A 111,905-nucleotide genomic window follows, 5' to 3' on the forward strand; every position below is an offset into this window, starting at 1 on the left:
ACTACGAAAGTCCCGGCGGAAATGCCGATAATACCGGAAAGTCATCTCGCCGCGCCGAAGAACGCGCAAGCGAGCGGCCCTTAAGGCCGCAGGAAAGGTCCCTCGCTGCGCTCGGGATGACAGCGTGCCTGTATCAGGTATCTGCGACTCCAAGCACTAGCGCAACGCCGCCAGTCCGGGGCGGCTACTTCTTCTCGCCGATCTTGCCCTTGGCCTCGAACAGCTTGTCGGTCTCGTTCGCCAGCACGCCGCCGGCGTGATTCCCCAGTGCTTGGTGCGTCAGAAGAATTTCCAGAAGACCCAGATCGAGATGGCGTAAGCGGCGCAGATCAAGCCAGCGCCCAGCAGGTTGGCCCGCAGCACGTTGCCCTTGGGGAACATCCACCAACCCATGCGGTTGGCCACCCAGGGCACCCCGAAGCCCGTCAGGGCAACGCTGAAGATGTTGCCGATGAACAGGTTGACGGCCCAGGGCAGGTTCAGCTTGTTCTGCAGGATCGGCGTGCCGAACCAGACGCCCCACAGGAAGACGATGGGGTAGAGCAGCAGCAGGACGATGAAGTCCATCTTCCAGACGGACAGCGTTCCGCCGCCCGACGACTCGTCGCGGAACCACTGCTCGAAGCCGGTGCCGACGCGGGCATGGAACTCCTCGGTCAGCGGCTCCGCTTCCTCGATCAGTTGCTTGCGCACGGGCGAATCGAGCCAGGCCTGCAGGTTGGCCTGGGTGTCGAAGCGCAGGATGGCGACGTAGTCGTCCTGGATGCCCGGCACCGGCGGCTCGAAGCGATAGCCCTGCAGGCCCGGCGCCTTGGACTGGGCGGCGGCGATCTTGCGCTCCCAGATGCGGTACTCGGCTTCCTTGCCCGGCTTCACCTGGGTGCTGATCACGGCCGAGACCGGCGCGGGCTTCCGGCCGCCTTCGTCGTCGCGGACGATGTGCACGTCGTCGCGCCCGATCAGGAACGGCGCTGCGCCCTCGATGCGCGTCTGGCGCTCGCTCGAGGCCAGCCAGCGCTGTGCGTCCTCCATGGTGTGGAAGCGCTGCAGGATGACCCAGTCGACCTGCAGCGGCGGATTGGGCGGCATCAGCCGCTGCTCGACGAAGCCTGGGAAGCTCGAGACCATGTTGCTGGTCTCACCCTGCCAGCGTGCGAAGTCCTCGGATCGCTCCGGCCGCACGCTGGTCTGGGTGACGATGCTGACGGTCATTTGGCCCTGGTCAGTCCGCCGCTGAACAGGCGATCCGCAGTGAAGGGAAGGTGGGCGAAGCGCACGCCGGTCGCATTGGCGAGCGCATTGGACACCGCGGGCGCCACCGGGTTGATGCCGCACTCGCCCTGGGACTTGGCGCCCAGGGGACCGATGGCATCGACCGTGTCGGCGAAGAAGATGTCGGTGTGCGGCGTGTCGGCGAAGGCCGGGACGCGGCAGTTGCGCAGCTGCGGGTTCACCATGTGGCCCTCCTCGTGGACCATGTTCTCGACCAGCGCCCAGCCGTAGCCCATGGCGACCGCGCCATCGAGCTGGCCGCGGCACTGCATGGGGTTGATCGGCTGGCCGATGTCGGCCGCATGCACGCTGTGCAGGATGCGGATCTCGCCGGTCACGCGATGCACCGCGAGCCGCACGCCCTGGACGTTGAAGGCGATGGTACGCGGCGACAGGTAGGCCTTGCGGCTGACCGTGAAGCGGTGGTTGACCTTGGCGCCCTCGGCATGCAGCTCGGTGAGCGGAATCCGCTTGTTGCCGCAGATCACCGCGTCGTTGTCGAGGCGGCACTGGTCGACCGGAGTCTTGGTGAAGCGCGCGGCGAAGTCGAGGATATCGGCCTTCATCGCCTCGGCGGTGATCATCACCGCCTTGCCCGCCACCACCGTGCCGGTGCTGGCGAAGGTGCCGGTGTCGTAGGGCGTGCGGTCGGTGTCGGCATTGATGATGTCGATGTCGGCGGCGCGCACGCCGACAACGGAAGCGGCCATCTGCTTGTGCGCCGTGGTGATGCCGTTGCCCATCTCCGACGAGCCACAGGCCAGATGGTACTTGCCGTCGGGCAGGAGCTTCATCTCGGCGCCCGAGCGATGCTCGGTCGGCGGGCCGCATTCGAGCATGGCGAGTGCGGCGCCGGTGCCTTCGAGCCAGTCGTCGCCGTCGGGCTTGTTCACGCCGTTGCCCTTCTTCAGCTCGCGCTCGACGATCTCCAGGCACTGGTCGATGCCATGGCTGCCGAAGCTCGCATCGCTGGGCTCCATCCAGATCGATTCGACGTTGTCGCCCGGCCGAACGACGTTCTTGCGGCGGATCTCGAACGGATCCATGTCCAGGACCTTCGCCAGCTCGTTCATGGCGCATTCCATGGCGAAGGTGGTCTGCGAGGCGCCGTAGCCGCGGAAGCCGCCGCCCGGGATCATGTTGGTGTAGACGACGCGGCCGATGCCCTTCTTGTTGGCGCAGCGATAGGCCGCGAACGGGCTCGCCATGGCGGCGGCCAGCGTCTCGCTGGCGTGGTTGCCGTAGGCGCCGGTGTTGGACACCACCTGGACGTCGAGCGCGGTCAGCGTGCCGTCCCGCTTGGCGCCGATCTTGATCTTGGTGGTCATCTGGTGCCGGGTCGTGGCGCCGATGAACTCGTCCTCGCGGGTCCACTCCCATTTCACCGGGCGGCCGTCGAGCTTCATGGTGGCGAACAGCGGCAGGTCCTCCGACACCATCTCCTGCTTGCCGCCGAAGCCGCCGCCGACGCGCTCGGTGTAGACGTGGATCCGCGCGGCCGGCACGCCCATCAGGTAGGCGAGCTTGGTGCGGGCGGCGAACGGACCCTGCGAGCTGGTGCGCACGTGCCAGCGGCCGTCCTTGCCCTTGTAGGCGATCGAGCCGTGGGTCTCGAGATGCACGTGCTGGACGCGCGAGGTCGAGTAGGTGTTCTCGTGGATGACCTCGGCTTCCCTGAAGCCCTTGTGGATGTCGCCGATCTCGCCAGCCAAGGTGGCGAAGATGTTGCCGTTGGCGGTGTCGACCTCGTCCTTCTCGTGAAGGATCGGCGCGCCCGGCTCCATGGCGGCCACCGGATCGAACACGGTCGGCAGCAGCTCGTATTCGATCTCGACGGCGCGCACGCCTGCCTCGGCGGCCGCCTCCGTCTCGCCGATCACCGCGACCAGGCGCTGGCCGACGAAGCGGGCGACGTTGTCCAGCATGTAGGTGTCGTCGGGGTCAACGAGATGGTCCTCGTGCAGCGCGGTGCTGTAGAGCCGGCGCGGCACGTCCTCCCAGGTGTAGACGGCGACCACGCCGGGGACGGCGAGCGCCTTGCTCTTGTCGATCTTCTTGAGGCGGGCGTGGGCATGCGGCGAGCGCAGCACCTTGAGATGCAGCATGCCCTCCATCCAGACGTCCATGGTGTAGTGGGCCTTGCCCGTCAGGATGGCGTCGGTGAACGGGTTGGGCAGGCTGGCGCCCAGCGCCTTGCCAGCGACGTCCTTCTCAATGTTCTTCTTGCCGTGCAGGGCATCGACGATCGAGCGATAGCCGGTGCAGCGGCAGATGTTGCCTTTGAGCGCGTGCGGCAGGTCGGCCTTGTGGGCCTCGTCGAACGCCGCCGAGGCCGTCGTCATCATCATGCCGGCGGCGCAGTAGCCGCACTGGAAGGCCTGCGCATCATGGAAGGCCTGCTGGATGGGATGCAGCTTGCCGTTCTGCGCGAGGCCCTCGATGGTGGTGATCTTGCGACCCTCGCCGCGGAAGGCGGGCACCAGGCAGGAATGGAACGGCTTGCCGTCCAGCCACACCGTGCAGGCGCCGCAATCGCCGGCGTCGCAGCCTTTCTTGACGCCGAACACCTCGAGGTCGCGCAGGAAGGTGCGCAGGCACTGGCCGGGCTTCGCTTCGGCCGAGTAGAGGCGGCCGTTGACTTCGTACTTGCTCATGACAGCTCCGCGCGAATCTGTTCTGCCAGATAGAAGGTGACGTGACGCTTGTAGGCGGCCGAGCCGTGGACGTCGTTGAACCAGGCGTCAGGCGGCAGGCGTTCGTTGATCGCCTGGTGCAGCTCCTTGGCCGACGGCGTCTTCCTGAAGCGGATGTGCACCGGCCGCGGCGTCGCGGCGGTGATGGTCAGCAGGAAGTCGTAGTCGTTGTCCTCGACGGTGGCGACGATCAGCGCCGCCGAGCGGCCGAAATGCGTCAGCGAGACCTGGCGCATGGCGAAGCGCTTGGTCAGCGCCGAGGCGGGCAGGAAGATCTGGCGCAGAAGCTCGCCCTTCTGCAGGACGTTGGTGTGCATGCCGGTGACGAAGTCGACCACCGGCACCTCGCGCGGCGTGCCGTTCTGCGGCCACAGCGTGCAGACGCCTTCGAGTGCCGCCGTCAGCGAGATCATGGCGCCTGCCGGCAAGGACATGACGATGTTGCCGCCCACGGTGGCCGCGTTCCAGATCTTGAACGACATCAGGAAGCAGTCGATGCACTTGTCGAACAGCGGCACGGCCCGCCATTCCGGCGGCCCCTTGAAGTCGTGCAGCTCGACGATCTTGCAGGTCGCGGCGATCTCCAGGCCCGACGGCGTCACGGTCAGCGCCGGCCAGCCCAGCCGCTCCAGGTCGACCAGCGTGTCGGTGCTGACCTGGGGCTCGGAGAACAACCAGGTCCCGCCACCCAGGAAGGCGTGGCCGTCGCGCCATTCGATCTCCTCGAAGGACTTCGGCCGTTTCACGTCAACGATCGTATTGAGGTTCATGCCATCCCTCCTGCGCAGTCGTTTCTTGTCGGGGCAGGCGATGGTGCCCGCTCCGTCGGCGTGTCGATGCCTACTTCAGGTCGTCGAGCGACGTCGGGCCGGGGCCCGTCGTGATCAGCGTCGGCCACTGCTTGGAGCCGAACGGCACGGCGGGCGGCAGGAACGGCTGCTTACCGCGGCGCTGCATCTCGGAGATGATGGTCTTGCGGCCATCGCCTCCCATCAGCTCGAAGTCCATGACCTTGTAGTTGCCGAAGAACAGCTCGCCGACCGAGCGGTCGCCGATGATGCGGGTCATCGCGACCAGCATCTCGTCGGGCGTTGTGGTGAAGCCCATCGTCTCGATCAGCATCAGGCGGTCGTTGATCGCCTCGGGCCCGAAATACTGGGCGAGCACCGAGAACAAGACGTTGTTCTGGCGCGCCACGTAGATCGTGTTCGAGGCGGCATAGGTATTGGCCATGTCGGGGCCGAGCATCGCCGACCACTCGTCCATCACGCCCATCCAGTGCTTGACCTGGATCGAGGCCGCCCAGTTGATGATCAGCTTGATGTTCGGCGCCTGCTTCTTGGCGAAGGCGAGCAGGGGCTCGAGCGCGACGGCGCCCTTGGCCAGGCAGTCGTCCATGTAGGCGACGTTGTTGGCCAGGATCTCCTTCACCGCGGGCTTCCAGTCGGCCTGGATGTCGTTGCTGGCGTCGAGGCCGTCGAGCGCGGTCTTCATCTGCGTGCGATAGGCCGCCATCGGCGCGATCCAGCGCTTGTCGTTCGGGTTGTTAACCGACGGGATGACGACCTGGCTGATCGCCATGGTGCTGTGTCCGGTCGACTTCAGGATCTGGTAGACCTTGGGGACCTTGGGCGCATCGATCGGCGCCTGGCCCGGCCGGAAGAGCATCAGCCGCCCGCCCTCGTTGGTGAACATCGCCAGGATGATCGGATGCTTGGCCAGGATGTTGCGGCGGTAGATCGTTCCCGCCCGGTCGTAGAGCGTGAACATGCCGATATCGAGCTGCAGCAGGTCGCGCGTGGCGACGTCGCTCGGGTTCGACGCCGTGTTGCCCGAGATGTTGGCGATATACTCGGGAAGGTTTGCCGGCGCCTGCGCCGACGCTGTCCCGACGGCAAGTCCGGCCGCGAGCAAGCTCGCGGTGACGTGCAACAGTCGTCTCTTCATCAGTCCTCCAATCGTGGCCCGCGGCGGGCCTTCCAAGTGATTGCCAGTTGTCGTCAAAAAAGCCTCCATCAGAAAAGCACGGTGAGACGCAGCGTCGTCGTCAGCGCGCCGGGCAATGTCGGCGACGCGCCGGGCGTCGGGATGTACGTAACCGTCGGCTGCATGAAGATCGACGCAAACAAGTGGGCCTGGTAATAGCCCTGAAACATCAGCTCGGTCTGTCGCTGGAAGAGGTTCGGGTTGAGCCGCGACACGGCCACGCCGATGCCCATCGAATCGCTGGCCCGGTCGCCGAACGGGCTGAACGCGGTCAGGCCGGCACCATAGTACTGGGTGATCGGCAATGTCTGCGAGGCGTTGGCGCCGACCTGGTAGAAAACCGAGATCGAGGAATTGTCGACCTTCGGGTTGATGTGATGGGCCACGCGCTGCGAGCCGAACAGGTAGAAACCACCGGTGCCATCCTCGGTGATGCCACGGGCCGACAGAACACCGGTCTGCCGCCACAGTCCGAAGCCGAACTGTCCCGGATGCTTGCCCTCGCCAAGCAGCCAATTGATGCCCACCTCGCCGATATTGAACCAGTAGCCGTTGAACATCGGCGGATTGAGGCCGGTTTGGATGTTGCGCGCGCGGTTGCCGTCGTAGACGCCGAGATTGACGTAGAAGGATTTGGTCGGCGAAAAGTTCACGGTCACGCCGTTCGCCGGGTTGTAGTAGCCCATCATCGCGCCGATCATCGAGCCGTTGACGAAGACCGGCGTCCACAGCAGGCCGCTGACGGCCGGGATGTTCTGCGTGTCGTCGGCCAGCGCCACCGGTCGCAGGACGTTGCCGAAGTCGTAGGTCGGCAAGACGCGGCCGATGCGCATCGAGAGCACGTCCTTGATCATTTCCTGCAGGTACCAGGCTTCGAGGAGCTCGGTACGGTTGAACGGCTGCAGGCCGACGATGCTGTTGTACCCGGCGACGCTACCGGCCTGCTCGTTGGTCTCGCTGCCGTTGAATTGCAGGAACTGGACGCCGAAGGCCGCACCCTTCCAGTCGACCAGCTTGTTGGCATCGACGTGGAGGCCGACGAAGAGCGCCTGGTTGTTGGTCCAGCCGCCGGGAACTGCTCCGCCCGCAGCCACCAGGTTGGTGTCGGCGAGCCACAGCCCGCCCAGCTTCACTCCCCATTCGTCCTTCAAGCCGAGTGTATGGCCGAGCCATCCAGTGCCGACGATGGAGTAGTCGGTTGCCGCTGGGTTGCCGCTGACCGCGGGCGAGGCCTGCGCCATGGCTTGCCCGGTGGATGCCAGGACGGCGATGGCACTCAGCCCCGCCCAGATGGTGGACCGCCAGCCGCCGTTGCCCCCAAAGCGACGGCGGCTGGACCGACCCGGCCTCCCGACATCTGCCCCCAATGCCATGCGTTGCCCCAAGACTTTGCACGACCCTGCCCATGACTTTTTACCTGCGCGGGGTGTGCGTTGTGGCGTCAAGAAAGGATCAAGACGAATGGTCAGCCTCCGGATGGAAGAGGTCCGATCAGGAAAAAACCCGTGTTTGCAACGCTTTGGCGGGCAGACTAGGGTCGCCCGAGCGGGTAGGATGCGGCGCCCCGCGCGGGATGGCGCGCCGGCAAACTGCAAGTTTCATGATTGGGCGAAGCCGTCTGGCATGTCGGTCTACGCGTTCGGTCCTTTCATCCTCGACACTGCGGGACGCCGCCTGACGCGCGACGGCCAAAGGATGGCCGTGCCCGGGAAGGCCTGGCAGATCCTGCTGATGCTGGCCGAGGCTGGCGGGCGCCTGGTGTCGCACGACACCTTCCGGGCGAGGCTGTGGCCCAACATTGTGGTCGAGGACCGCACGCTCACCGTCCATATGTCGACCCTGCGCAAGGCACTGGGAGACGGTTCGGCCGATCTGATCGAGACGGTGTCGCGCGAGGGCTATCGCCTCTCCGCACCGGTCCGTGTGCTGCTGGAGGCCGGCCCGCAGGCAGCGAGCGCGCTGCCGATCGCCACCGCCAAGACTCTGGCCGTGCGGCCCTTCGCGACGCCGGAGCTCGCTGAGGCCGACAGCTATCTCGGGGTCGGCATTGCCGATGCCGTGACCACGGCCCTGGGCGTCGAGGACCTGGCCGGCGCCCGCTCGCTCGGCGTGGAGCATCTGCTGGAGGGTTCGGTCCAGCGCAGCGCCGAGCGCCTGCGCGTGGAAGTACGCCTGATCGAAGTGGCGAGTGGCCGCACCGAATGGAGCGAGCGCTTCGAGCAGGCCCCGATGGATCCGTCGGCCTTGCAGGACGCCATCGCCGCGCGCGTCGCGACGTCGCTGCCGCAGTCGTCGCCCGCCGATCAGGACGTGCAGAGCTATCGGCCGCGGGCGGCGGAGGCCTACTTCCTGCAGCTCGAGGCGCGGGCCCATCTCAAGCCGTTCACGCGGCTGCCGCTGATCAAGGCGCTGACCCTGTTCGAGCAGGCGCTGGTGCTCGATCCCGATTACGCCATGGCGCATGCCGGGCTCGCCTCGACCTATCTGTTGATGGCGTCGACGGCGATGTTGCGGCCGTTGCAGGTCGACGAGGCGATGCCGATGGCGCGCCGCCATGCCCAGCGGGCGATCGCCCTCGATGAGGGGCTGGCCGAGGCCTGGGCGGCGCTCGGCCGCGTGAAGATGGAGTACGACTGGGATTGGGACGGCGCGGAGGCCGATCTCGCGCATGCGGTCGCCCTCAATGCCAGCTCGGTCGAGGCGCTCGGTACCTTCGGCCAGTTCCTGAGTGCGATGGGGCGCCATGACGAGGCGATCGACGCCATGGAGCAGGCGCAGCGGCTCGATCCGCGCAGCGTCGAGACGCTGCAGCATCTGGCGATCGTCTACTGGATGGCGGGTCACGCCGACCGGGCGCTCGCGGCGGTGGGCGACAGCCTGAAGGTCCTGCCCGCGTCCACCCGCGCGCACTACGGGCGCATGATGATCCTCGACCAGCTGGGCCGGCGCGACGAGGCGATGGCCGAGCGTCTCACCACCCTGCGCGGGCTCGCCGTCGCCGAGGGCCTGGCCGAGCACGTCGAAGCGCTGGCTTGCAGCAAGGGCTGGCGCGAGGCGATGATCGTGTGGATCGGCCTGCTCGAGCGCACCAACCGCTGGGAGGGTGCCGCCCAGCAATGGATGGCTGTCGGCGAGCCGGGACGCGCGCTCGACGCCCTCGAGCATTGCGTCAAGGCACGCACCACTTACCTGTGCTTCACCGCCCAGAATCCGTGCTTCCGGCCGCTCCATGGCGATCCGCGCTTCGAGCAGATCCTTCGCGCGCTCAAGCTCGATGGACGCGCAAGAAGTGAGTCCTGACGAATTCCTTACGGCCGCGGGGCCAAAGGTCCTGATTGGCATGGACTCCCCGTCTCCCTGAAAGCCTGCGTCCGCCCATCACTTCTGTTCCCCCGAACTCGCGGACCGTGGCATTATTGCAGTGGGGAGATGCGGTAGTGAGAGTCGGCCGTCTCAATTTGGGGACTTAATGCTTGTCCAGGCGTCTCAGCCTTATGGGCGTCTGGTCGACCTGACGACGGACGGTGTGCCCGCCCGCGAGCGCTTCGACTATTGGCGCGACGTGGTGCTGCGCCGCACGCGGCCGGAGATGCCGGAGCGCGGGCAGCCGTTCCAGGCACATCTGCGGCGCATCGTGCTGAACGAGGTCGAACTCATCGAGCACGCCGCCGGCGCCGTGGCCTCCGGGCGGTCGCCGGGCCGCAGCCGCTTCGACGGCGGCGACGACATCGCGCTCGAGCTGATCCGCAGCGGCACCTCGAAGCTCACCCACAACGGCGAGCACAGGCTGCGTTCTGGCGACCTCTGCCTGGTCGACTACGCGCGGCCCTTCAAGACGGAGCTGACGCGCCATCGCGCCAGCGGCGTCGTGCTGTCGCGGGGCCGCGTGCGCGAGGTTCTGGGCGACGATCTGTCGGCGCTGGCCGGCCGTCGTGTGCCGGCGCGCGGCCTGGCCGCGGTGCTGCGCGCCCACATGTCGACCACGCTCGACGAGGCGCCGTACATGACGCCGCAGGATCGGATCGTCGCGGCCAATGCCGCGGCCGAGATGGCCTTGGCCATCCTGCAGGCCGGCCGCTTCGGCACCGCCGACCCCGACCAGTTCGGCTCAGGGCTCTACCAGGCGGCGTGCGCGGTGATCGACCGCGCCTGCGCCGACCCTGACCTGTCGCCCGACCGCATCGCGCTCACTGTCGGATGCTCGCGCGCCACGCTCTATCGGTTGTTCGCTCGCCGTGACCGGAGCGTCGCCGCGGCCGTGTGGGAGGCGCGCCTCGAGCGCGCGTGGCGCATGCTTTGTTCCGCCGAGAGCATCGCGGTGACGATCAGCGATGTCGCGCTGCTGAGCGGCTTCACCGACATGCCGACCTTCACCCGCATGTTCAAGCGGCGCTATGGAAAGACACCTCGCGAGGTACGGCTTGGATGAGGTAGGTCAGCTGCTCGTGCACACCACCGACGGCGTGCCCGCCAACCAACGGTTGGCCTACTGGCGCGAGGGTGTCATGCGGCGGATGGTGCCGCTTGGCGTCGAGGGCACCGCCAACCCGTTTCGCGGGCGCATGCGGCGGATCGTGGGCGATGGCCTGGAGCTGATCGAGTTCGCTTCCGAGGACGTCGTCGCCGTCCGCTCGCCCGAACGATGCCGCATCGATGGTTGCGACGACGTCACCATCGACCTGATGCGCCGGTCCAGCAATACCTTGATGGAGCATGGTGGCACGCAGCAGGTGAAGGCGGGCGATCTTTACCTGGTGGACTACGCCAAGCCGAGTGAGGTGAGGCGCGGCAGGCACTGCACCGTGGGCCTGACCATGTCCCGCCGGCTCGCCCGCGACGTCCTGGGCGACGACATTGCGCCGCGCGCCGGCATGAAGTTCGCGGCGAGCGGCCTCGCTCGCGTGCTGTGGCATCACTTGCAGGCCACGTTCGACGAGGCCGGCAGGATGGCGGTGGCGGAGCGGGCGGCGGCGGCGAAGGCGGCGAAGGACATGGGGCTTGCGCTCCTCCAGGCCACGCACGAGTGCATGGCCGACCCGGACCGCTTCGCGCACGGCTTCCATCGCGCCGCGCTCGGCCTGATCGACCACGAGTGCGGCGACCCCAACCTGACGCCGGAGCGCATCGCCTTCGCGCTCGACTGTTCGCGCGCCGCGCTCTACCGCGCCTTTGCCAAGCATGGCGAAGGTGTTTCAGCCGCTATCTGGCAGGCGCGCCTGGAGCGCGCCCGCCGGACGCTGGGCTCGCCGGAAGGGATCGGGTTGTTGGTCGCCGAGGTCGCCGTGCTTTCGGGCTTTCGCGAGATGTCGAATTTCACGCGCATGTTCAAGCGCCGCTACGGCATGACGCCGAGCGACGCCCGAAAGCAGGACTGAGCGGGGCTCACCCCCGCGGCTGAAACTCCGGCACGCGATGCGCCGTCACCGCCGGCGCCGGCGCGTCGAAGCGCTCGATCTCGACCAGGCAGGTCTGGGCGATGCAGCCCTGGCTCAGCTTCGAGGCGCCGATGTCGAGCGTTAGCGCATTGGGATTGCCGTGCTTCTCCAGCGGCTGGTTGGAGCCCGAACCGGCTGGATCGAACCACGCGCCGGTCGACAGCCTCACTACGCCGCGGCGGATGCGGTCGCTCAACTGAGCCGCGGCGAGGCAGGCGCCGCGATCGTTGAAGACGCGTAAAAGGTCGCCGTCCTTGATGCCGCGCGCAGCGGCGTCCTGCGGATGCATGGTGACCGGCTGGCGGCCCTTGATCTTGGTGGCATGTGCATGCGGGCTGTGGTCGAGCTGGCTGTGCAGCTTGTCCTTCGGCTGGTCCGACAGCATGTGCAGCGGGTAACGCTCAGCCGTTTTGGAGCCCAGCCATTCGATGGGTTCCATCCAGGTGGCATGGCCCGGACAGTCGTCGTAGCCGAACGAGGCAATCTTCTCGGAGAAGATCTCTATCCTGCCCGACGGTGTCTTGAGCGGATGCTTGTCGGGATCGGCGCGGAAGGCCGCCAGCATCACCGGCTCGCGGGTCTTGCCCTGGGCCTCGGCCATGCCGGCCTGCCAGAACTCGTCGAAGGCCGGGATCGCGACGCCGGCCTCGGCCGACTTCACACGCGACAGCTCATAGAGATGCTTCAGCCACGCCATGGTGTCGCGGCCTTCGGTATAGGCCTCGCCCTGGCCCATCTGTCGGGCGAGCTCGCCGAAGATCCAGTAGTCGTCGCGCGCTTCGCCCACGGGCTCGCGCGCCTTCTTCATGGCGATCAAGTAGGGCTCGCGGCTGCCGTAGCCGATGTCGTCGCGCTCCAGGCTGGTGGTGGCCGGCAGCACGATGTCGGCCATGCGCGCGGCCGGCGTCCAGAACTGCTCGTGGAACACGATGGTCTCGGGCTTGCGCCAGGCCAGCATCAGGCGGTTGAGATCCTGATGGTGGTGGAACGGATTGCCGCCCGCCCAGTAGACCAGCTTGATGTCGGGATAGACGAGGTTGCGGCCGTTGTACGGCACCGTGCCGCCGGGATTGAGCAGCATGTCGGTGAAGCGCGCGACCGGGATGAAGTCGCTGACGGCGTTGGTGCCCTGCGGCAACGTCGGTCCGCTGTACTTGGGGAAGGCGCTGCCCATCAGGTTGACCGGGCCGTAGCCAACGGCGAAGCCACCGCCCGGCAGGCCGACCTGGCCCAGCATGCAAGCGAGCGTGATCAGCGCCCAGAACGGCTGCTCGCCGTGATGGCTTCTCTGCAGCGACCAGTTGATGCTGACCGTGGTGCGCGTCGCCGCCATCTCGCGGGCCAGCGACACGATGCGCGGTGCGGGAATGCCAGTGATCTTCTCGGCCCATGCCGCATCCTTGCCGGCGAGCGAGGGCGCGAACTTGTCGAAGCCCACCGTGTAGCGGGCGAGGAAGTCGCGATCGTGCAGGTTCTCCGCCATCAGCGTGTGGCAGAGCGCCAGGATCAGCGCGGCGTCGGTGTTGGGGCGGATCGCCAGCCACTCGACGTCGCCGCCGGTGTCGAGATCGTCGGCGGTCGGCGTCACGTTGACGAAGCGAACGCCCTTGGCGCGCATGCCGTAGAGGCCGCCCTTGACGTGATGCTTGGTAGCGCCGCCGGCATTGATCTGGCTGTTCTTGTGCGGCACGCCGCCAAAGGAGACGAACAGCTTGCAGTGCTCGGCCATGACGTCCCACGGCGTGTGCATGGACATCAACTCGTCCATCGGCGCCACGATGTGCGGCATCAGCACGCGTGCGGCGCCCAGGCTGTAGGAATCCTGGTGGCGCACATAGCCGCCGACCAAATTCAGGAAGCGATGGACCTGGCTCTGCGCATGATGGAAGCGGCCGGCGCTCGACCAGCCGTAGGAGCCGCCGAAGATCGAACGGTTGGAATGCGTATCCTTGACCCGCTTCAGCTCCTTGGCGACGAGATCGAGCGCCTCGGTCCATTCGACCTCGACGAAGGCTTCCTGGCCACGCTTCTCAGGCGCGGCGCCGGGGCCTTTCTCCAGCCAGCTCTTGCGCACCGCCGGACGGCGCACGCGCAGCCGCGTCACCTCGTCGGACAGCATGTGCAGGCCGATCGGCGAGGGATCGGGATCCTTGGAGAAAGGGTGCAGGCGTGTGGCCTTGCCGTTGTCGTCGTACTCGACCTCGTAGACGCCCCAATGGGCGGCGGTGAGGGTGCGCTGATGGGTCATTGGGTTACTACTCACGCTGACTTGGCGATGGACAGGAAACGATCGACGTCGGCCGGATCGGTGTCGAAGGCGGTGACGAGCCGGAAGGCGCGCTCGCCCGGCCGATCCGACGGCCAGGGATGGTACTTGGCGCCGTTGTCCTGCAGCGCATCGTGCATGTGCGCCGGCATGACGACGAAGATCTCGTTGGCGTCGACCGGATACATGAGCTGCGTGCCCTTGAGTGGGGTTAGGCCGGCCACCAGGCGGCGCGCCATGGCATTGGCGTGGCGGGCGTTATCGAGCCACAGGCCATCGGTCAGGTACGCGTCGAGCTGGGCCGACACTAGGCGCATCTTTGACAAAAGATGGCCGCCGCGTTTGCTGCGGTAGGCGAAGTCGCGCGCCAGCTCGGCGTTGAAGAAGACCACGGCCTCGGCCGCCATCACGCCGTTCTTGGTGGCGCCGAAGCTCAGCACGTCGACGCCCGCCTTCCACGACAACTCGGCCGGCGAGCAGCCGACAAAGGCCACGGCATTGGCAAAGCGCGCACCGTCCATGTGCAATTTCAGCCCGTGGCGATGCGCCGAGGTGGCGATGGCCACGATCTCGTCGGGTCCGTAGACGGTGCCGCACTCGGTCGCCTGGGTGACGCTGACGGCGGCGGGCTGCGGGAAGTGGGGCACGCCGTAGACCGGCTGGGCCAGCGCCTGGGCGAGCTTCACCGGATCTATCTTGCCCTCGGCGCCGTCGATCCTGAACAGGCGTGCGCCCGCGGTGTAAAACTCCGGCGCGCCGGTCTCTTCGGCGGCGATGTGGGCCGAGGGATGGCAGAAGATCGCGCCCCACGGCGGCGTGCAGCAGGCGAGCGCCAGGCTGTTGGCCGCGGTGCCGGTGACGACCGGGAAGGCCACCAGGTCGGGCTTGTCGAACAGCTCGCGCAGGCGGCGCTCGACGCGCTGCGTCCAGTCATCGGCGCCGTAGGAGAAGGCGCTGCCGCTCGAGAAGGCGCGGCTCACCGCTTGAATGATCGACGGATGCGCGCCGACCTCGTTGTCGCTTCGGAAGTTCATGTCTGTTCCTCGGGCCGGCGCGTCACGGCCTCGAGGCGGTTGCCGTCGGGATCATGCACGAACGCGGCATAGTAGTCGGGACTGTAGATTTCACGGATGCCGGGCGGCCCGTCGTCGCTGCCGCCGTTGGCGAGAGCGGCGGCATGGAAGGCGCGCACCGCGGCGCGGCTCGGCGCGCGGAAGCACCAATGCCGGTTGTCGGGCACGACCTTGTCGCTAAGAAAGACTGAGAAGTAGCAGGGCGCGCCATCGACGTGCCGGCGCTCGCCATAGCCGATGGCCCGCTCTCGGCGATTAACCCGCGGCACGCCAAGCGGCGCCAGGACGGCGTCGTAGAACTTTTGGGCGCGATCGAGGTCGCTCGCGGTGATCGAGAGGTGGTCGAACATGATTCAGCTCTTCACCGCCCGACCCCTGGCGCGAATTCCACCGTGCCGACGACCGCGCCGTTGCGCGGGTCGACGACGTAGGCAAAGGCGGGGCCGCCCTGGGTCTCGACGTGGACGATCAGCCGCTCACCGGCCGTCGTCATCGACACCACGCGAGCGCCGGCCGGGAGCGCGATGCGCTCGCTGAAGCCGCTCGCGGCGGCTGGCGAGCGGGCGGCGTTGGGCGTAGACATGCGCCGGGCAATTTCGGCCGCGATGACCACGAAACCCGCCACGATCAGCAGGCCCATCACGATGACCAGCACCTTCAACCAGAGCGGTGCGTAGGCCGGAGCAGGGGACGCCACGAAAACTCCATGAGCGACCGCCACGTCGTGACCGTCGATGAAAGCACCTCGGGCGAGCGGCTGGACCGCGCGCTGACGGCTGCCTTGCCACACCTCACGCGCAGCCGCGTGAAGGCACTGATCGAAAGCCGCCGGGTGGCGCTTGCGGACGGCCGGACGATAGAAGAGCCGTCCCGCAAGGTCAAAACGGGCGAGTGTTTTATTATCGACATCCCCGAGCCGGAGCCCGCTGAGCCCCGGCCTCAGGCGATCGACCTCGATATACTCTACGAGGATTCAGACCTCCTGGTGCTGAATAAACCTGCAGGTCTGGTCGTCCATCCCGCACCGGGAAATCCCGACAGCACCCTGGTCAACGCCCTGCTGGCGCACTGTGGCGACAGCCTGTCGGGCATCGGCGGCGTGCGCCGGCCGGGCATCGTTCACCGGCTCGACAAGGACACGTCGGGCGTCATGGTCGTGGCCAAGAACGACCAGAGCCACCGGGCGCTGGCCAAGCTGTTCGCTGCCCACGACCTCACCCGCATCTACCAGGCCCTGGTCTGGGGCGGACCCAAGGCCCAGAAGGGCACGATCGAGGCCGCCATCGGTCGCCATCCCGTCGACCGCAAGCGCATGGCGGTCCGCACCAGCAGCGGGCGGGCAGCCGTGACGGAGTACTGGGTCGAGAAACGGTTCGGCCCGCCGCTCAGCCCAGTGGCCAGCCTGCTGGGGGCCAAGCTTGGGACCGGCCGCACCCACCAGGTCCGCGTCCATCTCGCGCACCTCGGCTGCCCGGTCGTCGGCGACCCGGTCTATGGCCGGAAGTCCCGCAACGCCTCCCAGCCCGCCTCGTTGAGAACCTTCGGAAGGCAGGCCCTGCACGCCGCCGTGCTGGAATTCAGACATCCGCGTACCGGGAAGGAGATGCGCTTCGCCACAGAATTGCCTCAAGATTTCAGGAGGTTGGTGTCGGAGCTGAACACCGTTAAGTATTAGCTCTTATATCCGAGGGTATTAGTCGGATTTTCTTGACCCGGGGTTCCTCGGACCCCTAGACTCAGCGTTAGCAGTCGACGGGTGTGAGTGCTAAACGCCCGTTCAGCCTAGTACCAGAAAGGGGGAGCCATGAGTGCTACCGCCGCAAATCTTCCCGCCCTGCCGTCGTCCCTCACGCCGGAAGGCAACCTCAGCCGCTATCTGCAGGAGATCCGGAAATTCCCGCTCCTTGAGCCCCAGCAGGAGTTCATGCTCGCCAAGGCTTGGCGCGAACATGGGGATTCCAAAGCCGCCCATCAGCTGGTGACCAGCCATCTGCGTCTCGTGGCCAAGATCGCCATGGGCTACCGCGGCTACGGCCTGCCGGTCGCCGAGCTCATTTCCGAGGGCAACGTCGGCATGATGCAGGCGGTCAAGCGGTTCGACCCGGACCGCGGCTTCCGTCTCGCGACCTATGCCATGTGGTGGATCCGCGCCTCGATCCAGGAATACATCCTTCATTCCTGGTCGCTGGTGAAGATGGGCACCACGGCGGCGCAGAAGAAGCTGTTCTTCAACCTGCGCAAGCTCAAGGGCCAGATGCAGGCCATCGAGGAGGGCGACCTGTCGCCCGAGCAGGTGACCAAGATCGCCACCCGCCTCGGCGTGCCCGAGGAGGAGGTGGTGAACATGAACCGCCGCCTCGCCGCGCCCGACAGCTCGCTCAACGCTCCGGTCAAGGCCGAGGGCGACATGGAGTGGCAGGACTGGCTGGTCGACGACAGCCCCAACCAGGAGGCTCGCCTTGCCGAGAGCCAGGAGCTCGGCCAGCGCAAGGGCATGCTTGCCCAGGCGCTGAAGCAGCTCACCGATCGCGAGCGTCACATCATCGTCGAGCGTCGCCTGGTCGACGAGCCCAAGACGCTCGAGGACCTGTCGGCCAAGTACGGCATCAGCCGCGAGCGCGTGCGCCAGATCGAAGTGCGTGCCTTCGATAAGCTGCAGAAGGCCATGAAGAACATGGTGGTCGAGGCGGCCAACCGCCCGGCCAAGCTGGCGGCGGCGGCGACCTGACGGGTCGCGCCCTCAACCGATACGAAAAAGCCGCCAACTGGCGGCTTTTTCTTTGTCTTCCGGACCGCGCGCTTCCAGCGCGCTCATGATCACGAGCGCGCGGGACGCGCGCGGTCCGGAAGAACATGAGTCACTGCGGCTCGTCGCGCATCGCCGACAAGAGCTTTTTGCCGAAGACTTCGTTGTGAAGCCGCGCCTCTGCTTCCGCGCGCTCGGGATCGCGGGCGATCAGGGCCGCTGCCAGCGGCTGATGGTGCTGGATGACCACCGACCAATCGTCCGGCTCGTTGTAGACGTTGGTGCTCGCGATATAGAGCCGGACCTGCTGCTCGACCTGCCGATAATGCTCGGAGAGCCGGCCGTGGTCCGCCAGGTCGACGATTGCCTGGTGGAAGGCGAAGTCGGCCTTGTTGATGTCGTTGACGCGGCCGCGGTGGCAGGCGGCCGATAGGTCCTCCATCACCTTGGTCACGCGGGCGCTGCCGCTGTCCGTCATGCGCTCGGCCGCGAGCCTGGCCGCGAGGCTCTCCAGGCTGCTGCGCAGCGTCCATAGTTCCCAGACGTCCCGTGACGAGAGGGCGACGACCTGCCATCCGGTGTAGGGGATCTGGACGAGGATGCCTTCCGATGCCAGGCGATGCAGCCCCATGCGCAGCGTCGCGCGGGCGATTCCCAGCTGTTCGGCGAGGGGTGTCTCGGTGAGTCGCGCCCCCGGCTTCAGGGCCCCCGACAGGATGTGTTCGCGCAGGCTGACCGTGGCCTGGGCCTCGGCCGAAAGGCGGGCGATGGGACGAAGCGCGCGTTTCTCCATGGGCTGAACTCACCTCGGTGGATGTCGTGCCCGGCGTGACGAAGCGATCAAAACTTCAGCGTCGCTCCGCCCGTCGGACAGGCAGATCACACGACAAGGCCGCGATTTCAATCACTTAGCCGAAAGAGCAGTGCACAGATTGCGGCCATTATTGCCGATTGACGACAATCGTCAACACGACTTTACTCGCCAGCGGGATCACAAGGGGGACCGCATGTTTCATCTCAATCGCCGCCACGCCTTGGCCGGTCTTGCCGCGACCGCGGTGTCGGGGCGGGCCCTGGCCCAGCCGTCGACCTTCACGACCAACATGTACGGCGGCCGCTGGGAGAACACCTGGCGAGAGAAGGTGCTGCCGCCATTCGCCAAGACGATCGGCCGTTCGGTGACGCTCGACATCGGCCTCGGCGCGCGCTGGGTCGCCAACTTCCGCGCCGCGGGCAAGGACAACCCGCCATTCTCGGCGCTGATGCTGAACGAACGCTTCACGGCGATGCTGCGCGACGAGGGCTATTTCGAAACGCTGACGCCGGCGCTGGTGCCCAACCTCGCTGACGTCGTGCCCTCGGCCAAGCTCAAGGGCGACACCGCCGTGTCCGCCATGCTGGCGCCGATGGTGATCGCCTACCGTACCGACCTGGTGAAGATCCCGCCGCGCGCCTGGGCCGACCTATGGCGCCCGGACCTGAAGGGGCAGATCGGCCTCTACGCCATCACCAATTCGGCCGCGGTCATGCTGGCGCTGTGGGCGGCCGAGCATTTCGGCAAGGGCATCACCGACATCGATACCGCGGTGAAGAAGTTCGCCGAGCTGAAGCCCTTCCCGCAGATCGCCTACTCGGCGCAGCTCACGCCGCTCCTGGTGCAAGGACAGATTGCCGTCGCGCCGATCGATCTTGGCGAGATCGTACCCCTGAAGCAGAAGGGCGTGCCGCTCGACTTCGTCGTGCCCGAGGAAGGCATGATGATCTTCGACCAGTCCTTCAGCATCCGGCCAACGGCGCCGACAAGGCCGCAGCGGGCAAGTACCTCGACTATGTGCTGAGTCCTGAGATCCAGCTCTTCATGGCCAGGGAGTGGCTGATCGCGCCGACCAACAGCAAGGTGACGCTGCCGGCCGAGCTCGAATCCTTGCCGCTGACGCCGGCCGCCATCGCCAAGGCCAAGCGCTTCGACTGGACCGAGGTGAACAAGCTCACCGCCGATCTCGCCACGGCGTGGTCCAAGGCCATCTAGCGGTCGGATGAGCAGCCTCGAGATCAGCGCGCTGTGCAAGCGCTACGGCCCGGCCGTGGCGCTCGACGGCGTCAGCCTGACGGCCGGGCAGGGCGAACTCGTGAGCCTGCTTGGCCCGTCAGGCTGCGGCAAGACGACGGCCCTGCGCTGCATCGCGGGCTTCATCGATCCCGATGATGGCGACATCCGCGCCAACGGCGTCAGTATCCTCGCAACACCGTCCAGCAAGCGCGACTTCGGCGTCGTCTTCCAGAACTACGCCCTGTTTCCCCACCTCAACGTGGCGGAGAACGTCGGCTATGGCCTGCTCTTTCGCAAAGGCAGCAAGGCCGAGCGCGAGCGCCGCGTGCGCGAGGTGCTCGAGCAGGTGCAGCTTGTCGGGCTCGAGCACCGCCTGCCGCGCGAGCTGTCGGGCGGCCAGCAGCAACGCGTGGCGCTGGCCCGCGCGCTGGTCATCCAGCCGAGGCTCCTGCTGCTCGACGAGCCCCTGGCCAATCTCGACGCCCGCCTGCGTGACGACGTGCGCTGGCTGATCCGCGACGTGCAGCAGGCCAGCCGCACCACGGCCTTCTACGTCACCCACGACCAGGCCGAGGCGATGGCGATCTCCGACAAGATCGCCGTCATGAAGAACGGCAAGGTCGCGCAGTTCGCTTCGCCGCGCGAGATCTACCAGCGGCCGGCCGAACGCTATGTCGCCTCCTTCACCGGCGAGGCGAACTTCCTTGCCGCTGAGGTCGAGCGCGCGCTGGGCGGCGGCCTGTTCCGGGTGCGCGCCGGCGGCGCCACGCTCGACGTCAGGGGCGCCGGACCATTTGCCGGCAGCGCCGTCCTGCTGGCCCGGCCCGAGAGCCTCGCCATCGTGACCGACGGTACGGGGCAGCTCGAAGGGCGCGTCGTCAAATCGGTGTTCCTCGGCGCCGTCCAGCATTGCGAGGTCGTGCTGCGCGACGGCGCCAGCGTGCGGCTCGGCACGCCGCCGGACCGTCCGCTGCCTGCCGACGGCACGGTCTCCGTCCGGCTCGACGTCGATCGCACCTGGCTGATGCCTGACGCCGTGCCGTGACGCGCCGTCTTCCTCGTCTGGCGCTCGGCCTTCCGGCCGTCCTGCTGCTGCTCGTCTTCCTCATCCTGCCCTATGCCGAGATGATCACGATGAGCTTCCGCACCTCGCAGCCGGGGACGATGCACGGCGCGGGCTTCACCGCCGATCACTATCGCAACGTGATGTCGGGCGGGCTCTATCTCGGGGCGCTGGCCCGCAGCCTGTTGCTTGCGCTCTTCATCACGCTTGCCTGCCTCGTGGTCTCCTATCCGATCGCCTGGCACCTCTCGCGCGCCAGCGGCCGCAAGGCCCTGCTGCTCTATGCCTGCGTAGCCTCGCCGCTGATGATCGGCGTGCTGATCCGCAACTTCGGCTGGATGATCATCGTCAACGTCGACGGCCCGCTCAACCGCGTGCTCCTGTCGCTCGGGCTCATCGACCGGCCGTTGCGGCTCCTGTTCACGCAGGGCCTCGTCGCGCTGGCGCTGGTCCATGTCTTCACGCCGTTCATGGTGCTGCCGATCAACAATGCGTTGCGCAACATCAATCCGGCAGTCATCGAGGCATCGCGCTCGCTGGGCGCCAGCCGCTTCGCCACCTTCTGGAAGGTGATCCTTCCGCTCAGCTTTCCCGGGATCCAACCCGGTTTGATCCTGGTCTTTGTGCTGGCGACGGCAGCCTATGTCACGCCGGCCCTGCTGGGCGGCCAGATGGTGACGATGATGCCGACCCTGGTCGTGCAGACCCTGGTCGGCACGTTCGACTGGCCGCTCGGCGCGACGCTGGCCGTCGTCATGGCGACCGCCGCGCTGATCGCGGTCGTCGTCTTCTCGCTCGCGACCCAGCGCCTCATGGAACGGGTGCGGGCATGACCGTCGCGTCGCTGGGATCGCGGGCGTCGCGGCTCGCAGGCTCGTCGCTGATCGTGCTGCTTTATGCCTTCCTGCTGATCCCGCTGGTGGCCGTGGTCGCGGCCTCGCTGACGGCGGGCGAGTTCATGCGCCTGCCGCCCGAGGGCCTGTCCCTGCGCTGGTTCGCGCGCTTCTTCCAGCGCGGCGATCTCGTCGAGGCGCTGCTGATGTCGCTGCGCATCGCGCTGGTGAGCACGCTCGTGACGGGCATCGTCGCGCTGATGGCGGCGCTCGCCAGCCAGTCGCTGTCGCGGCGGATGGCCGTCTGGTTCCAGATCGGCATGACCTTGCCGCTCCTGATCCCCGAGCTGCTGACCGCCATCGGCTTGCTGTTCTTCCTCTACAGGATCGGGCTCGGCAAGACGGTCCTGGGGCTGCAGATCGGCCACATCGTGCTGGCCTTTCCCTATTGCTACGTCTCCATCGCCGCGGCGCTGCGCCAGATCGATCCGGCACTCGACGATGCCTCGGGCAGCCTCGGCGCCTCGGGATGGCAGACCTTCCGGCACGTCACCCTGCCGCTCGCCATGCCCGGCCTGGTGATGGGCGCGGTGTTCGCCTTCATCACGTCGTTCGATCTCTACACCGTCTCACTGCTGCTGAAGCCGATCGGCGGCAACACGCTGCCGCTGGCACTGTTCGACTTCCTCACCTACGAGTTCAGCCCCACCGCCGCGGCGGCCGCGACCATGTCGGTCCTGCTCGCCTTCGCGGGCGTGGCGGTGATCCAGAAGCTCGTCGGTCTTCAACGGGCCTTTTGAAATGACATCCAGGATCCTCTATCAACTGACCAGTCCCATGCATCGCACGCTGGGCCAAGCCGAGATCGACCGCCGGCGCGACGCGCTGTCGGCGCTGGTGTCGCCGGGTACGACCGTGTCGGTCGAGCCGCTGGAAGAGGGGCCGCCCGCCGTCGAATCCCTGGCCGACATCGCCGTCGTGGGGGCGGAGCTCGTGCGCGAGTTGCCGCGCTGGCGGGCGGCAAACTACGACGCCATCGTGATCGGCTGCTTCAGCGACCCCGGATTGGCGGCGCTGCGTGACCTGATCGAGATCCCGGTCGTCGGGCCGGGCGCGAGCTCGGTGCATATCGCCGCGCAGTTCGGCGATCGCTTCGGCGTCCTGTCGAGCGAGCCCACCCCCAAGGGCCTGCATGCGCGCTTCCGCTCGCTGGGCGTCGGCGACCTGTTCGTCTCGGAGCGCATGGTCGGCTGCTCGGTCCTCGACCTGTCGCGCCGGCGCAATGAGGTTTTAGGCGGCATCGTCGAGGCGGCAAAAGCCTGTGTCGCGGACGGCGCCGACGTGCTCGTGCTGGGCTGTCTCGGAATGGGCTTCATGCCCGGGCTGACCGACCTGCTGCAGCGCGAGGCCCGCGTTCCCGTCGTCAATCCCGTGATCGCCGCGCTCAAGACCGCCGAAGCCGCCATCAGCCTCGGGCTGCGATCCGGCGTCGCCTTTCACTAGGAAAACAGGAGGAAAGCACCATGCAGTCTCTCGCACCAAGCCTGCCCCCGGTCCGCGCCGACGCTCCTGAGGAGATCCCGGTCCTCGACCTCGGCGCCTATCTCGCCGGCGAGCCTGGCGCGCTGCAGCAGCTCGGCGCCGAGCTGCGTCGCGCCTTCGAGCAGATCGGTTTCTACTTCATCGTCAACCACGGCGTGCCGCAGTCGCTGGTCGACGCCGCGTTCGCCGAAGCCGCGCGCTTCCACGCCCAGCCGCTCGAAGCCAAGCTGGCCGTCAAGATCGACGAGAGCCTGGTCGGCTATTTGCCGGTACGCGGCTCGACCACGCGGCACTCGCAGATCAACCGTGACAACAAGCCCAACGTCAACGAGGCGTTCTTCAGCCGCCGCGATGTCAACAAGTGGCCGGCGAACCTGCCCGGATTTCGCGAAACCGTGGTCGCCTATCAGGCGGCCATGGAGAAGCTCGGCAAGTCTCTGCTGCCGATCTATGCGACCGCGCTCGACCTGCCGGCCGACCATTTCGACGCCCTGTTCGCCGAGCCGAGCTACACGCTGCGCATGTCGCACTACCCGCAGCACGACGCGCCGGCCGACAACGAGTTCGGCCTGGCGCCGCACACCGACACCAGCTTCATGACGCTGCTCGCGCAGAACAAGATCCCCGGCCTGTCGATCCGCCTGCCGACCGGGCGCTGGGTCGATGCGCCGGCGATCGACGGCGCCTTCCTGGTCAATGGCGGCGACCTGCTGCGCCGCTGGACCAACGACCGCTTCCTGGCGACGCCGCATCGCGTGGCCAATCGTTCAGGCAAGGAACGCTATGCCATCCCGTTCTTTTTCGACTGCGGCGCCGGGGTGAGCATGGAATGCCTGCCGACCTGCCGCGAGGACGGCCAGCCGCCGCGCTACGAGCCGATCACCTACGCGGCCTATATGGACTGGTATCGGCAGATGAACTACGGCCAGGCGAAAGATCGCTCGGGCGTCAGCCTCTCCGCGTACTAGGCCCGAGGGTCACTCACCCTTCTTCAAGTCGAAGCACAGGAAAAGAAATCGCTTGATGCTCACGGCGCCGACGTGGTGTTGCCGTGGGTCATATCAAGGCCGGCCAGGCGCATTCCGCGGCTTCGTGGTCGGGCTGCAACATCGGGAGCAACCGTGAAAACCGACGACATCACCCGCGTACCCAACAAGACGTTTCCTGCCAAGTCGTCGGTGGCGACCTATCGCCTGCCCGGGGGCGGCGGCTTTCTCTGGGCGGTGGCGACCTCTCCCGATCGCACGCAGGATATTCGTGTCCAGACGCTCGGCGCGCTGGGGGTCATCGACAAATACCTGAAGGGTGCCGGCCTCGACCGCACCCGCACCGTCAAGGCCGAGATCGTGGTGACCGACCACGACAACAAGCCGGCGTTCGACGAAGCCTGGGCGACCTGGATGCCGGCGGGCCATGGGCCCGTCCGCTCTTTCGTTCAGTCGGTGATGCCGGAAGGCGACCTGATCGAGATCATCATCACCGCCGCGTTGCCAGCATAGCGACCGCCCGACCGTTTATCCGTCAGTTCCGTGCGATCAATGTGTCGCCGGATCGATCCGGTCGATGGTCTCCACGGCGCCCCACAAGGTAGCCGCCGTCACTCCTAGCGAGCAGAGCGCGGCCAACAGGGCGAGCAGGAGGGCAAGCCCGTCCTCCTCCAGATAGGCAAGCGCCAGCATCATGATCACCAGCGCGGGCATGACATGGGTGAACGGCACCGGCGACACCAGTGTCAGCCCCAGCAACAGCATCGCGGTGCCGGTCATTCGTCGCGTGGTCTCGAACAAGGTGGGCGACCGCGGGCGGATCAGCCTTTCGACCCAGGCGAGCCGCGGCGCGACAAGGGCAATGAGGCGGGCCAGGCGATCGACACTGATTTCGCGGCGGGCGAGCAACTGCGGCAGTACGGCCTTGTCATGGCCGAGGATGAGCTGGATCGCTGGCCATGCGATCAGCACGCCAACGAAGGCAGAGGCGCCGGGCATCAGCGCGATGATCGCCATCACCAGCAACGTCACGCCGAACGATCGGTCCCCGAGCTCGTTCATCAGCCAGCCGATGGAAACATGCGTCCCTTCGGGCCGCTCCAGCATGCGCGACAAGTGTACGGAGGCCGGCAGGTGGTCAGGCGGGGCACAGTCGTCTGGCATCGAAGGCAACAGCTCGCGGGCGTTCAGCGGCGCCACTCGTCCTCGGCGGGCAGCCCAGCCAGGATGTCGGCGTGTGCAGTGCTTGCCCTGGAGTCGAAGCGGCTGCCGGAGAAGCGTAACGCCAGGACCCTGCCGTCCTCGGTCGTCAGTTCGAGGTCTCGGCGACCGACGGCAGTGGCAAGTTCGGCCGGCGCCATGCAGATCTCGCCGGAGCCTATGACTTCACCAGGCCTGGTGCAGTAGCCGTCGATCTCGTAACGGGCAGAGCCCAGCACAACGTCGTGGCATCGCAGCGTTCCATCGCCGCGCAGCACGCCGAGGTGACGCATCGAGGCGCGCGACGACCGCTTCATTGTAGTCCACCGGCTGTCGGCTGCCGCCCCATGTTGCCGAGGCGCACGTGAAGATCGAAGGGTTGGCCTGCTGCTCCGAAGCGCTCGACGCGACCCTGGCGCTCGAAGCCCAACCAGTTGAGCCACTGGCTGTGGAAGCGGTTGCGCGTGTCACATACCGTTTGCAGCACTGGCCACTGCCGCTGCCAGACATCGACCTGCAGGCGCGACAGCCACACCAGGTTGATGAGGTCGTCACGCTCGAGCGTCGATATCATCGCCACCCAGGGTGTCGCTGCACGAGATGTCGTCGGCGACCCGGAGCAGGGGACAATGCCGAAGATTGCCGCCGCGTCGTCGCGGATGCGGAGGACGTGCGAACCACCCGCCACCCAGCCCTGCAACACATCGAGAGCGGGGCGCCCTTCCAGCGTCTCCATCTCCAGGCGATCCTCGGCACTCAGGAGCCCGGCGACACGTTCGACATCGCCAGCTGACGTACGCCGGATGCTGCAGCCGGGCGGCAGCCGGCGCGTCGGCGAGTCGCTCGGTCCGATGGGATGGGGAACGGCGGAAGTCGTGTCCGCGGGTCCGTCGGCAACTGCCGGTCCGCTCCGGATCATCGTCGGCAGGCGGACCGAGGCGGTGCGGCGGTCGCGACCGAGGGCCCGCAGGAGGGCGAGTTCCCCACGGACAAGCCAATCGACGCTGCGCAGTTGGCGGTGCACGAATCACCTTTGGTCGGCGGGCAGGCGGGAGCGTAAGGCGAGCCTCTCTCTCAGCCGCCGACGCCCAGAGGGTCGCTGCCGACGATCTTTCAGAATTGGGGATCGCCGGGGCGAACCGCAAGGCGCGCACCCATCGAAATGGGCAACCAGATACGCCGGTCAGGCCGGCGGATTGGCGCTGGTCGGCCTGCCCTTTGCGACACTCTCCATCACGCAGGCGAGGACATCGGCCACCGTATGCAGGCGCGATGCCTGGTCGTCGGAGATGTCGATCTTGAACTCGTCCTCGAGCGACATCACCACCTCGACGCGGTCGATGCTCGTGGCGCCGAGATCGTCATCCAAGGTGGCGATCTCGGTGATACGCTCGCTGGACACATGGAACCGCTCGGCGATGACCCGGCTTACCCGGTCGCGCAGGTCTACCATGATCTGCCTCCTGTGCCTTTTCGACTAACAGCTTGCCGGCCCGGTTCGTTGCAGCGAGGCCACCTTATTCTTGGTGCTCCGCGTCGAAGCGGCGGCCTTTGCCGGCAGTGAGGAACTGCTGTGCCCGGACGTCGTCGGACCAGCTCTCGATGCGGCCGAGCCAGGTGTCGTACCGAGCGTGCTGTTCGCCGGATGCCACGCCGTCCTCGATCGCCTTGACCGTGTCGACCGGCAGGCCGAGGCCGGCGGCCATGGTCTCGCGGGAGGCGCCGAGACGCCGGCGCCGATTGGAGAGATCCGTGGAATGCTTGGGATTGTTCATCGATCATCCTTGGGCGAGAGGACGTGGCCTTTCAAGTGGAGTGTGCGCGGGTGGCCACGACGGGCCCGGGCTGCTATGACGGATACAAGGCAGTCTCATCGCCTGTTGCCGGGCCGCCAGGCCGGAAAGGAACCCTCCAGATATCGTTCGACGCCGCCGGCGGGCCTCGCCGGCGCGCCGGAATATGTGTGCGCCTGGCCGCACGCTGCACCAAAGGAGAAGGCATGTTCGAAAAGACCCAGTTGGCACCCGTCGTGCGGCCTCCCACCAAGGAGGCCATCCTCAAGCAGGCTGACGAAATGCGCGACCTCTCGAGACGCGCGCGGCGTCTGAAAGGCAGCGTGACCGACGAAGGCGATCGCCGCCGCCTCAGCCGCTACGTGGAGGAGCTCGAGGAAAGTGCGGCGCGTCTGGAAAAGACGGCTGCGAACGCCAAGACGGGTTGAGCCGTCTCCCGCTCGAGTGAAAGCCGAGTGCGCAATGGCACAGGTAGCTCGAAGCCAGCAGGGCTCGGCGCGCAGGCGCTCGCTGTGGTGCTTGTAAAAGTGCCGGGAAGCGCCCATACCGAAAAGGTCGATAGACGGACTGATGACTTGGCCGCCCCTGATTTGAGCCGGGCCCGCCTCTGACTTGCTCCCGAGAATAGTGCGAATTCGACGGCTTGCCTCTCCAGGCAGGCCAGCATGGCCATGCTTTGAAAGGCTTTTTCGATGATCAAGGGAACAGTGAAGTGGTTTAACGCGACCAAGGGCTTCGGCTTCATCCAGCCTGACGATGGCGGCAAGGACGCCTTCGTGCATATCAGTGCCGTCGAGCGTGCCGGCATCAGCCACCTGATCGAAGGTCAGAAGATCCAGTTCGATCTCGTCACCGATGGCCGCAGCGGCAAGCTGTCCGCCGAGAACCTCAAGCAGGTCGATTGATCCGCCTGCGCCTACTCGGTGACGCGAGAGGAGGGAAGGCCCCGTGGCGAGAGCCGGCGGGGCCTTTTGCTTTTGTGGCTCCGCCCCGCAAATATTACGGCGCGTCGGGGGGCTGCTGCTCGGCCGCAGCCCTTTGTTCTTCCTCGAGGCGGAGTCGAGCGAAGTCCGCCAGCACGGCCGCGACAAGCGTGTGACGTTGGGTGTCGCCCGCGCCGAGGCTCGTGGCATAGAGTCCGATGACATAGCGCGCCTTCTCTGCTGCTTCCGCCCAGTTGGCGGCAGGTGCGGCGATCAGATGAGCTTCGAGCTGATCGCGGCGCTGCCGCAGGACGCGTTCATTGGCTTCGACCTGGGTGAGCAGGCGACGCGAGCTGGTCGCGTGCTGGGCGGCCAGGCCCCGACGCTGGTCGAGTTCGATTGGTTCGTCGGTCATTCTGCAATCCTGTCCAAAAGCTCGTTGAGCCGCCTTGCCATCGCGTTCTCCCAGGCATGGCCCTGCCAGGCATGCCGCGGGCCGAGCTCGGGATGTTGCTCGCCGGCGTCGAGCAGCCCGGCCTCGATGTCGGAATCCTCGATCGACCAGTGCGACCGCCCGGTGCGCCCCTCGACATGGGCGCGTCGTCCGTCCTTCAGCCGCGCCACCAGGCCGCCCGACCACGCTTCTCCCACCGCACTGACCCACGCATCCTCGACGGCGAGCAGATCGAGTGCGCCAAAGCCGTGGCGGTCAACATCGAGGCGGCAAAGCACCTGCACGAAATGATCGAGATCGCTGCCGTCCCATTCGCTGCCGCGCAGCGCCCTGCGCGCCGCCAGAAGCTTGTCGGCGTCGCTGTGCTCGCAACCTGCCTTGATCACGCGGCAACCCCTCAGTTCGTGTTCGGCGTCCTGAGCACCACGCCCAGGGCGCGGAATTCGGTGTCGTCACGGATGGCGCTTGCGATCGCGGCGTTGCCCTGCCCCGAGGCGAGGATCAGCCGGTCGGTCTCGCTCGCGCAGGCGAGCGCCAGTGTCTGGGCGCGCGCACGAACGGAGGCGCCGGCCAGCGCGCGTTCGGTGGCGTTGCGGGCGAGGCAGGCGTCGCGCTGGGCGTAGGCTTGGTCGATGCCGCGCGTCGTGTCGGCGGGTGCGCCGCCGGCGCTGACGTGGCCGGCGCGGAAGCCGTCGCAGGCCGTCGTCAGCAGCAGGGCGGCAGCCAGTACGGAACAACCGACGGGGGCAAGCAGGGCAGTCGGCACGATGACCTCCTCCTCTGCCGGGTGGAGGCGTTCGGGCTGGAGGGCAGCACCTGCCGGCCCAGGCGCTGCTCGCCTGAGCAGCTTCAGGTCTTGGGCGTCGCCGGCGCCAGCAGGAGCTCGACGCAGGCGCGGGCGATGTCGGAATCGCCGGTCTTGCTGCCTGGCAAGGAGGCGAAGCCGCTCTTCTCCAGGACGCTGTTGCGCTCCCAGGTGCTCGCTTTGGCGAGCTCGGCCATCCTGGCCGTCGCGTCGCCTTGGGCGCGGAAGCGGTCGGCGCAGAACGGCGCCAGCGTTGCCACTGTCGCGTTATGCGCAGCAACGCCTGCATCCTTGCGCGCGGTGGCGCCTGTCACCCATCCGCCCCAGGTGAAACCGAGGACGGCGCAGGCGATGGCGCCGACCACGGCGCCCTGGATCAAGGGTTTGGTGTCTTTGGGCATATTCATGGCGAATCCTTTCCGGCCGCACGAGGGCCGTCAGGTCGGCACACGCAGGATCGCGTAGCCGATGATCAACAAAACCAGGAAGATCGGGAAAAGGACGGGCGGTACGAGCCAGTCTCTCATGCGTTGCCTCCGCTGGGCGGGAGCGCACGCATCTCTCAGCCATCGCAAGCCGAAGCTAAGGGGACGATGGTGTAGCATTCGTACACCTCGCCGTCGGACCCGTCCAGAAGCCTTTCGGTCTGCGGCACGCTTTCGCGTCCTGGAGCGCCCAAGCAAGGCTCAACCGACGCGCTATGATCGAAGCAAAGGGAGCCCTGCCATGACCGATGCCATCCTCTACGAGACGCTGCCGTCCGGCATCGCCCGCATGGTTCTCAATCGCGCCGACACGAGAAATGCGCAGGACACAGCGTTCCTCTATGCCCTGAACGACGCCTTCGATCGCGCCGCACAGGACGACGCGGTGAAGGTGATCGTTCTGTCGGCCAACGGCCCGCACTTCTCCTCGGGCCACGACCTGCGTGAGGTCGACGGCCACGGCAACATGCGCAAGCACGAAACGGTCGGCACGTGGTCGGGCTTCGGCAGGCCGGGCGCAGAGGCGCAGTACGCGCGCGAGCAGGAGATCTACCTGGGCCTCTGCGAGCGCTGGCGCAACATCCCCAAGCCGACCATGGCACTGGTGCAGGGCAAGGTGATCGCGGGCGGCCTGATGCTGATCTGGCCCTGCGACCTGATCATCGCCTCTGAGGACGCCGAGTTCCTCGACCATACGGTGGCGATGGGCGTGGGCGGGGCGGAATTCTTCGCCCATCCCTGGGAACTCGGCGTGCGCAAGGCCAAGGAGTTCCTGTTCACTGCCGACTGGATCGGCGCCAAGGAGGCGCACCGGTTGGGCATGGTGAACCACGTCGTGCCGCGCGCCGAGCTGGAAGCGTTCGGCCTCGCCATGGCCGAGCGCATCGCCCAGAAGCCGCTGTTTGCGCTGAAGCTCACCAAGCAGGCGATCAACGCCGCCCAGGACGCCCAGGGCCGGGTGAGCGCCATGCAGACCTCCTTTGCGCTCCACCACCTGGCCCATGCCCACAACATGCTGGCGCATGGCAAGCTCATAGACCCCACGGGCTTGATGCCGGCCATAAAGAAGCACGAGAATTCTCAGTCATCCTGAGCGTAGGGGCGGATGTCATCGCCGCCGGCCTTGAGACCGTGTCCTGATCGCCAGCAGCATGAGATCCTTCGCTTCGCTCAGGATGACAGGAAAGTGCGGTTTCTGTATTTTCCGCGCCACCATGAAGCCCCAGAACATCGCCATCGTCGGTGCCACCGGCGCGGTTGGAGTAGAGATCCTCCGCGTCCTCGAGCGACGGAACTTCCCGGTCGCTTCCCTCAAGCTCCTCGCCTCGGCCCGCTCGGTCGGCAAGACGCTCGAATTCAAAGGCAAGCCGTACAAGGTCGAGGAACTGAAAGCTGACGCCTTCAAGGGCTGCGACATCGCCTTCTTCTCGGCCGGCGCCACGCGCAGCCGCGAGTTCGTGCCGGCTGCCAGGGCGGCGGGCTGCGTCGTCGTCGACAACTCGTCGGCCTTCCGCATGGATCCCAATACGCCGCTGGTCGTGCCGGAAGTGAACGGCGGTGACCTTGCCAAGCACAACGGCGTGGTCGCCAACCCCAACTGCACCGCCGCCATCCTGTCGGTCGCCGTGTGGCCGATCCATCAGGCGGCCGGCGTGAAGCGCATCATCGTCTCGACCTACCAGTCGGCCTCCGGCGCAGGCGCCGCGGCCATGCAGGAGCTGGAGGACCAGGCGCGCGACTTCTCGGCCGGCAAGGAGATCAAGCGCGCGGTGTTCCCGCACCAGATCGCCTTCAACGTCTTCTCGCACAACACCAAGGTCGCCGAGAACGGCTACAACGAGGAAGAGAACAAGGTCGTCGAAGAGACGCGCAAGATGTTCCATGCGCCGGAGCTTCCGATCGCGCCGACCTGCATTCGCGTGCCCGTGCTGCGCGCCCACTCCGAAGCGATCACGCTCGAGCTCGAGAAGCCATTGTCGCCCGAGGAGGCACGCGCCATCCTGGCCAAGGCGCCGGGCGTGAAGGTGGTCGACGATGCCGCCGCCAACCACTTCCCGATGCCGCTCGAGGCCAGTGGCGATCTCGACGTCCATGTCGGCCGCATCCGCCGCGACCTCTCAAACCCGAATGGCCTGATGCTGTGGGTGGCGGGCGACCAGCTGCTGAAGGGCGCCGCGTGGAACGCGGTGCAGATCGCCGAGGAGCTGGCCAAGCTCTCGACCAAGCCGATGGCGGCTGAGTAGGTTCTTGCCGGAGCGCGGACCTCCAGGTCCGCTCATGGTCTTCGTCTTCCGGACCGCGCGCTTCTAGCGCGCTCATGAGCATGAGCGAGCCGGAGGCTCGCGGTCCGGAAGAGCATGAGCGGACCTGGAGGTCCGCGCTCCGAAGTCAGATCTTCTCGATCACCGCGGCCCTGAACCGCTTCATCTCGGCGAGAACGGCGGCCGCGTCCGAACGTCCGCCGAAATCGACGTCGATCGCCGTGACGCCCATCTCCTCCAGCGCGCGGAAGTCGGCGATGATGTCGGCCTCGCTGCCTGAGAACAGCCGCCGCTCGCCGTCCGTGGCCTTGGGCGGCACGGCCGTGCCGTAGCGCTTCACGCGAAAGCTCACGCCCACCGACTGAGGCTCGCGGCCTGCGTCGACGACGGCCTTGCGCAGGCGGCCGATGCCGGCCTTGAGCCGCGGCAGCGTGTCGAGCAGGTGCTTATTGTTTGAACCGATCGGATACCAGGCGTCGCCGACACGCGCAGTGCGGCGCAGGGCAGGCCCGGCCTCGCCGCCGACCCAGATCGGCAGCGGCTTCTGCACCGGCTTGGGTTCGAAGACAATACCGTCGAACTTGGTGTAGCGGCCGGCGAAGCGCGGCTCGGCCTCGCTCCACAGCGCGCGGAAGGTGTCGATGTATTCGTCGGTCACCGCGCCGCGCTCCTCGAACGGCGTCGTCACCACGGCGTCGAACTCGGTCTTCAGCCAGCCCGCGCCGATGCCGACCACCAGGCGCCCGCCCGACAGCACGTCGAGCGTCGCCAGCATCTTGGCGGCGAGCACAGCCGGACGATGCGGCACGACGAGCACGGCGGCGACCAGCCGGATGCGCGAGGTCTTGGCCGCGATCCAGGTCATGCCGACGATCTGCTCATGCCGTTCGAGCGGCGCGTCCTCGTAGAACTGGCCGGATTCGGAATAGGGATAGCCCGGCACCTTGGTGTTGGGCAGCACGACGTGGTCGGTCAGTGTGAGATAGTCGAAGCCCATGGCCTCGCCTTCGCTGGCGATGCGCGTCATGTCGGCGACGGCCGACAAGGGGCCGGAGTTCGGCAGGTTGAACCCGATCTGCATGGCTTGTGTTTCCCCCGACAGCACGCCTGTCGGAACGCTCCGCAGGCGGCTTTTGAACAGTCGCGACTGAGGCCACTATAGTCGAGCAACATGGAGACGAGGACACGCTTGATGCAGAATCCAGTTTCGCCAGTCCTTGCCAGCCCACAAGAGCGGGCGCGGGCCGTGCAGGCGGTGCTGGACAAGGACGGGCCGGAGATGGACCGCCGTCGTGAGCTGACGCAGGAGGTGGTCGACGCGCTGGCGGGCCAGGACCTGCTGCGCATGCTGCTGCCCAGAAGCATGGGCGGGCAGGAGGTGCCTCTCGTCGACTATGCCAGGGCCTGCGAGGCGCTGGCCTGGGCCGACGCCAGCACGGCGTGGTTCGTCAACCAGTCGAACGTGTCGATGGCGACGTCGGCCGCTTCGATGCCGCACGAGACGGCGGCGGCGATGTTCGAAGGACCTTATGCCGGCCTGGCCTGGGGCGCGCGCCACGACAAGAGCAAGGCGATCCGTGTCGAGGGCGGTTATCGCCTCACCGGCACCTGGAGCTTTGCCAGCGGCGGTCGGCACACCAAGTGGTTGGGCGCACACAGCGCCGTGCAGAATCCCGACGGCACGCCGCATACCCGCTACGGCCGGCCCGACGACCGCTCGTTCGTCTTCCTGCGCAGCCAGGCCAAGATCATCGACGACTGGCATGTGCTCGGCCTGCGCGGCACGGGCAGCGACAGCTACTCGGTCGAGGATCTGTTCATCCCCGACGCCCAGGCGCCGGCGCGCGATGTCGACGACGAGCGGCGCGAGAAGGGGCCGCTCTATCCCATCGGCTCGACGCTGCTCTATGCCACCGGCTTCTGCAGCGTCACCATCGGTATCGCACGGCGCCTGCTCGACACCTACGTCACCGTGGTGAAAGGCCGGCACAGCCGCTCCTCGCCGATGGCGATGATCAACAACCACGCCATCCAACGCGAGATGGCGATCCTGGAGGCTCGGCTCTCGGCGGTGCGCGCCTTCCTGCACGAGGCGGCGGGCCAGCTCTATGATGCCTCGGCCAAGGGCACGCTCGACGTCGACCTGCGCGTGCGGCTGCGACTCGCCACGACCTGGGGCATGAACGAGGCGACCGACGTATCGATCGCCTGCTATCGCGGCGCCGGCACCATGGCGATCTCCGAGAAGGCGCCGTTCGAGCGCCGCTTCCGCGACGCCATGAGCGCCAGCCAGCATCTGCAAGGCATGTGGCCGCATGCGGAGATGGTCGGCCGGCACCTGATCGGTGCGGATAACCTGGTGCAGTTCGTCTAGCGATCATATTCCTCCCCCGTCATACGGGGGAGGGTAGGGTGGGGGCAGGCCACAGTGCAGCTGCCAGCCACTTTCAGATCATGATTTTTAGAGATCGCCTTTGAGGCTCTCCCCCTCCCGTACCCTCCCCCGTATGACGGGGGAGGGGCTTGAGACAAGGCAAGAAGAGGAAACGCCATGCCGACCATCGACGTCCAGGTCCATGTCTACGAGCGCAACCATCCCGGCCGGCCGTGGCATGCCGTGCTGCATGGCCCGTCGGAGGTCACGGGCGATCAGATGGTGGCGGCGATGGACGCCGTCGGCGTCGACGGCGCGATCCTGGTCTCGCCCTACACGCAGTACCACTACGACGCCAGCTATGCGCTGGAGGTGCGCAGCAAGCATCCCGGCCGCTTCGCCGTGGTGAAGCCGGTCGATCCGACCGATCCCAAGGTCGCCGAGACCATTGCCGACTGGAGGAAGACGCCGGGCACGGTCGGCATCCGCATCATGATGGTGGCGGGTCCGCTGGTCGTGCCCGACGATCCTGGGGTTAATCGCGTGCTCGCCGCCGCGGCGCAGCACGCGCTGCCCGTCAATGTGCTGAGCTGGGGCCGCGTAGAACAGCTCGGGCCGCTTGCGGCGCGCAACCCCAACACGCGCATCGTCGTCGATCACATCGGCATGCTGCAGCCTTTCGAGCCGCCGAAACCCGCCGAGCCGTGGGCTGACCTGCCCAAGCTGCTGGCGCTGGCGCAGCACGACAATGTCGTGGTCAAGATCAGCGGCGCCGGCACGCTCGCCAAGCAGCCGTTCCCCTACAAGGACATCTGGGACCCGTTGCGGCGCATCTTCGACGCCTTCGGCATGGATCGCTGCATGTGGGGCACCGACTGGACGCGCGCGGTGGCGTTCCTGACCTATAAGGAAGGGGTGGAGGCGTTCCGCGTCACCGACCGCCTGACGGACAGCGAGCGTGCCACGCTGATGGGCGGCACGCTGCAGAAGGTCTACGGCTGGTCGCCCGCGAAGCGGTGATGCAGGTCCGCTTAGCGTCTTTGTCTTCCGGACCGCGCGCTTCCAGCGCGCTCATGAGCGCGCTGGAAGCGCGCGGTACGGAAGAGCATGAGCGGACTCGCTAAGCCTTCGCTTCTGCCTGCAGGTCCTGGCGCCGGAGCGCGCGGCCGGCGCGGCCGCCGCCGGGCTTGCCGTCGCGCCACACGATCTCTCCGTTGCACAGCACGACGTCGATGCCCTTGGCCGGCGAGATCGGCTTCTCGAAGGTCGCCGTGTCGATCACGGTCGCCGGATCGAACACGCAGACATCGGCATAGAAGCCCGGCTTGATTTCGCCGCGCTTGGTGAGCCCGAAGCGCTGCGCCGAGTACGACGTCATGCGCCGCACCGCGTCCTCCATTGGGAAGAGCTTCAGCTCGCGCGAATAGTGACCCAGCACGCGCGGAAACGTGCCCCACAGGCGCGGATGCGGATGGGCGTCGAAGGGGATGCCGTCCGAGCCGATCATGGCGCCGGGATGGGCCATGGCGCTCTGCACGTCCTTCTCGTCCATCATGAAGTAGATGGCGCCGGCCGGCTGGATGCGGTCGGCCGCTTCGCGCATGGAGCAGCCCATCTCCTGGGCGATCTCCTTGAGGTCGCGACCCGCCAGACCCTGCACCTTGTCGGACCAGGTGATCAGCACCTTGTCGGCGCGGTCCAGCATGTCGCTGCGCAGGATCGTCGAGCCTGCGATGTAGGGATAGACGTCGAAGGCGATCTGCTGCTGCTTCATCGCCTCGGTGAACTTGGGCAGCGTCTCCTTCATGCGCCCGAAGTTGGTGCGGCCCGAGCACTTGTGGTGCGAGACGATGATCGAGGCGCCGGCCCGCCGGCCGATCTCGAAGGTCTCATCCATCGCCGGCAGGATGTTCTCGCCCTCGTCGCGCATATGGGCGGTGTAGACGCCGCCCCACTTGCCGAGTGGCTTGGCCACCTCGGCGACCTCGTCGGTCGAGGCCGCGTTGGCCACGGCATAGAACAGCCCGCTCGACATGCCGATGGCGCCCTGTTCCAGGCTCTGGTCCAGAAGGTCGCGCATGCCGGCGATCTCGCCCGTGGTCGCGGTGCGGCCGAGATCGTCGCCCATGAAGTTCATGCGCAAGGTCGAGTGCCCGATCAGGAAGGCGCCGTTGATGGCAGGCTTGGCGGCGTCGACCTTGCTGGCGAACTCGCCGAAGCTCCTGGAGATGTTCGCCCTGTTCCTGACGATCAGCGACAGGAAATGGCCGACGTCGTCGCGAATGTAGGGCGCGGCCGACGCACCGCAGTTGCCGCACACCACGGTGGTCACGCCCTGGCTCGCCTTCATCGCCATGGTCGGGTTGTCGATCAGCGCCGTGTCGTCGTGGGTATGCACGTCGATGAAGCCCGGCGCCACGACCTTGCCCTTGGCGTCGATCTCGTTGTCGCCCTTGAGCGTGCCGGGCACCTCGACCGCGGCGATGCGATCGCCCTTCAGCGCCACATCGGCGGCGAACAGTTTCTTGCCCGTGCCGTCGGCCACCTGGCCGTTGCGGATCACGACGTCATAAGCAGCCATCTCTAAGAACTCCTACGCTTCGTTGCGGCCGAGCCGCATGTCGAGGTCGAACGGATAGAGCGGCCGCTTGACCCTGGTGTACTTGAAGAGCTTCAGGTCCGACGCCGTGCAGCCGTCGCCGTCGCACATCACGATGTGCTTGGCGATCGGCTCGAAGCCGGCGCGGAAATGCTGGCGCGACTTGATCAGGACATACTTCTTGCGCCGCGGGTCGATGCCGCAATGAGTGAAGACGCCAAGGTCGTAGGGCTCGGCGCGCCGCTCCGACACCACGATCTGCATCTTGCCGGTGTCGAGGACGGCGGTCCGGCCCATGCGCGCCGTGGTGCCGGTGGCCATCGGTCCGGTGACGACGAACTGGCCGTCGGTGATGGCCTTGACCTTGCCCGTTACCTTGAGCGGCTTGCCCTTCAGCCCCATGGCCGGCATGTCGATCTTGCCGCCGAGCTCGAGCGTCACCTCGGCGCCGACGCCCGCCTTGATCATCTGCTCGACACAGGCGGGATCGCAGATCGGGCCGGCACAGGCATCTTCCAGGCCCTGCTTCATCGCTTCCTCGATCACGCTCATGACGTCCTGCGTGCCGCCCGACGCGGTGTTGTCGCCATGATCGGCCATGACGATCGGGCCGCCGTCGAGCGACTTGGCCCGCGCCACCTGCACCGACAACGGCTCGGGATGGAACAGGAAGCCTTCGCGCTTCTCCCACGCGGTATCGAGGATCTTGTTCAGCAGGATCTCGCCCTCGGCGGTGCGCTTGTCGCAGACGATCACCGAGGAAAGGGCGAGGTGAGGGATGTCGGCCTGCGGGAAGCCGCCGAACACCGAGGCGTTCAGCACCTGGCCGGAGTCCTCGGCCTGGTTGGCCATGCCCATCAGCGTCTTCATCGGCTCGCGCGAGGGCGTGTGGACCAGCGAGCTGCTCATGATCGGCCGGTTGCCCCACACCATCCTGGGCTCGACCTCGCCGGCCAGCATGCGCATCAACGTGCGTCCCGACCGACGCGCGGTGTCCGCCATGTCGATGTGGGGATAGGTGCGGTAACCGGTGATGATGCTGGCGCCCTTGATCATGGCGTCGGTCATTTGGGTGTGGAAATCGAGCGCGACGGCGATCGGCACATCGGGCGCAATCTTGCGGATGCGGTTCAGAAGTTCGCCTTCGCCGTCGTCGTAGTGCTCGGCGACCATGGCGCCGTGCAGGGCGAGCAGGACGGCGTCGCAGCCCTTCTTCACTTCGTCGACGATGGCCGTCGTCATCTGCTCATAGGCGGCCTTGGTCACCAGGCCCGACGGATGGGCCGACGCCGCCATCGGCACGGTGAACTCGGCACCCGCCTTGCGCGCCACTTCGATGAAGCCGCCGAGCGAGGTGTTGGTGCCTTCCGACTCCTTGATGGCGGCCGGACCGCCCAGGGCGCCGGAGCGGGAAAAGGACTCGATAGGGGTAGGGAGCGGCGAGAACGTATTGGTCTCGTGCATCATCATCGCCACCACGAACTTTTGCGCCACCTTCACCCTCCGTTACTGCCAAGTCCTTGAGCAATCTATCGAATTGCCTGAAAAGCTGGCTTTCTGAGCTTTGCATCGACTGCAAGCCAGCTTCGCGTGATTCTTGTGCGTTGCAGAAAGGCAACACAAAAACCGGAACACAAAGTTGGCTAAATCTGTGAAATTAAGAGCTTTTTTCCCTCTTGCTTTTCCTTCGCAGGTGCACCATTCTTGGGGTGCAGCAAACGTCGCCTCGGCGACCTCTTTGTTTGCTGTATGCCCGTCTTGGGCGTTTCCTCCCTAAACTCGGGCCGTGCTTGTCACGGCCCTTTTTTTTGCGTGCTGCGTGATTGATCGGCGGTAGCTACTCGGCGGCCACTACTCAGCAGCCAGCGGCCGGGGCAGCAGTACGGCGAGCGCCTGGCTCGCGACCTCTTCGAGGAAGCCAGCCATGATCCGCTCGATGGCGACGGCGTTGTCGAGCTTCTTGTGACGGCCCTCGTCCATGTACAGGGACCGATTGATTTCGATCTGCAGGGCGTGCCGGTTGAGGCCGGGCCGGCCGTAGCGCTGAGTCGTGAAGCCGCCGGCGTAGGGCTGGTTGCGCTGAACCTTCAGGCCGTGGCTGGCGAACCAGCGTTCGGCGCTGTCGACGAGGTCGGGGGCGCAGGATTCGCCGTGGTTGTCGCCCAGCACGATATCGACGCGATGGTCGCGTTCGCGCGGGCCGACGCCTGAGGCCGAGGACGGCATGGAATGGGCATCGATCAGGAGCGCCGTGCCGAACTGGCGATGCGTGTGCTCGACCAGGGTCGAAAGCGCCGTGTGATAAGGCCGCCAGCAGGTTTCCAGCCGGTGCTCGATCTCCTCGGACGGCACGCGGCCGCGATAGATCGCCTCGCCGCTGGCTGCCACGCGCGGGATCATGCCCAGGCCTGCCGCGACACGCGTCGTGCGATGGTTCAGCGGCCGTGGCAGGGGCCCCTCGAACATGCCCGGATCGAGCTCGTAGGGCTCTCGGTTGGCATCGACGAAGGAGCGCGGAAAGCGGGCGGCCAGGAACGGAACGCCGAGCCCGGGTGCCGCCGCAAACAGCTCGTCGACGAAGGCATCCTCGGCGCGGCGCAACGCCGCCAGGGGCACCGCGGTCTGGGCGAGGAAGCGGGCTGGGTAGACCGATCCGCTGTGCGGCGAGGCCACCACGACCGGTGCGCTCTGGCGCCGCGGCGGGCGGTAATCCAAGGCCTCGTGGTCGAACGCGGTCGGCAAAAACTCCATGCATGCGTCATAGCGCGCGGATCGGGGCGCGTCACGCACTGCGCGTGCATCCCGGCATTGTCTCACACTTGCCAACCCGGACTTCGCGATGTAGACGACCGCACCTTGGCGATGCCCTGAGAAATTGGGGGCGCGTAGCTCAGCGGTAGAGCACTGTCTTGACATGGCAGGGGTCACAGGTTCAATCCCTGTCGCGCCCACCATCGCCCACCACAATCCCTTGTCCGAATTCTTCTCCCTCTACTCACACGACTTCGTGCGCGTAGCCTGCTGCGTGCCGCGCACCCGCGTCGCCGACACCGGCTACAACCTCGCCGAGACGCTGCGGCTGGCCGCCGAAGGTGACAAGGCCCGCACAGCCGTCATGGTCTTTCCCGAGCTGGGACTGTCGTCCTACGCCATCGAGGACCTGCTGCTGCAGGACGCGCTCCTGGACGAGGTCGAGGCGTCGATCGCCAAGGTCGTCGCAGCCTCGAACAAGCTCTTTCCCGTCCTGATCGTCGGCGCCCCGCTGCGCCTCGCCGGCCGCCTGTACAACACCGCCATCGTCATCCATCGCGGCGCCATCCTGGGCGTCGTCCCGAAGACCTACCTGCCGAACTACCGCGAGTTCTACGAAAAGCGCCACTTCGTGTCGGGCGCCAACATCATCGAGAACACGATCAGGATCGCCGGCCACGAGGCGCCGTTCGGCACCGACATGCTGTTCCGCTCGACCGGCAGCGTGCCTCTCACGTTCCATGTCGAGATCTGCGAGGACATCTGGGTGCCGGTGCCGCCATCGAGCCACGCGGCTCTCGCCGGCGCCGAGCTGCTGGTCAACCTGTCGGCCAGCAACATCACCATCGGCAAGGCCGAGGCGCGGCGCCTGTTGTGCGGCAGCCAGTCGGCGCGCGCCATCGCCGCCTATGCTTATTCGGCGTCCGGCCCGGGCGAATCGACGACCGACCTCGCCTGGGACGGCCATGCCGCGATCTACGAGCTGGGCGACCAGCTCGCCGAGACGAGCCGCTTCGAGAAGGACTCGACCATCGTCACGGCCGACGTCGATATCGGCCGCATCCGCCAGGAGCGGCTGCGCAACAACGGCTTCGCCGACTGCGCGATGATCGAGGGCGACAGGGTGAAGCGCTTCCGCAAGGTCGACTTCGTGCTCGAGGCGCCGCGCGGCAAGGTGGCGCTCGAGCGCCCCATCGAGCGCTTCCCCTACGTGCCGTCCGATCCGGCCAAGCTGCGCGACAATTGCTACGAGGCCTACAACATCCAGATCCAGGGCCTGGCCCAGCGCCTGATGTCGAGCCGTACGGAGAAGGCGATCATCGGCGTGTCGGGCGGTCTCGATTCGACGCAGGCGCTGATCGTCACCTGCCGGGCGATGGACCAGCTCAAGCTGCCGCGCAAGAACATCTATGCCTACACGCTGCCGGGCTTCGGCACGTCGGACAAGACGCACAAGAACGCCTGGCGGCTGATGGAGGCGCTGGGCGTGACCGCGGCCGAGATCGACATCAAGCCAGCCGCGCAGCAGATGCTGGCCGACATCGGCCATCCCTTCGCCCAGGGCAAGAAGGTCTACGACGTCACCTTCGAGAACGTGCAGGCGGGACTGCGCACCGATTACCTGTTCCGTCTCGCCAACCAGCAGGGCGGCATGGTGGTCGGCACCGGCGACCTCTCCGAGCTGGGGCTGGGCTGGTGCACCTACGGCGTCGGCGATCACATGTCGCACTACAATCCCAACGGCTCGGTCTCCAAGACGCTGATCCAGCACCTGATCCGCTTCGTCGCGGCATCGGGCGACGTCGGCAAGGACACGGCCGAGATCCTGCACGACATCCTCGACACCGAGATCTCGCCCGAGCTGATCCCGGCCGGTGCGGGAGGCGCCATCCAGTCGACCGAGCAGTCGGTCGGTCCCTACGCACTGCAGGACTTCAATCTCTTCTACCTGACCCGGCTCGGCTTCCGGCCGTCCAAGATCGCGTTCATGGCTTGGAATGCCTGGCATGACATCGACAAGGGCGCCTGGCCCGCCAACCTGCCGGCAGGCACGCGCCGGGCCTACGAGCTCGGCGAGATCCGGCACTGGCTGAAACTGTTCCTGCGGCGCTTCTTCACCAACCAGTTCAAGCGCTCGGCCCTGCCCAACGGCCCCAAGATCTCGTCCGGCGGCTCTCTGTCGCCGCGCGGCGACTGGCGCGCCCCGTCCGACGGCAGCCCGGACATCTGGCTGGCCGAGGTCGAGACGGTTCCCGAGAAGGTGAAATAGAAAGGTCACAGACCGGCCCGCGAACGAAACCGGGCGGTCGCGCGTTGGCACGTCGATCCCATCAAGGGAGGGTGTGCGATGGCTGATCCAACGCTGACCATTTCATCCGAGAGCGTCTGCTTCATCATCGTCAAGGCGCGCGAATTCGACGCCCAGGACGTGGTGACCGATCCAGATTCGGGTTCCAATGCCGCCGATGACGGGACGGCGTCGGTGCTCGAGGCGCATGCCGACGACCTGACGCAGAAAGAACTCGTGGCGTTCATCAACGCACTGAGCGAGGAGGAGCAGGCCGACCTTGTGGCACTGCTGTGGCTGGGTCGCGGCGACGGCACGATGGAGGACTGGGACGACCTGCGCGACGAGGCGCAGCGGCAACACAACAACCGCACTGCCGCCTATCTGCTGGGCGAGCCGCTGCTGTCCGATCATCTCGAGGAGGGTCTCTCGCAGTTCGGCTTCTCGTGCGAGGATTTCGAAATCGGTCGCCTGTGACGTCTTTCGCCGGTCGCGGTCTGTCAGTACAAATAGGCATCGGAGGACGTTCGATGCCGCTCAACATCAAGAAGACCGTCAAGCAGATGGTCGCTGAAGCCGACAGTCAGATCGAAACCATGCCGCTTGCCGACGTGATGAAGCTGCATGGTCAGCCCGGTGTCACCTTCATCGACATCCGCGATCCGCGCGAGCTGTGGCGCGACGGCACGATCCCCGGCGCGATCAACGTGACGCGCGGCATGCTCGAGATGTGGATCGATCCCGAGAGCCCCTACGCCAAGGATTATTTCCAGACCGGCAACAAGTTCATCTTCTTCTGTGCCGGCGCCTGGCGCTCGGCCCTAGCGACCAAGACGGCGCAGGACATGGGCCTGACGCCGGTCGCCCACATCGAGGGTGGCTTCGGCGCCTGGAAGAAGGCGGGCGGACCGGTCGAGAAGGTCGAGCCCAAGAAATAGGTTGGCGATGAGCCCCGACACCGCGCTGGTGCCGCAGCCGACGCTCGACGACTTTCCCGAGTTCGTCTCGATCCCGATCCGCATTGCCCGCAACGCCGCGGCGTGGCCCGACAAGCGGGCCGTGATGTGCGAGGACAAGGCGCGCGCCTGGCGCGACTTCGACCGGCGCATCAACCGCATCGCCCGCACGCTCGCCGGCATGGGCATCGGCCGGGGCGACAAGATCGCGATCCTCGCCGCCAACTCGATCGAGTACCTGGAAACCTTCATGGGCGGCCTGCGCGTCGGCGCCTGCGTGGTGCCGCTGTCGACCATGGCGGCGGCCGATGCGCTCGAGAAGATGCTCGACGACTGTGATGCCAAGGTGCTGTTCCTGTCGCAGCAGTATCGCGACTTGGTCGAGCCGTATGAGGATCGCCTCGGCAAGCTGATCGATGGCGGCCGTATCGCCTACGATTTCAGGCGCGCGGGCTGGCGCGACTTCGAGGAATGGCGGGAGCGGGCGAGCGATGCGCCGTTCGAGGTGCCGATCAGCCAGCTCGACGACTTCAACATCATCTACAGCTCGGGCACGACCGGCCTGCCCAAGGGCATCCTGCACAGCCACATCATGCGCGACATGCTGGCCGTGAGGTTCACGGCCTTCGAATACGGGCCGGACAGCGTATCGCTCGCCTCGACGCCGCTTTACTCCAACACCACGCTGGTTGCCGTGCTGGCGACGGTCGGGCTTGGCGGCACGACGATCCTGATGCCGCGGTCCGACGTCGTGAAGTTCCTGGAGACTGCCCAACGCGAGCGCGTGACCCACGCGATGCTGGTGCCGGTCCAGTATCAGCGCATCCTGGCGCACCCCGACTTCGACAAGTATGACCTCAGCGCCTTCAAGGCCAAGCTCTCGACCAGCGCTCCGCTGCGCGCCCATATCAAGGCCGACTGCCTGAAGCGCTGGCCGGGCCACCTGGTCGAGATCTACGGCCTAACCGAGGGCGGGGCGAGCTGCACCCTGGTCGCCGACCTCCACCCCGACAAGCTGCACACCGTGGGCCAGCCGGGCCTGGGCAGCGAGATCGTCGTGCTCGACGAGCAGGGCAAGGTCCTGCCGCAGGGCGAGGTGGGCGAGCTCGCCGGCCGTGCCCAGCTGATGATGAAGGGCTACTACAAGCAGCCGGACAAGACGCGCGACCTGTTCTGGCACGATGACAGGGGCCAGCTCTTCTTCAAATCGGGCGACATGGGCCGCATCGACGAGGACGGCTTCATCGTCCTGCTCGATCGCAAGAAGGACATGATCATCTCCGGCGGCTTCAACGTCTATGCCGCCGACATCGAGGTGATGATGCTCAGGCATCCCGACGTGATCGACGTGGCGGTGATCGGCATCCCGAGTGAGCAGTGGGGCGAATCGCCGATGGCGCTCTGCGTGCGCCGGGCCGGCGCGGGGGTGTCGGAGGACGAGATCCGCGACTGGGCCAACGGCCAGCTCAGCAAGACCCAACGCCTGGTCGCGGTGGAATTCCGCGATTCGCTGCCGCGCAGCACCATCGGCAAGATCATGAAACGCGAACTGCGCGAGCCCTACTGGGCCGGCCGCACCGCGAGGATTTGAGGCGACGACCATGACTGAACCGACACTGCGCACTTCCCATCTGTTCACGCTGAGCCTGACGGTCGATCCCAACATGACCGACATCGGCGAGACGCCGTACGGGCGCCGCCGCATCGGCACCGTGACCGGCGGCACCTTCGAGGGCGAGGAACTGCGCGGCACGGTCCTGCCGTCGCCGGGCGGCGACTGGCTGCTGCTCAGGCGCGACGGCATCCTGCAGCTCGATGTCCGCATCACCCTCAAGACCGACGACGATCATCTCGTCTACATGAGCTATCGCGGCATGCGGCACGGGCCGGCCTGGGTGATCGAGCAGCTCAACAAGGGCGAGAAGGTCGATCCCAGTCAGTACTATTTCCGCACTACGCCGTGGTTCGAGACGTCTTCGGAGAAGTACCGATTCCTCAACCGTATCGTCTCCGTCGCCACCGGCCGCCGCGATCCGGCCGGCCCGGTCTACGACGTGTTCCAGGTGCTGTAACGGACCGCGGGCCTGGAGGCCCGCCTATTGTCATCCTGAGCGTAGCGAAGGATCTCATGCCGGTTGCAAGCGGCGATGAGGTCCTTCGCTACGCTCAGGACGACAGAGCGGAGATCTTCGCCAGCACCGGCAGGATGTATTCGCGGAACTTCGCCGGATGCTCGCTCATCGGGAAGTGGCCGACATGCTTCATGATCTGCACCTCGACGCCCGGGATCTGCGCCGCCGTGCGCAGCGTGTCCTCCGACGTGCAGGAGAAGTCGTACTCGCCGGTCAGCAGGTAGAGCGGGCAGACCTTGGTGTCGATCGTCTTCACCTTCTCGCGCAGGTCGCCGTCGACGCGATAGAAGTAGAGGTCGCCTTTGAACACGCCGGGTCCACCCTGCATGTACATCCACAGCGTCTCGTGGCGGCTGACGGGTGGGCTTTGCGGCGCGATCAGGCCGGAGACAAGCGCCGCGCAGACTTCGCCGCCATGGACATCCGGCCGGTGTAGCCACGCGGTGTCGTACCAGGGCTGCTGGAAGTCGGCGGCCTCGAGCGCGATCAGGGCGCGGAACTCCGTGGCGTGGGCGATCGCAAGATTGAGCACGATGCGCCCGCCGATCGAGCAACCCATGACCACGGGCCGGTCGAGCTCCATGGCCGCGCAGAAGGCGCGGATGGCGGCCGTATAGGACGTCGTCGTCAGCCGATACTCGGTCTTCTCCCATCCGTCGGGCGGCGTCGACTTGCCATGCCACGGCATGTCGAAGGCGAGCACGCGGAAGCGCGACGTGATCTCGGGATCGGCGAGCAGGTGGCGGTACTGGCGGTTGTCGGCTCCCGCCGTGTGCAGGCAGACCAGCGGGATGCCGCCCCCGCCCTTGGGGCCGGCCTCCTCGAAATAGATGCGGTGATCGACGCCGTCGATCTTGAGCCGCAGGTAGCGGCCAACCATGGGGTCGAGCTGCGGCGCCATGGTCAGCCTTCCGACGACAAGCGGCGCGGCAGGGCCAGCAGGTCCTTGAAGAACTGCAGGTTCTGCAGCAGCGGCCGGAAGTCGCCTTCCATCGAGGCGACGCCCCGCTTGGTCAGGGCGAACAGGTCATGCCAACCGGGGGGTGGCTCTACCTGCCAATGCTGCGTCCAGGCTTCCTTGTCGGCGCGTATGGTGAAGGCCGAGGAGCGCATCAGCCTCGTGCCGCGTTCGAAGGCGGCCAATGCGCCGTTCTCAAGACCCAGGAAGAACGGCTGCTCGCCGACATCGACGCGGCAATCGACTGTCACCCAACGCCCGCGGCGCTGGAGATCTGTGTCGTCCGCGAGCAGGTCGGGTAGTCGGGCGAAGCGATCGGCAGGAGTCATTCCTGCAAAATGTACTCGATCGTCGATCCGTCGGAAGCCTTGAAAACGGTTTTGACCCAGCGGCCGCTGTCGTCGAACCACTGGTCCTTGTTGACGTCGCCGGAGTAGCGGTAGTGGTTGGCGTCGACCCAGCCGGTGGCGGTCTTCACCTTTTCCCGCCCGAGCGGCGTGACGTGGAAATGCATCTGTGAGCCGTTCTGGGTGTTGAACAGCGTGGTCTGGCCGATCTGACGTACGTTCCAGTGTGATGTCGGCAGCGTGCCCGGCGGCATGACCTCGCGGCCTGACGGGCGCTGGACATCGATGCCATTGGCGGTCCGCTGGGCGCGCACCGTGTACTTCGTGCCGTTGTCGTCGGTCTGGGTGAAGGCCGATTGGAAGGCATCGCCGGTCCAGTTTTCCTGGCCGCGGTGGGTATAGCGGTAGGCGGTGATGCCCATGACCTTCACGCCGAAGTCGATCGTGGTCGATACCGTCAGGTCGGAGCCGTTGTGCTGGAAGGCCAATGTGTGCCGCCCGATCGGCTCGCCGTTGCGATAAACGGCGAAGGTCAGGGTCGGGCCATAAGGCTGGTCCTGGGCGCCGGCTGCCGCAACGCCACCGGCGATCGCCAGGCACAGGGCGGCGACAAGACGGAACATGATGGTATCCCCTCGTCGATCATACGCTGCAGAGAGCGTTTGGATCACCCCCTTGCTATGGGGGAAATGAAGACGAGGGCGATCGGCTAGACGACGCGGTCGGCCCGCAGCTTCTCGATCGCAGCGGCCTCGTAGCCCAGTTCCCGCAGGATCTGGTCGGTATGCTCGCCGAGCTTGGGCGCGCGACTGCGGATGGTGAGCGGCGTGCGCGAGAGCTTCACCGGCTCCTGAAGCACGGGCGCCGGCTTGGCCATGCCGGGGTAGTCCATGTGATGGAAGAACTCGGCCGCTTTCACATGCGGGTCGTCGAGCGTCTGCTGCGGCGCGTAGACGGGGCCGGCGGGGATGCGGTTGGCCTCGAGCTCGGTCAGCGCCTCCGTGACGGTCCGTGTGTCGCACCATTTCTGCATGATCGCCGACAGCGCCTCGCCATTGTCGCCGCGCGCCAGGTCGTCCTTGAAGCGCGGGTCCTTGGCCAGGCCCTCGTCGCCCATCAGCTTGCACCAGCGCACGAACAGCGGCTGGCCGATGGTCATGGCGTAGATCCAGCCGTCCTTGCACTTGTAGCTGTCCGAAGGACCGGCGGTGAAACCGCGGTTGAGCGTGGCGATGCGGTTGAGCTGCAGCGCCGCTTGCTCGATCAGATGGCTGTTGGTGATGTTGATGGCGGTGCGCAGCAGCGCCGTCTCGACCTTCTGGCCCTTGCCGCTCTTGGCGCGGTCCATCAGGGCCGCCAGGACGCCGACGGTGCTGAGCAGGGCCGAGCCGAAATCGACGAACGGCGCATTGGCGCGTGTCGGCACTTTTCCATCGCCCGACAGGTGCATGGCGCCGGACATGGCCTGGCCGATCGTGTCGAAGCCGACGCGCGTGGCGTAGGGGCCCTCCGAGCCGAAGGTCGAGTTGGTGGCGAGGATGATGCGCGGGTTGATCGCCGAGATGGTCTCGTAGTCGATGCCCATGCGCTTGAGGTCCTCGTAGGGCAGGTTGGCGATGACCACGTCGGACACCGCCACCAGCTTCCGCACGATTTCCTGGCCGGCTGGCTTCATGGGATTGAGCGTGAGACCGAGCTTGTTGCGCCCCATCTGGAGGAACATGGCGCCTTCGCCGCCTTCGGCGACCGGCGTCACCCAGCGATCCTCGCTGCCGTCGAGCTTCTCGATGCGGATCACCTCCGCGCCGAGGTCGCCCAGCATAGTGCCGCAGAACGGCCCAGCGATGTACCGGCCGAAATCGAGAACGCGAATCCCTTCAAGAACCCCAGCCATGGAACGCTTGCCTCCCAGTTTCGTCAGGCCGCGCGAACGCGCCTTTGCCGAACCAATATCAGAGCCGGCAGCACTGTAGGAACAGTACCGGCCTATTCGAAGACCGGATCCATCCCGGCCTTTTGCAGTGCGGCGGCGCGGGCCTTCAGCAGCCCCCGCCGAAGGCCTTGTCGTCGGACGGGCCGCTGATGTTGAAGGCCTTCCAGGCGTCGAGCAGGACCTGCTGGCGCCTGATCAGCCCCTCATTGTGCTTCTGGGCGACATCCGTCCATACGCCCTTCTCCTTGAAGGCACGGACGGTGCCCTCGTGATAGGGGATGACCCACTGGAGGTTCTGTAGTGACAGCTCCATGCCTTCGGCGCCGGGCGCGCCGTCCCGATAGGCACTGTAGGTGTCGATCATCGCCTTGGTGACGGCGTAGATCATGTCGGCCGGGCGGTCGGCGTAGGTCATGAATATCGGGTAGGCGTAGTTCGACATGGCCACGGGTGATTGTGCGGACAGTCCGCCCGCGCCGCAGGTCGCCTTGTGCGGCACGAAGTAGGGCGCCTTCTTGTGGATGCGAGCCCAGCCCTCCTTGTCGTTGGCTGGCAGGGCGGGCCATACGACGCCGCGCGGCGAGGAGGCGGCCTCGTTGGATTGGCCGGACAGCGTCGAGGTCAGGGCGACGTCGACCTCGTTGTTGATGAAGCCTTTCCACATGGCGTTGTTGGAGGCGAACTGCACGGGCGTGACGTCCTGCTCGGCGAGGCCGCCAAAGGCGATCAGCGCCAGCGCACCCTGTGTCAGCGCGGGCGATCCCACGACCACCCCCAGGCGTTTGCCCTTGATGTCCTTGATCTCCTTGACGCCGATGTCGCCGGCGACAGCGATGCCCAGCCCATTGCAGCCGGTGGCCGCCATGATCAGCCGCACCGGCTGCGGACCCCAGGCCTTGGCGCCGAACTCGAACGCGCCCTCCTGCGCGAAGTAGGTGCCGATGCCCATCTGCGAGATGACGGCGCGATTGGCCTTTACCGGCGACAGGCGCCCGGTGTCGTTGCCGGACGGCAGGATGCGCACGTCGGAGCCGTAGGCCTTCTTGAACTGCTGGCCGATGGCGACGGCGACGTTGAAGCCGGACGAGCCGCTGTCGTAGGCGGTCCACGCCATTTCCGGCGGCACGGACTGGCCGGCCGCGGGACCGGATGCAAAAGCCATCACGATGGCGCCCGCAGCGACGCAGCGTCTCCGTACGGAACGTGCCCGGCCGGCGTTCAATCGAAGAAGGTGTTGGGTTTCAGGAAGAAGGCCAACATCAGGCAGCCTTCGTCGGTCCAGGCGTCGTGACGGCTGCCGGAGCGGCGCCAGACATAGTTGCCGGCACGACAGACGCCCATGTGATCGGCGAACGAGCCTTCGAGGACGAAGGTCTGTTCGATGGCAACATGTTCGTGCTGCGGAAGCCGGGCGCCCGGCGCCCAGCGCATCAGCACGGTCGACATGCCGGTCGCCGGATTCTCCATCAGGGTCTTGGCCTCGACGCCGGTAAAGCGCGTCGGCTTCCAGGGGATGGAAGGAACGTCGACGTAGGTCGAATCGGGGATGAAGGTCTCGGCGTTCATGCGTTCGCCCTCTGCTTGGCGGCGGTCAAGGTGCCGCCACGCATGACATGGCCGGGCAGGGGCCGGCCCACGACCTCTTCGGCGAGCTTGGCGACCTCGATCAGCCGGTCGATGTCGAGCCCGGTCTCCACGCCCATCTCCTCGCACATGAAGGCGAAGTCCTCGGTGCAGATGTTGCCGGCGGCGCCGTCGGTCGCGGCGAACGGGCAGCCGCCCAGGCCCGCGATCGAGGCGTCGAATTTGGTGACGCCCAGGCGCAGCCCGGCATAGGCAGCCGCCTGGCCAGTGCCGCGGGTATCGTGCAGGTGCAGCCCGATCTCGAGTTCGGGCCACTTGTTGCGGATGGCGCCGATCAGCCGCTCGACCGAACGCGGCGTCGCCCAGCCCATGGCGTCGGTGAGCTTGATGCCCTTGAGCTTGAAGCCCGCCAGCTCGGCTTCATCGAGGGCCAACTGGACGCGTTGCAGGATCAGCTCGGTCGACAGCTCACCCTCGTAGTTGCAGCCGAAGGCGCCGAGGATGATGCCCCATTCGACCGGCATGCCGCGGTCCTTGAAGGTCTTCAGCGACATGCGCTGCTCGACCATGGCGTCCGCCACCGACTTGCCGATGTTCTTGCGCGAGAAGGTGTCGGAGGCGGTGACGCGCACGCCGCCATCGACGTGCAAGGGCCCGCGCAGGGCGCGCTCGAGGCCCTGCTGGTTCAGCCACAGGGCGGCGTACTCGATGCCGGGCTTCTGCCGGATCTTCGACGCGACCTCCTCGGCATCGGCCATGGTCGGCACGCGCTTGGGATTCACGTAGGAGACGCAGGCAATGTGGCCGAGCCCGGTGTCCGCCAGCGCCTCGATGAGGCGCACCTTGTCGGCCACCGGGATCATCTTCTTCTCCGACTGGAAGCCCTCGCGAGGGCCCTCCTCGGAGATCGCCACGCGCTTGGGCAGGTCGGACATGGAGCACACTCCTTTGAAAATACCGTCATCCCGACCGGAGCCGAGCCCCTCGACTTCGCTCGGGACAGGCTACGCGAGGCGTAGTGGAGGGACCTATTCTTGTTGCGGCAACAACCGAAAAGGTCCCTTGACTACGCCGCCCGCCGGGCGGCTTCGCTCGGGATGACGGAAGACCGTCAGCCCTCTTCCTGGAAGGCCTCCTGGCGTGCCTTCTTGATACTGGGCAGGGCCATCAGGATGAGCAGGAGCGCAGTGGTGATCAAGAGGCCGAGGCTGATCGGCCGCTCGATGAACACCATCGGATCGCCACGCGATAGCAGCATGGCGCGCCGGAAGTACTCCTCCATCTGCGGACCCAGCACCAAGCCCAGCAGGAACGGTGCGCCCTCGCAGCCCAGCCGGACGAAGACGTAGCCCAGCACGCCAAAGATCGCGACCATCAGCACATGGAACGTACTGTTCTGCAGGCTGTAGGCGCCAATGCAGCAGAACAGCAGGATGGCCGGGGCGAGGAAGCGGTAGGGCACCGTCAGCAGCTTCACCCACATGCCGATCATCGGCAGGTTGATGACGACCAGCATCAGGTTGCCGATCCACATCGAGGCGATCATGCCCCAGAAGAGATCCGGCTTCTTGGTCATGACCTCGGGGCCGGGCTGGATGCCCTGGATGATCATGGCGCCGACCATCAGCGCCATCACCGCGTTGGACGGGATGCCCAGGGTCAGCATGGGGATGAACGAGGTCTGCGCCGCGGCGTTGTTGGCCGATTCCGGCGCCGCCACGCCTTCGACCGCGCCTTTGCCGAAGCGCTCGGGCGTGCGCGAGATCTTCTTCTCGAGCGTGTAGGACGAGAAGGCACCGAGGGTCGGGCCGCCACCCGGCAGCACGCCGAGGGCCGAGCCGAGCAGCGTACCGCGCAGCACGGCCGGCCAAGCCTGTCGCATCTCCTCGCGCGTCGGCCATAGCGAGCCCACCTTGATCGTGCCGCCGCTGCGCGCCAAGTGTCGTTCAAGGTTGACCACGATCTCGGCAATGCCGAACAGGCCCATGGCGATGGGCGCGAAGTCGATGCCGTCCGAAAGCTCGGGAATGTCGAAGGTGAAGCGCTGGGCGCCGGTGTTGACGTCGGTGCCGATCAGGCCGAACAGCAGGCCGAGGAACACCATGGCGATCGCCTTGATGACCGAGCCGCTGGCCAACACGACGGCAGCCACGAGGCCGAGCGCCATCAGCGAGCAGTAGTCGGCCGGCCCGAATTTCTGGGCCATGCGCGTCAAAGGTTCGGCAAACAGCACAATGATCAGCGTACCGACGGTGCCGGCGAAGAACGAGCCCACGGCCGAGATCGACAGCGCCGCGCCGGCGCGGCCCTTGCGCGCCATCTGGTAGCCGTCGAGACAGGTCACGACCGACGCCGATTCGCCCGGCAGGTTGACCAGGATCGAGGTCGTCGAGCCGCCGTAGGAGGCGCCGTAGTAGATGCCGGCCAGCATGATCAGCGAGGCGGTCGGCGGCAGATGGAAGGTGATAGGCAGCAGCATGGCGATAGTCGCCACCGGGCCGATGCCGGGCAGCACGCCGATCAGCGTGCCGAGCATGCAGCCCAGCAGCGCATACATCAGGTTCTGGAAGGAGACGGCGACGCTCAGGCCGAGTGCGAGATTGGCAAGAAGGTCCATGTCACCAGATCCCGCGCACGATGTAGATGTTCATTCCGAGTCCGACCTTGAAGACCACGGTGCAGAGGATCGCCAGCACCACCATGTTGCCGATGACCTCAGTGAGCTTGAATTCCTCGCCGCCCAGCGAGGCGATCAGGACCAGCACCACCAGCGACGGCAGGAGGCCGGCACGCTCGAACAGCAGGGCGAACAGCACGATGCCGATCGTCACCATGGTGATCGGCTTCCACTTCGGCGCCTCCACCGGATCGTCGGCATCCGCGCCCGGCCGGCCGAAGATCGACACCAGGATCATCAGGATGACGACGTCGATCACCAGGATGGCCGAAACCATGAACGGGACGGTCATGGTCTTGAAGGCCTGCTGGTTGGCGGGTCCCAGGATGCTGTTGGCGATGAAGTTCTGGCCCCAGGGGATGAGCGAGAAGGCGAAGACGGCGACCGAAAGGCCGGCCACCGGGATCCAGTAGCGTTCCTTCTCTGCCCGGTCGGCGGTGCGATAGAGCGTCGCCAGCACGATGATGCCGCCGAGGCTCAGCAGGATGAAGGAAAGCATGCGCGGCACGTAGCCCGGCCCCATGCGGACCGGTGTTCCCAGCGCCAGCTTCTGGCCGAAGTACAGGGCCACTATGCCGAAGGCGATGAACATCAGCCCGGACAGTAGGTCCTTGCTCAGGAATCGAGTCAACGATGCCTCCCCAGCACTCTTCCAAAAAAACGACGTGTTGTTGGGCCCAACCCAAGGCCGGTTACAAGCGCTAAATAAACACAATTCCGCCGCGTTGCCCAAGCGCCATTTCATACGCAGCGCAATCGACGTACCGCCGGGACCGCGTGTTACAAGGCAAAGAGGCGGCGCAAATGCGTGGCCGGCGTGCCCAACGAGCGGCAGCCCGCGATGGGCGCGACAAAGAGCGCAGGCAAATCAGGCGTCGTGCGATCATCACGTCGAACAACGCGAACAGTGGCGCATCATTGTTCTGACGCAGCCGTCAGGGAAGCCGGTACGACGTCGGCTCGGTTGGTGACCCGGGGGCATGGGTCGCCCCCGGATCAGCCAACAAGGCCGCCAATGGTCGATGTTGCATGCGCTGGGAGGGGCGAGCAAACTCCGGCCAAAGTAAATGATCGTTCAGGGGCTTCGGTTGGCGCGAAAAGGGGCAGAGTACGTCGGCACGATGGAGGTGCAGGAGAAGCACCGTTTCGACGAGCGGTCGCTCGCCCGGTTCATGGCGACCCATGTCGAGGGCTTCGTGCCGCCCGTGAAAGCCGAGCAATTCAAGGGCGGCCAGTCCAACCCGACTTACCGGCTGACCGACGGTGCGGGCCGGCGCTACGTATTGCGGCGCAAACCGCCTGGCAAGCTCCTGCCGTCCGCCCATGCCGTGGACCGCGAGTTCCGGGTGATCTCCGCCCTCAACAAGACCGACGTGCCGACGCCCAAGGCCTATGCCCTGTGCGAGGACGACAGCGTGGTCGGTACCGCCTTCTACGTGATGGAATATTGCGACGGCCGGGTGCTGTGGGATCCGCTTTTGCCGGAGTTGCCCAAGGAAAGCCGGCTCGCCATCCATCGCGCCAAGTTCGAGACCCTGGCCCGGCTGCATGCCGTCGACTACGTCGCCCTGGGCCTGACCGACTTCGGCCGGCCGGGCAGCTACGTGGCGCGCCAGATCTCGCGCTGGGGCAAGCAATACAAGGCCTCCGAGACGGAGAAGATCGAGTCGATGGACCGGCTGCTCGACTGGCTGCCGGCGCATCTGCCGGCTGACGACAAGACCGTGCTGGTCCATGGCGACTATCGCCTGGACAACATGATCTTCCATCCGACCGAGCCCAGGGTGCTGGGCATCATCGACTGGGAGATCTCGACGCTTGGCGATCCGCTGGCCGAGCTCTCCTATCTCTGCATGCTGTGGCGCACGCCCAAGGACTGGGGCGGGCTCAAGGGGCATGACCTTGCGGCCCTTGGCCTGCCCACCGAGCGGGACATGGTGGCCTATTATTGCGAGCTGGCGAAGCGTCCGCTGCCCGATCCGGCGCTCTGGGAATTCTATATGGCCTACAACCTCTTCCGCGTGTCGTGCATCCGCCAGGGCGTCTACGCCCGCGCGCTCGACGGGACCGCCTCCAACGTCCGCGCGGCGGAGTCGGGCAAGCTGGTGCGGCCGGCCGCCGACCTCGCCTGGCAGATCGTCGACGGCATGGCGGGAGGCGCATGATGAGCAAGCGCAGCAAGCCCGTGCGCGTCGTCGAGCCGCCCGCCACCGTCGCTGCCGAGCGCGATCCGCGGCCGCCGGTCGAGGCGATCCGCGCCGCCGCCTTCACCCAGTTCGCCGAGCGCGGCTATCCGGTGGTGACGGTGCGCGACATCATGAAGGCCTGCGGCCTGACCCAGGGCGCGCTCTACAACCACTTCAAGTCCAAGGACGAGCTGCTGCACGACATCATCGCCTCGACCCAGGGCGAGCTCGAGCGCATTTGCCAGCAGGCGGTGGCGGGGGCGGGCGACGATCCGCGCGCCAAGCTCGCTGCCTTCGTGCGGGTCTATGTCGTCCGCCATTGCCGGCTCAGGGTCGAGGCGCTGGTCGCCAACCGCGAGATCAGCTGGCTGGGCGCCGAGCGCGTTGCCGACATCCGCCGCAGCAGGCGCGCCATTCGCGACATTCTGGTGACCATCCTGCGCGAGGGTGTCGATCGGGGCGTGTTCGACCCGCCGCAGATCGACGGCCGGCGCGACCTCAAGGCGATGGCCATGGCAATGCTCGATCAGTGCACGCACGTCTCGATGTGGTACGGTCCCGGCGGCGCCTTCAGCGAGGAGCAGATGGCCAAGCTCTATGCCGACATGGCCCTGCGTGCGGTGGGCGCCAAGCCGCAGTGACCTTTTCGACGGGTGTCAGATGTCCGTGCGCCTGAAAGCGCTTCTGGTCGGTCTTCTTCTCGCAGCCGCCTGCACGCCTGAGCAGGCGGCCACGGCACCACCGACAGCGCGGACGTCTCAGCCGATGGCGATGCTCGCCGACGGCGCGGTGCCGGCCGATCGCTGGCGCGTGGTGCTGATCGCCGGCGACAACGACAGCCCGGCTTTCGACAACGGCGTAGAGGCGATGCGCGCCAAGCTGATGGCGCGCGGCGTGCGGAACATCCGCGCGCTCACCTCCGATCCGGGCGCCAATCCGTCGCTGCCGGTCGCTACGGCGGCGAACGTGTCGAGCGCCTTGCGCACGGCCGGTGGCGAGGCCTGCCTCGCCTTCATCACCAGCCACGGCGACGAAAGCGGCTTCGTGCTGAAGCAGGCGCGCGGCACGGTGAGCCCGGCGACGCTCGACAATGCGCTCGATGCCGGCTGCGGCGCGCGCCCGACGGTCGTCGTTGTGTCGGCCTGCCACAGCGGTGTGTTCCTGAGCTCCGGCATGCGCCAGCCCAACCGCATCGTCTTGTCGGCGGCCGCGGCCGACCGGGTGAGCTTCGGCTGTGGCGCCGGCGATCAGTACACCTATTTCGACCAGTGCCTGCTGCAGCAGTTCGACGGCGCATCGACCTGGCAGCAGCTCGCGGCGACGACCAAGACCTGCGTCGAGAACCTCGAGCGCCGCATGGGCATCCAGCGCCCGTCGCTGCCGCAGACCTTCATCGGCTCGGGCGTGGCCGACCTCAGGATCCCGGGTCGTTGATGGGAGCGCGGGCCTCCGGCCCGCTCATGATCATGATGCGGGCCGGAGGCCCGCGCTCCCGCTAACCCCCAATCACCGCAGTGAAGTCACACGTCACGTGGTTGGCGGCGTTCTGCGGCAGGGCCAGCGTGTGCCGCGCCGGACGCGACTCCGGATCCGGGAACATCGTCGACCATTCGCCGTTCAGCGCCTTGCGGCCGGTCGCCGGGTCCTTCATCCAGAAGTTCACCTTGATGATGTCGTCGACCGTGCCGCCCGCCGCTTCGACGCAGAGCTTGATCTGCTTGAAGATGTTGGTGACCTGCGCATCGAGCTCGGGCGGCATCTGGCTGGTCGCGGGATCGCGGCCGCTGATGATGCTCGACATCAGGATGTTACCGATGCGGCTTGCATTGGGGATCGGGTTCTCGTGCTTGAACCCGGGATAGTTGATGCTCTTGCGCTTGGCCATTGCGGTAACTCCGTTCTCCGTTTCACTTACTGTCGGGCGCTCAAAAGCTCGCCGAACACCTCGAAGCGCTCGCCGTTGAAGCGTTGCAGCGCCATCTCTTCCATCGGCTGATAGTCGGTCGGGCTGGTCGTCATGTTGATGCCCTTGAGCAGCATCGCCGGATGGAAATCCTTCAGGTTGGCGGCCTGGCGCATGACGTTCTCGCGCGTGAGGTTGTCGCCGCACTGCTTCAGGACCTGCACCATGGCCTGCGCCTGGATGTAGCCCACGACGTTCTGCGGGTCCTCAAGGCTGCCGGCGGGATAATACTTCTTCATCCACCCCACCCATTCCAGGAACTCGGGATCGTCCTTGTACTGGGGATCGGTCGGATCCTTCACGAACGCCGCCGAGACGATGTCCTTGGAGGCTTCGATACCGGCTGGCCGCATGACGATGCCGATCGAGGCGGCGGGGTTGTCGATGAACTGCAACGGCTTCCAGCCGAGCTCGTACGCCTTGCGGATCGCCTGGACGGCGAATTTGGGCGTCGTGATGTTGAGGAAGACATTGGCCTTGGTCGAGGCGAGGTCGATGATCTGCGAATCGACCGTGGCGTCGGTCACCTCGTAGCTCACCTCGCGCACGATGATCGCGTTGGCCTTGTCGCCCAGCCTGTCGCGAAAGCCCTTCAGGAAATCCTTGCCGAAGTCGTCGTTCTGATAGAGCACGGCGACCTTGGGATCCTTGACCTCCTTCAGCATGTAGGTGGCGTAGATACGGGCCTCGGCCTGGTAGATCGGCGTCAGCGTCATCGTGTAGGGGAAGTTCTCCGGATCGTTCCAGCGGCTGGCGCCGCTCGCCAGGAAGAGCTGCGGCACCTTCTTGCCATTGAGGTACTTCTGCACCGCCGCGTTGGTCGAAGTGCCGAGCGAGCCCGAGATCGCCAGCACATGGTCCTGCTCGATCAGGCGGCGCGTCTGCTCCACCGTCTTGGGCGGGCTGAAACCGTCGTCGAGCGAGATCATGGTGATCTTGCGCCCGTTCACGCCGCCCTGGTCGTTGATCATCTGGAAGTAGGCGATTTCGGCCTTCGCCAACGTGATGAATCCCGACAAGGGTCCGCTGTAGGGCATTGTCTGGCCGAGCTTGATCTCGGTGTCGCTGGCGCCCGGATCGTACTTCTTCTGCGCCAGGGCGGGCGTGGCCAGCAGCGCGAGTGAAAAGAACACCGTTGCCGCCCTGCGGACGATTTGCATGGTTTCCTCCCAATTTTGCCGCGGAGCATGGCACCATGCCGCGAGATAATCGACTGCAAAGGGGGAAACGATGGCGCTCGTAAACTATGAACGCGACGGCCAGGTCGTCACACTGACGCTGAATCGCCCCGAGAAGCTCAACGCCTTCTCCGACGAGCTGGTCGGCGTGCTGGGCGACGCGCTGCACCGCTTCGACACCGACGACGAGGCGCAGATCGCCATCCTGTGCGGCAACGGCCGCGCCTTCTCGAGCGGCGCCGACGTGCAGCAACGCCAGCTGCGCAGCCGCGAGGAATTCCTGAAGCTCGGCGGGCCGCAGGGTCGCGGCACGCACTCCGCCGACCTTCTGACCAAGGCAGTGAACTGGAAGCCGGTGATCGCCGCCGCGCACGGCTATGTGCTGGGCCTCTCGGTCGGCATCGTGCTGGAGTGCGACCTGATCGTGGCCGAGGAGGGCACGCAGTTCCAGATCACCGAGACCTCGCGTGGCCTGGGCGCCGGCAAGTACTGGGCGCTGATGCACTATCGCGGTGGCGGCGCCTTCACCATGGAAGCGGCGCTCACCGGCCGCTTCTTCACCGCCGAGGAGGCCCACAAGGCCAACCTGATCAATCGCGTCGCGCCCAAGGGCAAGTATCTCGAGGTGGCGCGCGACCTGGCGGAGCAGGTGCTGAAAAATCCGCCGCTCAGCGTGCGCTCGACGGTGCGCATGCGGCGTCACTACATGGATCGGCTGAGCCGCGAGGTCATGTTCATGGGCGCTCCCGAGAGGCTTTATCTCAGCGAGGATTTCCAGGAAGCTGCGCGCGCCTTCGCCGAGAAGCGTAAGCCGGCCAAGTTCAAGGGACGCTAGACATGAAGAACAGCAGCGATCGCATCCAGACCAGCCACGCCGGCAGCCTGCCGCGGCCCGACGACCTGATCGAGGCCAACGCCAAGCGCGAAGCGGGCACGGTCGATGAAGCGGCCTTCCAGAAGAAGCTGACGGAATCGGTGGCCGACGTCGTGCGCCGCCAAGTGGCCGCCGGCATCACCGTCCCGGGCGATGGCGAGTACGGCAAGTCGATGGGACACAAGATCAACTACCGCGCCTGGTGGAGCTACTCGTTCTCGCGGCTGGCCAATCTCAAGGTGAAGGGGCTTGGCCTCTACGATATGCCGGCCCACCGTTCGTCGCCGGGCAACACCGTGCTGTCGAGCTTCGCCGACCGGCGCGACCGCCAGCGCTTCGCCACCGCCTACAACGACCCTGAGTCCGGCGTGTCGACCGGGCCTCGTGCGCACGACTGGCCTTTCTGCGTCGGGCCGTTGAGCTACATCGGCCATAAGCAGATCGCGGCCGACATCGCCAACTTCAAGGCGGCGCTCGCCGCCAGCGGCGCCAGCGAAGGCTTCATGACCTCGATTGGGCCGGCGAGCTGCGCGCGCATCGGCAACGAGCACTACAAGAGCGACGATGAGTTCGTCTTCGCCTGCGCCGACGCCATGCGCGAGGAATACAAGGCGATCATCGAGGCGGGCCTGGTGCTGCAGATCGACGATCCGGCCATCGCCGAGAATTTCGACCAGATCAATCCGGAGCCGACGGCCGAGGACTATCGCAAGTTCACCATGCCCAAGATCGAAGCGCTGAACCATGCACTGCGCGGCCTGCCGCAGGATCGCATCCGCTTCCATCTCTGCTGGGGCAGCTGGCATGGCCCGCACACGACCGACATCCCCATGCGCGAGATCGTCGAGCCCATGCTCAAGATCAATGCGGGCGCCTACTCCTTCGAGGCCGGCAACGTGCGTCACGAGCACGAATGGGCGGTGTGGAAGGACGCCAAGCTGCCCGACGACAAGCTGATCCTGCCCGGCGTCGTGAGCCACGCCACCAACGTGGTCGAGCATCCCGAGCTGGTCGCCGAGCGCATCGGCCGCTTCACCAAGCTGGTCGGCTGCGAGCGCGTCATCGCCTCCACCGACTGCGGCCTGGGCGGCCGCGTCCATCGCGACATCGCCTGGGCGAAGCTCGAGACCTTGGCGCAGGGTGCCGCGATCGCGAGCAAGCAGCTCTTCTAAGGGAGCGCGGGCCTCCGGCCCGCTTATGAAATTATGAAGCGGGCCGGAGGCCCGCGCTCCCAAGAAGAGTCTCAGCCATCTCGCGCAGCTTGGTACGCTGGATCTTGAAGCCGTTGGGCGAGGGCGTCTTGGGGAAGTCGTCGATCGGGAAGATGCGCATCGGCACCTTGTAGTTGGCGAGCCCGAGCTTGCAGTGCGCGATGGTCGCCGCCTCGTCGAGCGCCGCGCCGGGTTCCAGGATCACGAAGGCCACGGCGCGTACGCCCTCAGGCCGCGGCACGGCGACGGTCTGGCATCCCGTGATGCCCGGCACCTTCTGGATGTGCATCTCGATCTCGAGCGGATTGACCAGGAAGCCGGAGAGCCGCAGCACGTCGCCCATGCGGCTCAAGTAGGTGAAGCCGCCGCGGCCGTCGAGCTGGCCGAGGTCGCCGGTGCGGACATAGCCATCCGGTGTCATCGCCGCCGCCGTCGCCTGCTCGTTGCCGTAGTAGCCGACCATCAGCGACGGTCCGGCCATCTCCAGCATGCCCGGCTGGCCCGGCTTCAAGAGCTCGCCGGTCTCCGGATCGCGCACGCGCACATGGGCGAGCGGCGAGACCGGAACGCCGCCGCCCGCCTTGCGCTTCGCCACGGGCAGGTTGAGCGGCTGCCGGGAGTAGAGCGCCTGGACCTCGCTCATGCCGTAGAGGCCGACGAGCCGCAGGCCGCGCGGCTGGGCGCGCTCGGGCAGATCCTCGAGCGAGGCGTTGAAGGCGGCATAGCCTGCCCACTTGATCGAGCGGAACGGCCAGCGGCCCGGCATCAGCTCCATCAGCCGCTGATACATGTCATCGCTGCCGAACATCGTGGTCGGCTTGTGCTCGGTGATCAGCCGCGCGATCTCCTCGATCTCGTAGGACTCGACCAGCACGCTCGGCTTGCCGGCGGCGAGAGTCGCCAGCGTCTGGTTGAAGCCGAACACGCCGCACAGCGGCAGGATGGCGAGCGACAGCGTTTCGGGCGCGGTGAAGCCGAAGCTCCGCGCGACCTGCTGGGCATGGCCCGCGATCGCGCCCTGGCGATGCAGCACGAACTTGGGCGAGCTGGTCGTGCCCGAGGTCGTGAAGATGTTGCAGGGTGCGCGGGCCGAGGCGTGGTTGCCGGCGAACTGCGGGCGCGACAACAGGCGGTCGAAGGGCACGCGCCTCCGATGCTCGATCGCCGGCGGCACCGGTTCTGGCGTCTCGCCGATCGTGACGATGGCGGCCAACCGGTCGAGCGCTTCGTGCTCGATGCCGGCCAGGATCGACAGGAAGTCGATGCGGCGGAAGGCCGGCGCGCAGGCCAGCACCTTGGCGCCCGAGCGGCCGACGATGTCGGCGACCTCGACGGCGCGATAGCGCGTGTTGACCGCGACGGCGATGGCGCCGAGCCGGGCGCAGGCGAAGTAGAGGATGGGATAGGCCGGGATGTTGGGCAGCCACAGCGCCACGCGATCGCCCGGCCCGACGCCGAGATCGGAGAGGCCCTGCGCTGCTCGCGCCGAGCACTCGAGCAGCTCGGCGAAGCTCAGCCGCCGCTCGCCGTGGATGAAGGCGGGCGCGTCGGGAGTCTCATCGGCGACATCGGCGAGCAATGTCCAGACGTCGGCAGCAGGATGGGCAAGCGACATGGCGCGCGGAGACTACCTGAAGCTTGTTTCATCTCAAGTCGCCGCGTTCTTGACCCGGCACGGTGCTTGCTGGAGGCTCGCATGAGGGATGGGGGTGTCGTGATGCTGCGTCGAACTCTGCTTGCTGCTCCGCTGGTGCTGGCCGCCGCGCCGGCTCTTGCGCAATGGGTGCCCAAGCAGCCGATCAAGATCCTGGTCGGCTACGCGCCGGGCGGCACCGCAGACATCGTAGCGCGGATCGCCGCTGACAGCATTTCGCGCCAGCATGGTTACACCGTGATCGTCGACAACAAGACCGGCGCCGGCGGCTTCATCGCCCTGAAACAGGTCGGCGAGGCCAAGCCCGACGGCTACACGGTCGGCATCGGCATCATGGGCCAGCTCGCGGTCGGGCCGGTCGTGCCGGGCTCGCAGATCCCGCTCGATCTCGACAAGGAACTGACGCCGATCTGCAATCTGGTCGGCGTGCCGATGGCGTTGATCGTGCGCATGGACGCGCCGTTCAAGACCATTCCCGAGCTCGTCGCCTACGCCAAGGCCAATCCAAGCAAGGTCACCTATGCCTCGACTGGCCTCGGTTCCACCAACCAGCTCGGCGCCGAGCTCTTCGCGGCGGAAGCGGGCGGCCTGAAGCTTACTCACGTGCCGTATCGTGGCGGCGCGCCGGCGATCGCCGACGTGGCGGGCGGCAACGTCGATCTGTTCTTCGCCAACGTGTCGGAGATCATGGGCATGGCGCGCGGCGGCAAGGTGCGCGTGCTGGCGCTCGCTTCCAGCCGGCCGACGGCGCTGGCGCCGGAACTGCCATTGCTGACCAAGGACATCCCGGCCCTCGACATCAACAACTGGTTCGGCCTGGTCGGGCCTGCGGGCTTGCCCGCCGACATCAAGGACTCGCTGGCCAAGCTGTTTCTCGCTGCGATGGCAGATCCCGCGAACAAGGAAACACTCGACAAGCAAGGCCTGATCGCGCTGGGGCAGGGCCCGGACGCGTTCGCTGCCTATATAAAGCAGGATCGTGAACGCTGGGCGAAGGTGGTGAAGCACGGCAATATCAAAGCGGAATGAGTACGGCACCGCTTTCCCTCGGCATCGACATCGGGGGCACTTTCACCGACCTCGTCATCCACGATCCGCGTGACGGCCGCGCCGTCATCTGGAAGGAGAGCACCACGCCCGACGATCCGGCGCGCGGCGCCCTTCTAGGTACGCGACGCGTACTGGCCAAGGCCGGCGCCAAGCCCGAGCAGGTCGGCCGCGTCGTGCATGCGACGACGCTGTTCACCAACGCCCTGATCGAGCGCAAGGGCGCCAAGACCGGCCTGCTCACGACCGCGGGCTTCCGCGACGTGCTGGAGATCGGGCGCGAGCGCAAGTACGAGCTCTACGACCTCTTCATCGAGATGCCCAAGCCGCTGGTCGCGCGGCCGTGGCGGCGCGAGGCCAAGGAGCGCCTGGCGCAGGACGGCACTGTCGAGATCCCGCTCGACGTCGATGCCGCACTGGCCGAGGTCGCCGATCTGGTGAAGCAGGGCGTCGAAAGCCTCGCCATCTGCTTCCTGCACGCCTACGCCAATCCCGCGCACGAGCGCGCCATCGGCGCTGCGGTCGCCGAGCGTTTTCAGAACCTCTCGATCTCGCTCTCCTCCGACATCGCGCCCGAGATCCGCGAATACCTGCGCGCAAGCACGACGGTGACCAACGCCTATGTGCGGCCGCTGGCCGAGGTCTATCTCGAGCGCCTGGAGCAGGCGCTGCGCAGCGAGGGCATTCCCGGCGGCCTCTTCCTCATGCTGTCCAACGGAGGCCTGACCCATGTCAGCGAGGCCAAACGCGCGCCGGTGCAGCTGCTGGAAAGCGGCCCGGCGGCGGGCGCGCTGGCCGGCGCCTGGTTCGGCCGCAATGCCGGGCTCGAGCGCGTGCTGGCCTTCGACATGGGCGGCACGACCGCCAAGCTCGCCCTGGTCGACGACGGCGAGCCGCTGGTCGCCTATGGCTTCGAAGCCGCACGCGAGAAGCGTTTCCTGCGCGGCTCGGGCCTGCCGATCCAGATCGCCACCGTCGAATTGATCGAGATCGGCGCGGGCGGCGGCTCGATCGCGCGCAAGTCCGATCTCGGCACGCTCAATGTCGGGCCCGAGAGCAGCGGCGCGCAGCCGGGACCGGCCTGCTACGGCCGCGGCGGCACCGAAGCGACCGTGACCGACGCCGACCTCACGCTGGGCTATCTCAACGCCGACTTCTTCCTGGGCGGCGCCATGAAGATCGATCGCGCGGCGACCGACGGCGCGTTCAAGCGGCTGTCGGGCACGCTCGGCGTCGAAGCGGGCCGCGCCGCCTTCGGCGTACATGACGTCGTCAACGAGAACATGGCGGGAGCGGCGCGCGTCGCCATCGCCGAGCGCGGCCGCATCCCGGCCGAGTACGCGCTGCTCGCCACCGGCGGCGCGGGGCCGGTCCATGCCTGGCACGTTGCGCGCAAGCTCGGCGTCAGTCGCGTCGTCTGTCCGCCAGGGGCGGGCGCGGGCAGCACCATCGGCATGCTGATGGCGCCGGCGCGCGTCGATCGCGTGGCGAGCTTCAACGTGGCGCTGGCCAGCGCGGATTTCGCTGCGGTGAAGCGGACGTTCGACGGCCTGGAGAAGGAATCGCTCGACGTCTTGCGCCTCACCGGCGCGGACATCGAGCGGCGCGCCGTGCGGCACCTCGCCGACATGCGCTACATCGGGCAGGGCAGCGAGATCACGGTCGCGCTGCCCGAGCCGCTCACCGAGGCCGGCGTGAAGGTGGCGTTCGAGGCGGCCTACAAGGCATTGTTCGCCCGCACGCCGCCGGGTGCGGCCATCCAGTTCGTCGCCCTGCGGCTCTCGGCCAGCGCGCCGATGCCGGGCAGCGGCGGCGCGCTGGAACTGCCGCGTCATCCGTCGGCCGAGGCGCTCAAGGGCACGCGGCCTGTGTTCTTTCCCGATGAAGGCAAGACGCTGCCGACGCAGGTGTGGGATCGCTACGCGCTGCAGCCCGGCGTCACGGTCGACGGCCCTGCCGTGTTCGAGGAAGACGAAAGCACCTTCATCGTCGGTCCCGGCGCCAAGGCGCGCCTGCTGGCCGACGGTTCCATCCTGGCGGAGGTCGGCTGATGGCGACGCCAAAGAAAAACAGAGAGTTCGATCCCATCGAGCTGGAACTTCTGTGGCGCCGGTTGATCTCCATGGTCGACGAGGCGGCTGCCGCCATGGTGCGCACCAGCTTCTCCACCTTGGTGCGTGAGAGCTATGACTTCTCCTGCGTCATCACCGATGCCGCGGGGCAGTCGCTGGTGCAGGCGTCGGAGAGCATCCCGAGCTTCATCGGCACCCTGCCGGAGACGGTGAAACACTTCCTGCGCTTCTTCCCGCCCGACCAGCTCGCGCCGGGCGACGTCCTGATCACCAACGACATCTGGCTGGGCACCGGCCATCTGCCCGACATCACGCTCGCCAAGCCGATCTTCCTGGATGGCCGCTTGGTCGCCTTCAGCGCCACGACGGCGCATGCCCCTGACATCGGCGGCAAGATCAGGAGTCCCGAGCCGCGCGAGGTATTCGAGGAGGGGCTGCAGATCCCGCCGATGAAGATGATCGCGGCCGGCAAGACCGACGAGACGCTGGTCACCATCATCCGCAAGAACGTGCGCACGCCCGACCAGACCATGGGCGACCTGTGGGCCCAGGTCGTGGCGCTCGACCTGATGGAAGACCGCCTGCGCAGCCTGATGGAAGGCTATGGCCTCGCCGACCTCACCGATCTCGCGCGCGAGATCCAGGGCCGCTGCGAGATGGCCATGCGCGCCGCGATCCGCGAGCTGCCCGACGGCACCTACCGCAGCGAGCTCAAGACCGACGGGCTGATGGAGACGCCGATCACGCTCAGGATGGAGCTGACCATCAAGGGCGACGAGATCATGATGGATTTCGCCGGCACCGACCGCCAGGTCGATCGCGCCATCAACTGCGCGCTTTGCTACACCAATGCCATGGCGATGTACGGGGTGAAGGTCTGCACCAGCCCCAACCTGCCCAACAACGAGGGCGCCTGGCGGCCGATCACGCTCAAGGCACCCGAGGGCTGCATCGTCAACCCGCAGTTCCCCGCGCCGGGCGGCTCGCGCATGCTGATCGGCCACTACGTGCCGATGCTGGTGTTCGGCTGCCTGGGCCAGATCGTCCCGGAGCGCGTGATGGCGGCCTGCGGTTCGCCGATGTGGGGCATGAACCAGTCAGGGGTGCGGGAAGGCGGCAAGCCCTACGCCAACATGTTCTTCTACAACGGCGGCATGGGCGGCAACACGCGGGGCGACGGCGTGACCTGCCTCAGCTGGCCGTCCAACGTCAGCTCGACCTCGATCGAGATCAGCGAGCACATCGCGCCCTTGCGCTTCCATCACAAGAAGCTGCGCCCCGACTCGGGCGGCGCCGGCCGCCATCGCGGTGGCCTCGGCCAGGAGATCCTGATCGAAAGCCGCAGCGACACGCCGATCGCCGTGTCGTTCCTCGCCGAACGGACTCTCTTTCCCGCGTTCGGCATCGAAGGCGGCAAGGACGGCGCGCCGGGTGAGCTGCGCATCAACGGCGCCAAGACCGATCCCAAGAAGCAGTACGTCGTGCACAAGGGCGACACGATCTCGCTCGGCACGCCGGGCGGCGGCGGCCACGGCGATCCGCGCCAGCGCGATGCGGCGGCGCTCGCTGCTGACGTCGACAGCGGCTATGTGACGGACCGCACCGCCTACGGCTAGACGATGACGCGCGCGCCCACATCGGCACCGTTCACCCCGGAGCGCTACGGCTCGGCTGCAGCGCACTACGAACGAGGCCGGGTGCCGTACGCGCCAGAGCTGATCCGCCGCGTCGCCGAGGTCACCGGCCTTGGCTCGCAGCACCGTGTGCTCGATCTCGGCTGTGGCCCGGGCCCGCTCGCCCGAGGCTTCGCGCCGCTCGTTCGCGACGTGATCGCGATCGATCCTTCTCCCGAGATGCTGGCCGAGGCCCGCGCGCTGTCCGGGCAGGCGGCAAACATCCACTTCGTCGCCGGCAGCTCCTACGACCTCGATCCGGCGCTGGGGAGTTTCCGCCTTGCCGTCATGGGCCGCTCCTTCCACTGGATGGACCGCGTCGACACGCTGAAGCGCCTCGACCGGATGATCGAGCCGGCAGGGGCGGTGGCGTTGTTCTACGACACCGCGCCGGCGATCCCGGCAAATGCCTGGCGCAAGACCTGGAACGGCATCCGCGAGCGCTACGAGCCCGACACCGGGCCGCACGACCACGATCCCAACTGGATACGCAACGAGGCGATCCTGCTCGACTCGGCCTTCGCTCGCCTGGAGCGCTTCGGCGTTGTCGAGCGCCGCTCGATCGACGTCGAGATGCTGGTGCATCGGGCGCTCTCGATGGGTTCCACGTCGCCCGCCCACCTCGGCGAAAACATGTCGACCATGGTGGCGGAGATCCGCGCCGCGCTCGCCGACGTACGCGAGGAAGTCGTGGAAACCGCCGCCCTGGTGGCATGGCGGATCAGGGTTGGTATTTGAAGACCCTGCCGCCCTTCATCACGAACGCCATTCGGCGCAGCGCGGTCGCGTCGGCAAGGTAGTCGCCGCGCATCGCGACGATGTCCGCCGTCATTCCCGGCGCAATCGTGCCGATCTCGCTGCCGAGATTGAGCGATTCGGCTGCGAGCGACGTCGCCGAGACGAGCGCCTGCATCGCATGCTGGCCGCCGAACTTGATGCGGTACAGCAGTCCTTCGGCATTGTGGCCGTGGGCACCCGCGGTGGCATCGCTGCCATAGACGATCTTCAGGCCGGGTACCTTGAGGGATCGCATGAATTCCTCCGGCGGCTTCGGATTGGCGATCAGCTTTTCCATCATCGCGAACGCCTCCGCCGTGTAGTTGCCGACACCCAGGTACTTGTCCTTGTTGGCAACGTAGTTCTCGGTGACCACGCCGACCGTCGGATCGAAGAAGGTGCCTTTGGCCGCCATCAGGGCCAGCGCCTCATCGGTCATGCCGCCGGTGCCGTGTTCGATCGCCGTGCACCCCGCCTGGACCGCCATCTTCACGGCAGACGTATAGGCGTGAACGACGCTGCGCAGGCCCTGGCTGTTGCATTCGCCGCAAATGACGTCGAGCTGGGCTTGCGTGAGGGTGGGTCGCGACCCTTCGCGCACGCTCGTCGAGGCGAAGATCTTGATGGCGTCGGCGCCGCGCGCCTTGAGATCGCGCACCATGGCCCGCAGCTCCGGTTCCGGCTGCACGGTCTGTCCGGGCTGATCGTAGCGGAACCATTGCAGCGAGGTCAGCAGTCGCGGCCCCGGCACTAGGTTGCGCGCCCACGCCTCGCGCAAGGGGAGATCCCACGCGGTGCCCGGTCCCAGGCTCTGCACCGTCGTGAAGCCGGCCTCGAGGATGCGCACGCCGTTTTCCACGCCGAACAGGACCGAGTCGGGCACGGGCTCGTCCTGTCCGACGAGCCGGTTGTCGATGAAGCGATCGTGGCTGAAGTGGTAGGTCACGTGAACGTGGGTGTCGATCAATCCCGGCGCCACGGTCATGCCGTCGAGATCGTAGACCTGGGCTCCTTGTGGGACCGGCCCGCCAATGCGTTCGATCTTGTCGCCGGAGACGACGACCACGGTGTCTCGCAGCGTCCCGCCCTTGCCGTCGAGCAGGGTGGCGACCTTGAGAGCGATCGGCCGCTTGGGTTGCGGCAGCTCCCAGGTGAGCGGGGGCTGGTTCGCGACGCCCAGCAGCGCTGCTGATGGGTGAGATTGCACTGAGTTCATGTGCGCGACCTCACAGCTCAGGTGGCCAGCCCGATCGCTCGGCTCGACGCAAAGACGACTTTACGATCAGGCGATGGAAAGGCGCGATTCCCGCGATATAGGCCCGCCCTCCCAGATGATTGAAGGTCACGACCGTTGTGGCGACAAGGCGGCGGCACAAAGCGGACTCTTCAACCAAGACGGACAAACGGAAGTCGAGATGGCGATCGTCCTCGCCAAGAATGATCTCATGACGACGCCGATCGTAGACCCGGAAGAAATCGATCCTGTCGGTCGCAACGTCATTGCGCAGCTCGGACGATGTCTTGAGACCAAACCCCGCGACCAAAGTGTCCCTCAGGGCCACCAGCCAGCCGACCCACCGCGGTTGGCCCATAAGCATATGGGCGGCGAGGCGCTCGGCGTCGCCCGTCGCATTGCTCGGCAGATCGATCGCGAATGCGTCGGCGAAGCCCGCCTTGGCGTAGAGCGGCTTGAGCAACGAACGTTGCGGCAAATCGACTCGAGCAACGCGGGCCATGGATGTTCCGCCCGGACTGAATGGAAGCGAAGAGGTGGTGGAGACCAAAGCACGAGCGGGGCTCTCCATCAAGCGGCGAGGCAAACGGGCAGGTCGGTGTCCCCTTGTCCAAAGCTAGAAAATGTTCTCCGGCGCCACGCCGAGCATGACCTGACCGACCGTCTCGTAGTGCAGTATGCGCCCCTGGCCCTGTTGCGCGACCGTGTCGATGTCGCGCAGACGGCGTTCGAACGGATTCTCCTCGAATACCGCCCACGAGCCGCAATGGTGAAACAGCGTATTGACGATCTCCCGCGACGACTGAATGGCCCAGGTGGAGGCGAGGCGCAGGCGGGTCCGTTGATCGAGGTCCATCTCGCCGCGTTCCTCGATCGTCTCGAACGCTTCGTCCGCCGCAGCGTGAAGGAAATAACGCGCAGACCGCCACTTCGCCTCGGCCTGCGCCACGTCCGACTGGACGACGTTGTTCTCCACCATAGGCTTGCCCGCGCCGCCGCGAATCTTTTCCCGCGGCAGGCCCAGGAACGCGTCCATCGTGCCACGGGCAATGCCAAGGGCCACGCCACCGAACCCGATCGAATAGAGCTGGGTACTGGTGAAGCGGTAAAGCGGGCTGTCGCTCCGGCGGTCGCGCCGATCGTCGCGATAGATGGCGCGCTCGTGCGGAATGAACAGATTGTCGACGGAATACTCGTTGCTGGCCGTGCCGCGAAGTCCCAGCGTGTGCCAGATATCGTGGAAGGTGGCGCTCGATTTGGGATACAGGAACGTCTTCGTTTCCTTGGTGCCCGCCACCCGCACATGCGCGCCAAGCCAGGTGGCGTTCTGACTGCCGCTCATGAAGCGCCATTTTCCAGTGAGGCGGTACCCGCCTTCCACGGGCGTGGCTTCGTAGGGTGAACCGGGCGGTCCCCAGGCGACGATCCCGTCCGGCCTGCCAAAAATCTCCTGGGCGATGTTCGGATGGAGATAGGCGCTCGTGGTCGAGCAGCCGTTGCTTTGACACACCACCCACCCGGTGGATCCATCCGCAGTGGCAAGCGCTTCGGTCACTTGGGCAAAGATCGAGGGTTTCAGCTCCATTCCGCCAACGGACTTGGTCTTCAGCATGGTGAAGAATCCGCCGTCGATCAGGGCTTTGACGACGGGCTTGGTGAGCTCCCGGATTTCGTCGTTTTCGTCCGAGGCCGCGGCGATCAGGGGCGTGAGATCTCGCGCTTTCTGTACCTGCGGATGGACGGTCGGCATAATGTGTGTCTCCTGCTCCGCGAACGCGCGGCTTGATTGATTACCGACGGGCCGGACGCTCTGGTCAAGCGATGGCAACGCAGGGCTGCTATAGTCGGCCCATGACCGCGCGCCTCAGCAACCTGTCCCCAACCAGGATCGAAAAGCTCGAGACGTTCCTGATCGAGCGCTGGTGCCTGCTGCGCATCCACTGCGAGGACGGCACGGTCGGCACCGGCGAGGCAGGCGTACACGGCTGGCCACGGCCAACCGCCGCCATGATCGACGAGATGACGTCCTATCTCGTGGGGCGTGACCCCTCGACGATCGAGCATCACGCGCAGGCGCTGCAGCGGCACTCGCACTTCATGGGCGCGCTGGTCGGCGGCGCCATTTCGGCGATCGACATCGCGCTCTGGGACATCAAGGCCAAGCGCTACGGCGTGCCGATCTACGAGCTGATGGGCGGCAGGACGCGCGACCGCGTGCGCTGCTACATGCACGCCAAGGGCGACACGCTCGATGAGCTGGTGGCCGATGCCGTCGCCAAGAAGCGCCAGGGTTTCACGGCGATCCGCTTCTCGCCTTTTGCGCCCGACTATCATCTGCGCAAGTCCTTCGAGGAATGGGTGAGCGAGGCCGAGCGCCGCGTCGGCGCGGTGCACGAGGCGCTCCAGGGCGACGCCGACATCTGCATCGAGCTGCACCGCCAGATGAACCCGGCCGAATCGATTGCGCTCGCGCAGCGCCTGAGGAAGTTCCATCCGTACTTCTATGAAGACCCGATGCTGCCCGACAGTCCGGCGATGATGGGCGATGTGCAGGCGCGCAGCGGGTTGCCGGTGGCGACGGGCGAGCGCTTCTCGTCGATCTTCGAATTCCAGGAGCTTCTGGCGAACAACGGCTGCGCCTACGTCCGGCCCGATGTCTGCCTCTGCATGGGGCTCACCGGCAGCAAAAAGGTGGCGGCGATGGCCGAGGCGCACCACGTCAAGGTGATCCCGCACAATCCTCTGTCGCCGATCTCGACGGCGGCCTGCGTGCAGCTCGACGCCTGCATCCCGAACTTCGCGCTGCAGGAATACACGGGCGAGTCGGATCCGCCCAAGCGCGACATGGTCGTGCAGCCACTGGTGTTGAAGGATGGTTATCTCGAGGTACCGGATGCGCCGGGCCTCGGCATCGAGTTGAACGACACCGCCCTGGCGCGGCTCAGGCTGCGCGAGGTCGTGACCGAGCCGCCGATCGGTCGCGATGGGTCGGTGCAGGATTGGTGACAGGTGCGGCAAGGATTTGTCTCAGGCCAACTTCGGCGGGAAGCAGACACGCGTGCTGCGCGGTTCATTCCTCCCCAGCGAAGCTGGGGAGGTGGCCCCCATTTCTCCATGAACAGAGGCCGGAGGGGTCATGGGCAGCAGTACTGATGCCCATGACTCCTCCGCCCTCGTGTGACGAGGGCACCTCCCCACGCTTGTGCGTGGGGAGGGAGTGATTCAAGCAGCGCGGACTATGCTCTAATCGATCTTGACCTTCGCCGCCCTGACCATCGGCACCCACTTCTCGGAGGGCGAAGTTTGCTAGATGCCCAATCGCTTTCCGGTAGAATTGGGGATCATGCCGGCAATCCGCACGATCTCTGAATTCTTGTTGGCGCTTTTCTTGTCGGCGATGCCCATGGTCGTCCACGCGCAGACCGGGACGTCTTCTGCCGCGCAGTCCTTGCCTCCAGGCATCAATGCTCAAGTGGAAGCGCTGCTGCAACAATCCGCCAGGCTCGAGAGCGCAGGCAAGCCGGCGGATGCGGAGGTGGGATATCGGACGGCCGTTGCCGTAGCCGAAAGCATCATCGACCCGCGAGAGAAGGCCGAGCTCGCACGAGCGCTCGTTTGGCAAGCGTACTTTCTCTCCAGGCAGAAGAGGCACGACGAGGCTTGGGCTGTCGGCGAGAGGGCGTTGCATCGATACGAACAGGTCGTGGGCCCGCAGGATCCACGGACCGCAAAGGCTCACGTAATGCTGGGCGCATTCGCCAACAGCACACGCAACTTCCAAAAGGCCGAAGCGCATCTTCGCATCGCGCTGGATGAGTATGACCGCGATCCCGCCGAGGGACGCCGAGTCGAGGCCGGGACTGCTGCGCTGAATCTTGCCTTCGCTCTCCGGAGCCAACGGCGCTTTGACGAAGCTGAGCAAGCCCTGAAAAAGGCAATCGACATACGGGAACGCACCACCCCTCGCGATCAGGTCGGCATCGCAAACGCCTACCAGTCGCTAGCGATCAACAGCATAGCTCAGGGGCGTACCGCCGACGCAGCAGCTGCCTATGAGGCGGCGATCAAGGCCGCGGAAAACCTCCGAGGGCCCCAGATTGCCGTGCTCGCGACGATGCTGCTTGGTCAGGCGGGACTTCTTCGAAGCCAGCAGCACTTTGGCGAGGCCCGATCGGCGGCCGAACGGGCGCTATCTTTGCGCGAGAACCTTTTGGAGACAGATCATCCGGCTGTCGTCTCTGCCCTTGTCGAGCTGGGAAGGATCGCCTTGGCCCAGGGCGATCGCGCCGGGGCTGATACGCAATTCAGCTCGGCGTTGCAAACTTACCATCGCCATCCAGTCCAGGAGAGCGCAGTGGCCGCATCGATGGCCAGCTATCAATTGACGGCGTCTTTGAGACTGGAACGCCGCTTCCCGGAAGCGGAAAAAATGATTCGAGACTCCATCGCTCTTCGCGAGACTGTCTCGCCAGGCGATGAGACGAGTCTTGCCGCCTCATATCAGTTGCTCGCTCTTGTTTGTGCCGACCAGCGCAAGCTCGCGGAGGCTGAAACCGCATTCAGGAAGGCGATCGACCTCTACAGTCGCGCGCTCGGACCCGACCGGCCAGAGGTGGCGTATCTGTATCAATGGCTTGGCGATGCATATTTCGCCGCCGGTCGATATCGCGACTCCGAGGCGCCGCTTCGGACGGCCGTCGGCATACTTTCGAAACACGACGATGTGCTCGCCTTGGCAACCGCACAAATTCATCTCGCCGTCACCTATCGCTATCTGCGGCGTTTCGAAGAGTCCGAAGCACTGGTGCGTCAGGGTCTCATGGCGCGTGAACAGAAGCTGCCAGCCGATCACCCGTTTGTCGCGGATGCCCTATTCAACCTCGGTGCGGTGCTGCGATGGCAGAACAGGAATGCCGAGGCTGAACCCTTGCTGCGGCGCTCGCTCGCTATTCGTCTGAAAGCGTATGGTCCTGACAACCAGCATGTCCTTGCAGACATGAACGCTCTCGCGCTTGCCCTGGATGGAATGGGCCGATCAACCGAAGCGGAGCCACTGTTCCGGCAGGCGCTTGAGGGACGCGTGAAACTGCTCGGCGCCGTGCATGAGGAAGTCGCGGATACCCTGGTGAGCATGGTCTGGAGCTTGCGGCGTCAAGGCCGCTTCGCCGAAGCCGCGGAGCTTGCCGAGAGGCCGCTCGAGATCTATCGCAAGAGTCTCGGACCCGACCATCCTTTCAACATTCGCGCCTTGCTTCCGCTGGCGACGATCCACCAGGAACGAGGCGAGTTCGACGAAGCAGAGCGCCTGTTCCGCGACGCCCTGCGCATCCGCATCTCGGTTTACGGCGCCAACGACATCTCCGTGGCCGACAGTTACGCCGATCTGGTCAGGCTGTCCGTCGCGCGTCGCCAGTTCGAGGAAGGTGCCGGTTACGCATCGAAGATGTTGGCCGTCGTCGAGCAAAAGTTCGGCGCCGACGATCCGAGGATCATTCCGGCAATGACCGTTTATGCCGAGCTTCAGACATTCCTCGACAAGCTGGACGCTGCGGAGCAGTTGCTTCGTCGCATGCTCGCAATCTGCGAACGGACATACGCGCCTGATTCGCTTGCTGTCGGTATCGCCTTGTCGAACATGGCTTATCTCTATCGGCTGCGCGGCAAGTACGGCGACGTTGGGCAGTATTACGAGCGGCCCCTCGCGATCTATCGCAAGATCTTTGGCGATCGCCATCCCGTGGTCGCGAATTCGCTGAACTGGCTCGCCCAACTCCGTATCGGCCTTGGGCATCCCGAGGAAGCCGAAGCGCTCTATGACGAGGCTGCCTCCATTCTGGTCGAAGCGTACGGGGCCGACAGCCCGGCCCTGAGTGGAGCGCTCAACAACAAGGCACTTCTTCTGAAGCAGCTGGGGCGCCACCAGGAAGCTGAGAAAGACTATCGGAAGGCAATTGAGTTGCTGCGCAAGGGCTCAGGCAAGCCTACCCCATCGCTCGCGCTGGTTTTGGTCAATCTGGCAATCCTCTGCGAGACCACAGGCAGAGATGCCGAGGCGGCCGCTCTGATGAAGGAAGCAATCGGCATCTATGAGCAATCATACGGCCCGGATCGCATGCCGCCGCTCGTTCCGGGGCCAATGCTGCCACCGCCGCCGGAGCGGACGTAGCCTGGCGAAACGGGTTCTCGCCGTAGCGGAACAGGGCGATTGAACCTCCCGGCAGCCGCCGTTACGCTCGATACCGGTTGCATGGGAGGAAAAAAGATGAAGATGTTTGCCGCCGCCGGACTGGCGTTGAGCGCGATTGCCTTCGGAGTAGGGACGAGCGCATGGTCGCCCGCGAACGCGCAGGCTCAAGCCGCCACCGCCAAGCTCTGCGACAATCCCCGCCAGATGGATGGCTTCAAGACCTGCGCCAATCTCGAGAAGGCCAAGGCCGAGGGCGCCTTTGTGCTCTATTCGACCGATCCCGAGCAGGGCCAGGTCAAGCTTCTCGCCGCCTTCAACAAGATGTTCCCCGAGATCAAGACCAGCTACGTGCGCCTGCAGGCGGGTGCGCTCTACGCCAAGGTCCTGTCCGAGCGTCAGGCCAAGTCCTACCTGGTCGACGTCATCCAGATCTCCGACATGGGCATGATCCTCGACTTCCAGCGGCGCGGCGGCTTCCGCCAGTACATCTCGCCGCAGATGGACGCCTTCAAGCCCGAGTACAAGAGCAAGCCCGAGGGCTTCTGGACCTGGGGCTCGATCATCATGGCGGGCATCGCCTACAACCCCAACAACGTTTCCGCGGCCGAGGCGCCCAAGACGTGGCAGGACCTTCTCGATCCGAAGTGGAAGGACGCCATCAACGTCAAGGTCTCGAACTCGGGCCTGCAGCACGGCGTATGGTACGTGCTGAAGCCGATCCTCGGCCTCGAGTACTTCAAGAAGTTCGCCGAGAACAAGCCGCGCGCCTTCGACTCCTACGTCCAGCAGTACGGCCGCCTGGTCGACGGCCAGGACAAGATCATCATGGGCGCGCAGTACTCGGGCTACATCGAGTTCAAGGCCAAGGGCGCGCCGCTCGCCTTCGTCTTCCCCGAGACCGGCGTGCCGGCGGTGTCGGAGACCTACGGCATCGTCCAGGACGGCCCGCATCCCAACGCCGCCGAGCTGTTCATGGACTGGTTCCTCGCCCCCGTGGGCCAGCAGGCGCTCGCCGACGCCCTGCTGCTGCATTCGCCGCGCGCGGACGTGCCGCCGCCGGGCGGCGGCGTGGCGCTGAAGGACATGAAGCTCCTGTTCCCGGCCGACTGGGACGCCTTCGAGAAGGACCGTCCGGACTTCGCCAAGGAGTGGGACCGCATCGTCGGCGCCCGCCGCTGAGCCGGTCTTGACGCTCTCAGCCGCGGACGCGCTTCGCCCGCGTCGCAACTGGCAGGCGATCGTCACGGTCGCCATCCTGCTGGTGGTGGGTTTCCTCGTCATCCTGCCGATGGTGTTCCTCATCGAGGAATCGCTGAATGTCGGCGATCCGATGGCGTTCCCACCCCAGGCCTACGGGCTGAAGAACTACATTGCGATCTTCGACGAGGATATCAACGTCCTCTGGAACACGCTGATCATCGCGGTGATGGCCACCATCATGGCCATCCTGATCGGCTTCACCTTGGCCTGGATCCTGACCCGCACCAACGTGCCCGGCAGCGGGATGCTCGAGCGGCTGATGGAATTGCCGTACTACATGACGCCGCTCGTTGGCGCGCTCGCCTGGGCCATCATCGCCGGCCCCAAGAGCGGCTTCATGAACCAGCTGTGGAAGGGGATCGGCGGCAGCGGCGACATCGCCGACATCTACACCCATTTCGGCATCGCCTGGGTGATGGCGCTGTTCGAGGGCACCGTGGCCTTCGTCATGATCTCGGCCTCGATGAAGTCGATGGACCCTGCGCTCGAGGAATCGGCGCGCGTCATGGGCGCCTCGAAGCTCCGCACCACGCTCACCGTCACCCTGCCGCTGGTCATGCCGGGCGTGCTCGGCGCCACGCTGTTCGTTTTCGCCGAGATGCTGGGCTCGTTCGCCGCCGCCCTGGTGATCGGCATTCCCGGCCGCATCTACGTCATCACCACGGCGATCTGGGACTCCACGCTCTCCTATCCGCCGGACTACGGCCGCGCCTCGGCGATGGGGCTCACCCTGTTCGTCGTCATGTTCGGCATGCTCACGTTCTACCGCTACATGATCGTGGGCGGCAGCTTCGCCACCATCACCGGCAAGGCGTTCCGGCCGCGGCCCATGAACATGGGCAGGCTCGCCTGGGTCCTGTTCGCGGTCTGCCTCCTCTATGTCTTCCTGGCGGTGGTCCTGCCGGTCGCGGCCCTGCTGCTGACCTCGTTCCAGCGCTTCGCCACCGTGATCCTGAGCCAGGCCCAGTTCACGTGGGCCAACTACCAGACGGCCCTGTCGCTGGGCCCGGTGCGTACCGCCATGGCCAACAGCCTGATGCTGGGCTTCGGCGTGGCGACCGTCGGCGTGCTGGTCATGGCCGTGCTGGTGTGGATCATCTATCGCTCGCAGCTCACGGGACGCGGCGCCGTCGAATACCTCGTGATGTTCCCCGGGGCCGTGCCCCGGCTGGTGTTCGGGCTGGCGCTCCTGTGGGCCTGGCTCAACATCCCGATCTCGATCTACGGCACGCTGTGGCTGCTGGCGCTTGCCTATTTCACGGTGATGCTGCCGCTCGGGGTGCGCACCCTGGCCGGCGTGGTGCTGCAGATCGACAAGAGCCTCGAGGAATGCGCCCGCGTCTGCGGCGCCGGCTGGGGCTACCAGATGCGCACCGTGACCCTGCCGCTGCTGCGGCCTGGCATCCTCGCGGCCTGGCTGCTGATCTTCATGGCCTGTGTGCGCGAGCTCGGCGTCTCGGTGTTCCTGATGGGGCCCAATGCCAAGGTGATCGCGCCGTCGATCGTCAGCGCCTTCGCCTCCAGCGGCACGGAGCTGACGGCGGCGATGGCGCTCATCCAGACCTTCACCGTCATCGTGGCGTTGGTCATCCTGTTCCGCGTGACCCGCGGCATGACAAAGGAACTTGCGTGAGCGTTACCCGTATCGAGGTGAAGGACCTCGTCATCCGCTATGGCGACACGACGGCCGTGAACGGTGTCAGCTTCACCGTCGGGCGAGGGGAGCACGTGACCCTGCTCGGCCCCTCAGGCTGCGGCAAGACCACGACGTTGCGCGCCATCGCCGGGCTGGAGCAGCCGGTGGGCGGCAGCATCTCGATCGACGGCCAGGCGATGTACGATGCCAGCCAGAAGCGCAACATCCCGACCGAGCAGCGCGGCGTCAGCATGGTTTTCCAGTCCTACGCCGTGTGGCCGCACATGACGGTGTTCGACAACGTGGCCTACGGCCTGCGCGTGCGGAAGCAGAACGCCGCCGACATCAAGGCCAATGTCGAGCGCGCGCTCGACCTGGTGCAGATGCGGCACCTTGCCGACCGCGGCGCCTCCAAGCTGTCGGGCGGCCAGCAGCAGCGCGTGGCGCTGGCCCGCGCCATCGCCTTCTCGCCGACCGTCGTGCTGTTCGACGAGCCGCTCAGCAACCTCGACGCCAAGCTGCGCGCCGAGATGCGGGTCGAACTGCGCGAGCTGCAGCGCCGCCTCGACATCACCTCGGTCTACGTCACCCACGACCAGGAGGAGGCGCTCGCCATCTCCGACCGCGTCATCGTCATGAACGTGGGCGTCATCGAGCAGATCGGCACGCCGGAGCAGATCTATAACCGCCCGCGCAGCCGCTTCGTCGCCGATTTCGTGGGCTCGGCCAACATCATCAAGGGCAAGCTTTCAGGCGACGGCCTGTTCGCGACCGACGGCGGCGTCACGCTGAAGGCGACTTCTGCGCACAAGCCGCACGGCAAGGAGAGCGAGGTCGCGGTGCGCACCGCCTATGTCGACCTCGAGCCGCGGCCCGGCGACAATCATGTGCCGGGCAAGGTGCGCCAGCGCCTGTTCCACGGCGACTTCGTGCAATACGTCATCGATAGCGCCCTGGGCGCGCTGATCGTCCGCCGCCCGCCGGTCAATCTCCTGAGCGAGGGCGCCGATGTGACGCTGTCCTTCTCCCCCGACCACTGCGTCCTTCTGGAAGCGTAGCGCGGACCTGCCTGCGCGAAGCCGGAGCGGCTTCGCTTTGGCGAAGGCAGGCCGCGGGCGTCCCGCCCGCTCATTTTATGCCGAAGCGACGAGTGACCTCGTCCCGGCCCATTCGGTCGAAGTCATCGGGTACGGTGATCTCGCCAGCACGGAATCCCAGCCGCCGTGGCGAAGATGCGTGACGCGGCTCAAGCGGCACGATCTTGGCCATCGGCTTCCCGGCCTTTGCAATCATGAAGCCTTCACCTTTTGACGCCTGTTCAACTAGGCGGGACAGGTGCCTTCTCACGTGGCGTGGTGCCGTAGCCGACTTGAAACCATTTGTTCGCCACGGCGAAGAAGCCATCGCGAGTCACTTGGTCAATGGGCGTGCGCGATTTGAAATAAGGGAGATAGTTGACTGTCGCGGGGACGAATACCTTCCCCATTTCCTCCAATAGCGCTTTGAGCAAGCCGGCATCATGAAACGGGCCGGGCTTCGCTAGTTTGCTGCCAGTCGGGCGCAGTAAAGCGAACGCCTTGGGGTTAGGATGCGCGAACGTGCTAAGCGTCCGATAGTGCTCGGCGCGCTTTTGTTCCGTGAAACCATCACGCGCGTCAAGTGCCGTTCTGATATGAACGGGTTCGAACTCGCGCCGATCTTTTTTTGGTTCTGTCTCACGCCATTTCGCGACTAGCTGCGGATCGGTGCGTAAGTAGTCAAGCAAGAACGCTGTTTCGAGAACGTCACGCAAATGACTGGCAGTGTTCTGATAATAGCCGGCGAGCAACAGTTTGAGCGCCGCGGCCCCACCGTTGAACAGGCGCAATCCCAAATGCTGAACTGTTAGCAGATCCAAATCATCTGTTAGCCAGCCCGCGGAAAAGTGCTCTAGGGCTGTCATCGACGCTTCCACCACACTAACGTGCAGGTGCAATGCTGTGTCGCTGGCGATGTGATCGAGGGTGACCATCCGGACACGCTCTTCCGCACTGTGCAGCAACAAAAAGTTCTCGGGTATCGCCATCTTGTGTCTGGTCATTTGTCATCAAGCGCCAGTTCGCAGCGTTCAATTAGACTCGGCATTGCGTCCGCTATGGAATTGTAGGCGAATTCCGTCATCGCTAACGACCCAATCAACGCTTTGGTCACTAGGACGGAGAAGCGGTCGGTCTTGCGCACTCCGCGTCGTTGTCTTGGTTGCGGCGCTTGATTGACTAAACGCGCCGGCACTACCCCAAAAATTGGGATGTGCACTCTCGCTCATTTGGTCCTATGTTTCACGAAGGCCCGAGAATCGCTTGTCCGCTCTATCGATAAATGTGAGGACATTCACAGCCTCGGGAAAGTCCGGTTGGCCTTTGTGCCCCATAAGCAAGCGCATAACGACGGCGTCCAAGTCTGGCTGGACGCCGGTGTTAACCTGTTGCTTGACTAAGGTGTCGAGATACCACAGAGCGCAGGCCGTTTCTGTCAAGCTCCGGGCCAAGACCATGGCGGCAACGACATCATCCTTTTCAAGGGCATCGTATGCACACCGCCCGAGTTCCTCAATGCGCCAAATGTAACCTTCCCGGCAGCTAAGAACCTTGAACGGGATTTTGGCATTTGTGTGCAAAGCCGCGGCTTCGACGGACGTGGGAAGCGACGACTGAATCAGTTTTAGCCGTTCGCGCGCTTCGGCAAGCTCATCTAGGTATTTCGAGTGCATCGGTTCCTCAGCCGCAAGACTAACGCGTGTAATCGACAATCCTTAGACTGGTGCCGCGGTCAGGGTGCCACGCGTCCGCTAGCGATTTGAGGCGTTGTCGTTCCGCATCGGCAAACGTCACTCGCACCGAAAGATTGGCCACCCCTTGGAACCACGTCGCGGCCAAGATGGTGTTCGCGCCGCTTTTGGTGACCAGTTCGATATCCGATGTGCCTACGTGCGGTTCGCCACCATCCGTTAGGCCAAAACCAAAATTCAAATAGAGCCCCGGATGCGCCACACTATCAAGAATTGCGCGGCGGAAAGGGGAAAGGTCGATGGCAACGTTCAAGTCCGCGATATGACAACCGAATAGTTTCGCGAAGTACAGATGGACATTGAGCATTTGACGCCGCGTATCGGGCGCAAAAACATTTGTCCCCGAGAAGCGCTGACCCGCTTTCATATATGGCAGCCGGCGCCGAAGGGCGCGGGACAGTTTGGTCCAAGCCTCGTCGTGTGGTTGCGTCCGCGTCGAGTTGCAAGAGATACAGATTGGTCCCCCCGACTTAAGCCGATCGTTCTTTAAGCTGATAATACGCTGGTTCCGCCTCGCATCATTGTGAAGATACAAGGGGTGTTCGGCGCTCACGTTGCCGAACAAGTCCTGCAAATCGGATCGCTTCACCCGGTGTTCTTTGGAAAGCGGCCCAGTGCTGTCGCAGATCCAGCACCGCTCGCGCTTGCTCATTCTCACCTCCCTGTGCCCGACTTTAGCAAACATCGTATTTGGTTGCATGCGATGACGACACACGCGTCGTTTGGGCAGAGCGCGCGGGGTGGATAAGCCGGCTACGAATGGTCCATGCTGACCCCTGTCGATGCCCGCGCCTACCTCCACACCGCCGCGTGTTACGGCCAGCCGCTTGGTGTGCGCTGCCGGTCCGGCGAACGACGTGCCTTGGTTCCGCTGGACGTGATCGGCGCCAAGTCCAGGAACATGCGCGAGTTGCGCACGCTGCCGCTCAAGTGCCGGACGTGCGGCGGGCGGGACGTCGAGCTTTGGTTGTTTGTGACCGGCGAGGTGGGGCGTGTTTGGTGCGAGGACTCTAAGACCGTTTAGCTTTCTGGCCGGCATTCCAATCCAAAAACCAGATGTCAATGCCACGAAGTGCTACATGCTTCATGGTTTCCTGCGCCAGGGAGGGAAGAAACCATTTCTGTTCGATGAACTCGATGATGTCCTTCTTGTGGGCGGCCGAATATTCACGGTTCCACGCTGCCGCGATTGCGCCGGTAAACAAGTCGGCCGCCTGTACCAAGCGATTGTCCTTAGATTCCACAAAGTGGACGAGTTTGTACGCCTCGTACGTGCGTCCGTGCTCTCGCGCATCCCGATAATTCAGCGTAATCCGGGTCACTTCGGGCGAGTAACGGGTACCTCTGTTGTCGAGGTGAACGTAGAACTCGGGCAAAGCGGCGCCACTCTTGGCGTGTATGCGGGCGAACTTGTAGAGTAGCGTGAAGGCGTACTTGGTGAAGCCGAGTTCCCGATCACCTTCGTTGTAGTCTTTGTGATTGGCCCGATGACTGTCGATCACCAGACAGTGGAAGCGAACGACTCCCGATTTCATCAACGGATGCAGCGCGTTGATAAGGGACTTGTACATCGGAACATTGTGCTTGCGGATTTTCGTCCACTTCAGTTCCGAGGTCCCACGGTAGGGTGGGCCAATGGCCTTTTCGATGGTGGCGATCACCTGTTCAGTGCGATCCGCTCGGCCGTACATCGCGCCTATGACGATGTAGCGGTGATCCGTCTGCGAGCTTTCATCGCAATGTATGTCCCAGTGCACGGGACGCGAGTAGACATTTAGCCGGCAACATTAGCAACACGGGAGCGACGGCCCCGCTTTGCCAACACACGGCGTTTGGCTACGCCCCGCCGGCTATATTGGACACTTATTTAACATGAAAACCGGCCGATCAAAAAAAAGCTTGATTCTATTGGCGCGCCCTACGGGATTCGAACCCGTGTTTCAGCCTTGAGAGGGCCACATCCGGGCTACAGAAGAGGCTGACACGCCCGCAAGGATGTATGCGCGACCTGAAAGCACTCACGGGATGTCGTGTTGCCAGGGGTGAAGTCGGAGCGCACACAGCCGCCTAGTCTCGTCTATGTTAGGCGCAGCAAACGCAGCACCTCGTTCAGAGAATCCGAAGATGTTGGGCGCTCCGCAGCCCAGGATCGCCAGCGCAAAGCCAAGCGTGTCGCAAAGCGCGGCCAAGGTGACTGTGGTCGCTGCTGAGCGTCAGCTCTACTGCAGCTACGACTGACCACTGACGGGCGTAGGCGTCTTCTTGGGCACCCACAGGTCTTTGGTTGCCGTGATCTCGATCAATTCGTTCGGAAAGGCCCGTTGCTGGAAAGCCACAAGGTCTTCGAACGAGCCGTGCAGCCACTGGTCGAGCTCGTGCGGATGGAGCAGCACCGGCATCCGGTGATGCAACGGCCGTATCGCGTCATTGGAGTCGGTCATCACACCGGAATAGACGGGGCCCCATTCGTCGCTCTCGCGCCACAGGCCTGCCCAGGCGGCGATGGGTTGGTCCTTGATCGTGACCCATGTCCTGGTCTTCCCGCCTTTCGGCCCTTCCGGCTCGGCGAAGCTCGTCAGGGGAATCAGGCAGCGCGATTGCGGCTTCTGCGCCAACGGCTTCCAGGGGAACTTGGCGATATCGGCGATGTTGTTGACGGGTTTGGGTTTGGAGCCTGGCTTCATGGTCGCGAAGCGCATCGGAAAGCCCCACACCATCGACTGCAGGATGCGCTCGCCGTCGGCTTCACGGACCACCAGTCCGGGAGCGCCGGGCAGGATGTCGTCCGGCAGGTTCGGTTCGACAGGCGGCCTTCGCGCTCGGAAGGTTTGGGCGACTTCATCCCTGGTTTTGCGCACGGTGTAGAGAGTGCACATGTCGGCTCCTCGAATCGGGCGATCCTGCGGTGTCCCCAGGCTCAAAGCAACGCGCCGTAGCGCGCGCGGGGTCGCTGCACCCACAGGTCTTTCGTGCGCTCGACTTCCATGCGATCGGCCGGGAAGGGGGGCCGGAACTGGAACTCGATCACGTCGTCGATCGAGCCTTCGAGCCATTGGTCGTATTCGTCCGGGGCAAGCATCACCGGCATGCGTGGATTGAGCGGGGCGACGGCGCTGTTGCTGTCGGTCGTCATGGCGCCGTAGACGGGTCCCCATTCCTCGCTTTTGCGACAGAATCCCGCCCAGGCGAAGATCGGCCAGTCCTTTGCCTTGAACCACGTGCGTGTCATCGAGCCGCGCTTGCCGTCCGGCTGCGCGAACGCCGCCACCGGGATGAGACAGCGGTAGCGCGGGTCCGGCGCCATCGTGCGCCACATTGGATTGGTCAGGTCGGCAATGAGGTTAACTGGCTCGTGATGCAGCAGCCCGCCGGCTCCATCCTTCTGTGGCCGCGGGAAGCCCCACGTCGCCGGCAGCATCACGCGCTGACCGACGGAGCCTCGCACGATGATGCCGGGCTCTCCGCGCTTCGTTTCGTGCGGGATGTCGAGCTTGGGCGGATCCGCAACACCGAAGTGGGCCGCCATGTCTGCGATGCTTTGAGGGGCTTCGTAGAGATTGCACATGGCTAGAGCACCTGGTCATTGGGCGCACAGCGCCAGAACCACGCGCGGTGCTCACGTTCGGCCCATTCGATGCAGACGCCGGCGTAGGTCATCGCGTCGTCGACCGAGCGATCGATCTGCTCGACCGTCTTTGCCGCCGCAGCGTGCGCCGAGTGGGAATAGGTTCCGCGGCGGCGCTCGAAGCGATAGGTCTGCACGATCTCCGACAGCGCCTTCTTGGCGCGCGCCCAGCCCAGGATGGCTTCCCGTTGCGCTGCCAGTCGCTGCCACTCGGCTTCGACTTCCGCCGGCGTAGGTGCCTGCAGGCTTTCGGGAACAAGGCGATGCAGTCCGTCGCGCAGCAGGAAGGCGGCCATGGTCGCACTCTGCTCGGGGAAGCGGAAATGGAAGTACTCGATGCCGTTGAACTTGCCGCCGCGCCACTTGGGATCGATCTCACCCGCCTTCACGAGGATGCGGCCTTTCTCCGTGTAGGTGAGGGTTCCGCGCGCGATGCGGGCGACGCGCGCCGGAAAGAGCCGCTCGACATCGGCCGAAGAGAGGTAGCCGCGAACAATGTCGTCTTCGGACGTCATCATCGGTACTCCGCCATGAACCGCTTCACGTGGCGGCGTTCGCGAAAAACGTGGGGCGTGAACTCGCGCCGTCCGCAGTGGCTGCAGATGAACGGCAGCGTGTCGACGCATCGCAAGTTGCCCTCGCGGGCGCCGATGCGGTCGTGTTCGACGAGCGCGCGATGCAGGCAGTGATTGCACGAGATGCCGAGCGGCAAGTGACTATCCCAGACGTCATGAAGATCCGCGGATGGAGACATTGGCCAGTTCTCTCTGTCCCACTCATGAGAACAAAATGAGAACAATGACCTGATGAGTCAATCCATAGGGCTTGGCGCTGTCGGGGCGGATACCCGCTGTATGTTGTCCTCAAGCGGTTCTTCCACACGTGGCACCGACCTCTCGGCATCGGCCGACAGAAGTACATTCTCATGAAGGTGCTGCCGCTTCTTCTGCTGGGCGCATGGGGCAGGCGCAAGATTCGGGAGCTGGTGTTCCGGCCCCTGGTCCTAAGACCTGCCGAAAGAACTACTGCTGCTCGCGGGACAGAGATGTCCTGCTGGACTCACGGGACAAGAAGAAGCGGTTGCAGCGAAACACTCCTCCAGACTCCGCATCGGATTTGGGCGGCGCCCAACTCGTGTGCAAGATCGCGAGCGGCTATAGAGAGGGAACCCGAGCCTGCAGTCTGTTGAACTGCCGCGACAAGAGGAGCCAATGCGCCGCATAAGATCCAGCAGACCGACGGTTACGACATTGTCATTCGATCTTGGCGTGCTTCAAGTCTTCCTGATGGTTTGCGAAAAAGGAAGTATGGGTGCCGCGGCGAAAGCACTCGGGATTACGCAGCCTGCCGTCTCGCAGGCGATCTCGGATCTCGAACGTGGGTTGGGCAAGAAGTTGTTCGAGCGATCGGTCAGGCCGCTGGCGCTCACGGCCGTCGGAGCCCTGCTGAGGCAGAAGGCGAATTTGCTCGTGGCGGAAGCGCACGAGGTTTCAGCCGCAATTGGCGATGCCGAACAGGGATATCTATTTCGGGTCAGATTGGGGCTTGCCGGCTCCGTGATGCGTGCCTTTGCACTGAGGCTTGCGGAGTTCCTGAGCACGCAGGCATCCGAGGTAGCCATCTACTCCGGATCCACGCCTTCCCATATCGAAGGCATCATCAACCGCACCGTCGATATGTCGATCAGCTGGAGTGGGATGGAGGACACCGATTGGGCCGAGCGTCACTCCATTCTGGAAGAGTCGTACATCCTGCTCTTTCCCAGTTCCTTTCCTGAGTCTCGCGAGGGCCTGGCGACGATAGCCAAGCGTCTGCCTCTCATTCGTCACAGCGCGCGCTCGCAAACCGGCAAGGATGTCGACCGGCACCTGAGGCGCATGGGCATCGACATTCCTCGATTCCTCGAGTTCGACAGCCCCATCGGAGTGACGGCCGCGGTCGCGGCCGGAATCGGATGGGCGATCACCACGCCGCTTTCCAACTTCGAGGGCGGGCTGACGCCGCTGATCAGGCCAATGAAACTCCCCGGGCCTGGCTTTACCCGCCGCCTGTACCTGTTTGCCCGGAAGAACGAGCTTGGCCGCCTGCCAAGAGCCGTGGCGAACGAAGCAAAGCAAGTCCTCAAGAGCGACATCGTCCCCCAGCTTGCCAAGTACATGCCCTGGGCGAAAGACAAGGTTCGGATAGAGCCCATACGCTGAATGCCCGTCGGCGGATATCGTAGCGAGAAGAGGGCCCGCTGCGGTGATCGGCGGGTTCGAATTGCTCCAGCACCCTTCTGCCAACGTCTTTGCCTTCCTGAAGCCTGGAAGCGGCGAGGACGCAACGCACTATCACGCCCGAGTAGAGATGCCATGGCTGGGAACGGGTCCGTCGAGCGGCGCCAGATGTCGTCCGGATCAGACGACAACATCACATCTGCTTATGTAGACGCTTCCAATCGGCCTCCAACATAGTGCTGCCGACGTGCTGCCCGATGGTCATGGGTCGGCAGGCACTCGGACTAGGAACTCCACCGGCGAGAGATTTCGCATGGCGCGCGGATTGGCTCTGTTTCTTCAGCAGGAGAAGTGAGTGATCGTATACGGCGGCGACTACGAGCACACGCTCGACGTGTCTTCCATTCGCGACGGTATCGAGTTGCGCTATCAAGTGACGCCGCGGAACGAACTGTTCGCGAAAGTCCTCGAGGCGCAAGAGTTCGACGTATGCGAGTTCTCGCTATCGAACTATATGATGATGCGCGCGCGGGGCGCGGACTGGCTTACGGCCATTCCGATCTTCCCGAGCAGGGGCTTTCGGCACAGCACGTTCCTCGTTCGAAAGGACGATAGTGCCGCACAGTTTTCCGACCTTGTCGGAAAGCGCATTGGCATTGACGATTACACCATGACTGCCGGAGTTTGGGGACGGGGGATCGTCGCCGAGTTCCACCGGCTGCATTGGTCCCAGGTCGAGTGGTTCTCGAGTCCACGACAGCGCTTCGCGCCTCCTCCAGCAGCTCGAGTCAAGATCATCGATGAAGATCTCGAAGACGCTTTGGCAGGAGGGCGCCTCGACGCCTTGCTGTTTCCACGCACTCGCGACTCGCTGCTGCCGCCTTCCGAGCGGCGCTTTCGACCGCTTCTGAAGAATTGGCGCGAGGCAGAATTGGAATACTACCGGTCGACCGGCACGTATCCGATCAGCCACACCGTGGTCATCCCGCGCGCGAAGATCTCTTCCTGCCCGTCATTGCCGGGTACCGTCATCGCAGCGTATGAGCACAGCATGACTCGCGCCAAGCAACGTCGCGTAGGTTCGACGTTCTTGCCCTGGGGCGACGACAACTGGACCGCAACGATGAAGATTTTCGGCAACGATCCCATGCCCCACGGGTCAACCGCCGCGAACCAGGCGACCGTTGCCAAGTTGCAAGACTACCTTCTGGAGCAGCAGCTGATCGGCGCGCACTTGCCCTATGCCGACCTGTTTTGGCGGGCGTGATCGGACACGCCTTCCCGAGGGGCGGTCGGTCGCACGCGATGGGTCTCCCGAAGCGACCATAAAATTTGCTTATCGAGACAATCGGATTGCGCGCCGATTAAAGTGCTTCAGCAGCCCTGAAGAGGTGGAGCAATGTTCGAGATCCGCAAGGCTTCCAAGAGCTCGGGAGCGAAATCTACTTCCCGTCGAGATGTCCTGATCGGCGGCACCGCGGCGATCGCGGCTCCCTATGTTCTCAGCACGGCCGCAAAGGCGTCGGATCGGCTCGTGCTGGTGTTCGCGGGGGGATCGACGCAGATCGCCCTTGAGGAGGCCATCGTCAAGCCCTTCACGGCGGAGACGGGAATTCCGGTGACGATCGTGAATACGATCGACATGGCGAAGCTCAAGATCCAGGTGGAATCGAAGACAACCGAATGGGATTTGTTCGACTTCGTCGGCCCGGCTCTCATGCAAGCCGGGTCTCAAGGCCTCCTCGAAAAGATCGAACCCGATGTTTTCAAGGGAACGGCCATGTTCGAGAATCCGAGTCCCTATATGGTCGGATACGGCATCTACGTCGGTGGAATCTGCTGGGATCCGGCCCGAAATCCGAAAGCGCCCCGTACCTATCCCGAGTTCTGGGACGTCAAGAAGTTTCCCGGTCGCCGCGGGCTGCGCATGCGCGCCAGCGAGACCTTGGAGTGTGCGTTGCTCGCCGACGGCGTTCCGCCAAAGGAGATCTACCCGATGGACCTCGATCGCGCATTCAGGTCTCTCGAGCGCATCAAGCCGTATGTTCGCAAGTGGGTTGAGCAGACTCAGCAGACCGTGGATTTGGTGCAGACCGGCGAACTGGACTTCTCGTACACTTACCTCAATCGGACGAAGGCGGCTCGCGATGCTGGCATCAGCATGGATTTCTCGCAGGACCAGCTCGTCGTCTATGGCTCATACTATGTCGTCCCGAAGGGCGCTCCGCACAAGAACGCAGCGATGCGGTATCTGTCGTTCTTGTTGCGCCCTGATCGGCTGGCGGATTACTGCAGGCGCGTGAGTGTGATTCCCGGCAACTTGAAGGCAAATGAATTCCTGGATGAGGCCACCAGAAAATCCCTGCCGGACGTGAACAATCCGGCCTACGTGGTTCTCAACAACGCCTGGTGGGCAGAGAACTTCGCGAAGGTCGAGCCTCGCTTCAAGGAATTCGTTCTGAGTTCGCGATAGCGGTTACCGGGCAATCCAACAAAGGGGGATAGATGACAGTCGTGGAGTTGAAGGGTGTCAGTCGAAAATACGGAAATATCGTCGCCCTCGACTGTCTCGACCTCGTCGTTGAAAAGGGGGAATTCCTGACGCTGCTCGGCCCAAGCGGTTCGGGCAAGACAACGTTGCTGAACATCATAGCGGGCATGACACCACCATCTTCGGGTCGCGTTGAGATAGATGGCCGCGACGTTACGGACATGCCCACGCGCCAACGCGGCCTGGGCATGGTCTTTCAGAATTATGCGCTGATGCCGCATATGACGGTTTTCGACAATATTGCCTTTCCGCTGCGCGTCAGGCGGGTTCGCGAACAGGAGATCCGGATCCGCGTCGCCGAGGTGCTCGACATTGTCAATCTTCGGGATCTTGGCGGTCGAAAGCCACGCGAGCTCTCCGGCGGGCAGCAACAACGGGTCGCCATAGCCCGATGTCTGGTTTACAAACCCAGCCTCATTCTGATGGACGAGCCGCTCGGTGCGCTCGACAAGAAGCTGCGGGAACAACTACAGCTCGAGATAAAGCGCCTGCATTCCGATCTCGGCGTGACGGTCGTTTACGTGACGCACGACCAGGAGGAGGCGCTCACGCTGTCCGACAGAATCTGCCTTATGAACACCGGCCGAATCGAGCAGCTTGGAACGCCGCACGAGCTGTATTTTGCGCCAGAAACGGTGTTCGGAGCCCAGTTTCTCGGGGAGTCGAACGTGTTGACCGCGACGGTTTCGGAAAGCAGCTCCGAGGAGACCGTATTGCGATGCTCGGTCGGCACGATCAGGGCGCCGACGACGAGCGTCGCAACGGGCGCCGAAGTCACCATTGTCGTCCGCCCGGAAAACATTCGCAGGTTGGCGCCGGGCGAGTGCATCGGCAACGAGCTGTCGGGCGAGCTGATCGATACAACCTTCGTCGGTGGTGTGACGAGGTACTATGTCAGGCCTGACAATGGCAGCGTCCTTGTCTTGAAGGAGTTGACCAATAGGACGGCCTGGGCGGCAGGGAGTGGGAAAGTCAGAATTGGCTGGTCGGCGGAACACACGCTGGTCATTCAGAACATTGCCGGAAGGTGAATTGTGAAGCCCTCCATTTCGCAAGCTGAGTCGCTGGCGTTTCTTGGTCCGGTTTGCGCGGTCATGAGCCTTGGATTCATTGTCCCGCTCGGATTTATTTTCTTCCGTAGCTTCACGATAGACGGCGTCTTCACGCTCGAAGGTTTCAGGAGCTTGCTCACGAGCCCGCTTTTTGTGCGGGTATTCTGGACGACTCTTGAAATCTCCCTGATTGCCAGCATTGTCGCGCTGGCCGTGGGGTATCCGGTTGCTCTTCACATATCGCGTCAATCCGAGAGAGTGCGCTCGCTCTACCTGATCATGGTCCTCCTGCCGTTCTGGACGAGCATTCTGGTGAAGAGCTACGCGTTCACGGTGATCCTCGGCGATGCCGGGCTGATCAACACCGCGTTGCGCGCTTTGCGCCTTCCTCAGTTTGAAATGATATTCAATCGGTTCGGGGTGCTCGCCGCATCGACGAACTTCCTCGTTCCGTTCGCGGTATTTCCAATCCTCGCCAACCTGCTTGCCCAGGATCCGAACCTTGGCAAGGCGGCGGAAGTGATGGGCGCGGGCCCGCTCAGGATATTCTGGCGAATTACCTTCCCGTTGAGCGGGTCGGGTGTCCTGGCCGGATTTATCCTTACGTTCGTCCTATCGCTGGGGCTCTTCGCGACACCAGCGCTCCTCGGCGGGCGTCACGACATGATGATGGCCAATCTCATCGATTTCTACACGAGGGATACCCTGAATTGGAACGCAGCGTCCGCCATCGCAGTGATTCTGCTGTTCACAAGCGCCGTGCTTCTTCTACTGCTGAACCGGGTCCGGGGCACAGAGAAATTTGCCTGATCCTAACGGCAAGCGAGAGACGAACTCCATGAACAGTCCGGCCAGGAAGCTAAATCTGGGCGCCATCGGGAAGCCCGTGCATTGGAGGTTTCCGCTGACGGGCATCATGGCCTGGTCCGCATTTGCTTTCCTGCTTCTACCCAGTCTCATCATTATCCCGATCTCGTTCGGTAATAAGAACCAGATCGTCTTTCCTCCGACGGCGTTTCATTGGGATCTTTACTATCTCTTCTTTACAACCTCCACTTGGATAGCGGCGACGACTCAGAGCGCCAAGGTCGCGCTGTTGAGCACCGCCATTGCGTTGACGCTCGGTACGCTGGCCGCCTACGGAATCGAGCGGTCGCGCTTGCGCGGAAAGCAGCTGTTGCTGGTCGTACTGCTGAGCCCACTTCTCATTCCTGGCGTGGTTACCGCCCTGGGTCTCTACTCGTACTTCGCCGTGATCGGGCTTTCAGGCAGCACCACCGCGCTTGTCATGGGGCACACCGTCTTCTTGTGCCCATTCGTCATCGTGACGGTTTCTGCGGGAATCAAGGAGCTCGACGGCAGCATTGAAACTGCTGCCTCGGTAATGGGGGCGGGCCGATTCAAGATCTTTACGGCGGTCGTGCTGCCGCAGCTGCGCCCTTCGCTGGTGAGCGCCGGCCTATTCTCCTTCCTCATGTCCTTCGACGAGCTGGTGATTTCCTGGTTCATATCTGGCGCGCAAACGACCACGCTTCCTGTGAAGATGTACAGCAGCGTCCAAACGGAGACGTCGCCAATTCTCGCCGCCATTTCGACGATGTTGACCATCCTGTCTGTGATCATCTGCCTCGGCGCCGAGGGCGCCAGGAACCTCAGGAAAAAGGCCGTTGCCGCAGACAGCTGAGATGATTTTGCAGACCATAGGTTCCCCTTGGCTGCGTGGGACAACATGGATACTTCGTCCCGGCGGGTCTTGTTGACGCCGTCCTGACCTTCCCCTGACCGACTGGAGATACTCATGCCGCTTGGCGCCCTGCAGCACTACACGATCGAACCTTCCGACCTCGAGCGCACCAGGAACTTCTACTGCGACGTACTGGGGCTCGAAAACGGCGAGCGCCCTCCGCTCGGCTTTCCGGGCTACTGGCTCTATTCGGGAGGTGTCGCGACAGTCCATCTCCTGGGCGAGCGTAAGCCGCGCGAGGGCATCGTCGTGAGGGGCACCAATGCCAGGTTCGAGAATACCGGCCGCTTCGACCATATTGCCTTCGCTGCCACCGACATCGACGGCGTTCGCAAGCGGCTCCAGTCGAACAACGTGACGTTCCGTGAGCAGACCATCCCGCGCACCGGCGGCCAGCAGATCTTTCTGTACGATCCCGATGGCGTCGGCGTCGAGCTGAACTTTCCCTCGGCAAACGCGCGCTGAAGCGCGCTGGCTTCGCTCGAGTTCGATATCCCTCCAGTCCGGTAATGACGCCACAAACGCGGTGCTTTCGATTCGAGCATCGGCAGATCCTGCCGCTCGTTCAGGATCGCGATGGTGTGTCGACGTTGACAGCACTGCTGGCACTCGCGTCCGGCGACACAAGGCGCGGCGTTATTATTGCGCGTCAGACCCCTCTACGGGGCGCAAAAACTCGCGAAAACGAAATCGAGGATCGCAACCAAAGTTATTGACTGGACTGCACTTTGGTTATATAGATGCTTCGTTGCACTGCTTACCGGTGTTCCCGCTCTATGCATCGTTTATCCGATCGCGTGCCAGACGGCTCCTGCCCGGGAGCTTGTCATCCCGTCCGGCTGCGTTCGGTCGGACGGGCGCAATGATCGTCCGTAAGGGGTGCCGTCAGCGGAGGGGCAGCAGAAAATGCATAAAATGCAGAAAATCCAAAAGCGGCGTGAATTCAATGGCCTGGCGGACACCGGCCGACCTGCAAAAAATATGCAGAAAATGCAGAAATTCACGAGCGAGGCGACTGCAGTGCATGCACTCTCCGGCAACGCACTGTGCTTGCGCGTCACGGCGCGGCGGCAGTCGCGAGCCTAGACGGGCTCCGTCCCCGCCACGATCACGCGATGCATCAGCCGTCGCTCGCCTTCGGGATAGTCGGCGTTGGCCTTGTGCATGGTGCAGCGGTTGTCCCAGATCACGATGTCGCCTTGCCGCCAGACATGGCGGTACTGGTATTTCATCTGCGTCGCGTGCTCGATCAGCTCGTCGAGCAGCCGATCGCTCTCGTCCAGATCGAGCCCGACGATGCGCTCCATGCGATTGGGATTGAGATAGAGCGACCGGCGATGCGTCTCCGGATGCGTGCGCACCAACGGATGCGTGGCCTCCGGCATTGCCGCCATCTCCTCGGCCGGCCGCGTCGAGACGTAGGTGAGCTTGCGCCGCGAATGGTATTTGTGGACCACCTTCAGCGGATCGATGCGCCGCTTCATGTCGGCCGGCAGGTCGTCGTAGGCGGCGTACATGTTGGTGAACTGCGTGTCGCCGCCCTTCGAGGGCACGACGACGCCGTAGAGCATGGTGAGCGAGCAGGGGGCGCGCATGAAGCTGTCGTCGGTGTGCCAGTTGGCGCCGTTCACAATCTTGCGGCCGTCACCCAGCGTGTCGCGGTCCTCGCTCGAGATGATGTTGACCTCGGCGCACTCCGGCGTGCGCTCGAGTTGCTTGCGCAACATCGGCACGCCGAACCGCGCCATCGCGTCGCGAAATGCCGGCGGCGCCAGCTTCTGGCCGCGTACGCACAGCACCAGATTGTCGTGCAGCACATCGACCAGCGCGGCCTGCGTTGCTGCATCAGGCAGCTGATTGAGGTCGATACCGCTGACCGCCGCGGCCATGTGGCCGCCGAGTTTCTCGGTCTGAAAACTCATGGCGTTACTCCCAAGATGCGCGATAACGTGCGCGCCCAATCGACGAATCTCAAGAGGGGGAACCCATGAAGCTCGCCTATTCACCCGCCAGCCCGTATGTCCGCAAGGTCAATGCCTGCGCCATCGCCCGCGGCATCGACAAGCAGGTCGAGCGCTGGAAGGTCGGCACGACCGATCCCGCGCTGCTCGACTTCAACCCGCTCTCCAAGGTGCCGACGCTGATCCTCGACGACGGCACTCGGCTCTACGACAGCCCGGTGATCTGCGAGTATCTCGACAGCGTCGGCAGTGCGCCGAAACTCTTCCCGGCGGCCGGCCCAGCGCGCTGGAAGGCGATCACCCAGCAGGCGCTGGGCGATGGCATTCTGGACGCCACCCAGCCGCGCCGCCGCGAGATCGCGCTGCCGCAGGATGACGGCCGCAAGGCCTACATCGAGCTGCAGCGGGGCAAGGTGAAGCGGTCGCTCGCCGAGCTGGAGAAGGACGCGGGTTCGCTCGGCGATCTCAAGACCATCGGCGAGATCACCATCGGCTGCGCGCTGGGCTATCTCGACTTCCGCTACGCCAACGAGCCGTGGCGCCCCGGCCATCCCAAGCTCGAAGCCTGGTACGCCAAGGTCGTGAAGCTGCCGCCGCTTGCCGAGACCACGCCGGTGGGGTGAGTCTCATTCTTGCCGGACCGCGGACCTCCAGGTCCGGAAGACGAAGATCATGAGCGGACCTGAAGGTCCGCGGTCCGGCAAGACTATCGGCAAGTGGCTTGCTCGTGTCGGGACATCGGACAAAACTCTTACACACGTCAGACAAGGGGCGACGATGCCGGCACGGACGGGCGAGCAATTCCTGAAGGGCCTGCGAGGCCCGCGCGAAGTATGGGTCGACGGCGAGCGCATCAAGGACGTCGTCGACCATCCCAAGCTCACCGGCGCCGCCCATGCGCTGGCCGAGGTCTTCGATCTGCATCACCAGCATCCCGACATCCTGCTGATGCCGGACGAGGAGACGGGCGAGCCGATCCCCGTCAGCCACATGATCCCGCGCTCGCGCGACGACCTCCTGCGCCGCAGCAAGGCACTGCGCCGCGTCGCCGAGTATTCGGTCGGCCTGATGGGCCGCACGCCCGACTACATGAACGTCACCTACGCCGGTTTCGCCGGCAATCGCGGCGGATGGGCCGACCACGGCAACGAGGCTGGCGCCGAGCGCCTGGTCGCCTACCAGAAATTCCTGCGCCGGGGCGACATCTCGCTCACCCATACCATCGTGCAGCCGACCGTCGACAAGGCGATGGGCGACGCGCCGCAGGCCGGCAACCCCTATGGGCTGCGCAAGGTCGGTGACACCGAGCACGGCATCGTCGTGCGCGGCGCGCGCATCCTCGCCACGCTGGCGCCGTTCGCCGACGAGATCGCGGTCTATCCCGCGCTGCCGCTGCCCGCCGGCGCCGACGCCTATGCCCTGTCGTTCTGCATCCCCATGAGCGCGCCCGGGCTGAAGTTCCTGTGCCGCGACAGCGCCTCGGCGTCGTCCAACCGCTTCGACCATCCGCTGTCGAGCCGCTTCGACGAGCAGGACGCCTTCGTCATCTTCGACGACGTCGAGATCCCGCGCGACCGCCTGTTCATCGACGGCAACCTCGCCGCCTACAACTCGGTGATGACGACGAGCTGGCCGGCCAACATCCAGCAGCAGACCATGATCCGCGCCTCGGTGAAGCTCGACTTCGCCTGGGGCCTGGCGCTGCGCGTGGCGGCCGCCATCAATGCCGCCGATCCCGAGACGATGCGCATGATCGGCGAGATCTGGAGCTATTCCGAGTTCACCCGCTCGGCCGTCGTCGCCGCCGAGACCGAGGCGCGGGAATGGCCGGGCGGCCTGTGGACGCCGGCGACGGCGCCGCTGCATGCCCTGCGGGCGACGCTGCCACTGTGGTTCCCGCGGGTGAACGAGATCCTGCGCCTGATCGGCTCGCACAATGTCTTCGCCACGCCGACTACCGCGCAGATGGCCGACAAGGACCTGCGGCCGCTGATCGACCAGTACCTGCCCGGCGCCAAGGGCATGCCGGCCGAGGAGCGCATTCGCATCTTCCGCCTCGCCTGGGACTTCGCCGGCAGCGCGCTTGCCAGCCGCAACGAGCAGTACGAACGCTTCTATCTCGCGTCCTCGCCGCGCAATCTCGCGCGCCACCTCGTCTTCACCGACCGCAACCGCGCCGACCGGCTGGTCGATCGCTTCCTGAAGGAACCGTACTGACCAGAGCGCGCAGGCGTGCGATAATCGGGGTCTTGCAAGGGGCAGGGACGGCATACGCCCGTTGCAGGAGTTTGGGGATTTTCGCGCGTTCGATCGAGAAGTCCACGTCAGCTTGGTTTCGTGTCAGGGGGTCAACGGCCAAGGCGGAGTTGAGGTGGTCGACAAGTTCTCGCTGCTTGCCAACACTGCGTCCGACTGGTGGTGGGAAATGGACGCCGAGTTGCGCGTCACCTTCCTGTCCGAGCGGTTCGCCGAACTGTTCGGCGTGCCGGTCTCATCCATCGTGGGAAAGCGCCGCTCCGAAATAACCCGGGCTGACGACGACACGCCCGAATGGCGCGCCCATCTCGACGATCTCGCGAACCACCGGCCCTACCGGGATTTCCTCACGACCTTCGTCGACGCGCGCGGCGTGTCGCGGCCGGTCAAGATATCGGGCACGCCCATCTTCGGGCCGGACGGCTGCTTCCAGGGCTATATCGGCGTCGGCCACGACCTCACCGAGCTGCGCCAGAAAGAGCACGAGGCCCTGCGCGAAGCCCACAAGCTCGCGTCCATCCTGGAGCACATCGACCAGGGCGTGGTCTACTTCGACGCCGACTTGCGCGTCGCCGCCTACAACCCTCCGGCCATACGCTGGCTGCAGCTCGAAGATGTCGGCGACCCGATGGGCCTGCATCACTCGGACCTCATGCGGCGGCTCGCCGAACGCGGCGAATTCGATCCCGAGGACAAGGAGGAGGCGGTTGCCTGGCGCGCAGCCGTCGTAAAGGCGGGCCACCACCTCGAGGGCGAGCGCGCGCGCCGCGACGGCCGCATCTTCGCCTATGCCTACAACCCGCTGCCCGGGGGCGGCGGCGTGCTGACCTTTTCCGACGTGACCGAAGCCCGCCGGCGCGAGGCCCGGCTGGCGCGCAGCGAGGAAGGCTTCCGCTATCGCTTCCGCAATCTGCCGTTGCCGGTGTGGACCTACAGTGCCAAGACGCTGAAGTTCCTCGACGTCAACGACGTAGCGATCGCCGAGTACGGCTATACGCGTGAAGAGTTCCTGTCGATGTCGGCCATCGACATGTGCGGCCCGGAAGGCGCCGAGCGGCTGAGCAAATGGCTCGCCGAGGGTCGTTCGTCAGGCTTCGAGCCCAATGAATGGTTCAATCGCCGCAAGGACGGCCGCATCCTCCAGGTCGAATCCTACGGTCGCGACATCGACTTCAACGGTGAGCCGGCCCGCATCACCGTCGTCATCGATGTCTCGGCACGCAAGGAGGCCGAGCGGCTGAACCAGCGGCTGGTCGAGACCTCGCAGGACCTGGTCTTCGTGACCGACAGCAAGGCCAAGCTCCTCATTGTCAGCCCCAGCGTCACGCGCATCCTCGGCTGGTCTGCCGAAGACATGGTCGGCGGCAACACCGCAGACTTCATGGCGCCGGAAGACCTCGAGGCGGCTCGACGGGCGTTCAAGGGGGCGAAGCGCGGCCTGCCGGTCTCCAACCACAGGTCCCGCTACCGGCACAAGGACGGTCGGCTCGTCTCGCTGCTGTGGATGGGCATGTGGTCCGAGGCCGATCGCCGTCACTACATGGTCGGCCGCGACATGACCGACATCGACCGCACCGAGGCCCAGCTGCACGAGGCGCAGAAGATGGAGGCGGTCGGCCGGCTCACCGGCGGCGTCGCGCACGACTTCAACAACATCCTGATGGTCATCATGGCCAACGTCGACGAGCTGGCCGAGGACGACCGAATGCCGCCGGACCTCGGCAAGCGGATCACGCGCATCGCCCAGGCGACCCATCGGGCTTCCGACCTCACGCACCAGCTCCTGGCGTTCGCGCGCCGCCAGACGCTGCGGCCGCAATGGACCGACGTGAACGACCTGGTATCGGCCACCACGCGGCTGATGCGCCGCGCGCTGGGCGAGACGGTGAGGATCGAGAGCGTGCTGGCCGACGCCATGTGGCCGATCGAGGTCGATCGCGGCCAGCTCCAGTCGGCGTTGGTCAACATCTGCATCAACGCCCGCGACGCCATGCCGAAGGGCGGCACCCTGCTGATCGAGACGCGGAACGTCGCGTTCGACGCCGACTATGGCAGGCACAATCCCGACGCCGTTGCCGGCGACCATGTCCTGATCTCCGTCACCGACACCGGCACGGGCATCGCGCCGGAGATCCTGGACAGGGTCTTCGAGCCCTTCTTCACCACCAAGGAAGTGGGGCGCGGCACCGGGCTCGGCCTCAGCATGGTCTACGGCTTCGTGCACCAGTCGCGCGGCCACGTGAAGATCGAAAGCGCGCTTGGCCGCGGCACGTCGGTGCGCATCTACCTGCCGCGCAGCACCGAGAACCGACCGGCCGAAGCGGCTGCCGCGCGTCCCGCCGAACCGCATGGCACGGAGAACATCCTGCTGGTCGAGGACGATTCCAAGGTCCGCATGTCGGTCGGCGAACAGCTCCGCACCCTGGGCTATCGCGTCACCGAGGCGTCGAATGGTCCGGCGGCGCTTGGCATGCTGGAGACGGCACAGCATCCCTTCGACCTGATGCTGACCGATGTGGTCATGCCCGGCGGGATGTACGGCGATGCGCTGGCCGACGCGGTCGCCGAGCGCTGGCCGGAGGTCAAGATCGTCTTCATGTCGGGCTATACCGACAGCGCCAACGAGTTGCGCGGCCGGCTCGATCGCGACGTCCTGCTGCTCGACAAGCCTTTCCATCGCCGTGAACTGGCGCAGGTCCTGCGGCTCGCGCTCGACGCCCGCGCCGGCGCGCGATCGATCTGAACCGGCGAGGCAACCGCGTCCAGGTGGCCACGTTCGCTGGGCATGGCCTCTCAGCGCAGGAAGCGCCCGGGTGACGTCCGCATCGGCCTTTCGGGCTGGACCTACAAGTCCTGGCGCGGTCGCTTCTATCCCAAGGGACTGCCGCACAAGCGCGAGCTTGCGCATGTCGGCTCGGTGTTCCCCACGGTCGAGATCAACGGCACGTTCTACAGCATGCAGCGCCCCGAATCGTTCGGGCGCTGGGCCGAGCTGACGCCCGACGACTTCGTCTTCGCGGTCAAGGGGCCGCGCTTTCTCACCCACATGAAGCGTCTCAACGAGCCGCTGGCGCCGCTGGCGAACTTCGTCGCTTCCGGCGTGCTGCGCCTCGACGGCAAGCTCGGCCCGATCCTGTGGCAACTGCCGCCGAGCTTCCGCTTCGATCGCGACAAGCTCGACGCCTTCTTCCGGCTGCTGCCGCGCGACACTGCGGCGGCGGCGAGGTTGGGGCGCCGCCACGATCATCGGCTGAAGGCGCGGGCCTGGCTGCGCGCCGGTCCCGGGCGACATCGGCTGCGCCATGCAATCGAAGTCCGCCACGACAGCTTTTGCGACCCGGCCTTCATCGACCTGCTGCGCCGCCACGACATTGCCCTGGTCTGCGCCGACACGGTCGACTGGCCGCTGCTGATGGATCTCACGTCCGACTTCGTCTATTGCCGCCTGCACGGCTCGCGCGAGCTCTATCGCAGCGGCTACAGCACCGCCGAGCTCGGCCGCTGGGCGAAGCGCATTCGCGCCTGGCGTGACGGCAAGCCGATGCGCGACGGCACCTTCGTCGGCACGCCGGCCAAGGCCGAACCACGTGACGTCTATGTCTACTTCGACAACACCGACAAGCTGATGGCGCCGCGCGATGCGCTGGCGCTGATGCGCCGCCTCGAGGAGGGCTGACATGCCTGCCGCCGCCACGCAGCTCAAGGCTGTCGCCAAGGAGGCGGCGTCGTGCACGCGCTGTCCGCTCTACCGCAACGCCACCCAGACGGTGTTCGGCGAGGGGGCGGCGCGGGCGACCATCATGCTGGTGGGCGAGCAGCCGGGCGACCAGGAGGACCTCGCCGGCCACCCGTTCGTCGGGCCGGCCGGCAAGGTGCTCGATCGCGCCATGGCCGAGGCCGGGCTCGATCGCAAGAAGGTCTGGCTCACCAACGCCGTGAAGCACTTCAAGAACGAGCCACGCGGCAAGAAGCGCCTGCACAAGCGGCCCAACCGCTACGAGGTCGAGGTCTGCCGGGTCTGGCTGCGCCAGGAGATTTCCCTGGTGAAACCGCAGCTCATCCTGGCCCTGGGGGTGACGGCGGCGATTGCCCTGGCGGGCCGCCCGGTGGTGCTGTCGCGCGAGCGCGGCAGGGTCATCGAGCTGGAGGATGGCCAGCGCGGCATGGTGACCACCCATCCCTCGTCGATCCTGCGCATGCCCGACCCGAAGGCCCGACATGCAGCCTTTGCGGCCCTGGTGAAAGACCTCAAAGCGGCTGTGAAAGCCGCCTGAACGGCCGTTGCAATGCATCGCAGTCTGGCCAAATCTATGCCAGGTGACAGTGCAGGAGACGGCCGATGAGCGATATCGACGTCAAACCCGATACCATTGCCAAGCCGAAGATCGAGCAGCCGCGGCTCCACAAGGTGATCCTGATCAACGACGACTACACGCCGCGCGAGTTCGTGACAGCCGTATTGATGATGGTGTTCCATATGAGCGAGGACCAGGCCTATCGCATCATGATGACGGCGCACCAGCGCGGCGCCTGCGTCGTCGCCGCCTTCACCCGCGACATCGCCGAGAGCAAGGCGACCGAAGGCACCAATGCCGGCCGCCAGAATGGCCACCCGCTGGAATTCACGACGGAGCCGGAGGAGTAGGGCTGGGGGCGCGCCACTCCAGTGGCGCGTCTTCTCGCGGTCCAGAAGACATGACGCGCCACTGGAGTGGCGCGCCCCCGGCAAATCATCCGTGTAACAACCCCGCCGCCTCGACGCCGGCGATGCACACCGCTTCGTCCTCGTCGCCCGTGCCGCCGCTGGCGCCCGCGGCGCCCAGCACGCTGCCGTCCTTGTCCTTGATCACCACCGCGCCGGTCTGCGGCAGGAACTTGCCCTGCGCCGTCGCGGACAGCGCGCCGAAGAACTGCGGGTTCTCCTTGGCCCGGGCGAGCAGCGTGCGGCTCGCCACGCCCATGCCGACCGAGGCGTACGCCTTGCCAATGGCGACATCGCAGCGGAACATGCTGGCGCCGTCCTCGCGCTGCAGCGACTTCACATGACCCGACTGGTCGAGCACGGCGACGGCGAGGGGCTTGATCTTCATCTCGCGCGCCTTGGCGAGAGCCACTTCGACGATCTTGTTGGCTTGCGTGAGGGTCAGGGTCGACATGGGTGTGTTCCGTTTCGAGTGAGTTGTCGTGAGTTGAGCACGAATTTGCGTGGCATGCATTTTGCTGACTTCGAACGGTAACGGGGAAGAAGGGGGCTGACATGCTGAATCGATGGTTGGCGGGGTTGGCGCTGACGGCCGCTCTCGCATCCGGCGCTGCTGCGCAGGATCTGCCCAAAAGCCAATTCAAGGTCATCGGGCTCAACAGCCCGACGCCGGTGTCGATCCACGACGAGCTGCCGTTCTGGCGCAAGACCATCCCGGAAGCGTCGAAAGGCGCCATCACGGCCGACATCACGCCGCTCGACCAGATGAGCATCGACGACAAGACGATGCTGCGGCTCTTGAAGCTCGGCGTCATGGATTTCGGCGCCATGGACATTTCCAAGATGGCGGGCGACGACCCGCGCTTCGAGGCCTGTGATCTCGCCGGCCTCACCCTCGATCCGGACAAGGCACGGGCGGCCTGCAATGCCTACCGCGCGGTGATCGACCGGCAGATGCAGAAGAACTGGAACGTCAAGCTCCTGGCGTTCGGCGGCAACACGCCCCAGGTATTCTGGTGCAAGGACGTCGCGACCGGCCTTGCCGGCTTCAAGGGCAAGAAGGTCCGCGTCTTCAACAACACCATGCGCGACTTCCTGGCCGGCGTCGGCGCCACGGCGGTCAGCATGGCCTTCGCCGAAGTCGTGCCGGCGCTCTCGGCCGGTGTCGTCGATTGCGGCGTCACCGGCAGCCTGTCGGGCAACACCGCGGGCTGGGCCGAGGTGACCAAGTCGATCTATCCGATGTCGCTCGGCTGGAGCATCAACGTGCTGGCCGTCAACCTCGACAGCTGGAAGCGGCTCGACCCCAAGACCCAGGCCTTCCTGCTGGAGCAGTTCAAGGCCTACGAGGACAAGATGTGGGCGACCGTTAAGACGACGACCTCGGAGGCCGACAACTGCAACACCGGCCAGCAGCCCTGCACCATGGGCAAGCTCGCCAACACGACCATCGTCGCGGTGAAGCCCGAGGAGATGGAGACCCACAAGAAGCTGGTCGAGGGTGCCGTGCTGGCGGGCTGGGCCAAGCGCTGCGGCGCCGAATGCGCCAAGGAGTGGAACGAGACCGTCGGCAAGGCGCTCGGCCTCACGGCGCCCACGCCGTAAAGACCTTGGACGCATGAAATACCTGCAAACGATCGCGGGAGAAATCTCCCGCGTCGGCGCGATCGTGGGCGGCGCGATGCTGCTGGTGGCGTCGATCCTGATCTGCATCGACATCACGCTGCGCTACACGGTGTCGATCACGCTTGGCGGCGCCGACGAGCTGTCGGGCTATGCGCTGGCCATCTCCAGCGCCTGGGGCTTTTCCTCCGCGCTGCTCAGCCGCTCGCACATCCGCATCGACACGGTCTATGTGCGCATCAAGTCGATCGGCGCGCGGGCGATGCTCGATCTCATCAGCCTCGGCACCTTGCTGGGTTTCTTCGGCATGGTCACCTGGTACGCCTGGGGCGTCGTCTGGCAGTCCTGGGTATCGGGCTCGCGCTCGCTGTCGGCCATCGAGGCGCCGCTGGTGATCCCGCAGGGCCTGTGGTTCGCCGGCCTGCTCTTCTTCGTCCTCCTGTCGGTGCTGCTGCTGGTGCGTGGCCTGCTGGCCTTCATCGCCGGCGACTACAACGGCCTGTTCGCGCTGATCGGCTCGAAATCGGCGCTGGCCGAGGCCGAGGAGGAGATCGCCGCCGTGGCGCACGGGCTCGAGCAGGAGAAGAAGCCATGACCGCGGGCGTCTCCCTTGTCGTGCTGCTCTTCCTGCTCGGCAGCTCGATCGCGGTCGCAGCCGGCATGGGCCTGGCCGGCGTGATCCTGAACCAGTTCTATTCGACGATGCCGATGAGCCGTATCGTCGGCGAGCTCACCTGGTCGACCACCAGCAACTTCATCCTGACGGCCATTCCCTTCTACATCATGTTCGGCGAGATCCTGCTGCGCAGCGGTACGGCCGAGCGCATGTATGCCGCCCTGGTGCAATGGTTGTCGTGGCTGCCCGGCGGCCTGATGCACTCCAACATCGGCTCGTGCGCCCTGTTCGGCTCGGTCTCCGGGTCGAGCGTCGCCACGGCGGCGACCATCGGCGTCGTGGCGATGGGCGAGATCGACAAGCACAAATACAACGAGCCGCTCTTCCTGGGAACGCTCGCCGCCGGCGGCACGCTCGGCATCCTGATCCCGCCCTCGATCAACATGATCATCTACGGCGTGATGACCGACACGTCGGTGCCCAAGCTTTATCTGGCTGGCTTCCTGCCAGGCTTCATCCTGACGGTGCTGTTCAGCCTCACCGTGCTGGTCGCCTGCATCTGGAAGCCGCAATGGGGCGGCAACCGCATCGAGACCAACTGGGAGATGCGCATCAAGCTCTTGCCCGACCTGCTGCCGCCGCTGGTGCTGCTGCTGATCGTGATCGGCGCCATCTTCTTCGGCGTGGCAACGGCGACCGAGGCGGCTGCCGTCGGCATCGTCGGCGCGCTGGCGATCACCGCATGGCGCGGCCGGCTCTCGTGGCGCATGCTGCGCGACGTCTGCGAAGGCACCGTGCGCACGACGGCGATGGTGGTGGCGATCCTGGTCGGCGCCTTCTTCCTCAACGTCATCATCCAGACGATCGGCCTCACCCAGCAGCTCAGCAAGCTGATCTCGGCCTACCAGCTCTCGCCGCTGCAGGTCCTGATGGCGGTGATCGTCCTCTACCTCGTGCTGGGGACCTTCATGGAGGAGCTTTCCATGATGATCTCGACCATCCCCATCACCACGCCGCTCATGGTGCAGGCGGGCTACGATCCGGTCTGGTACGGCATCCTGCTGGTGCTGCTGATCCAGACGGCGATGATCTCGCCGCCCTTCGGCATCAACCTCTTCGTCATCCACGGTATCCGCGGCCGCGGCACGCTCTCCGATGTCGAGAAGGGGTCGGCGCCGTTCGTGATTGCCCTGCTGGCCATGATCGCCATGATCTGCGTCTGGCCGGACATCGTGATGGTGGCCGTGCGCTGGTTCGGCTGAGCTGGGGGCGCGCCACTGGAGTGGCGTGCCCTCCAACACTACAGCGTGATCACGATGTTGCCGCCGCCGTCGCGCTCGGCGTGGGCACCCGGCGGGACGACGCAGGTCGAATCGTATTCCTCGACGATCAGCGGGCCGTCGCGGCCACCGGCGAGGTCGGCGCGGCTCAGCACGGGCGTTTCCAGCCAGCCATGGGAGTCGCCGAAATAGGCCTGACGCGAGGTCTGCGTGGCGCTTTCGCGGCGGCTCGACACGACGCTTTGCGGCACGCCGCTGCCCTCGCGCAGGCCCGACCCGACCAGCTGGATCGAGACCAGTTCGACCGGCTCGTCCGGCCCGGCGCGATGGCCGTAGGTCCGTTCATGCTCTTCGGCGAAGGCCTGTTCGAGGTGCGTGGCCATGCGCGCATCGATGGCACCGTCGGGCACCGGCGCCGTGAGCTCGTAGCTCTGGCCCTTGTAGTGCAGGGCCGCCGATCGCCTGAGACGCGCGCGCTCGCCGGTAAAACCCTCGGCGGCAAGCTGGTCGCTCGCCTGCCTGGCCAGCGCGTCCCAGGCGGCGGCGATTTCGCCCATGTCTGCCTGGCGCAGCAGCCGCCGGAAGGTGCGGGCGTAGTGGTGCTCGACATCGGCATAGAGCAGGCCGAACGACGAGAAGAGCCCGGCCGACGGCGGTACGACCACGCGGTTGATGCCCAACGACGCCGCCATGCCGGCGGCGAACAACGGCCCGTTGCCGCCGAAGGCGAACAGCGCGAAGTCGCGCGGGTCGCGGCCGCGCTCGGTCGACACCGCCTTGATGGCACGGATCATGTTGGAGGCCACGATCAGATGGGCGCCGTAGGCCGCACGCTCGATCGGCATGCCGAGCGGCTTGGCGATCTTTTCGGCAAACGCCGAACGCGCCTTCTCCGCGTTGAGCTTGAGCGCGCCGCCGACGAGATGCGCCGGGTTGATGTAGCCCAGCAGCACGTTGGCGTCGGTGATGGTGGGCTCTGTCCCGCCCTGGTCGTAGCAGACCGGGCCGGGCGAGGCGCCGGCGCTCTCAGGCCCGGCCTGCAGGGCGCCGCCGCCATCGATCCACACGTGCGAGCCGCCGCCGGCGCCGACCTCGGCGAGGTCGATGGCCGGCACCTTGAGCGTATAGCCGGCGCCCGTAAGCAGCCGCGAGCCGATCATGATGCCTGCACCCACGGCATATTCCTGGGCGCGCGCGACCTCGCCATGCTCGACCATCGAGGCCTTGGCGGTCGTGCCGCCCATGTCGAAGGTGATGATCTTGTCGAGATCCTTGGTGCGCGCCAGCGCCTGGGCCCCGACCACGCCGCCGGCCGGGCCGGATTCGATGATGTTCATCGGCCGCTCGGCCGCCGCGCCGTCGGTCGTCAGGCCGCCGTTCGACTGCATCAGCAGCAGGCGCGCTGGGATGCCGCCGGCGTCGAGCCCCTTGCGCAGTGCCCGCAGGTAGGTGGCGACGATCGGCATGACATAGGCATTGATCACCGTCGTCGAGGTGCGTTCGTATTCCTTGATCTCCGGTAGCACCTCGAACGACAGACTTTTAGGCAGGTGGGGGGCCTTGCGATCAATCACCGCCTTCAGCATCGCCTCGTGGACGGGATTGGCGAAGGAGTTCAGCAGGCAGACGGCAATGGCCTCGACCTTCTCGGCCAGCAGGGCGTCGACGGCCCGCTCGGCATCGGCTGGATCGAGGGCACGCTCGACATGGCCGCGATGGTCGATGCGCTCGTCGACCACCTTGCGCAGGTAGCGCTCGACCAGCGGCTCGGGCTTGGTCCAGCCGATGTCGTAGAGCTTGGGCATGCGCAGCGTGCGGATCTCCAGCACGTCGCGGAAGCCCTTGGTGGTGATAAGCCCGACGCGCGCGCCCTTGTGCTCGAGGATGGCGTTGGAGGCGACGGTAGTGCCGTGGCGGATCTCGTCGATGGCCGCACCGGAAAGGCCGGTCTCGCCAAAAACCTCGCTCAGCCCGTCGACGATCGCCTGGGCGTAATTGCCGACGCTGGATGAGATCTTCTTGGTATGGACGGTGCCGTCCGATCCAAGCAGCACGATGTCCGTGAAGGTGCCGCCGATATCGACACCGGCGCGATAGGTGACAGCCATGGGTTACTCGGCAGCGCGACTCAGCAGTTCGGGCTCGTGCCACTGTACCTTGGGCGTCTCGGTCCAGCCGCGTGCCCGACGGATTTCGTCGCGTCGCCGCGCCGTTGCCGCCGCATCGACCGTCCAGTTCGTGGTGTCGACGACCACGCCGTAGTCAGCCAGAGCCTTCTCGGCTGACAGAAGCTCATTGCGCACGTCGCGCAGCACGGCGGCTGGGTCTCGCTCCAGCGGATCACCCCAGCCGCCGGCACCCGCCAGCACGTGGCGGAACACGTCGCCTTTCTTGATAGTCATCGTGAGCTTGGACGGCAACAGGCGGTTCTCGCCGTCGGGATTCATGAAATTCTCCGACGGCGCGCCCGGGCTGCCGCCATAGAGGCCGAAGGGGCGATGGTCGCGCCGGTCCGAGCGGACCTGCAGCATGCCTTCATTCTCGAGGAACCTGTAGTCACGCCGGAACGGCACGCCGCCGCGATACTTGCCGGCGCCGGCGCGGTCGGCGACGAACTCGTAGGCCAGGAGCTGCATGGGCTGCTCGGCCTCGGTGACCTCGATCGAGTGCGAGGCCATGTTGGCGAACATGTGCGAGTTGCCGTCGAGCCCATCGGCCCAGGGGCGCGCGCCCCAGGCGCCGCAGGTGAAATCGACATAGACGAACGGCTTGCGCTCGGCGTCGTAGCCACCGATCGAGATGCCGGTGTTGCCGCCGTCACCCGCCGCCTTGACCTTGTCGGGCAGCATCATGGCGAGTGCTCCGAACATGCAGTCGACCATGCGGAAGCCGGTCAGGCCGCGCGCCGCGCACGCCGCCGGCAGCACGCCGTTGCCCACGGTGCCCGGCGGGCAGATCACCTCGATGGCGCGGAAGACGCCCTCGTTGTTGGGAATGCCGGGCGGCAGGACGGAGCGCACGCCGGTGTAGGAGGCGGCCTTGGTGAAGGAGAGCGTGTTGTTGATGGCTCCCTTGACCTGCGGATTGGTTCCCGTCCAGTCGACCACCATGTGGCCGCCCGTCTTGCGGACGGTGACGAAGAGGCGGATCGGCTTGCCGTAATCGACGCCGTCGTCATCGATCCAGTCCTCGAAGCTCCATTCGCCGTCGGGCAGCTTCTCCAGCGCCGCCCGCGTCAGCCGCTCGGCGTAGTCGATGACCTCCTTGAGATAGAACTTGGTCTTGTCCGGTCCATAGCGCGCGACGATCTCGGCGAATTGTGTTTCGCCGATATGGCAGGCGGCAAGCTGGGCGCGCAGGTCGCCGAACAGCTGGACCGGCAGGCGGACGTTCTTCTCGATGAACGTCATGATCGTCTTGTTGAGCTTGCCCGCCTCGTAGAGCTTCATCGGCGCGATGCGCAGGCCCTCGGCGTAGATCTCGGTCGAGTCCGACGCGTTCGAGCCGGCGACGCGGCCGCCGACGTCGATGTGATGGCAGACGGTGCAGGCGAAGGCCAGCCGCTCACCCTCATGATAGAGCGGCTTGAAGACGAAGATGTCGGGCAGATGCATGCCGCCGTCGAACGGGTCGTTCATGATGAAGACGTCGCCCGGCGCCATGTCGTCCTTGAAGTGGCGCATGATGGCGTCCATGGCTGTCGGCACCGAGCCGAGATGGCCGGGCAGGGTCAGGCCCTGCGCCGCGAGCTTGCCGTTGGCGTCGGCGAAGCCCGTCGAATAGTCCATGTTGTCCTTGAGCACGCCGGAGTAGGTGGTGCGGAACACCGTCAGCGCCATCTCGTCCGCGATCGAGAAGATCGCGTTCTTGAACAGCTCCAGCTCGATCGGATCGGAACTCAATGCCACTGATCCACTCCCTTCTGCCTAAAGCGACGCAATAGTCGTGCCGTGTCATTCCGGCGCGCGGATATTGGCACGTCGTATGACCTCGCCCCAGCGCACCGCTTCCGACTTGATCAGCGCGTCGAGCTCCTCCGGCGAACTCGGCGTCACCGACAGGCTGAGCTCGGCGAAGCGCTGCTGCAGGTCGGGTACGGCCAGGGCCTTGCGCACGTCGACATTCAGCCGCTGCACGATTTCGCGTGGCGTCCCGGCAGGCGCGGTGAGGCCGAACCAGGTTTCTACGTCGGCGCCCTTGATGCCCGCCTCGGCGAGCGTCGGCACATCGGGCAGACCCGGCGCGCGCTTGGGTGACGTCACGGCAAGCGCCCGGAGCGTGCCGGCCTTCACCTGACCGGTCACTACCGAGACATTGGCGAACAGCAGCGGCAACTGGCCCGCCAGCACATCGGCGATCGCCGGCGCCTCGCCGCGATAGGCGACGTGGGTCATGCGGATGTCGGTCGTGAACAGGAAGAGCTCTGCGGCCATGTGCGGCGTCGTCCCCACGCCGCCCGAGCCGAAGTTGATGGCGCCCGGCTTGGCCTTGGCCATCTCGATCAGCTCGCCCACGGACTTTGCGGCGAACGATGGATTGACGACCAGCACCAGCGGCGAGGCGCCGAGCAGGGAAATGCCCGCAACGTCGCGCGGTGCATCGAACGCCACCGACTTGTAGAGCTGTGGCGCCACGGCGTAGGTCGTCTGTGCCGCCACCATCAAGGTGGTGCCGTCGGGCGGTGCCTTTGCGAGGATGTCGGCGGCGATCAGGCCGCTGGCGCCGGTCTTGTTGTCGACCAGGACCTGGCCTGACGAGCCTTCGGCCATCTTCTGCGCTACCAGGCGAGCGATCACGTCGTTGCCGCCGCCGGCGGCGAAGCCGACCAGGACGCGAATCGGCTTGCTCTGGGCGAAGGCGCTGCTGGCAAATCCGAAGGCCGCCGTTCCGCCGAGGAAATATCGACGCGATGTCCTGACCATGAAGCCGCTCCCTCGGGCGTGGAGGGCGCACTGTAGCGTGATTCGCGGCCAATGGGCGGGCTTGACGGGGCGATCCGCTGTCCTATATAGCCAGATTAGAATATAGCCAAAAGGCAATATAAGAGGCGCCGATGCAACAGCTCGATCTTGTCTTCTCGGCGCTCGCCGATCCGACGCGGCGCGCGATCCTGGCGCGGCTGGCGGAAGGCGAGGCCACGGTGAATGAGCTGGTGGGGCCGTCCGACCTTAGCCAGCCCACCATCTCCAAGCATCTCAAGGTGCTGGAGCGGGCAGGGCTGGTGTCGCGCGGCCGCGAGGCCCAGTTCCGTCCGGTGCGGCTGAACGCGGCGCCATTGGAAGGGGCGGCGGAGTGGCTGGGCGACTATCGCCGCTTCTGGGAGGAGAGCCTCGACCGGCTCGACGTCTATGTGAAGGAACTCAAGCGCAAGGAGGGACGACATGTCAGCAAACGCAGGCGCCGGTGAGGCCGAGGCCGATCGGGAGCTCATCATCACGCGCAGCTTCGACGCGCCGGCGCGGCTGCTGTTCGAGGCCTGGAGCAAGCCCGAGCACCTGAAGAAGTGGTTCGGGCCGGTCGGCTACCCGGTGACGATGTGCGAGATGGACTTCCGCAAGGGTGGCCAATGGCGCGCCGCCATGACCGGGCCCAGCGGCACGCAGCAGACTCCGTTCGGCGGCGAGTATCTCGAGATCGTGCCCAACCGGAAGATCGTCTTTACGAACGGCTTCGAGCTGGCCGGCGCGGAGAAGATGATCATGACCATCACCTTCGACGAGAAGGATGGCAGGACGCTGCTCACCATCCGCACGCTGTTCGCCTCGATCGCCCAGAAGGCGACCCATGTCGGCGCCGGCATGGCGGAGGGCATCGCCTCTGGCCTCGACCAGCTCACCGATGTGGTGGCCGCGCTGAAGGCTGCGGCATAGTGGCAATCCTCTTGATGATCAAATATCTTTGTTATAAAGATAAATGATCATCGAGAGGAACCCCGTCCATGCTGATCATCGTGGCGGTCGCCGCCGCGCTGGCCTGTGCCAGCGTCGGCGGCGGCCTTTATGAGTTCTCCGTCGTCGATCCGTTCTGGCCCAAGCGCCCCGACCTGGTGCAGCCATCGCAGGGTGGCATCTCGCGCAAACGCTTCTGGATCGCCATCCACGTCGCCTTCGAGGTCGTGCTGATCGCAGCCCTGGTCTCAGCCTGGTCGCGGCCGGCCGTGCGCACCTGCCTCCTGGTCGCATTGGCGAGCCACGGCGTCATGCGCGTGTGGTCGGCCTTCGACTTCATTCCCAAGGCGCTCGCCTTCGAGAAGGCCGCCCCCGGCACGGTGAGCGAGGCGGCGGCCCGGCGCTGGACGGCGCGCAGCCGGCTGCGCCTGCCGCTGGATCTCGTGACGAGTGGCAGCCTGTTGTGGGCCTTGGTCCTGGCAGCGCGAACGGTCTAATTTGGCCGAAGTTTTCTCATCAATTGATAGATAAAACGAACGAGGAACGCGGACGGGAACGCCTTATGCTGTTCCCGAAGATCAATTTGGAGGGACGTCATGAGCCTTCTCAAGGACGCCGAGATCAACGTTGCGCCTTACGTGCCGACGCTTCAGCTCACGGAAGGGCAAGCGCCGCCCGTCGCCGCGAACGGCGGCCTGTCCTACATGTCGTTCGACCGCGACGGCGATGCGGGTACCACCAAGGCAATCGAGGATGCGCTTGCCGAGATCGCCGGCGGCGAGGGCCAGCGCGTAATCGACATGATCGACAAGGCGCCCTCCGGTCCGATCAAGACCAAGTGGGGGCTCGCCTTCCACGACTACGACGAGTGCATGAGGTACATCCGCGAGTCGAACAGCCTCAAGGCGCCGGAAGGCGGCGTGGTGCTGCCGCTGGCCTATACCGTCCACGAGCGGCCATCATATTCCATCGTTCCGTCCAACGTCATCTGGCACGACCCGGCACGCGCCGAACTCGCGGCGAAGCTGCGCAAGAACGAGGAGGACAATCGCCGGCGGAACCTCTATTTCCCGCATGTGCTGCGCGATGCGCGGCGTATCGGCGAGTACTACCCGGGCCTCTCGCCCAACAGCCCCGAATGCATGGACAAGCTCGGCGTCTCGCTGGCGCATCTCGAGTCCAAGTGCACGAACTTCTATGATTCGGCCGAGGTGGAGCGAGTGTTCTACCCCGAGATCGAGAAGCTGCTGCTGGATTTCTTCCCCGGCGCCACCGATGCGCTGGTCTACAACCATGACGTCTTCGACAAGGACTACACGGGCGACCGTACCGAAGACCAGGACAACAAGAACCCGGGCGTGAATGCCCGCTACGTCAACCTCGTGCACAACGACCTGAATGACAATTCGGGCCGCGTGCGCTGCCGCGAGCTGCTGACGAAGAACCTGCGCAACTTCGGGCGCCCGCAGAACTACACCGAGGCGGAGGCTGATGCGAAGATGTCGCGGCGGTTCATGTCGCTCAATCTCGCTAAGCCGATGGAGACGGTCGAGCAGTTCCCGTTCGTGCTCTGCGCCTGGCCGTCCTTCGCCGACCAGCCCTACATCAACAACTACCGGATCTACGACGACCGCGTCGGCGAGACGACCCGCTTCACCTACCGGCCTAACCACGAGTGGTACTGGTTCCCCCGGCAGACCTCGACCGAGGTCTCGATGCTGAAGTGCTACGATTCCGTCACCGACGGCTCGGTCTCGCGCTGGTCCTTCCATACCGCCTGCATCGATCCGACCGCGCCGGCCAATGCCCGTTGCCGCAAGAACGTGGTGGTTCGGTCCTACGTCTTCTTCTAGGAGAACAGGGGCGGGACCGGGCGTTGGCCCGGTCCCGGCCCACAACCGGCCCCCAAGCCATTATGATCATTGACGAATTTTAGGCAGGTCCTGGGTTGACGCGGCGCTTCCAGGTCCTTATTTTCCGCGCTCTTTCGGAATTCCCCCGGCGCCGGCCGGGGCTTTTGTTGAGAAGAACCATGAAGATCCGCCATTCCCTCAAGTCTGTGAAGCTGCGCCACAAGGACAGCCGCATCGTCCGCCGCAAGGGCCGCGTCTACGTCATCAACAAGACCAACCCGCGCTTCAAGGC

General features: G+C 65.5%; 113 protein-coding genes and 1 tRNA gene (1 of these 114 running past the window's edge). 62 read left to right on the forward strand and 52 right to left on the reverse strand.

Going from position 1 to position 111,905, the window contains the following annotated elements; translation table 11 throughout:
* Positions 1-279: 279 nt before the first annotated feature.
* From RSO01_RS12960 to RSO01_RS12980, 5 genes are all read right to left on the reverse strand, one after another.
* Positions 280-1,212: a putative antibiotic biosynthesis monooxygenase gene (locus RSO01_RS12960; RefSeq protein ID WP_147149519.1), complete on the reverse strand. Its 933-nt coding sequence runs from the start codon at positions 1,210-1,212 to the stop codon at positions 280-282.
* On the reverse strand, positions 1,209-3,926 hold the full coding sequence (locus RSO01_RS12965) for a molybdopterin-dependent oxidoreductase (protein WP_147149520.1): 2,718 nt from the start codon (positions 3,924-3,926) through the stop codon (positions 1,209-1,211). Before RSO01_RS12965 ends, RSO01_RS12960 begins: the two co-directional genes overlap by 4 nt.
* Positions 3,923-4,735 carry an FAD binding domain-containing protein gene (locus tag RSO01_RS12970; protein WP_147149521.1) on the reverse strand — a complete coding sequence of 271 codons (813 nt, stop codon included), beginning with the start codon at positions 4,733-4,735 and terminating at the stop codon, positions 3,923-3,925. Before RSO01_RS12970 ends, RSO01_RS12965 begins: the two co-directional genes overlap by 4 nt.
* Before the next feature lie 70 nt (positions 4,736-4,805).
* Positions 4,806-5,912, reverse strand: a complete 1,107-nt coding sequence (locus tag RSO01_RS12975) for a hypothetical protein (RefSeq protein ID WP_147149522.1) — start codon at positions 5,910-5,912, stop codon at positions 4,806-4,808.
* A gap of 68 nt (positions 5,913-5,980) precedes the next feature.
* Positions 5,981-7,192, reverse strand: a complete 1,212-nt coding sequence (locus RSO01_RS12980; RefSeq protein WP_170303023.1) for a carbohydrate porin — start codon at positions 7,190-7,192, stop codon at positions 5,981-5,983.
* A 382-nt stretch (positions 7,193-7,574) separates the two neighbouring features.
* Here RSO01_RS12980 and RSO01_RS12985 point away from each other — a divergent pair, with 382 nt between their 5' ends.
* From RSO01_RS12985 to RSO01_RS12995, 3 genes are all read left to right on the forward strand, one after another.
* Positions 7,575-9,251, forward strand: a complete 1,677-nt coding sequence (locus RSO01_RS12985; RefSeq protein WP_170303024.1) for a winged helix-turn-helix domain-containing protein — start codon at positions 7,575-7,577, stop codon at positions 9,249-9,251.
* Between the two features lie 169 nt (positions 9,252-9,420).
* Entirely contained in the window at positions 9,421-10,380 is a 960-nt protein-coding gene (locus RSO01_RS12990) for a helix-turn-helix domain-containing protein (RefSeq protein ID WP_147149525.1), read from the forward strand.
* Positions 10,346-11,326 (forward strand): helix-turn-helix domain-containing protein, encoded by a 981-nt coding sequence (locus RSO01_RS12995; RefSeq protein ID WP_147149526.1) that lies wholly within the window; start codon positions 10,346-10,348, stop codon positions 11,324-11,326. The genes RSO01_RS12990 and RSO01_RS12995 overlap by 35 nt, the downstream gene beginning before the upstream one ends.
* A 7-nt stretch (positions 11,327-11,333) precedes the next feature.
* Here the strand turns inward: RSO01_RS12995 and RSO01_RS13000 are convergent, their stop codons facing one another.
* The 4 genes from RSO01_RS13000 to RSO01_RS13015 are packed head-to-tail and all read right to left on the reverse strand — an operon-like array spanning position 11,334 to position 15,422.
* On the reverse strand, positions 11,334-13,634 hold the full coding sequence (locus RSO01_RS13000) for a molybdopterin-dependent oxidoreductase (protein ID WP_147149527.1): 2,301 nt from the start codon (positions 13,632-13,634) through the stop codon (positions 11,334-11,336).
* An 11-nt stretch (positions 13,635-13,645) separates the two neighbouring features.
* Positions 13,646-14,686: a threonine aldolase family protein gene (locus tag RSO01_RS13005; RefSeq protein ID WP_147149528.1), complete on the reverse strand. Its 1,041-nt coding sequence runs from the start codon at positions 14,684-14,686 to the stop codon at positions 13,646-13,648.
* A complete protein-coding gene (locus RSO01_RS13010) occupies positions 14,683-15,075 on the reverse strand; it encodes a VOC family protein (protein WP_147149529.1) in 393 nt (130 codons plus the stop codon). Before RSO01_RS13010 ends, RSO01_RS13005 begins: the two co-directional genes overlap by 4 nt.
* An 11-nt stretch (positions 15,076-15,086) precedes the next feature.
* Positions 15,087-15,422, reverse strand: coding sequence for a DUF6476 family protein (locus RSO01_RS13015; RefSeq protein ID WP_147149530.1), 336 nt, complete (start codon positions 15,420-15,422; stop codon positions 15,087-15,089).
* A gap of 9 nt (positions 15,423-15,431) precedes the next feature.
* Here RSO01_RS13015 and RSO01_RS13020 point away from each other — a divergent pair, with 9 nt between their 5' ends.
* Positions 15,432-16,400, forward strand: coding sequence for an RluA family pseudouridine synthase (locus RSO01_RS13020; RefSeq protein ID WP_147149531.1), 969 nt, complete (start codon positions 15,432-15,434; stop codon positions 16,398-16,400).
* Positions 16,401-16,529: 129 nt separating this feature from the next.
* Complete coding sequence (gene rpoH / locus RSO01_RS13025) at positions 16,530-17,453, forward strand: RNA polymerase sigma factor RpoH (protein ID WP_147149532.1); 924 nt, start codon at positions 16,530-16,532, stop codon at positions 17,451-17,453.
* Positions 17,454-17,583: 130 nt separating this feature from the next.
* Here rpoH and RSO01_RS13030 read toward each other — a convergent pair whose 3' ends face one another.
* Entirely contained in the window at positions 17,584-18,264 is a 681-nt protein-coding gene (locus tag RSO01_RS13030; RefSeq protein ID WP_147149533.1) for a GntR family transcriptional regulator, read from the reverse strand.
* Between the two features lie 214 nt (positions 18,265-18,478).
* Here RSO01_RS13030 and RSO01_RS13035 point away from each other — a divergent pair, with 214 nt between their 5' ends.
* The 8 genes from RSO01_RS13035 to RSO01_RS13065 all read left to right on the forward strand — a co-directional run bounded on the left by RSO01_RS13035 (position 18,479) and on the right by RSO01_RS13065 (position 24,458).
* A complete protein-coding gene (locus RSO01_RS13035) occupies positions 18,479-19,309 on the forward strand; it encodes an extracellular solute-binding protein (RefSeq protein ID WP_147149534.1) in 831 nt (276 codons plus the stop codon).
* Positions 19,310-19,329: 20 nt separating this feature from the next.
* Entirely contained in the window at positions 19,330-19,500 is a 171-nt protein-coding gene (locus RSO01_RS47220) for a hypothetical protein (RefSeq protein WP_170303026.1), read from the forward strand.
* A gap of 7 nt (positions 19,501-19,507) precedes the next feature.
* The gene (locus RSO01_RS13040; protein ID WP_147149535.1) at positions 19,508-20,566 is read left to right on the forward strand and encodes an ABC transporter ATP-binding protein; all 1,059 of its coding nucleotides are present in this window, start codon (positions 19,508-19,510) and stop codon (positions 20,564-20,566) included.
* Complete coding sequence (locus tag RSO01_RS13045; RefSeq protein WP_147149536.1) at positions 20,563-21,417, forward strand: ABC transporter permease; 855 nt, start codon at positions 20,563-20,565, stop codon at positions 21,415-21,417. The genes RSO01_RS13040 and RSO01_RS13045 overlap by 4 nt, the downstream gene beginning before the upstream one ends.
* Positions 21,414-22,217: an ABC transporter permease gene (locus tag RSO01_RS13050; protein ID WP_147149537.1), complete on the forward strand. Its 804-nt coding sequence runs from the start codon at positions 21,414-21,416 to the stop codon at positions 22,215-22,217. Before RSO01_RS13045 ends, RSO01_RS13050 begins: the two co-directional genes overlap by 4 nt.
* 1 nt (position 22,218) lies before the next feature.
* Positions 22,219-22,920, forward strand: coding sequence for an aspartate/glutamate racemase family protein (locus RSO01_RS13055; protein WP_147149538.1), 702 nt, complete (start codon positions 22,219-22,221; stop codon positions 22,918-22,920).
* A gap of 20 nt (positions 22,921-22,940) precedes the next feature.
* Entirely contained in the window at positions 22,941-23,927 is a 987-nt protein-coding gene (locus tag RSO01_RS13060) for an isopenicillin N synthase family dioxygenase (protein ID WP_147149539.1), read from the forward strand.
* 153 nt (positions 23,928-24,080) lie between these two features.
* Complete coding sequence (locus RSO01_RS13065; RefSeq protein WP_147149540.1) at positions 24,081-24,458, forward strand: Rid family hydrolase; 378 nt, start codon at positions 24,081-24,083, stop codon at positions 24,456-24,458.
* A gap of 36 nt (positions 24,459-24,494) precedes the next feature.
* On the opposite strand, the gene RSO01_RS13070 is transcribed toward RSO01_RS13065, so the two are convergent.
* The 5 genes from RSO01_RS13070 to RSO01_RS13090 form a co-directional block, all read right to left on the reverse strand.
* Positions 24,495-25,145, reverse strand: a complete 651-nt coding sequence (locus RSO01_RS13070) for an exopolysaccharide biosynthesis protein (protein ID WP_147149541.1) — start codon at positions 25,143-25,145, stop codon at positions 24,495-24,497.
* Positions 25,133-25,462, reverse strand: coding sequence for a hypothetical protein (locus tag RSO01_RS13075; RefSeq protein ID WP_246158364.1), 330 nt, complete (start codon positions 25,460-25,462; stop codon positions 25,133-25,135). Before RSO01_RS13075 ends, RSO01_RS13070 begins: the two co-directional genes overlap by 13 nt.
* Positions 25,459-25,881 carry a hypothetical protein gene (locus RSO01_RS13080; RefSeq protein ID WP_147149542.1) on the reverse strand — a complete coding sequence of 141 codons (423 nt, stop codon included), beginning with the start codon at positions 25,879-25,881 and terminating at the stop codon, positions 25,459-25,461. Before RSO01_RS13080 ends, RSO01_RS13075 begins: the two co-directional genes overlap by 4 nt.
* A gap of 447 nt (positions 25,882-26,328) precedes the next feature.
* Complete coding sequence (locus tag RSO01_RS13085) at positions 26,329-26,598, reverse strand: acyl carrier protein (protein WP_147149543.1); 270 nt, start codon at positions 26,596-26,598, stop codon at positions 26,329-26,331.
* Between the two features lie 64 nt (positions 26,599-26,662).
* A complete protein-coding gene (locus tag RSO01_RS13090) occupies positions 26,663-26,920 on the reverse strand; it encodes a hypothetical protein (RefSeq protein ID WP_147149544.1) in 258 nt (85 codons plus the stop codon).
* A gap of 224 nt (positions 26,921-27,144) precedes the next feature.
* Between RSO01_RS13090 and RSO01_RS13095 the strand changes: the two genes are divergently transcribed.
* On the forward strand, positions 27,145-27,366 hold the full coding sequence (locus RSO01_RS13095) for a hypothetical protein (RefSeq protein ID WP_147149545.1): 222 nt from the start codon (positions 27,145-27,147) through the stop codon (positions 27,364-27,366).
* 264 nt (positions 27,367-27,630) lie between these two features.
* The gene (locus RSO01_RS13100) at positions 27,631-27,843 is read left to right on the forward strand and encodes a cold-shock protein (RefSeq protein ID WP_147149546.1); all 213 of its coding nucleotides are present in this window, start codon (positions 27,631-27,633) and stop codon (positions 27,841-27,843) included.
* 94 nt (positions 27,844-27,937) lie between these two features.
* Here the strand turns inward: RSO01_RS13100 and RSO01_RS13105 are convergent, their stop codons facing one another.
* From RSO01_RS13105 to RSO01_RS13120, 4 genes are all read right to left on the reverse strand, one after another.
* On the reverse strand, positions 27,938-28,276 hold the full coding sequence (locus RSO01_RS13105; RefSeq protein WP_147149547.1) for a hypothetical protein: 339 nt from the start codon (positions 28,274-28,276) through the stop codon (positions 27,938-27,940).
* A complete protein-coding gene (locus RSO01_RS13110; protein WP_147149548.1) occupies positions 28,273-28,701 on the reverse strand; it encodes a hypothetical protein in 429 nt (142 codons plus the stop codon). Before RSO01_RS13110 ends, RSO01_RS13105 begins: the two co-directional genes overlap by 4 nt.
* An 11-nt stretch (positions 28,702-28,712) precedes the next feature.
* Positions 28,713-29,081, reverse strand: a complete 369-nt coding sequence (locus RSO01_RS13115) for a hypothetical protein (RefSeq protein ID WP_147149549.1) — start codon at positions 29,079-29,081, stop codon at positions 28,713-28,715.
* Positions 29,082-29,164: 83 nt separating this feature from the next.
* Entirely contained in the window at positions 29,165-29,527 is a 363-nt protein-coding gene (locus RSO01_RS13120) for a hypothetical protein (protein WP_170303027.1), read from the reverse strand.
* A 319-nt stretch (positions 29,528-29,846) separates the two neighbouring features.
* Between RSO01_RS13120 and RSO01_RS13125 the strand changes: the two genes are divergently transcribed.
* Complete coding sequence (locus RSO01_RS13125; RefSeq protein WP_147149551.1) at positions 29,847-30,698, forward strand: enoyl-CoA hydratase; 852 nt, start codon at positions 29,847-29,849, stop codon at positions 30,696-30,698.
* 121 nt (positions 30,699-30,819) lie between these two features.
* On the forward strand, positions 30,820-31,848 hold the full coding sequence (locus RSO01_RS13130; protein WP_147149552.1) for an aspartate-semialdehyde dehydrogenase: 1,029 nt from the start codon (positions 30,820-30,822) through the stop codon (positions 31,846-31,848).
* Between the two features lie 145 nt (positions 31,849-31,993).
* Here the strand turns inward: RSO01_RS13130 and RSO01_RS13135 are convergent, their stop codons facing one another.
* Positions 31,994-32,947 carry a TIGR03619 family F420-dependent LLM class oxidoreductase gene (locus RSO01_RS13135; RefSeq protein ID WP_147149553.1) on the reverse strand — a complete coding sequence of 318 codons (954 nt, stop codon included), beginning with the start codon at positions 32,945-32,947 and terminating at the stop codon, positions 31,994-31,996.
* 111 nt (positions 32,948-33,058) lie between these two features.
* Between RSO01_RS13135 and RSO01_RS13140 the strand changes: the two genes are divergently transcribed.
* A complete protein-coding gene (locus RSO01_RS13140; RefSeq protein WP_170303028.1) occupies positions 33,059-34,240 on the forward strand; it encodes an acyl-CoA dehydrogenase family protein in 1,182 nt (393 codons plus the stop codon).
* Positions 34,241-34,417: 177 nt separating this feature from the next.
* The gene (locus tag RSO01_RS13145) at positions 34,418-35,260 is read left to right on the forward strand and encodes an amidohydrolase family protein (RefSeq protein ID WP_147149555.1); all 843 of its coding nucleotides are present in this window, start codon (positions 34,418-34,420) and stop codon (positions 35,258-35,260) included.
* Between the two features lie 100 nt (positions 35,261-35,360).
* Here RSO01_RS13145 and RSO01_RS13150 read toward each other — a convergent pair whose 3' ends face one another.
* From RSO01_RS13150 to RSO01_RS13160, 3 genes are all read right to left on the reverse strand, one after another.
* Positions 35,361-36,821, reverse strand: coding sequence for an N-acyl-D-amino-acid deacylase family protein (locus RSO01_RS13150; RefSeq protein WP_147149556.1), 1,461 nt, complete (start codon positions 36,819-36,821; stop codon positions 35,361-35,363).
* A gap of 12 nt (positions 36,822-36,833) precedes the next feature.
* Complete coding sequence (locus tag RSO01_RS13155) at positions 36,834-38,333, reverse strand: M81 family metallopeptidase (RefSeq protein WP_218037331.1); 1,500 nt, start codon at positions 38,331-38,333, stop codon at positions 36,834-36,836.
* A gap of 357 nt (positions 38,334-38,690) precedes the next feature.
* The gene (locus RSO01_RS13160) at positions 38,691-39,590 is read right to left on the reverse strand and encodes an N-formylglutamate amidohydrolase (RefSeq protein ID WP_170303029.1); all 900 of its coding nucleotides are present in this window, start codon (positions 39,588-39,590) and stop codon (positions 38,691-38,693) included.
* A gap of 128 nt (positions 39,591-39,718) precedes the next feature.
* Here RSO01_RS13160 and RSO01_RS13165 point away from each other — a divergent pair.
* The 6 genes from RSO01_RS13165 (at position 39,719) to RSO01_RS13190 (ending at position 44,905) form a co-directional block, all read left to right on the forward strand.
* A tRNA-Val gene (locus RSO01_RS13165) sits at positions 39,719-39,793 on the forward strand.
* Positions 39,794-39,810: 17 nt separating this feature from the next.
* On the forward strand, positions 39,811-41,859 hold the full coding sequence (locus RSO01_RS13170) for an NAD(+) synthase (RefSeq protein WP_246158366.1): 2,049 nt from the start codon (positions 39,811-39,813) through the stop codon (positions 41,857-41,859).
* Positions 41,860-41,937: 78 nt separating this feature from the next.
* Positions 41,938-42,354: a DUF3775 domain-containing protein gene (locus RSO01_RS13175; protein ID WP_147149558.1), complete on the forward strand. Its 417-nt coding sequence runs from the start codon at positions 41,938-41,940 to the stop codon at positions 42,352-42,354.
* Between the two features lie 53 nt (positions 42,355-42,407).
* Positions 42,408-42,815: a rhodanese-like domain-containing protein gene (locus RSO01_RS13180; RefSeq protein WP_147149559.1), complete on the forward strand. Its 408-nt coding sequence runs from the start codon at positions 42,408-42,410 to the stop codon at positions 42,813-42,815.
* A gap of 7 nt (positions 42,816-42,822) precedes the next feature.
* Positions 42,823-44,424: a class I adenylate-forming enzyme family protein gene (locus tag RSO01_RS13185; RefSeq protein ID WP_147149560.1), complete on the forward strand. Its 1,602-nt coding sequence runs from the start codon at positions 42,823-42,825 to the stop codon at positions 44,422-44,424.
* A gap of 10 nt (positions 44,425-44,434) precedes the next feature.
* On the forward strand, positions 44,435-44,905 hold the full coding sequence (locus RSO01_RS13190) for a DUF3237 domain-containing protein (protein ID WP_147149561.1): 471 nt from the start codon (positions 44,435-44,437) through the stop codon (positions 44,903-44,905).
* Between the two features lie 94 nt (positions 44,906-44,999).
* Here the strand turns inward: RSO01_RS13190 and RSO01_RS13195 are convergent, their stop codons facing one another.
* From RSO01_RS13195 to RSO01_RS13235, 9 genes are all read right to left on the reverse strand, one after another.
* Complete coding sequence (locus RSO01_RS13195) at positions 45,000-45,866, reverse strand: alpha/beta fold hydrolase (protein WP_147149562.1); 867 nt, start codon at positions 45,864-45,866, stop codon at positions 45,000-45,002.
* Positions 45,867-45,868: 2 nt separating this feature from the next.
* Positions 45,869-46,252: a hypothetical protein gene (locus RSO01_RS13200; RefSeq protein ID WP_147149563.1), complete on the reverse strand. Its 384-nt coding sequence runs from the start codon at positions 46,250-46,252 to the stop codon at positions 45,869-45,871.
* Positions 46,249-46,893, reverse strand: coding sequence for a DUF6134 family protein (locus tag RSO01_RS13205; RefSeq protein ID WP_147149564.1), 645 nt, complete (start codon positions 46,891-46,893; stop codon positions 46,249-46,251). Before RSO01_RS13205 ends, RSO01_RS13200 begins: the two co-directional genes overlap by 4 nt.
* Before the next feature lie 86 nt (positions 46,894-46,979).
* Entirely contained in the window at positions 46,980-48,164 is a 1,185-nt protein-coding gene (locus tag RSO01_RS13210) for a CaiB/BaiF CoA transferase family protein (RefSeq protein ID WP_147149565.1), read from the reverse strand.
* Positions 48,165-48,309: 145 nt separating this feature from the next.
* Complete coding sequence (locus RSO01_RS13215) at positions 48,310-49,365, reverse strand: TAXI family TRAP transporter solute-binding subunit (protein ID WP_246158369.1); 1,056 nt, start codon at positions 49,363-49,365, stop codon at positions 48,310-48,312.
* 56 nt (positions 49,366-49,421) lie between these two features.
* Complete coding sequence (locus tag RSO01_RS13220) at positions 49,422-49,769, reverse strand: cupin domain-containing protein (protein WP_147149566.1); 348 nt, start codon at positions 49,767-49,769, stop codon at positions 49,422-49,424.
* A complete protein-coding gene (locus RSO01_RS13225) occupies positions 49,766-50,722 on the reverse strand; it encodes a hydroxymethylglutaryl-CoA lyase (protein WP_147149567.1) in 957 nt (318 codons plus the stop codon). Before RSO01_RS13225 ends, RSO01_RS13220 begins: the two co-directional genes overlap by 4 nt.
* 176 nt (positions 50,723-50,898) lie before the next feature.
* The gene (locus RSO01_RS13230; RefSeq protein WP_147149568.1) at positions 50,899-52,404 is read right to left on the reverse strand and encodes a tripartite tricarboxylate transporter permease; all 1,506 of its coding nucleotides are present in this window, start codon (positions 52,402-52,404) and stop codon (positions 50,899-50,901) included.
* 1 nt (position 52,405) lies between these two features.
* Positions 52,406-53,095, reverse strand: coding sequence for a tripartite tricarboxylate transporter TctB family protein (locus tag RSO01_RS13235; RefSeq protein ID WP_170303030.1), 690 nt, complete (start codon positions 53,093-53,095; stop codon positions 52,406-52,408).
* A 490-nt stretch (positions 53,096-53,585) separates the two neighbouring features.
* On the opposite strand from RSO01_RS13235, the gene RSO01_RS13240 reads away from it, so the two are divergent.
* From RSO01_RS13240 to RSO01_RS13250, 3 genes are read left to right on the forward strand one after another with little or no spacing between them, the layout of a single operon-like run.
* Positions 53,586-54,629 carry a phosphotransferase gene (locus RSO01_RS13240; protein WP_246158386.1) on the forward strand — a complete coding sequence of 348 codons (1,044 nt, stop codon included), beginning with the start codon at positions 53,586-53,588 and terminating at the stop codon, positions 54,627-54,629.
* Positions 54,629-55,291 carry a TetR/AcrR family transcriptional regulator gene (locus tag RSO01_RS13245; RefSeq protein WP_170303031.1) on the forward strand — a complete coding sequence of 221 codons (663 nt, stop codon included), beginning with the start codon at positions 54,629-54,631 and terminating at the stop codon, positions 55,289-55,291. The genes RSO01_RS13240 and RSO01_RS13245 overlap by 1 nt, the downstream gene beginning before the upstream one ends.
* Positions 55,292-55,310: 19 nt before the next feature.
* Positions 55,311-56,084 carry a C13 family peptidase gene (locus RSO01_RS13250; RefSeq protein ID WP_170303032.1) on the forward strand — a complete coding sequence of 258 codons (774 nt, stop codon included), beginning with the start codon at positions 55,311-55,313 and terminating at the stop codon, positions 56,082-56,084.
* A 61-nt stretch (positions 56,085-56,145) separates the two neighbouring features.
* Here RSO01_RS13250 and RSO01_RS13255 read toward each other — a convergent pair whose 3' ends face one another.
* Entirely contained in the window at positions 56,146-56,535 is a 390-nt protein-coding gene (locus RSO01_RS13255) for a RidA family protein (protein WP_147149573.1), read from the reverse strand.
* Between the two features lie 26 nt (positions 56,536-56,561).
* Entirely contained in the window at positions 56,562-57,773 is a 1,212-nt protein-coding gene (locus RSO01_RS13260) for an ABC transporter substrate-binding protein (protein WP_147149574.1), read from the reverse strand.
* A gap of 70 nt (positions 57,774-57,843) precedes the next feature.
* On the opposite strand from RSO01_RS13260, the gene RSO01_RS13265 reads away from it, so the two are divergent.
* A complete protein-coding gene (locus tag RSO01_RS13265; protein ID WP_147149575.1) occupies positions 57,844-58,626 on the forward strand; it encodes an enoyl-CoA hydratase/isomerase family protein in 783 nt (260 codons plus the stop codon).
* A 2-nt stretch (positions 58,627-58,628) separates the two neighbouring features.
* Positions 58,629-59,837: a cobalamin-independent methionine synthase II family protein gene (locus RSO01_RS13270; RefSeq protein WP_147149576.1), complete on the forward strand. Its 1,209-nt coding sequence runs from the start codon at positions 58,629-58,631 to the stop codon at positions 59,835-59,837.
* Positions 59,838-59,868: 31 nt separating this feature from the next.
* On the opposite strand, the gene RSO01_RS13275 is transcribed toward RSO01_RS13270, so the two are convergent.
* Positions 59,869-61,491, reverse strand: a complete 1,623-nt coding sequence (locus RSO01_RS13275) for an AMP-binding protein (RefSeq protein ID WP_147149577.1) — start codon at positions 61,489-61,491, stop codon at positions 59,869-59,871.
* Positions 61,492-61,572: 81 nt separating this feature from the next.
* On the opposite strand from RSO01_RS13275, the gene RSO01_RS13280 reads away from it, so the two are divergent.
* The 4 genes from RSO01_RS13280 to RSO01_RS13295 are packed head-to-tail and all read left to right on the forward strand — an operon-like array spanning position 61,573 to position 67,060.
* Entirely contained in the window at positions 61,573-62,559 is a 987-nt protein-coding gene (locus tag RSO01_RS13280; RefSeq protein ID WP_170303033.1) for a Bug family tripartite tricarboxylate transporter substrate binding protein, read from the forward strand.
* Positions 62,556-64,628: a hydantoinase/oxoprolinase family protein gene (locus RSO01_RS13285; protein ID WP_147149579.1), complete on the forward strand. Its 2,073-nt coding sequence runs from the start codon at positions 62,556-62,558 to the stop codon at positions 64,626-64,628. The genes RSO01_RS13280 and RSO01_RS13285 overlap by 4 nt, the downstream gene beginning before the upstream one ends.
* Positions 64,628-66,265, forward strand: a complete 1,638-nt coding sequence (locus RSO01_RS13290) for a hydantoinase B/oxoprolinase family protein (protein ID WP_147149580.1) — start codon at positions 64,628-64,630, stop codon at positions 66,263-66,265. The genes RSO01_RS13285 and RSO01_RS13290 overlap by 1 nt, the downstream gene beginning before the upstream one ends.
* 3 nt (positions 66,266-66,268) lie before the next feature.
* Positions 66,269-67,060 carry a class I SAM-dependent methyltransferase gene (locus tag RSO01_RS13295; protein WP_147149581.1) on the forward strand — a complete coding sequence of 264 codons (792 nt, stop codon included), beginning with the start codon at positions 66,269-66,271 and terminating at the stop codon, positions 67,058-67,060.
* On the opposite strand, the gene RSO01_RS13300 is transcribed toward RSO01_RS13295, so the two are convergent.
* The 3 genes from RSO01_RS13300 to RSO01_RS13310 form a co-directional block, all read right to left on the reverse strand.
* Positions 67,044-68,315, reverse strand: a complete 1,272-nt coding sequence (locus RSO01_RS13300; RefSeq protein ID WP_147149582.1) for an amidohydrolase family protein — start codon at positions 68,313-68,315, stop codon at positions 67,044-67,046. The genes RSO01_RS13295 and RSO01_RS13300 overlap by 17 nt on opposite strands.
* A 10-nt stretch (positions 68,316-68,325) precedes the next feature.
* Positions 68,326-68,835 (reverse strand): DUF2867 domain-containing protein, encoded by a 510-nt coding sequence (locus RSO01_RS13305; protein ID WP_147149583.1) that lies wholly within the window; start codon positions 68,833-68,835, stop codon positions 68,326-68,328.
* 114 nt (positions 68,836-68,949) lie between these two features.
* Complete coding sequence (locus RSO01_RS13310; protein ID WP_147149584.1) at positions 68,950-70,083, reverse strand: acyl-CoA dehydrogenase family protein; 1,134 nt, start codon at positions 70,081-70,083, stop codon at positions 68,950-68,952.
* Positions 70,084-70,184: 101 nt separating this feature from the next.
* Here RSO01_RS13310 and RSO01_RS13315 point away from each other — a divergent pair, with 101 nt between their 5' ends.
* From RSO01_RS13315 to RSO01_RS13335, 5 genes are all read left to right on the forward strand, one after another.
* Complete coding sequence (locus RSO01_RS13315; RefSeq protein WP_170303034.1) at positions 70,185-71,339, forward strand: mandelate racemase/muconate lactonizing enzyme family protein; 1,155 nt, start codon at positions 70,185-70,187, stop codon at positions 71,337-71,339.
* Between the two features lie 304 nt (positions 71,340-71,643).
* Complete coding sequence (locus RSO01_RS13320) at positions 71,644-74,499, forward strand: tetratricopeptide repeat protein (RefSeq protein WP_147149586.1); 2,856 nt, start codon at positions 71,644-71,646, stop codon at positions 74,497-74,499.
* Between the two features lie 96 nt (positions 74,500-74,595).
* Positions 74,596-75,699, forward strand: coding sequence for an ABC transporter substrate-binding protein (locus RSO01_RS13325; RefSeq protein WP_170303035.1), 1,104 nt, complete (start codon positions 74,596-74,598; stop codon positions 75,697-75,699).
* A gap of 7 nt (positions 75,700-75,706) precedes the next feature.
* Positions 75,707-77,413: an ABC transporter permease gene (locus RSO01_RS13330; protein ID WP_147149588.1), complete on the forward strand. Its 1,707-nt coding sequence runs from the start codon at positions 75,707-75,709 to the stop codon at positions 77,411-77,413.
* The gene (locus RSO01_RS13335; RefSeq protein WP_147149589.1) at positions 77,410-78,474 is read left to right on the forward strand and encodes an ABC transporter ATP-binding protein; all 1,065 of its coding nucleotides are present in this window, start codon (positions 77,410-77,412) and stop codon (positions 78,472-78,474) included. Before RSO01_RS13330 ends, RSO01_RS13335 begins: the two co-directional genes overlap by 4 nt.
* 70 nt (positions 78,475-78,544) lie before the next feature.
* Here RSO01_RS13335 and RSO01_RS49855 read toward each other — a convergent pair whose 3' ends face one another.
* The 4 genes from RSO01_RS49855 to RSO01_RS13355 form a co-directional block, all read right to left on the reverse strand.
* Positions 78,545-78,709 (reverse strand): type II toxin-antitoxin system Phd/YefM family antitoxin, encoded by a 165-nt coding sequence (locus tag RSO01_RS49855; protein WP_373867900.1) that lies wholly within the window; start codon positions 78,707-78,709, stop codon positions 78,545-78,547.
* Positions 78,710-78,734: 25 nt separating this feature from the next.
* Positions 78,735-79,496, reverse strand: a complete 762-nt coding sequence (locus tag RSO01_RS13345) for a hypothetical protein (protein ID WP_147149591.1) — start codon at positions 79,494-79,496, stop codon at positions 78,735-78,737.
* 231 nt (positions 79,497-79,727) lie between these two features.
* Positions 79,728-80,165 (reverse strand): hypothetical protein, encoded by a 438-nt coding sequence (locus RSO01_RS13350; RefSeq protein ID WP_147149592.1) that lies wholly within the window; start codon positions 80,163-80,165, stop codon positions 79,728-79,730.
* Between the two features lie 19 nt (positions 80,166-80,184).
* A complete protein-coding gene (locus RSO01_RS13355; RefSeq protein WP_147149593.1) occupies positions 80,185-80,895 on the reverse strand; it encodes a hypothetical protein in 711 nt (236 codons plus the stop codon).
* Between the two features lie 114 nt (positions 80,896-81,009).
* Here RSO01_RS13355 and RSO01_RS13360 point away from each other — a divergent pair, with 114 nt between their 5' ends.
* On the forward strand, positions 81,010-81,267 hold the full coding sequence (locus RSO01_RS13360) for a hypothetical protein (RefSeq protein ID WP_147149594.1): 258 nt from the start codon (positions 81,010-81,012) through the stop codon (positions 81,265-81,267).
* Here RSO01_RS13360 and RSO01_RS13365 read toward each other — a convergent pair.
* The 5 genes from RSO01_RS13365 to RSO01_RS13385 all read right to left on the reverse strand — a co-directional run bounded on the left by RSO01_RS13365 (position 81,254) and on the right by RSO01_RS13385 (position 84,580).
* On the reverse strand, positions 81,254-82,000 hold the full coding sequence (locus tag RSO01_RS13365; RefSeq protein WP_147149595.1) for a DUF3800 domain-containing protein: 747 nt from the start codon (positions 81,998-82,000) through the stop codon (positions 81,254-81,256). The genes RSO01_RS13360 and RSO01_RS13365 overlap by 14 nt on opposite strands.
* Positions 82,001-82,471: 471 nt before the next feature.
* Positions 82,472-83,203, reverse strand: a complete 732-nt coding sequence (locus RSO01_RS13370) for an SOS response-associated peptidase (protein ID WP_246158372.1) — start codon at positions 83,201-83,203, stop codon at positions 82,472-82,474.
* Positions 83,161-83,808 carry an SOS response-associated peptidase family protein gene (locus RSO01_RS13375; protein WP_147149596.1) on the reverse strand — a complete coding sequence of 216 codons (648 nt, stop codon included), beginning with the start codon at positions 83,806-83,808 and terminating at the stop codon, positions 83,161-83,163. The genes RSO01_RS13370 and RSO01_RS13375 overlap by 43 nt, the downstream gene beginning before the upstream one ends.
* 2 nt (positions 83,809-83,810) lie before the next feature.
* Positions 83,811-84,386, reverse strand: coding sequence for a hypothetical protein (locus RSO01_RS13380; RefSeq protein ID WP_147149597.1), 576 nt, complete (start codon positions 84,384-84,386; stop codon positions 83,811-83,813).
* Entirely contained in the window at positions 84,383-84,580 is a 198-nt protein-coding gene (locus tag RSO01_RS13385) for a hypothetical protein (protein WP_147149598.1), read from the reverse strand. Before RSO01_RS13385 ends, RSO01_RS13380 begins: the two co-directional genes overlap by 4 nt.
* A 538-nt stretch (positions 84,581-85,118) precedes the next feature.
* Here RSO01_RS13385 and RSO01_RS13390 point away from each other — a divergent pair.
* From RSO01_RS13390 to RSO01_RS47225, 8 genes are all read left to right on the forward strand, one after another.
* A complete protein-coding gene (locus tag RSO01_RS13390; RefSeq protein ID WP_170303036.1) occupies positions 85,119-86,069 on the forward strand; it encodes a LysR family transcriptional regulator in 951 nt (316 codons plus the stop codon).
* Between the two features lie 373 nt (positions 86,070-86,442).
* Positions 86,443-87,354, forward strand: coding sequence for a substrate-binding domain-containing protein (locus tag RSO01_RS13400; protein ID WP_147149600.1), 912 nt, complete (start codon positions 86,443-86,445; stop codon positions 87,352-87,354).
* Between the two features lie 132 nt (positions 87,355-87,486).
* Positions 87,487-88,560, forward strand: coding sequence for an ABC transporter substrate-binding protein (locus RSO01_RS13405; protein WP_147149601.1), 1,074 nt, complete (start codon positions 87,487-87,489; stop codon positions 88,558-88,560).
* Positions 88,561-88,592: 32 nt separating this feature from the next.
* Positions 88,593-89,669, forward strand: a complete 1,077-nt coding sequence (locus tag RSO01_RS13410) for an ABC transporter ATP-binding protein (protein ID WP_147149602.1) — start codon at positions 88,593-88,595, stop codon at positions 89,667-89,669.
* A 3-nt stretch (positions 89,670-89,672) separates the two neighbouring features.
* Positions 89,673-90,500, forward strand: a complete 828-nt coding sequence (locus tag RSO01_RS13415) for an ABC transporter permease (protein ID WP_246158378.1) — start codon at positions 89,673-89,675, stop codon at positions 90,498-90,500.
* 28 nt (positions 90,501-90,528) lie between these two features.
* Complete coding sequence (locus RSO01_RS13420; RefSeq protein WP_147149603.1) at positions 90,529-91,374, forward strand: ABC transporter permease; 846 nt, start codon at positions 90,529-90,531, stop codon at positions 91,372-91,374.
* A 114-nt stretch (positions 91,375-91,488) separates the two neighbouring features.
* A complete protein-coding gene (locus RSO01_RS13425; protein WP_147149604.1) occupies positions 91,489-91,899 on the forward strand; it encodes a VOC family protein in 411 nt (136 codons plus the stop codon).
* A 450-nt stretch (positions 91,900-92,349) separates the two neighbouring features.
* Positions 92,350-92,520 carry a hypothetical protein gene (locus tag RSO01_RS47225; RefSeq protein ID WP_170303037.1) on the forward strand — a complete coding sequence of 57 codons (171 nt, stop codon included), beginning with the start codon at positions 92,350-92,352 and terminating at the stop codon, positions 92,518-92,520.
* Here RSO01_RS47225 and RSO01_RS13430 read toward each other — a convergent pair.
* On the reverse strand, positions 92,517-93,356 hold the full coding sequence (locus tag RSO01_RS13430; RefSeq protein ID WP_147149605.1) for a TauD/TfdA dioxygenase family protein: 840 nt from the start codon (positions 93,354-93,356) through the stop codon (positions 92,517-92,519). The genes RSO01_RS47225 and RSO01_RS13430 overlap by 4 nt on opposite strands.
* A gap of 65 nt (positions 93,357-93,421) precedes the next feature.
* On the opposite strand from RSO01_RS13430, the gene RSO01_RS13435 reads away from it, so the two are divergent.
* From RSO01_RS13435 to clpS, 6 genes are all read left to right on the forward strand, one after another.
* Positions 93,422-94,018, forward strand: coding sequence for a glutathione S-transferase family protein (locus RSO01_RS13435; protein ID WP_147149606.1), 597 nt, complete (start codon positions 93,422-93,424; stop codon positions 94,016-94,018).
* A gap of 154 nt (positions 94,019-94,172) precedes the next feature.
* Positions 94,173-95,612, forward strand: a complete 1,440-nt coding sequence (locus tag RSO01_RS13440; RefSeq protein ID WP_147149607.1) for a 4-hydroxyphenylacetate 3-hydroxylase family protein — start codon at positions 94,173-94,175, stop codon at positions 95,610-95,612.
* A gap of 154 nt (positions 95,613-95,766) precedes the next feature.
* A complete protein-coding gene (locus RSO01_RS13445; protein ID WP_147149608.1) occupies positions 95,767-98,394 on the forward strand; it encodes a PAS domain S-box protein in 2,628 nt (875 codons plus the stop codon).
* Positions 98,395-98,436: 42 nt separating this feature from the next.
* On the forward strand, positions 98,437-99,327 hold the full coding sequence (locus RSO01_RS13450; protein WP_147149609.1) for a DUF72 domain-containing protein: 891 nt from the start codon (positions 98,437-98,439) through the stop codon (positions 99,325-99,327).
* A gap of 1 nt (position 99,328) precedes the next feature.
* Entirely contained in the window at positions 99,329-99,925 is a 597-nt protein-coding gene (locus RSO01_RS13455; protein WP_147149610.1) for a UdgX family uracil-DNA binding protein, read from the forward strand.
* Between the two features lie 65 nt (positions 99,926-99,990).
* On the forward strand, positions 99,991-100,296 hold the full coding sequence (gene clpS, locus RSO01_RS13460; RefSeq protein WP_147149611.1) for an ATP-dependent Clp protease adapter ClpS: 306 nt from the start codon (positions 99,991-99,993) through the stop codon (positions 100,294-100,296).
* 85 nt (positions 100,297-100,381) lie between these two features.
* Here the strand turns inward: clpS and RSO01_RS13465 are convergent, their stop codons facing one another.
* The gene (locus tag RSO01_RS13465) at positions 100,382-100,807 is read right to left on the reverse strand and encodes a GlcG/HbpS family heme-binding protein (protein WP_147149612.1); all 426 of its coding nucleotides are present in this window, start codon (positions 100,805-100,807) and stop codon (positions 100,382-100,384) included.
* 101 nt (positions 100,808-100,908) lie between these two features.
* Between RSO01_RS13465 and RSO01_RS13470 the strand changes: the two genes are divergently transcribed.
* From RSO01_RS13470 to RSO01_RS13480, 3 genes are read left to right on the forward strand one after another with little or no spacing between them, the layout of a single operon-like run.
* Positions 100,909-101,958, forward strand: a complete 1,050-nt coding sequence (locus RSO01_RS13470; protein ID WP_147149613.1) for a TRAP transporter substrate-binding protein — start codon at positions 100,909-100,911, stop codon at positions 101,956-101,958.
* 13 nt (positions 101,959-101,971) lie between these two features.
* Complete coding sequence (locus tag RSO01_RS13475) at positions 101,972-102,571, forward strand: TRAP transporter small permease subunit (RefSeq protein ID WP_147149614.1); 600 nt, start codon at positions 101,972-101,974, stop codon at positions 102,569-102,571.
* Entirely contained in the window at positions 102,568-103,854 is a 1,287-nt protein-coding gene (locus tag RSO01_RS13480; RefSeq protein WP_147149615.1) for a TRAP transporter large permease, read from the forward strand. Before RSO01_RS13475 ends, RSO01_RS13480 begins: the two co-directional genes overlap by 4 nt.
* Positions 103,855-103,892: 38 nt before the next feature.
* On the opposite strand, the gene RSO01_RS13485 is transcribed toward RSO01_RS13480, so the two are convergent.
* Genes RSO01_RS13485 through RSO01_RS13495 form a run of 3 tightly spaced genes read right to left on the reverse strand, consistent with a single transcriptional unit; the run spans position 103,893 to position 108,794 of the window.
* Entirely contained in the window at positions 103,893-105,980 is a 2,088-nt protein-coding gene (locus RSO01_RS13485; protein ID WP_147149616.1) for a hydantoinase/oxoprolinase family protein, read from the reverse strand.
* Between the two features lie 3 nt (positions 105,981-105,983).
* On the reverse strand, positions 105,984-107,780 hold the full coding sequence (locus RSO01_RS13490; RefSeq protein ID WP_147149617.1) for a hydantoinase B/oxoprolinase family protein: 1,797 nt from the start codon (positions 107,778-107,780) through the stop codon (positions 105,984-105,986).
* A gap of 45 nt (positions 107,781-107,825) precedes the next feature.
* A complete protein-coding gene (locus tag RSO01_RS13495; protein ID WP_147149618.1) occupies positions 107,826-108,794 on the reverse strand; it encodes a Bug family tripartite tricarboxylate transporter substrate binding protein in 969 nt (322 codons plus the stop codon).
* 131 nt (positions 108,795-108,925) lie between these two features.
* Between RSO01_RS13495 and RSO01_RS13500 the strand changes: the two genes are divergently transcribed.
* From RSO01_RS13500 to ykgO, 5 genes are all read left to right on the forward strand, one after another.
* Positions 108,926-109,279, forward strand: a complete 354-nt coding sequence (locus RSO01_RS13500) for an ArsR/SmtB family transcription factor (protein ID WP_147149619.1) — start codon at positions 108,926-108,928, stop codon at positions 109,277-109,279.
* Positions 109,254-109,742, forward strand: coding sequence for an SRPBCC domain-containing protein (locus tag RSO01_RS13505; RefSeq protein ID WP_147149620.1), 489 nt, complete (start codon positions 109,254-109,256; stop codon positions 109,740-109,742). Before RSO01_RS13500 ends, RSO01_RS13505 begins: the two co-directional genes overlap by 26 nt.
* Positions 109,743-109,810: 68 nt before the next feature.
* Positions 109,811-110,257, forward strand: coding sequence for a hypothetical protein (locus RSO01_RS13510; RefSeq protein WP_147149621.1), 447 nt, complete (start codon positions 109,811-109,813; stop codon positions 110,255-110,257).
* 99 nt (positions 110,258-110,356) lie between these two features.
* Positions 110,357-111,613, forward strand: a complete 1,257-nt coding sequence (locus tag RSO01_RS13515) for a CmcJ/NvfI family oxidoreductase (RefSeq protein WP_147149622.1) — start codon at positions 110,357-110,359, stop codon at positions 111,611-111,613.
* A 179-nt stretch (positions 111,614-111,792) separates the two neighbouring features.
* Positions 111,793-111,905, forward strand: partial view of a type B 50S ribosomal protein L36 gene (ykgO, locus tag RSO01_RS13520; protein WP_092820542.1) — the 5' portion only. It continues 13 nt past the right edge of the window; only the first 113 of its 126 coding nucleotides appear in the window; it begins with the start codon at positions 111,793-111,795; its stop codon lies off the right edge, out of view.

The organism is Reyranella soli (assembly GCF_007992495.1).
Classification (GTDB): Bacteria; Pseudomonadota; Alphaproteobacteria; order Reyranellales; family Reyranellaceae; genus Reyranella; species Reyranella soli.

Bases quoted from the DNA above. Each gene is read 5' to 3' on its own strand.
- RSO01_RS12960 (WP_147149519.1), bottom strand. From the start codon at position 1,212: ATGACCGTCAGCATCGTCACCCAGACCAGCGTGCGGCCGGAGCGATCC.
- RSO01_RS12965 (WP_147149520.1), bottom strand. From the start codon at position 3,926: ATGAGCAAGTACGAAGTCAACGGCCGCCTCTACTCGGCCGAAGCGAAG.
- RSO01_RS12970 (WP_147149521.1), bottom strand. From the start codon at position 4,735: ATGAACCTCAATACGATCGTTGACGTGAAACGGCCGAAGTCCTTCGAG.
- RSO01_RS12975 (WP_147149522.1), bottom strand. From the start codon at position 5,912: ATGAAGAGACGACTGTTGCACGTCACCGCGAGCTTGCTCGCGGCCGGA.
- RSO01_RS12980 (WP_170303023.1), bottom strand. From the start codon at position 7,192: ATGGCGCAGGCCTCGCCCGCGGTCAGCGGCAACCCAGCGGCAACCGAC.
- RSO01_RS12985 (WP_170303024.1), top strand. From the start codon at position 7,575: ATGTCGGTCTACGCGTTCGGTCCTTTCATCCTCGACACTGCGGGACGC.
- RSO01_RS12990 (WP_147149525.1), top strand. From the start codon at position 9,421: ATGCTTGTCCAGGCGTCTCAGCCTTATGGGCGTCTGGTCGACCTGACG.
- RSO01_RS12995 (WP_147149526.1), top strand. From the start codon at position 10,346: ATGGAAAGACACCTCGCGAGGTACGGCTTGGATGAGGTAGGTCAGCTG.
- RSO01_RS13000 (WP_147149527.1), bottom strand. From the start codon at position 13,634: ATGACCCATCAGCGCACCCTCACCGCCGCCCATTGGGGCGTCTACGAG.
- RSO01_RS13005 (WP_147149528.1), bottom strand. From the start codon at position 14,686: ATGAACTTCCGAAGCGACAACGAGGTCGGCGCGCATCCGTCGATCATT.
- RSO01_RS13010 (WP_147149529.1), bottom strand. From the start codon at position 15,075: ATGTTCGACCACCTCTCGATCACCGCGAGCGACCTCGATCGCGCCCAA.
- RSO01_RS13020 (WP_147149531.1), top strand. From the start codon at position 15,432: ATGAGCGACCGCCACGTCGTGACCGTCGATGAAAGCACCTCGGGCGAG.
- rpoH (WP_147149532.1), top strand. From the start codon at position 16,530: ATGAGTGCTACCGCCGCAAATCTTCCCGCCCTGCCGTCGTCCCTCACG.
- RSO01_RS13030 (WP_147149533.1), bottom strand. From the start codon at position 18,264: ATGGAGAAACGCGCGCTTCGTCCCATCGCCCGCCTTTCGGCCGAGGCC.
- RSO01_RS13035 (WP_147149534.1), top strand. From the start codon at position 18,479: ATGTTTCATCTCAATCGCCGCCACGCCTTGGCCGGTCTTGCCGCGACC.
- RSO01_RS47220 (WP_170303026.1), top strand. From the start codon at position 19,330: ATGGCCAGGGAGTGGCTGATCGCGCCGACCAACAGCAAGGTGACGCTG.
- RSO01_RS13040 (WP_147149535.1), top strand. From the start codon at position 19,508: ATGAGCAGCCTCGAGATCAGCGCGCTGTGCAAGCGCTACGGCCCGGCC.
- RSO01_RS13050 (WP_147149537.1), top strand. From the start codon at position 21,414: ATGACCGTCGCGTCGCTGGGATCGCGGGCGTCGCGGCTCGCAGGCTCG.
- RSO01_RS13055 (WP_147149538.1), top strand. From the start codon at position 22,219: ATGACATCCAGGATCCTCTATCAACTGACCAGTCCCATGCATCGCACG.
- RSO01_RS13060 (WP_147149539.1), top strand. From the start codon at position 22,941: ATGCAGTCTCTCGCACCAAGCCTGCCCCCGGTCCGCGCCGACGCTCCT.
- RSO01_RS13075 (WP_246158364.1), bottom strand. From the start codon at position 25,462: ATGAAGCGGTCGTCGCGCGCCTCGATGCGTCACCTCGGCGTGCTGCGC.
- RSO01_RS13080 (WP_147149542.1), bottom strand. From the start codon at position 25,881: ATGGAGACGCTGGAAGGGCGCCCCGCTCTCGATGTGTTGCAGGGCTGG.
- RSO01_RS13085 (WP_147149543.1), bottom strand. From the start codon at position 26,598: ATGGTAGACCTGCGCGACCGGGTAAGCCGGGTCATCGCCGAGCGGTTC.
- RSO01_RS13090 (WP_147149544.1), bottom strand. From the start codon at position 26,920: ATGAACAATCCCAAGCATTCCACGGATCTCTCCAATCGGCGCCGGCGT.
- RSO01_RS13095 (WP_147149545.1), top strand. From the start codon at position 27,145: ATGTTCGAAAAGACCCAGTTGGCACCCGTCGTGCGGCCTCCCACCAAG.
- RSO01_RS13100 (WP_147149546.1), top strand. From the start codon at position 27,631: ATGATCAAGGGAACAGTGAAGTGGTTTAACGCGACCAAGGGCTTCGGC.
- RSO01_RS13105 (WP_147149547.1), bottom strand. From the start codon at position 28,276: ATGACCGACGAACCAATCGAACTCGACCAGCGTCGGGGCCTGGCCGCC.
- RSO01_RS13120 (WP_170303027.1), bottom strand. From the start codon at position 29,527: ATGAATATGCCCAAAGACACCAAACCCTTGATCCAGGGCGCCGTGGTC.
- RSO01_RS13125 (WP_147149551.1), top strand. From the start codon at position 29,847: ATGACCGATGCCATCCTCTACGAGACGCTGCCGTCCGGCATCGCCCGC.
- RSO01_RS13130 (WP_147149552.1), top strand. From the start codon at position 30,820: ATGAAGCCCCAGAACATCGCCATCGTCGGTGCCACCGGCGCGGTTGGA.
- RSO01_RS13135 (WP_147149553.1), bottom strand. From the start codon at position 32,947: ATGCAGATCGGGTTCAACCTGCCGAACTCCGGCCCCTTGTCGGCCGTC.
- RSO01_RS13140 (WP_170303028.1), top strand. From the start codon at position 33,059: ATGCAGAATCCAGTTTCGCCAGTCCTTGCCAGCCCACAAGAGCGGGCG.
- RSO01_RS13145 (WP_147149555.1), top strand. From the start codon at position 34,418: ATGCCGACCATCGACGTCCAGGTCCATGTCTACGAGCGCAACCATCCC.
- RSO01_RS13150 (WP_147149556.1), bottom strand. From the start codon at position 36,821: ATGGCTGCTTATGACGTCGTGATCCGCAACGGCCAGGTGGCCGACGGC.
- RSO01_RS13160 (WP_170303029.1), bottom strand. From the start codon at position 39,590: ATGGAGTTTTTGCCGACCGCGTTCGACCACGAGGCCTTGGATTACCGC.
- RSO01_RS13175 (WP_147149558.1), top strand. From the start codon at position 41,938: ATGGCTGATCCAACGCTGACCATTTCATCCGAGAGCGTCTGCTTCATC.
- RSO01_RS13180 (WP_147149559.1), top strand. From the start codon at position 42,408: ATGCCGCTCAACATCAAGAAGACCGTCAAGCAGATGGTCGCTGAAGCC.
- RSO01_RS13185 (WP_147149560.1), top strand. From the start codon at position 42,823: ATGAGCCCCGACACCGCGCTGGTGCCGCAGCCGACGCTCGACGACTTT.
- RSO01_RS13190 (WP_147149561.1), top strand. From the start codon at position 44,435: ATGACTGAACCGACACTGCGCACTTCCCATCTGTTCACGCTGAGCCTG.
- RSO01_RS13195 (WP_147149562.1), bottom strand. From the start codon at position 45,866: ATGGCGCCGCAGCTCGACCCCATGGTTGGCCGCTACCTGCGGCTCAAG.
- RSO01_RS13200 (WP_147149563.1), bottom strand. From the start codon at position 46,252: ATGACTCCTGCCGATCGCTTCGCCCGACTACCCGACCTGCTCGCGGAC.
- RSO01_RS13205 (WP_147149564.1), bottom strand. From the start codon at position 46,893: ATGTTCCGTCTTGTCGCCGCCCTGTGCCTGGCGATCGCCGGTGGCGTT.
- RSO01_RS13210 (WP_147149565.1), bottom strand. From the start codon at position 48,164: ATGGCTGGGGTTCTTGAAGGGATTCGCGTTCTCGATTTCGGCCGGTAC.
- RSO01_RS13215 (WP_246158369.1), bottom strand. From the start codon at position 49,365: ATGGCTTTTGCATCCGGTCCCGCGGCCGGCCAGTCCGTGCCGCCGGAA.
- RSO01_RS13220 (WP_147149566.1), bottom strand. From the start codon at position 49,769: ATGAACGCCGAGACCTTCATCCCCGATTCGACCTACGTCGACGTTCCT.
- RSO01_RS13225 (WP_147149567.1), bottom strand. From the start codon at position 50,722: ATGTCCGACCTGCCCAAGCGCGTGGCGATCTCCGAGGAGGGCCCTCGC.
- RSO01_RS13230 (WP_147149568.1), bottom strand. From the start codon at position 52,404: ATGGACCTTCTTGCCAATCTCGCACTCGGCCTGAGCGTCGCCGTCTCC.
- RSO01_RS13240 (WP_246158386.1), top strand. From the start codon at position 53,586: ATGGAGGTGCAGGAGAAGCACCGTTTCGACGAGCGGTCGCTCGCCCGG.
- RSO01_RS13245 (WP_170303031.1), top strand. From the start codon at position 54,629: ATGAGCAAGCGCAGCAAGCCCGTGCGCGTCGTCGAGCCGCCCGCCACC.
- RSO01_RS13250 (WP_170303032.1), top strand. From the start codon at position 55,311: ATGTCCGTGCGCCTGAAAGCGCTTCTGGTCGGTCTTCTTCTCGCAGCC.
- RSO01_RS13255 (WP_147149573.1), bottom strand. From the start codon at position 56,535: ATGGCCAAGCGCAAGAGCATCAACTATCCCGGGTTCAAGCACGAGAAC.
- RSO01_RS13260 (WP_147149574.1), bottom strand. From the start codon at position 57,773: ATGCAAATCGTCCGCAGGGCGGCAACGGTGTTCTTTTCACTCGCGCTG.
- RSO01_RS13265 (WP_147149575.1), top strand. From the start codon at position 57,844: ATGGCGCTCGTAAACTATGAACGCGACGGCCAGGTCGTCACACTGACG.
- RSO01_RS13270 (WP_147149576.1), top strand. From the start codon at position 58,629: ATGAAGAACAGCAGCGATCGCATCCAGACCAGCCACGCCGGCAGCCTG.
- RSO01_RS13275 (WP_147149577.1), bottom strand. From the start codon at position 61,491: ATGTCGCTTGCCCATCCTGCTGCCGACGTCTGGACATTGCTCGCCGAT.
- RSO01_RS13280 (WP_170303033.1), top strand. From the start codon at position 61,573: ATGAGGGATGGGGGTGTCGTGATGCTGCGTCGAACTCTGCTTGCTGCT.
- RSO01_RS13285 (WP_147149579.1), top strand. From the start codon at position 62,556: ATGAGTACGGCACCGCTTTCCCTCGGCATCGACATCGGGGGCACTTTC.
- RSO01_RS13290 (WP_147149580.1), top strand. From the start codon at position 64,628: ATGGCGACGCCAAAGAAAAACAGAGAGTTCGATCCCATCGAGCTGGAA.
- RSO01_RS13295 (WP_147149581.1), top strand. From the start codon at position 66,269: ATGACGCGCGCGCCCACATCGGCACCGTTCACCCCGGAGCGCTACGGC.
- RSO01_RS13300 (WP_147149582.1), bottom strand. From the start codon at position 68,315: ATGAACTCAGTGCAATCTCACCCATCAGCAGCGCTGCTGGGCGTCGCG.
- RSO01_RS13305 (WP_147149583.1), bottom strand. From the start codon at position 68,835: ATGGCCCGCGTTGCTCGAGTCGATTTGCCGCAACGTTCGTTGCTCAAG.
- RSO01_RS13310 (WP_147149584.1), bottom strand. From the start codon at position 70,083: ATGCCGACCGTCCATCCGCAGGTACAGAAAGCGCGAGATCTCACGCCC.
- RSO01_RS13315 (WP_170303034.1), top strand. From the start codon at position 70,185: ATGACCGCGCGCCTCAGCAACCTGTCCCCAACCAGGATCGAAAAGCTC.
- RSO01_RS13320 (WP_147149586.1), top strand. From the start codon at position 71,644: ATGCCCAATCGCTTTCCGGTAGAATTGGGGATCATGCCGGCAATCCGC.
- RSO01_RS13325 (WP_170303035.1), top strand. From the start codon at position 74,596: ATGAAGATGTTTGCCGCCGCCGGACTGGCGTTGAGCGCGATTGCCTTC.
- RSO01_RS49855 (WP_373867900.1), bottom strand. From the start codon at position 78,709: ATGATTGCAAAGGCCGGGAAGCCGATGGCCAAGATCGTGCCGCTTGAG.
- RSO01_RS13345 (WP_147149591.1), bottom strand. From the start codon at position 79,496: ATGACCAGACACAAGATGGCGATACCCGAGAACTTTTTGTTGCTGCAC.
- RSO01_RS13350 (WP_147149592.1), bottom strand. From the start codon at position 80,165: ATGCACTCGAAATACCTAGATGAGCTTGCCGAAGCGCGCGAACGGCTA.
- RSO01_RS13355 (WP_147149593.1), bottom strand. From the start codon at position 80,895: ATGAGCAAGCGCGAGCGGTGCTGGATCTGCGACAGCACTGGGCCGCTT.
- RSO01_RS13360 (WP_147149594.1), top strand. From the start codon at position 81,010: ATGCTGACCCCTGTCGATGCCCGCGCCTACCTCCACACCGCCGCGTGT.
- RSO01_RS13375 (WP_147149596.1), bottom strand. From the start codon at position 83,808: ATGTGCAATCTCTACGAAGCCCCTCAAAGCATCGCAGACATGGCGGCC.
- RSO01_RS13380 (WP_147149597.1), bottom strand. From the start codon at position 84,386: ATGATGACGTCCGAAGACGACATTGTTCGCGGCTACCTCTCTTCGGCC.
- RSO01_RS13405 (WP_147149601.1), top strand. From the start codon at position 87,487: ATGTTCGAGATCCGCAAGGCTTCCAAGAGCTCGGGAGCGAAATCTACT.
- RSO01_RS13410 (WP_147149602.1), top strand. From the start codon at position 88,593: ATGACAGTCGTGGAGTTGAAGGGTGTCAGTCGAAAATACGGAAATATC.
- RSO01_RS13420 (WP_147149603.1), top strand. From the start codon at position 90,529: ATGAACAGTCCGGCCAGGAAGCTAAATCTGGGCGCCATCGGGAAGCCC.
- RSO01_RS13425 (WP_147149604.1), top strand. From the start codon at position 91,489: ATGCCGCTTGGCGCCCTGCAGCACTACACGATCGAACCTTCCGACCTC.
- RSO01_RS47225 (WP_170303037.1), top strand. From the start codon at position 92,350: ATGCAGAAAATCCAAAAGCGGCGTGAATTCAATGGCCTGGCGGACACC.
- RSO01_RS13430 (WP_147149605.1), bottom strand. From the start codon at position 93,356: ATGAGTTTTCAGACCGAGAAACTCGGCGGCCACATGGCCGCGGCGGTC.
- RSO01_RS13435 (WP_147149606.1), top strand. From the start codon at position 93,422: ATGAAGCTCGCCTATTCACCCGCCAGCCCGTATGTCCGCAAGGTCAAT.
- RSO01_RS13440 (WP_147149607.1), top strand. From the start codon at position 94,173: ATGCCGGCACGGACGGGCGAGCAATTCCTGAAGGGCCTGCGAGGCCCG.
- RSO01_RS13450 (WP_147149609.1), top strand. From the start codon at position 98,437: ATGGCCTCTCAGCGCAGGAAGCGCCCGGGTGACGTCCGCATCGGCCTT.
- RSO01_RS13455 (WP_147149610.1), top strand. From the start codon at position 99,329: ATGCCTGCCGCCGCCACGCAGCTCAAGGCTGTCGCCAAGGAGGCGGCG.
- clpS (WP_147149611.1), top strand. From the start codon at position 99,991: ATGAGCGATATCGACGTCAAACCCGATACCATTGCCAAGCCGAAGATC.
- RSO01_RS13465 (WP_147149612.1), bottom strand. From the start codon at position 100,807: ATGTCGACCCTGACCCTCACGCAAGCCAACAAGATCGTCGAAGTGGCT.
- RSO01_RS13470 (WP_147149613.1), top strand. From the start codon at position 100,909: ATGCTGAATCGATGGTTGGCGGGGTTGGCGCTGACGGCCGCTCTCGCA.
- RSO01_RS13475 (WP_147149614.1), top strand. From the start codon at position 101,972: ATGAAATACCTGCAAACGATCGCGGGAGAAATCTCCCGCGTCGGCGCG.
- RSO01_RS13480 (WP_147149615.1), top strand. From the start codon at position 102,568: ATGACCGCGGGCGTCTCCCTTGTCGTGCTGCTCTTCCTGCTCGGCAGC.
- RSO01_RS13485 (WP_147149616.1), bottom strand. From the start codon at position 105,980: ATGGCTGTCACCTATCGCGCCGGTGTCGATATCGGCGGCACCTTCACG.
- RSO01_RS13495 (WP_147149618.1), bottom strand. From the start codon at position 108,794: ATGGTCAGGACATCGCGTCGATATTTCCTCGGCGGAACGGCGGCCTTC.
- RSO01_RS13500 (WP_147149619.1), top strand. From the start codon at position 108,926: ATGCAACAGCTCGATCTTGTCTTCTCGGCGCTCGCCGATCCGACGCGG.
- RSO01_RS13505 (WP_147149620.1), top strand. From the start codon at position 109,254: ATGTCAGCAAACGCAGGCGCCGGTGAGGCCGAGGCCGATCGGGAGCTC.
- RSO01_RS13510 (WP_147149621.1), top strand. From the start codon at position 109,811: ATGCTGATCATCGTGGCGGTCGCCGCCGCGCTGGCCTGTGCCAGCGTC.
- RSO01_RS13515 (WP_147149622.1), top strand. From the start codon at position 110,357: ATGAGCCTTCTCAAGGACGCCGAGATCAACGTTGCGCCTTACGTGCCG.